Origin of the sequence: Nocardia amikacinitolerans NBRC 108937 (assembly GCF_001612615.1) — a bacterium.
Lineage (GTDB): Bacteria > Actinomycetota > Actinomycetes > Mycobacteriales > Mycobacteriaceae > Nocardia > Nocardia amikacinitolerans.
In genome coordinates this window covers 171,379-285,166 of sequence record NZ_BDAU01000009.1, presented here as the reverse complement: position 1 = coordinate 285,166, position 113,788 = coordinate 171,379, and the positions used below count along the sequence as shown (strand labels likewise).

Here is a 113,788-nt window from a genome sequence, read left to right as displayed (position 1 = left end):
TCTTGCAGCCAGTAGGCGAGACAGATCCCCTGGATCTCTAAGCGTGTCGGGCCGCTTTTCACGGTGCATGAAAATCACTGATGAAGTGGGTGGCAAGCCCCGGAGGGGTGCGGCAGCACCTTGCGTCTGAAGACCGTGATTGTTGCGGAGAGTACCGGTTTCCGCCGGTCGCGCTGCGAGGTGAGCGTGGTGGTTCGGTTTGTCCTCCTGAGCCCGGGCCAGGGTGCGCCGACCGGAGCGGAGCGGAGGGCGGGGCAACCCTGGGCGGCGCGCGTAGCGCGCCGCTCTTGACTCTGTAGAGAGAAATTCGGCAAGTTCTGATCTGTTGGGTTACCGGTTATCCTTCCCTTCTTTTCCTACTGATTCCCGGGGGTTCCCAACTTCCCTCACTCTCTCCCAACAGAGCCTTCAAGCCTGCGGCACAGGACATTTCGCGAATCAGACCATTGATTGCCTTGCTTCACGTGACGCGACGGAACGGCCCAACCCTGGGACCCGGGAACCAGTGAGGCGGTGGCCGAATCCGGCATGACCAGCCTCCGCGCAGTCGCTCGGCCTTCTGACGGTCAGGTGGTGCCGGGGTTGCGGCCGTGTATTCGTTCTTGGCGTGCGCGTTCGTCGCGTTCGCGGGCGTCGCGTGCGCTGCGTTCGCGGCGTGCGAGGTCGGCGGGTGTGATGGTGGTGCGATCGGGGTCAGGGATCGGTTGGGGGCCGCTGAGGTTGAGGACGTGGGTGACTTCCGGTGTCAGTCCGAGGGCGTGGTTTCGTTCCCGGGTCTGTTCGCGGTTGGCGGCTTCTTTGGCGCGTTGCTCGGCGACGCGTTCGGCCTCGCGGGCGGTGGCTCCGATGGTTTCGATGCCCCGCACGGTGTCGGCGCGTGTCGCTTCGCGATTTGCGCGCAAGATCGGATCAATCTGTTGTATCTGGTCGCGGGTCAAGCCCGCGGATTCCAGCGCTTGGCGGGTTTGCGCGTTCTCCGTCTCGCGGATGATGTGCAGCTGCTGGAACAGGTTGTTGTGGGTCTTGCGTAGATCCTTGGCCGGTATCGGATTGCCGCGCTCCTGGGCTTCGGCCAAGCGTCGTGTCTGCTCGGCTACCTCCTTGGCAAGAGCTTGCTTCTTGTCGGCGAGCACCTGCTGTGGGGTGCGGGCGGGTGGCTGCTTGTCGCGGGCCTGCACCTGTTTGGCGGGGCCGCGTGACTCGCGCTCTTTGGCTTGGGCATTCTGCCTCGCTCGCTGCTCTCGGGCCTTCTCGCCGACACCGGGCAACTCGAGCTGCTGACCGCGTTCCAGTTGCAGCCCCAGCGCCCAAATCCTCTGGGCATCACTTCGCGAGATGACCTGATGCGTGAACCGATCCGGGAAGTCGCGCTTCAGTCCGTCGATGAGCTTTTGCACGTCTTTCGCTATGAATTCGCCTTCGACGGAGCGAAGTGTGTGGTGTTCGATTTCCTCCCTGGCGAGAAGGTCTCGTACGACCTCTAGTTGCTTCCTGTCTTTGCGTCCTTCCATCCGGCCAGATTTTTCTTCGATGGTAGAAGCGCGCTCTCGTTCGCCCTTTTCTTTGTCGAACGCAATTTTTTGGCCGCCGGACTCGTACCCGCGCGATTGTTTGGCATACCCATTCTCGCGGTCGCGGAAGAACCGATCACACCCGTTCTCGAAAACCCGCCCACGTATGTTGTTTTCGACCTTTTCGCGGTCTCTGTCGTAGCCATCTGGCATGGCTTCGCCCACCCCCCAAAGCGTGGAACGGTGTGATTATGTGCGAGAGGCGTACTAGTTACGCGCCGGACGCGGCTTCCTCGCGACGCTTCTCTTCGTGATATTCGGTGTATTCACGCAACGTCGCAGCCATGCAGGAGAACATGCCGTCATAGACTTCGGGGTGATAGTTGATCATGTCTTTGATGAGCGCCCACGCGGTGTCCTCGTCCTCGTCCAAGGTGTCGTATCTCAACGCCGGATTCACGTGGTCATAGAAAGTGTGTTCGCGACCGAGCCATGTGAATTCGATCCACTCCGCGCCCGCGAACTTGATGAACAACTCGCCGACGAAGCAGATGAAGGCGTCGACCATGTCGGCGTTCTCGGGAGCCATCGCCGTTTCCATGTCCGGGAACAGCTCCGCAACGATCGGGTCGAGCCGCTTCACCTCCGGTGAGCCTTCTGGCCACGGCTCGGACGGAATCTGCCGTATTCCTGCGTAGTCCATGAACTTCCGCGCCTGGGCCTTCCGCCGGTCGGGGGCGACCCACTTCCCCCAGGCGGTCTGCTCGACTTCGAACCCGAGGTCCAACTGCTCCTCGCCCATGCCGTTCCTCCTTCGCTGTGTATTCGATTGCCGCCCATGCCAGTGCCGCCAAACACCAGGCTCCACGAAGGGCCGTATAGAGGGTAGGGGCGGCAGCGCTGCGGCGGCGCGCAACACAAGCCGACCTACCCAGCGTTTGGCACTCTCGTCGGCGAGCCTCATAGCGTGGGGGTTTCTAGTGCGGGGATGGTGCAAGTGGGTGTCACCAGGGCACAGGCCAGGGTGACCGCATTTTGGATGCCGGTGCTCGGGAAGTGCTCCACGCTTGGGGTTACGACGACGGTCGCGGAGTGCTGGTGTGCGGTCCACACGATCAACGTGGTTGGCATGTAGGTGTCGGCGTCGATGGTCACCGTGTGCGCCAGCCGATACCCCCGTGCGTGGCTGAGGTCGATGATCGCTCGCTCGTCTCGTAACCAGGAGTCGCTGACGCTGCGGTTGAGCAGGCCGATTGCGTTGATGGGCAAGCGATTCACTTCCTTGGTTCGGGCGCCTGCGGCCGGTCTGCCGGTGGGCGGGTGGTGAGGCGCTGATAGGTGGCGCGGCCCTCGTCGGTCAGTTCATAGACCGGCTCCGGGCGTTCGGCACCTGGCGGTCGGCGGACCTCGGTGCGGACGTGGCCCTTGGTGACCAGCCATTGCAGAGTCAGGGCGATCGGGCCGATGTGATGTCCGCCTGCCAGCTCTCGCGCCGAACACGCCCGCCCCGCTTCGGCCAGTGCGGTCAGCGCGGTGACTTGGGCGTGGCTGAAGGCGTCCCTACTCCATTGCAAATATGCTGTGTCACTGTGCATTTCGCGCTCGGAGCGAGTCTGTTGACTGGTGCGGTTGGTCACGGGTGCTACCTCTCGAGGTAGAGGCGTTCGTTTGGGAGGCGCGGGAACGCGCGCTTGTCCAGGTCGACGGTCACCGCGTCGACGTAGTGGCGGGCCTGGTGCTCCTGGACGAAGATCAACGCAGCGGTCAGGCAGGCGACGAAATCCATGCGCTGCCCGTGCAGAAACACACTCAGGTGCACATCGGGTTCGGTAGGCAACGGCGACCCGTCCGGGGGCGGCGCGGCGGTGCTCACAGCGCGACCTGACGGGCTGGGGCCAAGCAGGCGTGCACCGCATACAGCACCGCACGCCCGGAGGGCCGAAACACCGAGTGCGCGGCGGTGTTCCATACCCGATGCTCCGAGCCCTGATCGGCCGGGGACGGTAGCGCTACATGATCACCGTTACCCAAGATCGTGATCCGCCGAGCACGGAACAACGCCGCCTCGGCAGCGATCATCGTGGCCGGAATATCCGAGCGAACCAAGAAGGTCCACGTGTGCGAGCGCGGATGGGTCACGATCGGCCCACCACCTTGTTTGTGGCGCTCGAGGTGGACCTTCACCATCTGCCCCAACTCCGAAGGCATCGCGACTGCCCACACCATGCCCGCGGTGAAACCGATACGGCCCGTGTGAGGGTCCACCACCGCAGGCAGATTGCACACCCGCCGATAGTAGGTGCACCGGGACGCTGGCGTGTCCCCGAAACCAACTTCGTCCATCCCTAGTCCCCTGCTCGTATCAGAGTGGCTTGGATGCGCCCGGCCCCCTGGACGTATCCGCAAGACCAGGGACGGGAGCCGATGAGGGATTGGGCGAAGCCCCCAGCCGGACGCACAATTCAGCACACACCCCGAAACCCCTGGGAGTAAGGTCGTTGCGGGTGTTGAAAGGTGGTGGATGTACCGCTGCCGGTGACCAAATGGCGGGTGTGATGAACAGTCCGAACATGCACCTTTCCGAGTGGCTCGCCCGTTCAGGGTGGAGCCGTGGCGAACTGGCACGCCGCGTGCGCTCCCTCGCGATCGAATGGGGGGAACCCCATATCAGACCGGACGCATCGAGTGTCCGGCGTTGGGTCGATGAGGGAGAACGTCCCCGGCATCCAGTCCCAGCGATACTGGCCGATCTGTTCTCCGCTAGGTTCGGGCGTCGCGTCACAACCTACGACCTCGGTTTAGGCGATGCCCCGACGCTGGACCGCTCCCTCACCTACAGCGCATCGTGGCCTGAGACAATCGAAGCAGTTGCCGACCTTGGAAGGGCAGACGTGGATCGTAGGAAGTTCCTGACCACCGCGTCGTTCGCTGCCGTCGCGGCCATCGGGCCATCCCGGGATTGGCTGCTCAGTACCCTCGACCAATTGCCGGAAGATGGGCAGCGGGTCCGGCTCGAAGATGTGACCGCCGTGAAGAACATGTTCACCACGTTCCAGGAGGTGGATATCTTCCAGGGCGGCGGATCGGGGCGCCTAGTACTCGCGGCGTACATGAACGAGCATGTGTATCCGCTGTTACGGCGGTCCCACGCCGAAGACGTCCGGCTGGCACTGTGCGGCGCGGCGGCCGAGCAGACATATCTTCTCGGTTGGATGGCTTTCGACAACGGCGAGCACGGGACAGCACAGCGCTACCTGATCCAGGCGCTTCGGCTGGCCGAGGAGTCGAGAGATCCGGCGCTGGGCGCTCACGTGCTCGCTGGAATGGCCGACCAGGCAACCCTTCTCGGACACCCCGAGGAGGGTCGACGTCTTGCACAAGCAGGCCGACAAGGTCTTTCGAAAGTGAACGCACCCGCCTGCCTCGCGGACCTGTGGACCCTTGAAGCGCGTTCGCTGGCGGCCGTCGGCGACAAGGTTGGCACCGCTCATGCGGTCAATGCTGCTGAGCACGCCTTTGCCCGCATCGAGCCCGATCGTGAACCGGAATGGGCACGGTTCATCGATGAGGCGTACATCTGCGGCGAGTGGGCCAACGCATTTCGCGACCTCGGACAGCCAGCAGCAGCGGAACCACACGCACGTCGTTCGATCGCCTACGCCCGTCGACAGAACCGGGCACGGCGAGGCGCGCTATCTCATGCTGCTCTGGCAGTTACCCACCTCCAAAACCGCGACCTGGAATCCGCCCACGCCGCCGCAGTGCGGACGCTGGACCTCTCCAGCAAGGTCAAGTCATCGCGCTCCGTTGAAGCGGTCCGCGACGTACAGCGACAGATGATGAGATTCGGTCCGCATCCACTCGTCGCCGACTTCAGTGAGCGAGCACGGACACTGCTCGCTGCCTGACTCGCGCAAGCCGCGCTGCAGCGCGTGACGATTCCGATGCGGCGCGGGAGTTGGCTTTGTGAGTGAAGTTGTCCAGATGGGCGCGCTGTCCAACGGCGTTTCGCCTGCTGACACAGGGTTCGCGGTTTGGACACTCTGTCCAGAGCCGGGGCGGCCTGCTTTCCGGCCCGGCGGCCTCAGTGATCGAAAGTTGACGAAAGCCCTCATTTTAACAAATTGAGAGCTTTCTTTTGCATATGTCAAGCGTGACACACTTTTTAGACGCGCTATTGCTATCCGCTATCAAAAAATGTGCTTTAGGCCCAGTCAATATTTCGCGGTTTTTCTTGACCGTGTGGCGTTCGGCGGGATGATGGAGGCAGGGACAGAGGACTCGACGGGCCGGGTAGCAGAGGAAGGATGTGCGCGTTGCGTCTGTCTGTCGCGTGCGAGTTGGTCGATGCGGCCGTATGGCGCTCCTGGCCCGCACTGGTGTAGTTGCTTCCGTATCGCTGAGTGAGTCGCGGTACGTGATCACGGGTTCGCTGCTGCGAATTGCCAGGTGGCGCATGCCTCATAGCGGGTGCGATCCGTCGCCTTCCACACCTGGTGTGTGGATCGGCCTGGCGGAGTGTCCGATAAATCGGACCATTGGGTTGCGGCACGAGAGAGCGATTGATGTCAAGATGGATGAGGAAGATTGGAGGCAAGTTATCGAATGATTCACTTCGGCTGAGAGCTGACGAGTTTTCGCGGCTGTCCCCCCGCGCCAACGAGGGGACAGCCTGAACGAAACCAACTCCGATGGGCATATGGGTTCACGGCCCGCCCGTTTGGAGTCCCTCTTTCATTCGTGTGCAGAAACGAGGTCTCTGCCATGTCCAGAGTAGTCCATTCACGCCATTGGGGTGACTTCTCGGAGCGTGAAATCCATCCGGTCCGGTTGCGTGTGGCTGCTGTCGGGGCGTGTGTGGTGCGGGCGTGGCGGGGTGTGGTCGGGGGGCGTGATCCACCTGTTCGCGCTGGTAGTGCCCTGTGGGTGCGGCGCGTGGTGCCCTGCCCGAACTCCCCCGCCCTGGTGCGGGATTCATCAAACAACAACCAGATACAACACAGATGGGATTTGGTCATCATGGCCGAGGACAAACTGATCGACAGCCGCAAGAACCTTCGATTCGCTGTGGAGTTCGCGGACTTCTTCCCGGACGGGCTGTACCAGATGGGGCCTGTGAGCCCTGATCTTGTGTACACCGGTGATCCGAACAGGCCCGGTCCGCAGAAGCGCGACGAGCTGACCGGGGCTCTGGTGTGGAAGATCACCGTGAGCGATCCGGCCGTGCGCAGGGCGCGGCGTGCGAGCTATGAGGTTCTGCTGCTGTCGGAGACCGAACCGGTACCCACGACTGCGGAGATCGGCCCGAACCTGCGGCCGATCGAGCTGGTGGGCGTCACCGTCCAACCGCGCATCGCTGGCCAGGGCGAATTCAAGTACCAGGACTACATGGTGCGCGCGACGGGCTACGCGACTCCCCCGGGTGGCGGTAACCGGTCGGCGAGTGGATTGGGCGCGGGTAAGACCCCGGCCTGATCCTGACTCGCGGTCCTGATTTCGGCGGGTCGGCTCCACATCCCGGGCCGACCCGCCCCGGAGCAGGCGCTGTATGCGCCTGCGGGGCAACAACATTCGAGACAAGCTAGTTGGAGTTGATAGACGTGGTTCGTTCCGCGGAGTACGAAAAGCCGCCAAGCCGCCCACCCACGATCATGGATGATCTCGGGCAAGGGCTGATGCTGCTGTTGGAAGCGGTGGTGTTGGGATTGGCCCATCTGCTGTGGTGGGCGCTGCTGTTCCCGATGATCTCGCTTCCCATCGCGGCCGCAGGTGCGGCCTGGTGGTTCCTGGGCTGGCAGGTCGGTGCTGCGGTCGCCGGGTGCTCGGTTGCGGGGTGGGTGATGTGGTGGGCCTTCTGGCCTGGCTCGTGGCGTCGCTGGGTGTGGGGGCGGATGCGCACGCGGTATCTGTCGTGGAAGCGCTACAAGCGGCGGTGGAAGACGCTGACCGCGATACACGGGCTGACCAAGATCCTCGACAACGGCGTGCAAACCCCGGTCCTGGTCAAGGTCGGTATCGGTGACACCGCTGATGAGCTGCTGGTCAAGCTGGTGGGTGGTCAGACGGTGCAGATGTGGGCCAAGCAGTCCGATGCGCTGCGCCATGCGTTCGGCGCGGTCGGGGTGCGGGTCCGTCACGCCGAATCGGGATTCGTGCGGCTACAAGTGATCCACACCGACCGGCTTACTGACCCGATTCCACTGCCTCGGGTGGAGGCGAAAACCGTTGATCTGGAAGCACTCACCATCGGCATGACCGAGCTCGGGGAGCCCTGGAAGATACGGCTGCTCGGCAATCAGCTGCTCGTCGCGGGAAAGATGGGCTCGGGTAAGGGGTCGGTGATCTGGTCGCTGATCGCGGCCTTGGGTCCAGCGATCCGGGACGGGCGGGTGGTGCTGTGGGTGATCGACCCGAAGGGTGGCATGGAGTTCGGGGCTGCGCGAGAGTGGTTCGCGCGCTTCGCCTATGACAACGGCCCCAAGGCACTCGAGTTGATGCGGGACGCGGCGGCACTGGTGCAACAGCGGGGCCAGATCTACATGACCAAGGCCGAACGCAAGATCACCCCGTCTATCGCCGAACCGCTGGTTGTGGTGATCATCGATGAGGCCGCGAGCCTGACCGCCTACTACTCCGACCGCAAGATCAAAGACGAGATCTTGCGTCACATGGGGACCGTGCTCACCCAATCGCGGGCGGTGGCGGTGCCGATGGTCGGCAGTCTCCAGGACCCGTCCAAGGACGTGCTCGAGCTGCGCCAGCTCTACCCGTACCGGGTGGGTCTGCGGATGAGTGAACCGACACAGCCGAACATGCTGTTCGGGCCGAGCGGGCGGGAACGGGGCGCGCTCTGCGATGAGATCCCCGAATCGACTCCGGGTGTGGCCTATGTCGAACATGAGACCTCGGTGGAGGTCACCAGGGTTCGCGCTTACTGGGTCACCGATGAAGACATCGACTGGATCATGCGCACCTACCCACCCTTGCCGCGTCACCCTGACGGCACACCAAAACTCGACACCGACACCGACACCGACACCGACACCGACCACTGAAAGCCCCGCGACCAGGGGAAACGATCACCTCGAAGAACGGACGATAGCCTGGTATAGCCGCGCCAGGTGAGCAGCAAAATCCCTTTGCGAGCGGCATATACACAGCGCGGATAGCGCATTCACAGTCTTCTGATTCCTGCGCGGATAGCGCCCGTGACCGTCGTACCGGCGGCGGCACATCTACATCGAAACCTGCTCCGGTAGTTCGCATTTCACGTTTCACGCAGCACCGGTCCGACCACGCTTGCTCGGCGTCGTCGCCTGGTGCCGCGTGTGGGACTACGAGACAGGTGATCTCATGACAACCACTGTCTTCGACGACGCACCGCTAATGACCGATGAGAATGGGCAACCAGCCGGGCGCGGTCCGTCGTTCCTCGACATCGCCATAGCCGCAGCCGACCGGCACGGAGTGTGCGTGCGGCCGGTCGTGCTCGAACAAACCGACACCGTGACCGGACGCGTGGCCTACGTTCCGGTGCCCTGCGGGGCCACGCGCGAATCCCAGTGCGGGCCATGCGCGCGGAAGGCCAAAGCACTTCGGCAAGCCCAATGCCGGGAAGGCTGGCACCTGACAAGCGAGCCCACCAAGCCCCGCCCGCGCCCGACCTACGACCAAGAGGGCTTGATCGGCTACCGCGCCGACCTGCTCGCCCTGCTGGACGAAGCACGCGAACAGCTGCACGCCGCCGACATCGCCGAACTGGAGGCCGAAATCATCTGGGCGGACCAACAACTGACCGCGCTCGGGATGCGCGGGAACCCGCCGGCATCGGCCAGTGAAGAATCCGCCGGCCGAGATAGCGAAGATGAAGACAGTTCGGCAACAGAGAAACGGCGTCGCTCGACCCGTCGGCGTCAGGATGCCCCGAACCTGCCCCGCAACCCGGTCTCCGAGCGCACCATCGGACGAAGGTTCGGCGGTCACTACTCCTCGATGTTCGTCACCCTCACCATGCCCAGCTACGGCAAGGTCCACGGCGACGGCAGCGCCCGCAACCCAGAGCGCTACGACTACCAGCGTGCGGCATGGGACGCGATCACCTGCGCACGGTTGTTCTCCCGCTGGATACAAAACCTACGGCGCGTGGTCGGCTGGAACGTTCAGTACTTCGCCGTGGTCGAACCCCAGAAGCGCGGCGCACCGCATATCCACATGGCCCTGCGCGGAGCCATCTCCCGCGAGGTGATCCGCAAGGTGAACGAGGCCACCTATCACCAGGTGTGGTGGCCGCCAGTGGGCGAGATGCGCTATCCCGGTGCGGTGGTGCCGGTGTGGGACCCGCGCCGGGAAACCTTCATCGATCCCGCCAGCAAAGCGGCACTGACCGCCTGGGAAGACGCCCTAGACAGCATCGGCCCCACCGACGAACCCGCACACAAAGCGGCGTTCGGGCCACGCATCGACATCCAAGGCATCGCCGCAGGCACCAAAGCCGCCAACGAAGCAATCGGATACCTGTGCAAATACCTCACCAAATCCGTCACCGAGGTCCTCCAGGCACGCACCGCACGCCAGCACGACCACTACGACCGACTACACGCCGCACTATGCCGCACCCCCTGTAGTCCGCGGTGCGCTATCTGGCTGCTCTACGGCATCATCCCCAAGGGCGCCACCGCCAAAACCGTGCCAGGAGTCTGCAAGGCACGCGCACATCGACGGGAAACCCTCGCCCTGCCAGGTAACCGGGTGCTGACCTCCGAGCAATGGACAGGCAAGACCCTCGGCGACCACAAAGCCGACCGGATGGAGTTCGTGCGGCGGACTCTCGCGGCGGTCGGCATCGACAAACCCGCCCGCGATCCGCGCCGCTACACCTGGGCCACCATCGCCCCCGGCACCCGCACACCCTCGCGGGCAAAGCTGCTCATGACCGCCATAGCCGAACGCATCACCTGGCGCGCCGAATACGACCGGGCCATGCTCGCTAGCCATGCCCCGCCCGACACTGCGCGCGGTGCCGGTGAGGAAAGGCAGAAGAGTTCGGCAACTGAGGTCGGCGGGTGCGATGGGCGACAAGAATCGTAGTCCTGAGCGGCAGTGGACTGATGAACAGCTTGCCTATCTCGACCGGGTGCAAGAGCGCATCGCGGGACCGCTCACCGAGACTCAGTTAGCGGTCCTGCGGCGGTGGTGGAATGGCGGTTATCGAACACGCCCCACTGAGGCCGATGGCTGATCAGGCAACTAGGCGTTGGATTTCGATGGAATCCAGATCCGCAGGCCCGCCGAAGGTTCGGCGCTTGCCTGCCGGATGGATCGTGATGGAGAGAAGCGAGCGGATGATGTCGCGTTTTGCGGCCAGTGGCGTTTGTTCGTCGTCGTGCCACTTGGCGCGCGCGTCGGGTCCAGCGGCAGCCACGACATGAGGCATCGGCAATGCCGCCTGCGCACGGGCTTCGGCCGCTTTGATGGCAGGCATCTTGCGCGTCTTGTATTGCTTGATTTCCGCGGGCGACAAGTCTTCCTCGATCGCCTGGGAAATCCACTGATCGTATGCGGCACGCAGTCGTTCGGCCTCCTTTGCGGCTGCGGCAGCATCTTCGTCGGTTCTTGTCAGGGCTGCCAACAGGTCGGGATCTTCCAGGCGGCGCAACACGGTCTCCTCAACGAGATCGTCTACCAGTTGCGCAGTGCGGTACACGCAGAATCGTTCGCATTCGTATCCTCGTGCTCTTGCCTGACCGCCGGACTTCGAGTTGATCCGGCCACCGCACTTGCCGCATTGCGGGATGCCGGGGAGCAGCCAGCGGGGAGCCGTACCGCGAGTGTGGGTCGACCGCGCAGGATCAGTCAGCAACGCGACCAAGCGGCGGTGATCCTCGATAGAGATGATGGCTTCCCACGTCGCCGGTACCACCTCGGTTACGCCTGTCGTGCGGTCCTTATGGGCACGAAGCCCGGCAATCGTCGGACTCGTCAGCACGTTGCGAACCGTTCCGTGTTCCCACCGCGTCATCCAGCTCTTGTCACACGGGCACGTACGACGGTCTACCGCCTCGAGAACACGTCGCCCCTTCGTGACCGAGCATTTCCGGCAAGGCAACCCGATGTCCGCACTTGGGATCGGCACTTCCTGTTCGGTCAACCAGCGAGCGATACTCGAAGCCTTCTCCAGCTCCAATGCGCGCCTGGCCATTTCACTAACGATGGGCGCTTTCGTTGGGCTGGGGATTCGGTCCACAGCCCTGCCTCGCTTGTAGACCATCTCGTATCCGAAAGCCTCTTTCCCATGGGGCTTGCCGTCGAGAAAGTTCTGTCTGAGTTGCTGCATGGAATCGAACCGGTTCTGTTCCGGCCCGTACTCGTTGTCTACAGCCTCCTGAGCGAGGATGCGCCGATCCTGCGGGTTGTCCATGTCGTAGAGCTGGCCACCGGAGTACCAGTACACCCCCAGTCGAGCGCACATCTCACGCAAGGTCGCAAAGTCGAGCAACTGACGATTCGCCCGCGACGACGACCGCGTGACGAGCACACGTCGCCTGCCTTCCGGAGCCCGCTCCCCCAGTCCAGCAGTCAACTCCTGATAGCCGGGTCGCTGCTTGACGGTATGGCGGGTCGCCCCGATATCGGTGTCGGTGATCACCTTCCCCACCGTCCAACCGAACCGCTCGCACTCCCCTCGGCCCCAACGCACCTGCTGCGGCACAGACAGACCCTTGTTCTTGTCCTGCGAGTTCCGGCCGTAGATCCACGCTTCCAGATCGGGAAAATCCTTGGGATTCAATGGCATACAGCCAGCGTACGACGATGCACCCCCTAACTGAAGTTCTCCACGGTGAAGTTCTCCGGCGCGCTGCCCGCGCGGCGGGTCAACGAGGTGGTCGGCCGGATCGAGAAGCTGGCGCAAGCGGTGAAGTTCGCCCGCGAGGAGGCCAATGCCACCGAGGTCACCGACCGCAAGACCGGCAAGGTGATCTTCGACTACCTGTTCCGCTGATATCCCGAGAACTCCCCCGCGCCGCGGGGGATGCGCGAAGAGCGCAAGCTCAACCTGAAGATCAGCCTGAAGGCCACGGGCCTGCCGCCGAGCGGCGGGCCGTGGCGAAAACTCAGACTATCGCTCCAGATTGAGTATTCGCCGCCGACGACCGGTTCGCGAGGAGAGGACGCGAAGTGACGAGGTGCGGGTTCAAAACCCGCTCTCCGCGCCCATGCGGAGGTGGTCCAAACGTAGGACGCGTCGCGGTGAGAGTGATCCGATCCCACCGATACCGGTAGGCGACATGGGCGGCACACCGAGGCCCGGGGGCGGGCAAAGCCCCCGGGTCTTCCATGTTCGCGGTCGGCTCCGCCCAAGGTTCGGCGCCATCGACGTGTCGAGCGGTTCCGCTGAAGCCTCACTGAGACAAGCGAACTCGAGAACCGACGGGTCCGAGGCGCGGGTTTCGGACGCGACGGAATGCCCGGACGCCCGCACGTGTTCCCCTGGTACATGACCGGTACAGCTGTGCTCTCCGACGACCTGAAGAAATACCTCGACGAGTCGAACGTGTTCGCCACCGTGGCCACCGTCGGCGCGAACGGGCAACCTCATCTCACCGTGATCTGGGTGAAGCGTGACGGCGACGATCTGCTGTTCTCCACGACGGTGGAGCGTCAGCAGGCGAAGAATCTGGCCAGGGATCCGCGGGTGACGGTGCTGATCAACCCGCCGGAGAACCCCTACGTCTACGCCGAGATCCGCGGCACCGCCACGCTGACGCCCGATCCGGACAAGACCCTGCCCGACGAGCTGGCGCTGAAGTACACGGGCAAGAACTACGCGGACTTCAACCCGGCCTCTGCCGAGGACGCCGAGCGCGTCATCGTCCGCGTCACTCCGCGCAAGGTGGCCGGACGGCTCTGAGCCCCGGAATCGAACTCGGGCCACGCGTCACTCGCACGAAGTGGCCGCACGCGAGCTCAGGCCCGCTGCGCTTCTTCCTGGGCGTGGTGGGCCTGCGCGACCTGCTGCGGCGTGAACCGCAGCGTCAACGCGATCAAGCCGATCACCACCGCGACGCCCGCGCAGACCGCGAGCACGAGCGTGTATCCGCTGCCGAGCGCGACGATCTCCGTCGCGTTCATGTCCGAGGCTTTACCGGTCTTGCCGCCGAGCGACAGCGTGCGCGAGACCGCGATCGGGGTGAGGACGCCGATCGCCAGCGGCGTGCCGAGGTTCATGAACATCTGCCCCACCGCGGCGAGCGGGCCGATGTCGTTGGGCGGCACGCCGACCAGTACGCACAGCGGCGCGACAACCATCGCGACGCCGACGCCGAAACCGATGACGATCAGCAGGATCAGTAGCGTCGGCCAATAGGTCACGTCGCCTTCCAGCGTCGAACCGAACAGCAGGCCGAGGGCGAGCACCACGGCCGAGCTCGCGAGCAGCCCGCGCGGTGCGACCATCATCGCCAGCTTCGAGGCCATCGCCCCGCCGAGGCCGATGCCGATGGTGAACGGGATCGAGGCGACACCCGCTTCCAGCGGTCCGTAGCCGACGACGTTCTGCAGGAACTGCGCGACGAAGTAGGTCATCGCGCCGAGCACGCCGCCGGCGAGCAGGATCAGCACGAAGGTGGTGACGCGGTCGCGGCTGTCGAACAGCGACCACGGCAGCAGCGGATTGTCGACATTGCGCTCGGCGAGCACGAACACCACGAGCAGCACCGCGCCGCCGATCAGGGAGCCGATGATGATCGGGCTGCTCCAGCCCATCGCGGGCCCCTCGGTGGCGCCGAAGACGATGGCGGCGCAGGCCAGGGTGCCTAGCACGGCGCCACGCACGTCGAGTGTCACGCGGTGATGTGCGGTGTCGGACAGGCAATACACCGCGCCGAGCACGATGAGCAGGCCGATCGGCACGTTGATCAGGAAGATCCAACGCCAGGACAGCTGCGTCAGCGCGCCGCCGACCACGAGGCCGCCGACCGAGCCGATGCCGACCATCGAGCCGACGATCGCGATCGCCTGATTCCTCGCCTTACCTGGCGCGAAAGTCGTTGCGACCAGGGCCAATGCGGCTGGCGCCGCGACCGCCGCGCCCGCGCCCTGCACCGCGCGGGACGCGATCAGCATCGCCGGCCCCTGGGCGAGCCCGCACGCCAGCGAGGCCACTGTGAACAGGCCGACGCCGTAGATCAGCATGCGTTTGCGGCCGAAGGCGTCGCCGAGCCTGCCGCCGAGCAGCATGAGGCCTGCGAAGGTGAGGCCGTAGGAGGTGACCGTCCACGCGCTGCCCGCGCTGGTCAGTCCCATCTGATCCTGCAGACGCGGCAGCGCGAAGATCACCACCGTGCCGTCGAGCACGACCATGAGCTGCAGCCCGCTCAAGACTAGGATCGCGAGCCCGAAGGCCCGCTGCGTTACCGGGTACTGCATCGTCGCAGCGGGATTCTGGAGCACAGGGAGTCACTGTAATTGATAGCCGAGGCGCGTCGCCCCCGGCCGCAGTGAAGGCCGAACCGGGTCGATCGGGGCTATTTCGCCGAGAACCCGGCGGTCGGGCCGATCACCACGATCGCGGGCGGGCGGATGCCCTCCTCGCGGACGCGCGCGGCCACGGTGCCGAGGTCCGCGCGCAGCACCCGCTGGGTGCGCAGTGTGCCCTCCTGGATGACGGTGGCGGGGGTATCGGCGGGACGTCCGCCGTCCAGCAATGCGGCGGCGAACTGCTCGATCCGCTCCACCGCCATCATCAGCACGAGGGTGCCGCGCAGCCTTGCCAATGCGGGCCAATCCACCAGCGAATCCGGATGGTCCGGCGCGACATGCCCGCTGACCACCACGAACTCGTGCGTGACGCCGCGGTGGGTCACCGGGATGCCCGCGGCGGCGGGCACCGAAATGGGGCTGGTGACACCGGGCACGACGGTCACCGGAATGCCCGCCTCCACGCAGGCCTCCAGCTCCTCGTACCCGCGACCGAACACGTACGGGTCGCCGCCCTTGAGCCGCACCACGAACTTGCCCGCCTTGGCGCCCTCGATGAGCGTGGCGTTGATCGCCTCCTGCGCCATCGCGCGGCCGTACGGGATCTTCGCCGCGTCGACGACCTCGACGTCGGGTCCGAGTTCGGCGAGCAACTCCGGGGGCGCGAGGCGGTCGGCGACGACCAGGTTCGCCCGCGCCAGCAGCCTGCGGCCGCGCACGGTGATCAGGTCCGGGTCGCCGGGTCCGCCGCCGACCAGCGCGACGCCGGGCGTCACCGGCGACGAATCATCGGTCACCACACCGGATTGCAGCGCCTCGAGCAGGGCGGTGCGCACCGCGGCCGAGCGACGGTGCTGTCCGCTGGCGAGCACGCCCAGGGTCAGACCGTCGTAGCGGGCGGTGGCGGGGGTGACCGCGGTGCCGAGCCGGGCGACATCGGCGCGCACGCAGAACACGCGGCGCCGGTTGGCCTCCTCGACGACGGCGGCGTTCGTCTCGGGTTCGTCGGTGCAGGCGATCGCGTACCACGCGCCGTCCAAATCGCCGTCGGCGTAGGCGCGCAGCGTGACGGTGAGTTGCCCGGAAGTGGCCATACCCTCGACCGCCGGGGTGACCTCACGGCTGATGACGTGCACGTCGGCACCGGAGGCGATGAGCAGGCCGAGCCTGCGCTGGGCCACCGTTCCGCCGCCGATCACGACGACGCGGCGGCCGTTCAGATCGAGCCCCACCAGGTAGTTCGGGTCGCCCGTCGGCTGGGCGACGGACTGGGATACCGCCTGTTCCTCGGCGTTGTCTGACGTGTTCGGCACAGTGTTCGAGCCTACGGCCTGCCCGCGACGCACCGGCAATCAGAGGCGCGAATCGCGCCGAACTGGAGCGTTAGCGCACCGCGGCGAGTCTCGGTCGGTGAGAAGCGAGACGACACGGTGGCTCCCGGCACAGCCGCGCCGGGATGCCAAGGCGCGGTGAGCCTTGGACGCGGGAGGCGGTGAGCTGCGCCTGCGTTGTCCAGTGCGCGCAGCAGTCGGGTTCGCCGGCTCGACCGCATCGGGGAAGTTCGCGCGGCGATGGGCAGGCGCAGTGACGAGCGTCACGTCAGCGGCAAGATATTCGCGAAAGTCGCTGGTGAACAGACCTTTCCCGGCGGGTTTCCGAATGGTGGCCGCGGAAAAATCGGCTGATTCTTGTCGGAGGCGACTGGAACACTGGCGCGGCCCGATGAGTTGACCGAACCATTCCCGTCTCTTCTCCTGTAGGCCGAGACACTCGGTTGGCGACTCGGCCAAGACCACCCCACGTCTTTCGTTCACGAACACCCCGGAGGTAACCGATGTCAGCCGTCCCATCCGCCAGTCCGACCGGGCGGCGGACGCCGACCGTCATCCTCCTCTTGGTGCTCGCGACCTTCGTTGTCATCCTCAACGAGACCATCATGATCAACGCGATCCCGCGTCTGATGGCCGATCTCGAGGTCACCGAGCGGTCGGCGCAGTGGGTTTCCACCGCGTTCATGCTCACCATGGCGGCCGTCATCCCGGCCACCGGCTGGTTCCTGCAGCGGGTCACCACCCGCGTCGCCTACGCGATCGCGATGGGTGTCTTCCTCGCGGGCACCGCGCTGTCCGCCGTCGCCCCGACGTTCGAGGTGCTGCTGCTCGGGCGGATCGTCCAGGCGGGCGGCACCGCGGTCATGATGCCGCTGCTGATGACCACGCTGATGACGGTGGTGCCAGAGCACGATCGCGGACGGGTCATGGGCAACGTCACCCTCGCCATCTCCGTGGCACCCGCCATGGGACCGGTCCTGTCCGGACTGGTGTTGCAGGTCGGCTCGTGGCGCTGGCTGTTCGTGCTGGTGCTGCCGATCGCGGGCGCGGTCACCTGGCTGGGACTGCGGCGACTCGAGAACATCGGCGAACCGCAGACCGGCGCGATCGACGTGTCCAGCGTGGCGTTGGCCGCCATCGGCTTCGGCAGCCTGGTGTACGGACTCAGCCGGTTCGAGGCGGACAACGTCGCCGCCCCCGCGCTGATCGTCGCCGTCGGACTCGCCCTCATCGGCGTGTTCGCCGCCCGTCAGCTGCGGCTGCAGCGCACCGGCACCCCGCTGCTGGATCTGCGCATCCTGCTGATCGGCACCTACGCCAAGGCGCTGCTGCTCATGTCGATCGCGTTCCTCGCGATGCTCGGCTCGATGATCCTGCTGCCGCTGTACCTGCAGAACCTGCGCGGCCTGAGCCCGCTCGCGACGGGCCTGCTCGTCATGCCCGGCGGCCTGGCCATGGGTCTGCTCGGCCCGACCATCGGTCGCCTGTTCGACCGCTTCGGCGGCCGCGTCCTGGTGATCCCGGGCGCGATCGGCATCGCCGCGTCCCTGGCCGGTTTCACCCAGATCTCGATGAGCATGCCGTACTGGCAGCTGCTCGGCCTGCACATCCTGCTCATGGTGGCGCTGGCCGCGGCGTTCACGCCCGTCTTCACCCTGGGCCTCGGCGCGCTCCCGCAGCACCTCTACTCGCACGGCAGCTCGATGCTCGGCACACTCCAGCAGGTCGCCGCGGCCTTCGGCACCGCCCTGGTCGTGACCGTCATGTCCGCCCGCAGCACCACGCTGATCGATGAAGGCGTCGACCCGGTCGCCGCCAACCTCGACGGCATGCGTCTCGCGTTCGGGATCTCCGCGGCGCTGGCGTTGATTGTGATCGTGATGGCGGTTCTGCTGCCGAGCCGCTCGCACGCGCCGGAGGAGTCGGTCGAGACCGAGCAGGACGCGGTCGAACAGGACACGGACGAACGGAACACGGTCGAGCTGCTCAAGGGCTGACCCGCTCGACCTCCCGCCCGCTGATCCGGCCGGGTCAGCTCACAGGCTGGCCCGGCCGGATCAGTTCTGGGAGAAGTCGACGGTAGTCGAATGGCGGCTACCCGGATCAATTCAGGTTCGGAGTCTCCTGGATCCAGTGGAACCGCGGTCCGCGCAGCGGGAATTCGTCCAGGTCGAACTCTTCCAACGTCAGCGTGACCGGTTTGCCGCCGAGATCGCCACGCAAGGCGAGCCTGTCGGGTGCGGACTGCTCGAAGGTGAACGTCGCGACCGGTGTCGGCTGAGCCTCCGGCGAGGTGGGCGGCGCGGTCATCGTGATGGTGCGCGCGGTGGTGTCGACGTCGGCGATGGTCGGCACGAAAGTGCCGTCCATCCGCTGGTAGCTGGTGACGAACTGGTCGAACACCAGCCGCTGCCAGCGGGTGGGCTCGGTCGTCAGCGGCGGGAGCGGGTGACCGTCGACGGTGAACTCGGTGACGTTCCATATCCCGTAGAGCGCGGGTTTCGGTGCGCCGTAACCGTATTCGTTCCAACCCTCCCACGCCGTGTACGCCGCGCCGGAGCACGTCCACAGGCCGAGCGCCACCTGCAACACCAAGGCGATCCGGTTGGCCCGCGCGGAGCGGAACAGCAACGGCTGCGTGGTCGGTTCCGAAGGACGTTCCAGCACAAGCACATTCGCCAAGCGCCGAGCCTGCGGTGCGAGCACGACCAGCGAGATCAACATCAGGTGGAAGGACAGAATCTTGACCGGCACGTCGTAGGTCATGTTCAGCAGGAAGACCTGCGCCATGCTCACCAGGCTCAGCAGCGCGCCGACGGTCGCGGTGCGCGGCCAGAACAGCAGCAGACCGCCGAGCACCTCCGCGATGCCGAGCAGCACCTGGTAGGACGGCGCCGCGCCGACCTGGTTCCACAGGACATCGGTCATGCTGAGGTTGCCGTAGGGCTGGAGCAGGGTGGTGAGCGAGGGATAGGGCATCTGGTTCGGCACCGCTTTGGCGAAGCCGTACCACAGCATCTGCCCGCCGAGGCAGAGCCGGAGGAACACGACGAACCAGCGGCCGAGGACCGCGTAGTCGGCGCGGCGGCGGTCGAGCACCGACCACACCGCGGCGACGACGGCTGCCGCGACCAGCATGCAGAAGAGCAGCACCCAGACGATGGTCTGATCGCCGCTGCCGCTCTCGTGAATCACCGCGTCGACGCCGAAGACGTGCTCGCCCGTCCACCTGGCCACCGGCTCGACCATGTTCATCTGCCACGTGATCGCCGAGTCCGGCAGCCAGCGCATGGCGACGCCGGTGAAGACGAACAGGATCTGCGCGAACGTCAGGCAGAACAGCATCAGGTAGACGAAGCAGAACCGGAAGCCGATCCGAGCCGGTAGCGACCACCGCGGTGCCGGATCGACCACGTCCGCGCCGTCTCGCTCGAGCACCTCCGTACCGATGACGCTCACAGCGACACCTCGCCGACGCTCGACGCCGCCGCACCCGTGGGCGTTGTGCGATTGTTCCGCTCGCCGCGCCCCCACAGCACAGCGCCGCTCCGACACCCGATGACCCCACGCCCGCAGGCGCTGCGCTCGCGGCCCGCTCGCACCCCGACACCGCTCGGAGACACCGCACCTGGAAGCGCTGCGCCGATGGTTCGCTCACCCCGATCCCGCACGGATCCCTCCTCACTGCCATGGACGACTTTCCGTGAGGACGGTATCCACGCGGACCCTCCGGGCGCTTCCGGCGGGATCCCGATTTCCGGCTCCATCGCGCGGGGTAGCCGCCATACTCCGAAAGGATGACGGGGACCCGTGTCAACCCTGGAGTTCGGTCAGCGAACCAATCCCGCGAATCCCCGCGACACCCAATTAGAACGCGTTACAGTTCGCCTATCCCGGGAGGAAGTGCCGGGTGGTGGGTGGCCCGCCGCCCGACTACAGGAGGACGATGATGGCCGACGAGCCCGATCCCACCGAGCGGCGCCAGCTCACGATCAGCGAACGCGATCTCCAGAGCCTCGCCGACGACCTGTCGCGCTGGCTGGCGGGCAAGGTCGCGGCCGACGAGCCGCCGCGCGTGCACGAGCTGACGCTGCCGCAGGGGTCCGGGATGTCGAGCGCGTCGGTGCTCTTCGACGCGGAGTGGAGCGTGGGTGGCCGGGCCGAAGGCGGCTCGTTCGTCGCGCGGCTGGCACCGACCGCCGACGACTTCCCGGTCTTCGAAACCTACGATTTGGCCAAGCAGTACCACGTGATGGCGGGTGTCGCGGCCGCGACGGACGTGCCGGTGCCACCGCTGTGCTGGCTGGAGACCGACGAGAGTGTGCTCGGCACACCGTTTTTCGTGATGCGCCGGATCGACGGTCGGGTTCCGGCCGACAATCCGCCCTATGTCTTCTACGGCTGGCTGTTCGACGCCGAGCCCGCCGAACGCGCGCTGCTGACCGACAACACCCTCGCCGTGCTGGCCAAGATCCACGCCATCCCGGACCCCGCCGCCAGGTTCCCGATGCTGGACGGACCGGGCCAGGCGTTGCGCAGGCATGTGGACTGGCATCGCGCCTGGTATCGCTGGGCGCTCGCCGACGACGGATATCCGATCCCGTTGCTCGAGCGCGCCTTCGACTGGCTGGACGCGCACTGGCCCGCCGATCCCGGCCCGGATGTGTTGTCCTGGGGCGACTCTCGTCCCGGCAACATCATCTACGACGGATTCGAGCCGGTCGCCGTATTGGATTGGGAGATGGCGGGTTTGGGTCCGCGCGAGCTGGACATCGCCTGGATCGTCTTCATCCACCGGTTCTTCCAGGATCTCGCCACCCGCTTCGAGCAACCTGGACTGCCGGACTTCCTGCGCCGCTCGGAAGTGGTGGCGAAATACGAAGAGCTGACCGGTTATACGGTGCGGGACCTGGATTTCTACCTCGTCTACGCCGCGCTGCGGCACGGGATCGTGATGGCCAGGGTCAAGCGCAGGATGATCCACTTCGGCGAGGACACCGACACTCCCGACCGGGACGACTACGTGATGCACCGGGCAAGCCTGGAGGCGCTGCTCGACGGAACCTACGAATGGACGTGAGGAACACCATGGCCGCACCCGCGCCCCTCGACGAATACCCCATCCATCAGACGCCGCTCTCGCTGGCCAGGGTCGGCTCCAGCGACCGAAACTTCTACGACCGCAGCTACTTCAACGCCCACGACCGCGACGGCGGCACGCTGCTGATCACCGGCCTCGGCGTCTACCCGAACCTGGGCGTGACCGACGCCTACCTCGCGGTCCGCCGCGGCGACGAGGTGCGCTCGGTGCGGTTCTCCGACGCGCTGGGCGACCGCAGCCTGGACATGCGGGTCGGCGGCTACCACATCGAGGTGCTGGAACCGCTGCAGCGGCTGCGCGTCGTCTGCGAGCACGAGGACCTGAGCTGCGACCTCACCTGGACCGGCGCCTTCCCCACCGTGCAGGAACAGCCGCACCTGATACTCACCGGCAACCGGCCCATCATCGAGGCGTCCCGCTTCGCGCAGGTCGGTTCCTGGGCGGGAACGCTGCACGTGGACGGCACGGATATCGCGGTCGACCCCGCGGTGTGGACCGGCACCCGCGACCGCTCCTGGGGCATCCGGCCGGTCGGCGAGACCGAGCCCGCGGGGCGCGCCGCCGCCGAGCCTTCGGGCGGCTTCTGGTGGTTGTACGTGCCGCTGCGCTTCGACGATTTCGCGATTGTGGTGATCGTGCAGGAGGAGCCGGACGGCAGGCGCACTCTCAACGACGCGGTGCGTATCTGGCCGGACGGCCGCACCGAACAGCTCGGCTGGCCGCGCGTCACCATCCGATACCGTTCGGGCACAAGGATTCCCGTTGCCGCCCGGCTCGATCTCACGACGCAGGACGGCAAGTCGCTCGAGGTCGAGATCACTCCCGGCACCGGCGTCCCGCTGCACGTCGGCTGCGGCTACGGCGGCGACCCGGACTGGCTGCACGGCCAGTGGAAGGGCCGCGACTGGTCCGAATTCCGCCGCTACGACCTGACCGACCCGGCCATCGCTCCCCGCATCCCGTACGGCGTCATCGACCACGTCGCCCACGCCCGCTGCGGATCGGCCGAAGGGTGGGGCCTTTTCGAACACGCCTCCCTCGGCCGCCACGATCCCACGGGATTCGCCGACTGGACATCGGTCGCACCGTAGTCGGCCGATCCGCGATCCGCCGACCGCCCGCACGGCGGACCGCTCGACCGGGTCTATCGAACCGGTCGAGCGGACACCGACGTCACCGACGTGGCGCCGGGCGCGCGAGCCTCTCTGGTGAGCACCGCGCCCGCGCGATCCACGGCCTTCGGTGACCGATCGGAGGTCCTCGGCGACCACCGCGGTGTGCGTAGGCACTGGAATGGGGCCGCATCGACAACACCGGCCGCTCTCCACTGCCGCCTTCGTGCATACCGCAGGAGAAGGCACGGCTACCGCATCCAGCCCCGCGGCGGTGTGCGCATCGCGACCACCGGGTTCCGCGTCGCGCGGCCAATCATCCGCTGCGACGCGCCACCGCGACCGTGACGTCGCCGTGAATCTCCTTGGCGCGCAGCAGGGTTCCGCCACCTGCGGCGAGAATCGCCGCGGCCTCGGCGACACCTGCCGCTCCGACCGCCGCCTTCGTGCGGGCGGCCGGGGTGGGGATGGCGACCGCGTCCAACTCCGCGGCGGTGAAAACGCACACCGGAATACCGAGTTCGGCCGCCGCCTCGCGCAATCCCGGCTCGTCGCCGCGCCGGTCGATGGTGGCGAGGCAGGCCGGGGTCTCGTCGCCGACCGCGTGTCGCACGGCGGTAAGGATCGCCGTGGCCGCGGTCCCTGGCCGCATGCCGACGCCGACCGCGACCAGGCGGTGGAGCTCAGGGGGCGACATTTGCGCAGGCTCGGTCGGGGGAAGTGCGCAGCGGAATACCAGGTTCAGCCGCTGCGGGCGGGCCAGCAGCCGCCCGGCGGAAGTCGATGGCGGCGACACATATGGGCGGCTCGACGCCGACGGCGTGCCGCACGGTGGACAGGATCGCACCGGCTGGGGTCTCTGGCCGAATCCGGGCGCTGACCACGACCGGGGTCCGGGGCTCAGCACGTGATGTCGGCGCGGGCGCGATCGACTGCGGCCGCGAGCAAACGGGCTGCCAGCACCGGACTTCCGCTGAGCGGTGGGACCCAGCGGGATGCAACGGCGTGCGCAGCGGCGACAAAACGGGCTGTCGCCGCCGGACTTCCGCCAAGCGGGGGCACTCAGCGGGATACATCGGCGCGAGCGTCGGAGTCGGCGGCGGCAACGAAACAGTCTGTCGCCGCCGGACTTCCGCCAAGCGGGGGCACTCAGCGGGATACATCGGCGCGAGCGTCGGAGTCGGCGGCGGCAACGAAACAGTCTGTCGCCGCCGGACTTCCGCCAAGCGCGGACACTCAACGCGAGACATCGGCGCAAGCGAAGTCATCAGCGGCGACAAAACGGGCTGTCGCCGCCGGACTTCCGCTAAGCGGGGGCACTCAATGTGAGACATCGGCGCGAGCGTAGGAGGCGGCGGCAACGACGAAACGCGCTGTCGCCGCGGGATTCCCGGCGGGATGGGTGTGCAGGTAGGAGGCGTGTACGCGGCCGACGAGCGCGCCCTCTCGGACGCGAGCCCCCGAGCCGTCGTGCCAGCCCCAGGCGGGGGCGTCCTGGGCGGTGGTGACCAGTCGGGTGCGGTGGAATTCGTGGCCGCGCACGCGCTCCCCCGCCCGCCAGAGCGCGGAATCGGCCAGCGCGACGGCGTCGCGGTAGCCCAGGGTCAGGCGCGGGCCGAACTCGGCGTCGGCGTCGACGACGCCCGCCATGGCGTGGCCGTCGAGGGAGCGGGTGAGGTACAGCAGGCCCGCGCATTCGGCGTGGATCGGCAGCCCCGCGCGAGCGTGCGCGCGGACCGCGGCGAGCAGGGGCGTGTTGGCCGCGAGGTCGGCGGCATGCTCCTCAGGGAATCCACCGGGCAGCACGAGACCCGCTGTTCCCGAAGGCAATTCGTCACGCAGTGGATCGAAGACCACCACCCGCGCCCCAGCCGCGATCAGCAGTTCGCGATGCTCGGCGTAGCCGAAGGTAAACGCGGGTCCGCCCGCCATCGCGACCACGGGACCGTCGCTACCACCGCCGGTGCCCATCGCACCGTCGCGCGAACGGCCGAGGTTGTCCAAGATCGGCCAGGCCGATGTCGGCGTGGCAACAAGGTATTCATTCGCGGCACCGCCGTCGACGGTCCCTACCGACTCAGCAGCTACCCACTCTGGCGGACCGACACCGATCGACCGCGCAGCGCGTGCACCATGGTCGTCGGCGGATCCTTCGCCCTGCGCCGCGATCGGCCGCCGCGCAGTCGGCTCGCCGCCGCTCACGCGGCCCTGGCCGGTCGCAGCACCGTCGTCGATCGGCTCGTCCGGCCGACCCGGTTCGGTCGCGGCACTGTCTTCGATCGATCTGTCCGGTTCCCCGAGCGCCGAGGATCCGGCAGCTCGCCGTGCCGGTCCGGTTGTGTCCACGCGGACGCGGATCGCCGAACCACCCCCGCTCGCCTCGCGGATGGCCGAAACCGGATCCCATGCGGACCCGCAGATCGCGGGCCGCGCCAGCGCCGCCACGGCCGCCAAATCCACGTGCGCCGCAACGAGATCGGTCATCGCGGCGACGGCGGCCGACGCCGCCGCACCGTGCTCGACGGCCGGAATCAAACCGAGATGCCTGGACGGCACCTCGAGCGCGTCCATCCGCGGCAGCGAACCGAGAACGGGCAGCCCGACCCGCGCGCAGGCGGCGCGCAAGACCTGGTCGTGGCGTTCGCTGCCGACGCGGTTGAGGATGACGCCGCCGAGCCGCACGCCGCTGTCGAAGGTGGCAAAGCCGTGCAGCAGGGCGGCCAGGCTCTGGCTGTGGCCGCGGGCGTCCACCACCAGCACCACGGGCGCGCCGAGCAGACCGGCGACCTGGGCGGTGGAACCCTCTGCGACAGGGCCGGTTTCGTGCTCGTCGATGCGTCCGTCGAACAGACCCATCACGCCCTCGATCACCGCGAGATCGCACCCCGCGGCGCCGTGGTGGTACAGCGGCGCCACCCGGTCGGCGCCGACGAGCACCGGGTCGAGATTGCGTCCGGGGCGTCCCGCCGCGAGCCCGTGGTATCCGGGATCGATGTAGTCCGGTCCGACCTTGAAGGGCGCTACCCGGTGTCCCGCTCGCCGCAACGCGCCGATCAAACCCGTTGCCAGCGTGGTCTTTCCGCTCCCGGAGGCGGGAGCGGCGACGACGACCGCGGGCACCGTGCCCATCACGCCACCGACCGGCGCGAAATCACCCTGCAGCGGTTCACCATTCGATACCCCGCTGACCCTTGCGCCCCGCGTCCATCGGATGCTTGATCTTGGTCATCTCGGTCACCAGGTCGGCGGCATCGATCAGCGCTTGCGGCGCGTCGCGGCCCGTGATGACGACGTGCTGGTTGCCGGGCCTGTCTACCAGCGTCTTGACCACTTCGTCCACGTCGACCCAGCCCCACTTCAGGGGATAGGTGAACTCGTCGAGCACGTAGAAGCGATGCTGTTCGGCGGCCAGCCTGCGCGCGATCTCCCGCCAGCCCGCCAGCGCGGCGGACGCGTGGTCTTCCTCGGTGCCGTGCTTGCGGGTCCAGGACCAGCCCTCGCCCATCTTGTGCCATTCCACGGCGCCGCCCGCGCCGGTCTCCTCGTGCAGCCGCCCGAGGGTGCGGAACGCCGCCTCCTCACCGACCTTCCACTTCGCGCTCTTCACGAACTGGAAGACGGCGACGTCGAATCCCTGATTCCAGGCCCGCAACGCCATCCCGAACGCGGCGGTCGACTTCCCCTTGCCTGGACCCGTGTGCACCGCGAGCACCGGCTGGTTGCGCCGCTGCCGCGTGGTCAGTCCATCGTCCGGAACCGTCTCCGGCACACCCTTGGGCATCGAATCTCCTTGTGCCTCGTACAACTATCGGAGCGGAGTCACGACGATCAGGCGGCGCGCACGGCACCGTTCGCGGATCCGGCGCGGACGATGTCGGCGACCGCCGAGCCGGTCAACTCCGCCAGCCGCACGTAGCCGCCGCGCAACGCGCCCGCCAACTCCGTCGCCAGTCCGAGCCGCACCATGCCGCGCTCGCAGTCCACCACCATCGCGGTGACCGCGTCCTTGGCGAGCAGTGCGGCGGCGGCGCAGGCCCTCGGCACCGGATCGACTCCGCCGGTGGCGCGTCCGTCGGTGAGCAGCACCAGCATCGGGCGGCGGCGCGGGTCGCGCACGCGTTCGCGCTGGATCACCTCGCGCGCTTTCAGCAGGCCGGCGGCGAGCGGGGTCTTGCCGCCGGTGCGCAGGCCTGCGAGGCGGCGGACCGCGATATCGACCGAGGACGTCGGTGGCAGCACGAGTTCGGCGTCTTGGCCGCGCACGGTGATCACGGCGACCTTGTCGCGGCGCTGGTAGGCGTCGCGCAGCAGGCTGACCACCGCGCCGGTGACGGCCGAGAGCCGGTCCCGTGCCGCCATGGAGCCGGACGCGTCGACCACGAAGACGACCAGATTGCCTTCGCGCCCTTCGCGATACGCGCCGCGCAGGTCCTCGGCGGCGAGCGCGAGCGGGCCGTCCACCCGGCCACGGTCGTGCTGGTGCGGCGCGGCGGCGAAGACGGTGCCGAGCAGATGCAGACCCGCGGTGGTCTCGGTGGTGGAGCGGACGACCCGGCCGTGCCTGGTCTGGGCACGGGACCGGCGGCCCGGCGCACCCTCGCCGACTCCGGGAACCTCCCAGCGCGGCGGCTTGGCGGCGCCGGGATTCGGTGTGCCGGTGCGTCCTTCGCGCGGCGCGGGTCCGCCGCCCGGGCCTTCGGGTGGCGCGTCGGGTCCGTCGTCCGGGTCCTCGGGGCCGCGATCACCCTCGGAATCGTCCGAGCCACCGTCGAATTCCGTTGGCGGCGTGGGCTCCTCGGCGCGGTCGGCCTCTGCGGCCGCTTCCTTCATGGCTTCGTCGAGTTGTTCTTCGCTGATGCCCGGCTCGTCGAACGGATCGCGTCGACGCCGGTGCGGCAGTGCGAGTTCCGCGGCGATCCGCACGTCCTCCTCGGTGACGGCGTCGCTGCCGCGCCATGCCGCGTGCGCGGTCGCGGTGCGCGCCACCACGAGGTCGGCGCGCATGCCGTCGACGTCGAAGGACGCGCACAGGGCCGCGATCCGCCGCAGCTCCACGTCATCGAGCGCGACCTCGGGGAGCCGGTCGCGCGCGGTGAGCATGCGGTCGGCGATCTCCCGGTCGGCGGCGGCGTAGCGGGCCGCGAATCCGACCGGATCGGCCTCGTAGTCGAGCCTGCGGCGCACCACCGCCATTCGCACGTCGACGTCGCGGGAGGCGGCCACGTCGACGGTGAGCCCGAACCGGTCGAGCAGCTGCGGACGCAGCTCGCCCTCTTCGGGATTCATGGTGCCGACCAGCACGAAGCGCGCGGGATGCGAATGCGAGACGCCGTCGCGTTCGATGTGCACGCGCCCCATGGCCGCGGCGTCGAGCAGCACGTCCACCAGGTGGTCGTGCAGCAGATTGACCTCGTCGACGTAGAGCACGCCGTGGTGCGCGGCCGCCAGCAGACCGGGACGGAACGCCTGCTCGCCGTCGCGCAGCACGCGCTCCAGATCCAGCGATCCGACCACGCGGTCCTCGGTGGCGCCGACCGGCAGCTCGACCAACCGCGCGGGCCGCGCGCCCGTCTCGTCCACCACCGGCGGCAACAGGTGGGCCAGCGCGCGCACGACCGTCGACTTCGCGGTCCCCTTCTCGCCGCGCACCAGCACGCCGCCGATACCGGGATGCACCGCGCACAAGATCAACGCCAGCTGCAGGCGCTCCTGCCCGACCACCGCGGAGAACGGAAACCCCGCCTCGGTGTCGACACGGGGCGAACGGGACGAGGTCGCGACTTCAACACGGGACAAGGACACGTCCCTAGCCTAGGCGCGCCCGTCCTCCCCGCGGCTACCACCCCGGAGCGACCGGGATAACGCACCGCCGGTCCGACGGCTATCCGCGGGACCCGCAGCCGCGATCTGCCAACGACTATCGCCTAGCCCCGCTGCGGTACGCGCGGTCCGCCCAAAGCATTACTCGCCCGGCTCGCAGCCGCGACACTCGCCCGCCCATCCGATACCTATCGGCTGGCCCAGCTTGGACAAGCCCGATCCATCCACGCGCTCCCCGCCACCCCGAGGGCGAGTCTTGCGAGCCCGTTCGCGCCAGCGCGCCAACGACTCAGCCGCGCCGCATCGGCGTGTGCATGATCCCGTCGTCCTCGAACTCCTCGCCGTCCGGCTGGAAGCCGTGCTTGGCGTACATGTCCACCAGATACGTCTGCGCGTTCAGCCGCACGGTGGCCGAGCCGACCTCGGCGAGCGCGGCCTGCAGCACGCGGGTGGTGTAGCCGTGGCCACGGGCCGGGACGGCGGTACAGAGGCGGCCGATGCGGAACGACTTGACGCCGTTCTCGTGCTCCTCCGTCAGACGCAGGGTGCAGATGACCTCACCTTCGTCGTCGAGCCAGAAGTGCCGCGTTTCCGGAAGCAGATCGAGTCCGTCCAACTCCGGGTAGGCGCACTTCTGTTCGACCACAAAGACTTCGACGCGAAGTTTCAACAGCTGATACAGGGTCGCAGTGTCGAGATCCTGCGCCCATGACCGTTTGAGAGCAACCGTTGACATCATCGCGCCTTGCTATCACACCTACGGCGTCAGCGCGACCCCTGCATGCTTCGGCGTGTTCGCGTTGGTGAGGTTGAGCGCCTTGTTGGTCCAGTCCCACACCTCGTGGAACAGGGCCTTGTCCTCGGAGAGCTTCATACCGAGCGACGGGATCATCTGGCGCAGGCGCGGGGTCCAGTCGGCGTACTCGCGCGGGAAGCAGCGCTGCAGGACGTCGAGCATGGCGGTGACGCAGGTCGACGCGCCCGGCGAGGCGCCGAGCAGACCCGCGATGGAGCCGTCCTTGGCGGCGATGACGGCGGTGCCGAGCTCCAGCACGCCGCCGATGCCCTTGCGGCGGATGATCTGCACGCGCTGACCCGCGGTGATGAGTTCCCAGTCGCGGCCGTCGGCCCGCGGGATGAACTCCTCCATGGTGTAGACCTTGCCGGACTGCGACTTGAGCAGCTCCGAGACCAGGTACTTGACCAGCGACATCTCGGTGAGACCGACGCCGAGCATGGGCGCGAGGTTACCGGCGCGGATGGACTTGAACAGGTCGGTGTTGCTGCCGTCCTTGAGGAACTTCGGGGTCCAGCCCGCGTACGGGCCGAACAGCAGGCCCGGTTTGCCGTTGATGACGCGAGTGTCCAAGTGCGGCACGGACATCGGCGGTGCGCCGACGGCGGCCTTGCCGTACACCTTGGCCTCGTGCTTGTCGATCAGGGCGGGGTTGGTGCAGCGCAGGAACTGGCCGCTGACCGGGAAGCCCGCGAAGCCCTTGATCTCCTTGATCCCGGACTTCTGCAGCAGCGGCAGCGCCCCGCCGCCCGCCCCGACGAAGACGAACTTGGCCTGGACGGTGCGGGTCTGACGGGTGCGCAGGTTGCGGACCCGGACCTTCCAGCTGCCGTCGGACTGCTTGTCGAGGTTGAGCACCTCGTGGCCGAAGGCCAGGTTCGCGCCGGTGGCGCCGAGGTAGGCGAGCAGCTCCTTGGTGAGCGAACCGAAGTCGATGTCGGTGCCGCCGTCGGTCCAGTTCAGCGCGATCGGGTCGGAGAAGTCGCGGCCCTTGGCCATCAGCGGCAGCCTGCGCGCGAACTCGTCGGGGGTGTCGATGTACTCCATGCCCTCGAACAGCGGGTGCGGAGCCAGCGCCTCGTAGCGCTTGCGCAGGTACTGCACGTCGTCGGCGCCGTGCACGAAGCTGACGTGCGGGATCGGGTTGATGAAGCGGGACGGGTCGCCGAGCACCCCGTTCTCCACCGCGTATGCCCAGAACTGGCGGGAGACCTGGAAGCGCTCGTTGATGTCGATGGCCTTGGTCACGTCGACCGAGCCGTCGGCGTTCTGCGGGCTGTAGTTCAGCTCGCACAGCGCCGAGTGTCCGGTGCCCGCGTTGTTCCACGGATCGCTGCTCTCCGCCGCCGCGGCGTCCAACCGCTCGAACAGCGTAATCGACCACTCCGGCTGCAGCTGACGAAGCAGCGCGCCGAGAGTGGCACTCATGATCCCGGCACCGATGAGAACTACATCGGTCTTTTCAGTCATGGCAGCGTTCGGCACGGGTAGATCGACTTCCTTGTCACTTCTGGCGCGGCCACCGGCAGGGTGGTCTTGCCTGGGCACGGGCGCTATGTGGTTGTTGCGACGGGGCGCATTGCAATTGTTGCGAGCCTGGCGTGACTCGGCGGTCGATAAGGTTACCCGCCGTTCACCTATCGCCAATTGTGCACCTCGAGGGATCGCATTCCGGCAACGAACCCGGCGAATGTGACGTAGATTCCTCCCTCCTTCCAGGTCGTGAGCGATCTTCATTCCGGGCCGGACCTCGCCTACATTGGGTCTCGTGACGAACGAAACCTCGCTAGACGTGTCCGAGATCACGGAGCAGACGGGGAGCAAGTGGCGGCCGGATGTCTTGGGAGCGGGGTACGAGCAGCGGTCCATCCCGCTGGGCCCGGACCCGGACGGTGAGGGCGACATCTCGGCAACCCTCGTGCGCTATCTCCCCGATACCGGTGCGGCCGCCACCGAGTGCGCCGTGATCTACGTGCACGGCTTCACCGACTACTTCTTCCAGCAGCACCTCGCCGAGCATTTCGCCGCGCGCGGTCATTGCTTCTACGCGCTCGACCTGCGCAAGTGCGGCCGGTCGCTGCGCGACGGACAGAGCCCGCACTACGTCACCGACCTCGCCTTCTACGACGAGGAGCTGAACGAGGCGCTGCGCATCGTCAAGGAGGAGGCGGGCGAGCAGGTGCTGCTGGTCGCGCACTCCACCGGCGGCCTGATCCTGCCGCTGTGGCTGGACCGGCTCAACCGGACCGCGGGCGTCGCCGCCTCTGGCATCGTCGGGCTGGTGCTCAACAGCCCCTGGTTCGACCTGCAGGGCCCGTCGTACTACCGGACCATCGGCACGCCGATCATCGGCGCGCTCGGCCGGTTCCGTTCGATGCTGGAAATGCCTGGCGCCTCGATCAGCACCTACGGCGACAGCCTGCACAAGAGCGCCGCGGGCGAGTGGGATTACAACCTGGACTGGAAGCCGCTGGCCGGCGCGCCGGTGCGCTTCGGCTGGCTGCGCGCGATCCGCCGCGGCCACTTCCGGCTGCACCAGGGCCTGGACATCGGGGTGCCCGCGCTGATCCTGCGGTCCCGGTTGACCAAGTTCATGCGCAAGTACGGCCCGGCCGCCGATGTGGCCGACACCGTGCTCGACGTGAAGCAGATTCAGCGCTGGTCGGGCTGCCTCGGTGATCGCACCAACATCGTGCCGATCGAGAACGCCCGCCACGACGTGTTCCTCTCCTCGGCCGAGCCGCGCGCCAAGGCGTTCGAGGAGATGGACAACTGGCTGGACTGGCTGGTGTACCGGCGCAAGGCCGAGTCACCAGAGGCTGGTGCGTAGCACGATCTCGGTGGCCATTTCGTGGTCGGCCTCGGTGGCCACGTTGTCGACGTCGACCTGCACCACGCGGAACTCGCCGTAGACGAAGCGTCCCGAGGCGTCGGCGACCGTGCGCGGCAACCGCTTGGTGACCAGCACGGTCACCGGAAGCTCCAGCGGAAGGCAGCCGGGGTCGACGACGACACCGTCGGCTCCGGCGGCTGCGGGATGGCCGCGGTCGGCCACCACCATGCTGATGAAACGTCCGAACGGGCCGGAGCAGGTCTGCCAGGCCACCGTCGCGCCCGCGCCCCGGCCCGCGACGTGCGCGTAGGGGACGTTCAGCTGGTCGAGGATGGCGTGCACCGCCGTGGGATCGAGTCCCTCGACGGACTCGACGACGAGGGTGCGCAGGTCGGAAGTGTGCAGCCGGGCGGCGACCTGGTCGTACACGTCCACCGGATCGCCCGCGTCGGGCAAGAGCAATACCGTGTGCCGTGTTTCCGGGCCGTCGACCCGCACGGTCCAGGCCCGGTCACCGACCGTGATCCGCCGAGACTCCATGTCCGAGTACGCTACACCGCCGCTACCCGCTCCGACGGCGTGTCTCGGCGACCGGCTCACACCGCCAACCGCATCCCGGTGATGGCAGCGGCCGCCGGGTCCAGCGTCACGGTGAGATCGCATCCCGCCTCGCGCCCCAGCTGCTCGACGAGCGCGTCCTCGAAGTCGGCTCCCTCGGCGCAGCGCCGCAATGCCTGCCGCACGGTGTCGGCCCGCTCGACCACGATCTCGGCGGAGGCGAGCAGGCCAAGCATGATCTCGGTGACGGTCTCGGCGTCCAGCCCGTACCGGCGGCGCAGCACCCGGTGGATCTCGGTCAGGTAAGGCAGGCGGGACGGCTGGTCAATGGCGGTTCAGGGCTCGTGGCGAGGGACGGCCGCCGAGATCTGGGCGACCAGTTGCCAGGGGCGGTTGGTGTCGCCGGTCGCCTTGCCGCTGGTGAGGATGGCGCCGGAGAGGCCGCGGGCGGGGTCGGCCCAGCCGTACTGGGTGGTGAGTCCGCTTCGGCCGAAATGGGTTTCGGTGTGGCGGCCGAACTTCGAACGGCTGCCGCCGAGTTCGTAGCCCGCCACGCTGACTCGACCCGCCGCCCCTGGAATCCGGCTCGCCGGGCGCACCGCCTCGCGCAAGGTCTCCGGGCGCATGATCCGGACACCGTCCAATTCTCCTCCGCGCGCGAGGATTTCGTAGAAGCGGGACAGTTCGTAGGCGGTGGTCACCAGATTGCCGGACGGCAGTTCCGCGGTGAGGAAAGCGCGGGTCGCCTCGTCGTTCATCGCCCCGCCCATGCCGCCGCCGAGCGCCTTGCGCGCCAAGAACTTCCAGATCCGCGACGGACCGGGACCGACCGGCACGCTCGGCACCACCTGATCGACCTCCTCCGGTAACACGCCGAAGTTGGTCCAGCGGAAGCCGAGCGGCGCGAGCACCTGCTCGTGCAGGTGTTCCCGCATCCGCTTGCCCGTTGCCCGCTGCACCAGGAGCCGCTGGATCAAACCGCTGGTCAGCGCGTGGTAGACGCGGAAACGACCGGTCGGCCAGCTGGGCCGGAGATCGGCGAGCGCCCGCACCGCCAGTTCCTCGTCGACCACCAGTTGGTAGCCCCGATACGGCCCGGTCACGAACGGCACGCCCGCCGAATGCGACAGCACGTCGCCGATCGTGATGCGCTCCTTGCCGTTGGCCGCGAACTCCGGAATGTATTCGCACACCGGGTCGTTCAGCGCGAACGCGCCCTGCTCGGCCAGCATCGCCATCAGCGCCGCCGAGACGCCCTTGGCGGTGGAGAATCCGCAGAACGGCAGGTCCGGCGTCGCGAGCACCCGCGCCACGTCCGGCCCGTCCCCAGGCCGGTTGCCCCACCCATGCCCGATCGCCCGGTTCAGCAGGATCTTCCCGTCGCGCCGCAGGCACACCTGAATCGCAGGCGTGGTCCCCAACCGGTACCACGCGCGCACCGACTCCCACACGGCGTCGATCGCGGCGCGGCTCACCCCGGCATCGGCCGGATCGTCTTCCGGACCGGTCGTCGTCACCGACTCCAGATCCGCGGCAACCGTCACCAACAACTCAGCGGGCGCATTCATCCTGTCAAGGGTAGCCATGCCCCGAATTCCTGCGTTTAACGCGCCGATCGGGATCCACGATGAAACGAACGAGCGTGCGATGGCACGGTCTCGACAGAATCGAGGGGACATGAACCACATGGGTCGAATGGCCGTGCTGCTGGCCGCCGCGGCCACGCTGGCGGTGGGCTGCGGCAGCGACGACTCGGCGCCGACGCCGACTTCGCCACGGACAACGGTGCCCGCGTCCGCTCCCGGGGGAACGACCACGGCCGCGCCGCAGGCGCCCGGCGACACGGCCACGCCTCCCGCTGCCACACCGGTGCCCGGCACGACACCACCGCCTGTCGCGACCGAACCATCGCGGCAACCCGTCCCGTCCGACACCGAGCCCGTGCCGAGCGACAACATCAGCGGCCAAGGGCGCTGCGTCGACCCCGCGTCGGCGGGTGTGCGCGCCGCGCTGGCCGGACTGGGCGAAGGCTGGGTCGCCACGCAGGCCTCGGCCGACCAGCCGGGTAGCTGCGGGCAGTTGCTGTGGGTGCGCGCCGTGGGCGGAAACTCGGCGGGCGCGCCGATCCACGTGATGTTCTTCCACGACGGAAAGTACTTGGGCACGGCGACTTCCGAGCCCTACGCGTTCACGCACGTGGCGGGCTCGAACGGCAACTCGGTCAGCGTCGGGTACCGGTGGCTGGTGGCCGACGAGCCGTTCGCCGCGCCGCAGGGCGGTCCCGTCACGATCACCTACACGTGGACCGGTTCGGGTGTCGCCATGAGCGATCCGCTGCCGAAGGAGGTCACCGACCCGCAGCGTTAGCGGACGGTCCGCCGGTCGCCGAGCTCCATTCGGCCGGGATGGTGTGCGGGCAGGGCGACCGGCCGACCGCCGAGATCGGCGCGCAGGGTCGCCGGGGCGAAGGTGGCTGACCTCGTCTAGCGCCGATCCGAAACGTCGAGTGCGTCGAGACTCGATCTGAGCGTGGGCATCGCACCGGGCGCGCCTTCGGTGATCAGCTGCTCCAGCAGGCTCGTGTCGAGGTGCTGCTCCATCAGATCCGCGAGCAGATCCAGCTGGGCGGACCGCACGGCGGCGACCGAAGTCGCCTCGGCCGCAACGAAACCCGTGCGGCCCGCCCGGCGGGCGACCTCCCGCAGCCAGGCGCGGCGGAAGTCGTCGGACTCCATCAGTCCGTGCAGGTGCGTTCCCCAGATCGCGCCGCGAACGCTGCCCTCCGGCTCCCCCGCCGCCGTAAGCCAAGGCGGGTCGCCGTTGCGTGTCACGCGGCCGTGGTGAATTTCGTACCCCTGCAAGGGGATACGTTCGGCGGACGTCGCAGGGCCGTGACCTTCGGTGCGGCGCAACACCTTCGGCTCGGCGAATTCCACGTCCAAGTCGAGCAGACCGAGTCCGTCGACCGTGCCCGCCGCCGATTCCACGTCGTCGACGATGCGACGGCCGAGCATCTGATAGCCGCCGCAGATGCCGAGAATCGGCCGCCCGGTCGCGGCGCGCTCGGCCAGCGCGGCGGCAATTCCACTGCGGCGCAACCAGTCCAGATCCGACACCGTCGACTTGCTGCCGGGCAGCACCACCAGGTCGGCGTCGGCCAGCCGGGACGGATCGCGCACCCAGCGCACCGCGACGCCGGGTTCGCAGGCCAGCGCCTCGACGTCGGTGGAGTTCGAGATGCGTGGCAGCCGGATGGCGGCGACCGTGAGCCATTCCGTTCCCGCGGGTGCGGCCGGGCGGCCGACCGGGGCGTCGGCGATGGTGCCGAGCGAGTCCTCGGCATCGATCCACAGTTCTTCGGCGAACGGGACGACACCGAGGGTGGGCCGTCCGGTGAGTTCGGTCAGCCGCTCCAAACCCGGCCGCAACAGCTCGACGTCACCGCGAAACTTGTTGATCACGAAACCCGCGATGAGTCGCTGATCGGAGGGATCCAGCACGGCCAGCGTGCCGAACAGGTGCGCGAGCACCCCGCCACGATCGATGTCACCGACGACCAGCACCGGCAGACCCGCCGCCTCGGCCAGCCCCATGTTCGCCAGATCGGTGGCGCGCAAATTGATCTCGGCGGGTGACCCGGCTCCCTCGCAGATCACCACATCGAACTCGGCTCGCAGCGCGTCGAGTTCGGCCGCGACGACCGCGCGCAGCTCCTGCCGGTGCCGGAAATAGTCGGCCGCGCCCACGGTACCGACGGCCTTGCCGCGCACCACGAGCTGCGAGCGACGGTCGCTGCCCGGTTTCAACAGCACCGGATTGAACCGGACGCTCGGCTCCAGACCGCAGGCCTGCGCCTGGAGTGCCTGTGCTCGTCCGATCTCGCCGCCGTCCAGCGTGACGACCGAGTTGTTGGACATGTTCTGCGCCTTGAACGGCGCCACCCGCACGCCCTTCCTGGCCAGCATGCGGCAGATACCCGCCACCACAACGCTTTTCCCGGCGTCGGAGGTGGTGCCCGCGACGAGCAGCGCGCCCTTCATCGCGTCCGCCCCCGGCCGCGGCGAGCAGGGCAGCGCCGATCGCTCACGGCAGGGTGAGGATTTCCGCGCCGGTCTCGGTGACGACCAGGGTGTGCTCGAACTGCGCGGTCCACTTGCGGTCCTTGGTGACCACGGTCCAGCCGTCGTCCCAGATCTCGTAGTCGATGCCGCCGAGGTTGATCATCGGCTCGATGGTGAAGGTCATGCCCGGCTCGATGATCGACTCCACGGCGGGCTGGTCGTAGTGCAGGATCACCAGGCCGCTGTGGAAGGTGGGGCCGACGCCGTGGCCGGTGAAGTCGCGCACCACGCCGTAGCCGAACCGGTTGGCGTAGGACTCGATGACGCGCCCGATCACGTTGAGCGCCCGGCCGGGACGGACCGCCTTGATGGCCCGCATGGTGGCCTCCTCGGTCCGTTCCACCAGCAGCCGGACCTCCTCGTCGACGTCACCGGCGAGGAAGGTCTTGTTCGTGTCGCCGTGCACGCCGTCGATGTAGGCGGTGACGTCGATATTGACGATGTCGCCGTCCTCGATCACGGTGGAGTCCGGAATGCCGTGGCAGATCACCTCGTTCAGCGAGGTGCAGCAGGACTTCGGAAAGCCCTTGTAGCCCAGCGTCGATGGGTACGCGCCGTTGTCGCAGAGGAATTCGTGGGCGATGCGGTCCAGTTCGTCGGTGGTGACGCCGGGCGCCACCGCCTTGCCTGCCTCCTCGAGCGCCTGCGCGGCGATCTTGCCCGCGACGCGCATCTTCTCGATGGTCTCCGGCGTCTGCACCCAGGGCTCGCGCCCCTCGTTGACGGTCTTCTTCCACGCGTACTCCGGTCGCTCGATGGAGCGCGGCACCTCTCGGGTGGGCGAGAGCGTGCCGGGAACGAGTGGCTTACGGGTACGCACGGACATGGGACAAGACTATCCGCACCCGGTCGGCGCCACCCCGCCGCCCGCGCCGGGACGGAATAGGACCGGACCGCAGTCCGTTTATTCTGGGCAACTACTCAGGAAGAGGACTGAAGCTGTGGAACTGGGACTGACGACGTTCGCCGAGCTGTACCCGGCGGGCGACCGGCCCGCGCCGAGCGCTGCGCAGCGGCTGCGCGAGGTAGTCGAGGAGGCGGTGACGACCGAGCGCGCCGGCCTGGACGTGTACGGCGTCGGCGAACACCACCGCAAGGACTTCGCCGCGTCCTCGCCCGCGGTCGTGCTCGCGGCGATCGCGGCGCGCACCGAGCGCATCCAGCTGACCAGCGCGGTCACCGTGCTCAGCTCCGACGACCCGGTCCGCGTCTACCAGGACTTCGCGACTCTGGACGGTCTGTCGGGCGGACGTGCCGAGCTGATGGCGGGCCGCGGCTCGTTCACCGAGTCGTTCCCCTTGTTCGGCTACGACCTGGCCGACTACGACGAACTGTTCGAGGAGAAACTGGCGCTGTTGCTGCGGCTGCGCGAGGACGCGCCCGTCACCTGGTCCGGGAAGTTCCGCGCGCCGTTGCGCGACGCGGTGGTCTATCCGCGCACCGAGGACCGGCCGCTTCCGGTGTGGATCGCGGTCGGCGGCAGCCCGGAATCGGTGATCCGCGCCGGGCTGCTCGGTCTGCCGCTGGCCATCGCGATCATCGGCGGCCAGCCCGCGCGTTTCGCACCGCTGGTCGATCTGTATCACCGGGCGCTGGCCGAGGGCGGGCACGAGCGGCAGCCGGTGGCGGTGCACGCGCACGGTTACGTGGCCGACACCGACGAAGCGGCGGTCGCCGACTTCTATCAGCCGTACGCGCTGGCCATGAGCACCATCGGCCGCGAGCGCGGCTGGGGTCCGATGACCAGGGCACAGTTCGACGCGCTGCGTTCCCAGAGCGGCTCGCTGTTCGTCGGGACGCCGGACTACGTCGCCGAGAAGATCGCCGGAGTGCGCGACACCCTCGGCCTTGACCGGTTCATGCTGCACACCAGCGTCGGCACACTGCCGCACGAGAAGGTGTTGCGCACCATCGACCTACTCGGCACGAAAGTGGCGCCGCAGCTGCGCTGACCGGCTACTTCGACAGCCGCGCCTCGAACGCGATCCGGTCGCCGCGATAGAGGGCGCGCACCCGCTCGATGGGCGCGCCCTCCTCGTCGACGCTGCGCCGGTGCAACAACAGCAGCGGCAGCGCCGTGGTGCATTCGAGCAGGGCGGCCTCGCGCGGGGAGGCGAGCACGGTCTCGATGCGTTCGGTGGCCGCGCCGAATTCCACCCCCGAGGCGCGCACGGCCGCGTAGAGGGAGGTGGTCGGGTCGTAGCTGTCGCGGAGTCCGGCGAAGCGCGCGAGCGGAAGGAAGGTGCTCTCCAGTCCGATGCGCTCACCGTCGGCGAGCAGCACCCGCTCCAGGTGCATCACGGGCGTGCCGACGGGGAGCCCGAGATCGCGTGCGGTGTCGGCGTCGGCGGGGACGTCCTCCCAGCCGACCAGGATGCGGCCGGGCACCCGGCCAAGACTCAGCGCGCCCTCGGTGTAGGAGCGCAGCGACAGCGGCTGCACCATCTTCGGCCGGGACACCACCGTCCCGCGTCCCTGCCGCCGAATCCGCCCTTCCACCAAGAGATCTCGCAGGGCCTGCCGGACGGTCTCCCTGGCGACTTCGAATCGCACGGCGAGTTCGCGCTCCGAGGGCACCGGATCGCCCTCGGCCAGCTCGTCGATGATCCCCTCCAGCTCGGTGCGCACCCGATACGACTTCGGCAGGCGCTCCGGAAGGACCAATTCGATGCCGCCGCCGGATGTCTCGCCACGCCGACCGCGCGTCACCTCCGTTGCTTCCATGCCCGACAGCCTACCCGCAATTGGACTATACCAATTGTTAACCCGGCGTTCGCACGGGCAACACCCATCGGTCTAGACCATTGCCCACCATGGTTCCCATGCGAGTGGTCATCATCGGAGGTGGAATCCTCGGCACCGCCCACGCCCTTGCCGCGGTCCGCCGCGGACACGAGGTAGTGCAGCTGGAGCGCGAGCCCGAGGCGCGTGGCGCGACGGTGCGCAACTTCGGCCTGGTGTGGGTGTCCGGGCGGTCGGCGACGGAGCTCGACCTGACCTTGCGTTCGCGCGAGATCTGGGAGGAGATCGGCGGCAAGGTCCCCGGCGTCGGGTTCCGGCCCGCCGGGTCCATCACGCTGGTGCGCACCCCCGAGGAACTGGCCGTGGCGAGCGCGGCGGCGGCGAGCGAGAGCGCCGAGGCGCGCGGATTCGAACTGCTCGAGCCGGAGCGGGTGCGCGCGATCAACCCCGCGCTGCGCGGCAAGTATCTGGCCGGACTGCACTGCTCGACCGACGCCGCCGTCGAGTCGCGGCAGGCGCTGCCCGCGCTGCGCGCCTATCTCGCGGCCTCCGAACGCTATTCGTTCCACGCCGGAACCGAAGCTCGATCCGTCACCGACACCGGTTCCGGCGCAACGGTTCTCGACGACCACGGCCGCGCCCTCACGGCCGACCTGGTGCTGGTCTGCCCCGGCGCCGCGCACACCGGGCTGACCAGGGAACTGGTCGGGACGATCCCCGTGCGTCGGGTCCGGCTTCAGATGATGCAGACCGCGCCGCTCGGCGAGCCGCTGACCACCGCCGTCGCCGACGGCGACAGCTTCCGCTACTACCCCGGCTTCGCGGGACCGGAGGTGGACGCGCTCGAACGCGAGCAGTCCCAGACCGCCACCGCGGCCGAGCACCGGATGCAGTTGCTGTGCGTGCAGCGCCTGCACGGCGGACTCACCATCGGCGACACCCACGAGTACACCGAGCCGTTCGCCTTCGACGTGGACGAGGCGCCCTACGAGCACCTCACCTCCGTCACCGAGGAGCTGCTCGGCCGCAAGCTACCGCCGATCGTGCGCCGGTGGGCCGGGGTGTACAGCCAGAGCGTCGATCCCGCCGCGATCGTCACCCGAGCAAAGGCCGACGAGCACGTCTGGGTGATCACCGGCCCCGGCGGCCGCGGCATGACCCTCGGCCCGGTCCTCGGCGAGGAAACCGCCGAACTACTGGGCCTCTGAAGGAGAAACAATGCCGGACAACACGATTCAGTTGGCCGTACTCGACATGGCGGGAACAACCGTCGCCGACGGCGGCCTGGTGCAGCGCGCGTTCGAAGCGGCGGCGACGGCCGCGGGCATGGAAACCGAAGGGCCGCGGCGGGAACACGCCCGCCAGTACGTGCTGGACACCATGGGTCAGTCCAAGATCGCCGTGTTCCGCGCGTTGCTCGGCGACGAGGACCGCGCGCAGGCCGCCAACCGCGCCTTCGAGGACGCCTACGGCGCTCTGATCGGCGAGGTCGATATTTCGCCCATTCCGGGTGCGGCCGAGGCCATTTCATCGCTGCGCGACGCGGGTGTGCGGGTCGCGCTGACCACCGGCTTCAGCCGGAGTACCCAGGATCGGCTGCTCGACGCGCTGGGCTGGAACGACATCGCCGATCTCACCCTAGCGCCCTCCGATGCCGGTCGCGGCCGCCCCTACCCCGACCTGGTGCTCACCGCGCTGCTGCGCTTGCGCGTCGACGCCGTCGACCGTGTCGCCGTGCTCGGCGACACCACCAGCGACATCGCCACCGGCCGTGCTGCGGGCGCCCGCATCGTCGCGGGCGTGTTGACCGGCGCGCACGACGAACCGCGGCTGCGTGCCGCCGGGGCCACCCACGTGCTGCCCTCGGTCGTCGAATTCGCCGAACTGATCCGCGCTGAGCGCGCCTGAGTCCTCGTCCCTTCGACCATCGACACCATCAAGCGAAAGTTGCTCCCACCGTGCGTACTTCCCCCACGCGCCTGTCTCGCGTCCTGTCCAGGACCGCCCTGCTGGTCGTCACCGCCACCGCCGTCGCCGTGACCGCGGCCTGCGGCGGAACGGGTTCCGGCGGCTCCGAGACGGTCACCGTCTACTCCGCCGACGGCCTCGACGCCTGGTACCGGACCCATTTCGACAAGTTCCGGTCCGAGACCGGCATCGCGGTGAACGTCGTCGCGGCGGGATCCGGCGAGGTGGTCAACCGCCTCGAGAAGGAGCAGTCCAACCCGCGGGCCGACGTGGTGGTCACCCTGCCGCCGTTCATCCAGAAGGCCGACGCCACAGGGCTTTTGCAGCCGCTCGGCGTCGACACCTCGGCCTACCCCGCCACCGAGAAGGACCCGAACGGCAGGTTCGTCAGCCTGGCGGGCAACTACCTGAACTTCATCGCCAACAACTCCGTCGACGCCTCGAAGCTCACCTGGGACGACCTGCTGAAGCCGGAATACAAAGGCAAGCTCCAGTATTCGACCCCCGGCCAGGCCGGAGACGGCACCGCCGTGCTGATCCTGCTGCAACAGTTGCGCGGCAAGGACGGCGCACTGGATTACTTGAAGCGGTTGCAGGTCAACAATGTCGGGCCGTCGGCGTCCACCGGCAAGCTGCAACCGAAGGTCGACAAGGGCGAGCTGCTGATCGCCAACGGCGACATCCAGATGAACATGGAATCGATCACCTCGAAGGGCTCGAAGTTCGGCATCTTCTTCCCCGCCTCGGCCGACGGCGCCAAGCACACCGTCGCGCTGCCCTACTTCATGGGCCTGGCCAAGGGCGCCCCGCACGCGGAGGCCGCCAAGAAGCTGATGGACTACCTGCTCAGCAAAGAGGTGCAGCAGACGCTCGGCCCCGACGCGTTCGCCGTTTCGGCCCGCACCGATCTGGCCGACGCCACCGGCTCCGGCCCGAGCCCGGCCGCCCTGTTGCAGGGCGTTCAGATCGTGCGCCCCGACTGGACGAAAGTCCTCGCCGACCTGAACGACGACGTAGCCGCCTACGAGAAGGCCATCGGAGGCTGACATGATCCCCGGCGACACGCTCACCGAAACGTCCACCGCCACTTCGCGTCACGAAGTCGACGGCGAACCCGCCATCGTGTTCGACCGGGTCGGCGTCCGGTACGGGACCGGCCGCAAATCCACCGTCGCCCTTGCCGACTTCACGTTGCGCGTCGCCGCGGGCGAGACCGTCGCCTTGCTCGGGCCCAGCGGGTCCGGCAAGTCGACGGCACTCAAGGCGCTGGCCGGGTTCGTCAGGCCGACCTCGGGCGCGGTCCGGCTGGCCGGGCGCGACGTCACGAATCTGTCACCGGCCAAGCGCGGTATCGGTGTGGTGGTGCAGTCCTACGCGCTGTTCCCGCACATGACCGTGCACGGCAATGTGGCCTTCGGACTGAAAGCGCATCGTGTGCCGCGCAACGCCATCGCGGACCGGGTGACCGAGGCGCTGACCATGGTCGGCATGGCCGAGTACGGCAAGCGGCTGCCGCGCGAGCTGTCCGGCGGGCAGCAGCAGCGCGTGGCCATCGCCAGGGCGCTCGCCATCCGGCCGAAGGTGCTGTTGCTCGACGAACCGCTCGCGGCGCTGGACGCCCAGTTGCGCCAGACGATGCTCGGTGAGTTGCGGCAGTTGCGGGAGGCGTTGCCGGACACCGCGATGCTGTATGTCACACACGATCAGGCCGAGGCGTTGGCGCTCGCCGACCGGATCGCGGTCATGCGCGACGCCCGCCTCGTCGACGTGGACACCGCCGAGAACCTTTGGCAGCGGCCGCCCAGCGACTTCACCGCGGCGTTCCTCGGCGGCGCGAATCTTGTGCCGTGCACGGTGAATCGGGTTTCCGGGGGCATCGCGCTGGTTACCGCGGGCTCGCACACGCTGCGCGCCCATGCGCCTGATCCCGGCGTCGGCAGGCGCGCGTTGGAACCGGATTCGGACGCGCTGCTGTGCATTCGGCCGCACACCGTGGCGATCGGCGGCTTACCCGAGCGGAATACGTTGCGAGGCAATGTGCTGTCGAGCGTATGGCGCGGCGCATCCACGCGGCTCGAGGTCGGCTTGGATGGATTACCGGATCCGCTCGTGGTGGACGTGCCAGGACGTGCCCCGCAGACACCGGGATCGGTGGTCGGCGTCCGGTTCCCCGATCCAGCGGGCGTGCTCATCCCCCGACCGGTCGGTGCTGGACCGTCCACCGCCCCGGGGATCCCAGGCGGGGCTGGAGCACTCGGATGATCGGGCTGGTGGGTGCGTGCGCGCATCCCAGGACTTGCTGGCCGCGAGACCTGCACCACCGCACGGCGAACTCGCGAGGCGGCAGCGGAAGAATGCTCGGGCTCACGGAGCTCCGCGCCCACTGCGCGACCGGCGGGATGCGAGTCCTTCTCCGGCGCAGAGTGTTGTCGCGAAGCGCAGGCGCCGGCATGCGGGCAGGCGTACGCGTGTGGGCTCATCCCCCGACCGGCTGGCGGCGAATCCTTCACCGCAGCACAGCGTTCGCGCGAGGCGGCGGCGCGCGTACGCTCTGGCTCGCGCTCCCGTCCCGATCGCCGAACGGCCAGGCGACGGAAGTGCCGACATGAGCGCGGTGCTGCTCGACCGTCCGGTGGACAGCGTCGAACCACCGGCACCCGCGCGGCGGCCATGGCGCGCGGTGCTGTGGACGCTGCCGTCGGTGCTGCTGGTTCTCCTCGTCGCCGGATATCCGATTCTGCGGGTGCTCACCGAGTCGACGGTCACCTCGAACGGGCGCGGTACCGAGGTGTGGTCCTCGGTGCTGAGTTCGGAGTCGTTCCGAAACGCGCTGTGGCGCACGGTTTCCATCGCGTTCGCCTCGACCGCGGGGTGCCTGGTGCTCGGCGCGTTCCTCGCCATCGTGCTGGCGTTCGTGCCGTTCCCGGGCTCGGCGGTGGTCGGCAGGCTGATCGATACCGTGCTCACCCTGCCGTCGTTCCTGGTGACGCTCGCGTTCACCTTTCTCTACGGCACCGCGGGCGCGGTCAACGCGCTGATCGCCGAGCTCACCGGCCGCGACACTCCCCTGCTGAACTTCCTCAACACCCCGCTCGGCGTGATCGCCGCGGAGATCACCTTTTTCACGCCCTTCGTGGTGCGTCCGCTGCTCGCCGCGTTCGCTCGGCTGCCGCGCGAACAGCTCGACGTGGCGGCCAGTCTCGGCGCCTCGCCGTGGCGGGTGCTGCGCCAGGTCGTGCTGCCGGAGGCCTGGCCCGCCATGGCCGCGGGCGGCAGCCTCGTTCTCCTGTTGACGCTCAACGAGTTCGGCATTGTGCTGTTCACCGGCGCCAAGGGCGTGCTGACGCTGCCCGCGCTGATCTACACCCGCGGCATCGTGACCTTCGACCTGCCCGGCGCGGCGGTGCTGGCTTCGGTGCAGGTGGCGCTGTCGCTGACGCTGTACGCCGCCTATCGATTCGTCTTCGCGCGCGTCACGGCGCGGAAAGGACAGTGACCATGCTGGTGTGGACCCGAACCGGCCGGGCGGTGGTGCTGACGGTGTTCGGTCTGGTCGTCACGGTCGTGTTCGTCGCGCCGATCGCCACCGTCGTCGCCGCGTCGCTGGCCGGTAGTTGGACCGGCCCGCTCCCTTCGGATCTCGGGCTCGCCAACTTCCGGCAGGCGCTGACGGGTGAGCAAGCGGCGAGCCTGTCGGTGAGTTTGCAGACCGCATTGCTGGCGGGCGCTTTCGCCTTGATCGTCGGCACCTGGGCCGCACTCGCCGCGCGGGAGGCGCCGGCGTGGTGTCGCAGGCTGACCGACGCCGTGTTCCACCTGCCGGTGGCGGTGCCCTCGGTCGCCATCGGTCTCGGCGTGCTGATCGCCTTCAACGAGCGCCCGTTGCTGCTGGGCGGTTCCAAGTGGATCGTCATCGTCGCGCACGCGGTGCTGGTGCTTGCCTACGCGTTCAGCGCGGTGTCGGCCGCGCTGGACCGCCTCGATCCGGACTATCGACAAGCCGCCGAATCCCTTGGCGCCGGGCCGGTTCGGGTGCTCTGCGAGGTGACGCTTCCGCTGCTGTTGCCCGCGCTCGGCGCGGCCGCCGGCCTGGCTGTCGCGCTGTCGATGGGTGAACTGGGCGCGACCATCATGGTGTACCCCGCCACCTGGCGCACCTTGCCGGTCACCATCTTCGGGCAGACCGATCGGGGAGACGTGTTCGACGCCGCGGCGGGGACGACACTCCTGGTGCTGGTCACGCTGGTGGCGTTGGTGCTGCTCGGCAGAGCGAGGGGACGCGCGGCACTGCGGTGAGCCGGGCGCTCGCGCCTAGGATCGAAGTGTGTCCCTGCTCCCCTTGATCTTCACCGCGGGTTGGGCCAGCGGTATCAACGCCTACGCCGTGGTGCTGCTGTTCGGATTGTTCGGCGCCACCGGCCTTTCCGACGACGTACCGGAAGGCCTGCAACGCACCGACGTGCTGATCGCGGCCGCGGTGCTCTTCCTCATCGAGGCGGTGGCCGACAAGGTTCCGTACCTCGACACGTTCTGGGACACGTTGCACACGGTGGTGCGGCCGGCCACGGGCGCGGTGGTGGCGGCGCTCATCGCGGGCTCCGACGATTCGCTGTCGCAACTGGCCGCGGCGGCGGTGGGCGGCACCACCGCCCTGGTCAGCCATCTGGTCAAGGCCGGGCTGCGGATGGCGATCAACACCTCACCGGAACCGGCCAGCAATATCGTGACCAGCGCCGTGGAGGATCTCGCCGTCGCGGGCGTCGTCACCCTCGCGATCTTCTACCCGGTGGCAGCGGCGATCGTGGCGGGATTGTTCCTGCTGATCGGCCTGCTTCTGATCACGTTGCTGGCGAGCCGGATTCGCCGCTACCGCCGTCGGCGGCGCGAACGTCGGCGCGCCGGACGAACGCCGGCGTCATCCATCACTCCGGCCGACTGATCGCACCCGAGCAACCAGCGGGCGTGCCGCGCCAGTCGACCACGCGGCACGCCGGGCGGGGCGCCCCGTTGCGCCCGCCGTCACTACGGGCGGCGACGTTCGCATCCGGGCGGACGCGCTGGTCGGATGACATTCCACCCGGGACGTCGCCGTCGTGGCGGTGGCGCGGTAGCCCGTTCGGCCGTCGTGAGCAGCTACTGCTCGGGCAGCCGACGGCGGCCTCCGGCCACGTCGGTTACCAGATCAGTGTAGCCGTCGACGAGTTCGGCCAGGTGGTACCAGTGTTTATGGGTATTGTCACTGCGCGGCCCGTCGACGTCGATGGCCTGGTTCGCGTTCACCCAGCTGCGCGCCATGCGGTCGACCACGGCGCCGAGGCTCTCGGTGTGCAGCGAGGCGCCGTTGCGGTGCTGCGGCATCTCCTGCGCGACCCAGTCGTTGATATCGTCGACGAGTTCGCTACGCCGACAATCTATTTCGGCGACCAGGTAGGCGTCGCGCACCTCGGCGCGCCGCGCGTGCAGCTCGGCGAGCGCGTGCGCGGACCGCAACAGCTCACGGTCCTGGAAGCGCCGTCCCTGAAACGCACACAAAATCTGCGGAGCCGTCGGCAGCATCCCCACCGTCGGCGCGCTCATCGCCACACCCCTGATTCACCCGACACCAACGCGCTATGTACCAACATGATTGGCTCTCGATTCGGTATTCCCGGTCATCGGATCGGTTGTTCACAACTAGGCTAGCTGGATCATGCTCTTACAGATGCAAGAACACAACAGAAAACGCAATATTGCGTTCCCTCTGCTGCATCCCGCTCTCCCCACCCGCCCCACGACTCACAATCATGCAGCTAGGACGTGTTGCGACGGGCCGATCGAGCCGAATACCGAAGCGTAAGGGGGCTTTCCACCGCTCGTGCGGGTTTGCGGATGCGTCGCCGAAACGTAACGAAATCACCATCACGCGGTGGGGTCGATGAGGGGTTCCTGATCGGCGGTGAGCCGATCCGACGGCGTGCCGAGGTGCGCCAGCCCTACCGAGTCTCGGCGAAAAGTCGGTCAGCCCAACCGCAAGCGCAGCTGTCGATCAGACCGCGGGCCCACGCCCAGCCGACCGATCGACCCTCCGCCGCGATGAGCACCTACATGTTTCCCGGGGACGCAGGCGAGGAAGTGCGAACCACTACCCGGCGCGATGAACACGAGCGCGCAATCGTTCTACCCCGGGGCCGCCGGGTCTCCCACGCCGACGAACTGATCGACGGCGCCTTTCAGGAATTGATCGACAGCGCACTGCGCGGCGGACCCCTGACCGCCGCCTGTCCCTGACGCCAGGGCAAGAACCTCGCCGAGATGGTCAGCTCACCGCCCGGGAACCGGTTGGGTCCACGGAGCGGCCGACGGATCCGGATGGAATGCACTGGTGCGCCATCGTTTTCACCACCGTGCGCTTGGTTGCTGTCGATACGCTATTGACGTTCCGGGTCTCGGCCCCGTACTCTCGCCGGTACTCGAATTCGCGCGTGCCGCAACTGGTTTGCCGTCCGCGGAAGCGCCGGACTCGAGGACGTGCTCTCGGGGGGCACGGGTTCGCTTTGACACTGGCCGCGAGGAGCTTTCGGGCGCCCGCGCGGCCGACTGGTGGCCCCTACCGTCAGCCGAGACGAGGAGAGTTCGGCAGTGAAGGCATGCGAAGCCTGGACGACCCGTACCGATTTCTTCACCGAGATGCCCGCGGGGAGTGCCGGCCAACGGTGTGTAATCCGCAGCGCCGCAGGCCACGGCCGCGAACTTCGAAGCCACGACGGTGAGCTACGTCGGGTCCTAAAAGTTCCGTCCCTCTGAACGCTGCTCTGCCGTCAGGCAGGTGAACGCGCCCGCGTTCTTCCGGGGACACGCCACTGGCTTCGTCGATTTCGAGCAAAGTGATGCGGCATCTCGTCGCACCCGCCACACTGTCCTAGCTGTCCGACCTCTGTAGGGAGTAGAGATGCGGAAGGCGTTGATCGTCGGTATCGACTACTATGAGAAAATTTCCTGCCTGCATGGGTGTGTGAACGATGCCAGTTCGGTGCGGAGTGCGCTCGAGCGTCACGCGGATGGAACGATAAACTTCAAAGTTCCCCAGGTGATCTTGGGGACCGGCCCTGGGCAGAATGTCAGTAGAAGCGAGCTGAAAGCCTCGATCAAAGCGTTGTTCGAGGACGACCCGGAAGTGGCGCTCTTCTATTTCGCGGGCCACGGTCACATCGAGGAGACCGGTGGTTATCTGTGTGCGAGCGACTGCCGCAGCGGCGACGATGGTGTGCCGCTCTACGATGTGTTGACGTACGCGAACTGTTCCAAGGCACGCAACAAGATCATCATCCTGGACAGCTGTCACAGTGGAATCGCGGGAGCAAATCCGAGATACCCGAAAGTGGCTGAAATATCAGAGGGCGTCACTATACTCACCGCGTCGACGGCTGAACAGTACGCACAAGAGTCCAACGGCTCCGGGGTGTTCACCCGGCTTTTCGTGGACGCGCTCAGCGGTGCGGCGGCAAACTTGCTGGGCGATATAACTCCGGGCAGCATCTACGCGCACATAGACCAGTGCCTCGGCTCTTGGGGTCAGCGACCCGTGTTCAAGACGAACGTCAAGACATTCATTTCGCTCAAAAAATCGCGCGCGCCGATCGAGCTGCTCGACCTACAAGCCATAACTACGCACTTCCCCAGTCCGGACCATGAGTTCCGGCTCGACCCGTCGTACGAACCGGAGCGGTCGATCGACCAGCTCTCGGATCCGAGCATCCCGGCTCCGGACAGCGCCAACACCGCGGTATTCGCGGTCCTGCAGAAGTACGTCAAGGTCAATCTCGTCCGTCCGATCGGAGCGCCGCACATGTGGCATGCCGCGATGGGAAGCAAATCGTGTGGACTCACCGTGGTCGGACAACACTATTGGAATCTGGTCAATGACGGGCTGATCTAGCCGGACCCTTCGAAGAATTAGAGAACTGGGATTGGAAAACGAAAGACAGCTCGCTACGCGAGCGGATCGGCCATACTCCGCCTTCATATCTTACAACCACGGTCATGATCTAGCTTTTGCAGAAGCATTGCAAAAAGGCCTCGAGAGATACGGGCGCCGTTTCTACCGCCTCCGCGGCAGGCGAGTGTTTCGTGACAAAACCGAGGTCGGAATCGGCGAGCAGCTGCAGCCGGCCGCTCGGGCCGGCCTCGCCGGCTCCAGATATCTGATCCTGCTAGCCAACGAGAGTTCGGCGGGCTCGCGGCACGTCCAATCTGAGGTGGCGTGGTGGCTGGCGAACAGATCACTGGACTCGCTCCTTGTCGTGTTGACCGGCGGCGAAATCAAGTGGCAAAATCAGGCGTTTCTGGATCCGGCCTCCACCGCGCTTCCCCCGCAGTTGATCGAGTATCCGCTGTTCGAGTTCATACACTCCGACCAACGTTGGGCGAGGGACACGCTCGAGCTCGATTCGGACCCGCGTTTTCGCAACATGGTCATCGAGCTCACCGCGAAGCTGGACGGTGTCCCGAAAAATCAGCTCATCGGGACACACGCCCGGCAGCGCCGCCTCCTGGGCATCGCGACCTCTACGGTAATCGGAATTCTGGTCACGGCCCTGGTCGTCACCGGCGCCAGTCTCTTCTCGGCAAGTGGGAGCAAGAATTCGGAAAGAGAAAGGGCGATGCTGGCGACTTCGCGGCTACTGGCCGCGGAAGCGGAGAGGATCGGGGAATCGGATCCGGATACCGCGCGGCAACTGCTCGCCGAGGCCTACCGCCTCGGCAGGACTCCGCAACTCGCCGGGGCGATCATCCGCAGTGCGACATGGCCGCGGCAGGTCTTTTCGCGTGGACTGGCGCGCAAAGCGGTGTTCAGTCCGAACGGTCGCCTCATGGCGGTGGTTTCCGATCAAGGCTTGCAAATCGTCGATGTAGCCACGGCAAGGATACTGGCCCAGCGCGGTGACCAGCGCGGATACGCGGGTGTCGCTGCCTTCTCCGCGGACGGTAGCAGGTTGGCCATCGGAAGCCGCAACGACGAAGTAATTCTCTACGACATCGAAAACCCCGCGGACCCGAAACTCTTGTGGACCAAGAGCCGGACGGATTCCATCGTCTACGGACTGTTCTTCGTCGGAAACGAAATCATCATCAAGAATGCCACCTCGGACGTCACCGTGCTCGATGTCCAAGGGCGGGAGCTCAGCGGACCCGACCCGAAATTTCGCACCAATGGCATAGCTTTCGATGCGCGCACCAAGATGCTCGCTACGAAGAGCGGCGACGGGCATGTCGAATTCTCGAGGTTCGACGACGCCGGCCGCCGAGAATTGCTCGCCTCGCCCGCGCTGCCCGGAACCATCGGGAGTATCAGTCCGGTCGCGCCGATGTTCACCACCCTGGAGGGCAGCGGAGTCAGATTGTGGGACATATTCGACCCGGCGACGCCTCGGCATTACGCGACCATTCCGGCCGAAGGTCCCGAGGCCGAGGACACGGTATTCAGCCCCGACGGCGAAACCTTGGCGGTACTCGGCGCTTCCGGCGAGATTCGCCTGTGGGACGTCAGCGATCCACTGACGCCGAAAGCCGGTGAGCTGCTGCGTGGTCAATCCGGCGTGCTGCGAAAGCTCGCTTACTCCCCGGATGGATCTCTGCTGGTGTCAACCGGTCTCGACGGCCGGGAAGAATCCGCTTCGGGCGAGCAGGAGCGAGGCTCGGTCCGCATCTGGCCGGTCGACGGATTCCGCCGAGGGTCCTTTTCGACGGTCTTGTCCACACTCGGCCAAGACGTCCACTTCTCCCCGGATGGTCGGCTGCTGTTCGTTTCCCAGCCGGCGCGGGTGTGGTCGGTCGGATCCGCGGGCGCTCCCGCCGCGATACCGGAACTCAATGTCAGTCAAGCCGCGACCTTCGATTTCGCTTCCGGCCACGACGGGTATCGCATCCTCCGCAGCTATCCGCCCCTCGTCATCCGTCTGCGAGAGAACGGCACGCCGGCGGAAGCACTGCCCGGGCCCTCGGAGTGGTCGGGCCAATTGGTGCCGGGGCCGGACGGTCGGCTGCTGGCCATGGATAACGAGGACGCCTACCTGTGGCGGTTCGGAACTGACGGTGCTCCGCAACGCCGTGGCCGGATGACCGGAACGAAGTACCTGAAATCCGCGTCCTTCAGTCCGCACGAAGGTCGTTTCCTCGCCACCGTCTCGCGGGAGGGGCAAGTGTCGTTGTGGGACTGCGGTGAAGATAGGAAGCCGGAACTGATCGGGACCATGGACTCCGAGCGAAAGTTCAGGCATGTCGTATTCCTCGCCGAATCCCTGATACTCGCCGTTGACGAGAGCGGCACCGTCACGACCTGGGATGTCCAGGACCGTAACGACCCCCGGCTGATCGATACCAAAGTCGGCCACAGCGGAGTGGTCTCGGCAGTGTCCGCCAGCGCCGACGGCCGCCGGATCGTGACATCCGGCGACGACGGCGTCGCCAAAGTCTGGGACCTCGACGACCACGGCGACATGGTCGAGATCTGGAGTTCCGGAATCGGTGGTCGGTACGCATCCATGGGCGCCGCGCTGAGTCCGGACGGAAGCATGCTGGCGATGTCGACGCTGCGTGGCGTCCGCGTGGTCGGGATCGATATCGACGACGAGGTGACCAATCTCTGTCGCTACTCGGAAGTGATCTCGGAATCGACGTGGAAACAGTATGTCCCTGGAGAACAGTATGACCCGCCGTGCAGTTCGTAAACGCCTACGCCTCTGCCTGCCCGCCGCGGCCGCGGCACTTCTGATCAATGCCTGCGGGGCTCCGGCGCCCCTGCCTCCGCTCGGGGTGTATCAGGAGCCGATCGAGATCATGCACCCGGGAAAGACAGCGGTCTCGGAACCGATCTCGGCACCGGTCCGGCTGGGCGCCGCGCCGCCGGACTTCGCGGCCTCGGACTGGAAGAACTCGGCTTATCCAGCGGAGTTCTGCGGGATCGAGCAACCAGTGGTCTTCCGTGCCGGCGAGGCACGAGCCAATTCGTCCACCTGGGGCAGCGTGCACCTCTCCGCCGAATTCGCCGCGTTCGGAAACCTGCTCGGTGACGGGCGCGAGTATGCGGCGGTCCGGGTCGGCTGCGACAACGACGGCGGGACGGCGGCGGGACTGCTCGCCTTTTCCTATGTCGTCTTGTCGGTGCGGGACGACCAGTTGTGGAGTGTCGGTGCCGTCGTCCCGAAGAAGCAATTCCATGGCTATGGGCCGACCATGCTCCGTCGCATCGAGGCAGGCAACGGCCAAGTCAAAGTCACCGAATTATGGCGAAGGCCCGCCGACGGTACGTGCTGTCCGAGCGGCGTCGCCGAAACCATTTGGACGCTCACCGATGCGGGTTTCGTCTCGGGCTCGCCGCGTGTCCTGGAATAGCACGATGGTGGGAGTGAACGGATGAGCCTCGCTCGCGCGGCACGAATCGCCTTGTCGGTCGGCTCGATTCTGCTGTTGCTCTGGTTGACGATGCCCACCGCCATGGGCGCCCCCGACACCGAATCGAGCCCCATAGAACTGCCGCCGCTGTTCATCGGGCCCGAGGAGATCTCGAGCCCGGGCCTGCCGGTGCTCCTGGTCTCCGAGGCGCCCATGGACACCGATGACGTACTGGATATGACCATGCGCTCCGATCGGCGTCTCACCGAACAGGTCCGCCAGGCACACAGCGTCTACTTCTCCTCGGCGGAGCGGGGCGTGCAGTTGCGGATCCGGTTGATCGAGTTCACCAATCGCTATTGGGCCGAGACTTTCCTCTTCAGCAAGTCCACGGAAGCCGAACCGAATCTGCCACCAGGTTCCCGTAGACGTGATGTGATGCGGGACGGCGTCCGGCACTCGATAGCCGTCGCGGTGAAAGGCCGGTTCGGCGTGGTGGTTTCGGCGATCCCGCTTCCTCAGGCAGTCCCGAATCCCGCGTTGCAGGACCTTCTCCTTGCCCGCGCATTGCCGCCGCAACTCGAGAAGCTGCCGCTCACCGAAGACCTGCACTCTCAGACGAGGATCGATCTCTCCGATATCCGCAGATTGCTGATCGTGCTGCCGATCAGCTTGGTGCCGATACTCGCGGTCGCCACCGCGGCGGCTTCCCTGTTGCGAGACCGCGGTCTGATCGAACGGATTCTAGGGCGTTGCCCGACAACTACGTCGCGGTGCGTTGTCGAGGACTTGACGCATGCGACGGCCCAGCTGAGGCGCCGCGCCCGCCTGCGCAATCTTCGACTGGTTCTGGGCGGTACAGCGTTGAGCGCGCTGGTGGTCGCCGTGGAGATCCGAATCTCCCTGCCCGCCCTTATCGAGATCGCGTTGGTACCGGGCAGCGTCGGCTTGCTGGTCGTGGCGGATCTGCTCATTTCCGCGAAGCGGGCCGAACGACACCCCTTCGTCCGCGCGACGATCGTCCCGGCGGCTGTCGGCATCTTCGGATCGCTGGCGATCATGTACGCGGCAGCGTTCCTGTTCTCCGCAGCAATCGCTATTTTCGTGCTCGGCACGTCCATCGGGCATTGGCTGGTCGGACTGATAATAATTTGGCTGGGGTTTCGGACGCTGGCGAACCTGTCTCGACCGTTCCGATACAGCAAGCGGCTCGCTCAGACGTGGATCGCACGTGCGGCAAGCGAACAGATGCACGAGAACACTCCCGGCGTGTTCTTGCTCCGTTCGTTCCAGGACGACGATCTTCGGATGCGAATGCGCCGATCGACCCGGCACAACCCCATCGAATTCGCTTCCGCGCAACCATTCGAACGTTTCGAAGAGCTTCTTGCCTGGTCGATGTGGCGATTCGGGCCGGTGCGGACAGTAGGTATACCGGGGACCGACCTGGCCCCGCTCGGTGCCGCCCGGGAGTACCACAGCGACGACAACTGGGAGGACGCGGTGCGACAGCGGTTGATCGAAGAGAAAGTGATCGTCTTCGTCGTCGGACGTTCGCGCAGCCTCATGACGGAAGTCTCGGCGGCACGCGAACTCGGCGTTCTCGGCAAGTGCCTGTTCGTCTTTCCGCCGGAATCCGACGACGAACTGCACAGTCGCGCGCTGGTCCTCTCGGCGGCGCTCGGCCTCGCCAACGACGTGCTCGCCGAGCCCGCGGCGATCGGCCGGTATCTGATCGGCCTGTATCTGTCCGATGAAGGCAGGCCTGTGCTACTGACGGTGGACGGACGCGACGACGCCGCGTACCAGACGCTGTTCAACGTGGCGGGCACGGCGGTTGCGGACCGGCCCGCACTCCCGATTCACGATGTCGCGGTAGATCTTCAGGAGAGCGCCGTCATCGACGTCAGCGACGAGCTGGTCACCTACAACCCCGACCGCAAGCGGCCGGACCCACCGGGTGTTCGCGCCGGCTTCAAGGCTGTCGTGGAGGCCGTGCGACTGGCCGGGTTGTCGCAGCGATCATCCGAGGCCGACATCGTGGCCGTCCGCCGGGCCCGCGAGGAACTGAACAGGCTCGGACGCCTTGGTGATTGGGAAACGATCTACGATCGCCACATCACTCCCTTCTGGCGCGCGAACGTGCCGCGGTCGGTGTTCGTCGAGAAGTCACGCGAACACAGTGTCAATATCCGCATCGCTGAGACGTCTGATGTGTCGGTGTGTGTGCGGGGGCGCCGTGCCACGACATTCGTCCGCACTCGTGGCCGTCCGTGCCCGCCGCCGACCCACTTTGTCAACGTAGACGGCAGCTGGCTCGTCGACCCTCGCTGAAGCCACCGACGAGCGGCTTGGACGCCCGTTGTGCGGCGGGCGCCGGTCGTCGCCGGACGACCGGTCGCGTCAAGGTGCAACCCCCGGGAGTGGGACCGCGCGCCGTCCACTCTGCACCCCAAGAGGCCGGCGCGGAATTACAGCGAACAGCGCCGTCGCGCTACCGCCCCACCTCGGAGCGCTGGTGCTCGCGCCAAACCTTCTGGGTCGCGGTCAGTTTCGGGTGAGGAGTTCGGTTTCAGAGGAAGTCCACCACGAGTAGCACCGGCACGATGAACGCCTGAAGAAGATCGGGTACGAGCCGCCCTCGAAGAGGAAAGCCAAGTAGTGGGCGTAGCCGAAGGCCGGCGCCATGGACAGGCACGGCCGGCCATCCTGCGCGATCCCGAACCACGGCTCGTTACAGGTTGACGTTTGGTGTCGATATGTAATACTCACCTGGACAGGCGACCAGGAAGTGAGTTGCGCCGTTGACCGACAATGCCCGAGAGGCGCTCGAGATCCTTCGAGATGCGAGCCAATTCCAGTGGTACGTGATCCCACTGCTGCTGATCGTCATCTACATCTATGCCGTCGAAGTCGAGCGGCGGAACTGGAATGTCCTGTTCGCCGGGCTGGCGCTGTGAGGCATGGACTGGTTCAACGAGATCTGGAACGCCCTGGTCTTTCACGCCACCGGCCGCGCGCCGGTCTGGGGCGCCACCGGACCCACCGCCTACCAGATCCTCATCGGCCTCAATATCGAGATCTGCTTCATGTTCGCCGTCATGGGAGTCGCGGCCGCGAAGATGTTGCCGCCACGTGAGACTCGCATCCTGGGTATGCCCAACAGGCTGGTGCTCATCGCCGCCAACTCGGCCGCGGCGGTCGGCGTCGAAGTATTGCTCAACAAGGCTGGTGTGCTCACCTGGGATTGGTCCTGGTGGCAGCCGAGCTTCCCCTTCCTCATCTGGCTCATCGGCTACGTACCGTTCTTCGCCGTCTGCTTCTTCGTGCACGACCTGCCGACCGTGCGGGCCAAAGCACTCACTGTCGGAGCGATTCTCGGTGTCGACGCCATAGCGATCGCCGGTTTCGGCGCCGCGGGGTGGTTGTGATGCGGAACGTTCGGCGTACGGCGGCATTTACTGTGGCCGGTCTGGTATTCGCCGGAATGGCCAACCACTCGGCGGCCGTCGCGGACACCGGCTGCGTGCTGGTCGGCACGGTCGGCACTCCGGAAGTGACTGTCGACGAAACCACCGCCGGGATGGAGGCATTGGCTTCTGCCGATGTCGAATTGCCCGAGCGGATCCACTTCCGGACAACCACCGAGTCGTTCAATCGGCGCTGGACATTCGCGACTCGCGATGGCGGCGTCTATGTGAAAGAGACTGCAACCCAAGGTGGTTGGCGCACCTTGGTCCTCCCGGGCTGCCTGGAGGGTCGAGTCGTCGGCGTGTCCGCCGATGACGACGAGGTGATGATGATCGACCGCGACGGCCGGTTCTTCACCATGGACCACGCGCTCAGCGCGCCCCGGGACTGGAATTGGAGCAGCCGCTACGGCACCCCGCTGTGGACCGGACCCGGAAACTCGCTACCTCCCGGCACGAGCACCTGGTCTTGGTCGGTCCTGTCCCCCAACGAAGATCACGTCTGGCGAGATACGGCAGGCAATGATCATCCGGTCGGCGGAGCGAAGGTGTCGCACGTCTTCGCGCTCACCAACGGCGGTCAGCGGATCCGATACATCGATCCCTGGTTGCCGGTCGATCACAGCTACGAGATGGCCACACCGCACGGAGGCCGGTTCCAGGCGGTCGCGCTGTCGACGAGCGCGTCGACCTCGTTGATCGTCAACCGCTTCGGCGACTTCTACACGCGCCTCTACGATTTCGACATCTCCGGCGCCGACAAGGTGTTCTTCCGATACTCGTATGACGACCAGAGCGGGCTGCCCGAGGCTCCCGACATGCTCGCGGAACGAGTGGACAGCCGGTATGCGGCGATTCAGCTGCCCGCACCGGACTGGGTGCGTCAGCCGAAAGTGCCGGGCGATATCACCGACCGCATCTCCATCCACCGGACCGGACCCGGCTCGGCGGCGCGGGAACTGCGCGTCGAAGGTCGCGATAGCGGTCGAAACGGTTACTGGGCAAAGCAACTCACCGCAGACTCGTGGACGTTCGTGCCCACCGATCAACCCCTCGTCGGGACTGTGCTGGAGAATTCGCCCACCGATCGTTCGCTCGATACGCTTGTTGCCCCATCGCCCTTCGATTACGAGGGCGTCGCGACGCAGGGGTGGAGCGCGCGAGTGCGCACCTTCGATGTGGCCGTCACGCCGACTCCGCTTCGGATCGACTTCGGCGACGGCAAGCAGCTGAATCTTGTACTGCACACCGTCGATGGCCTGCGCCAGACACCGCAGTTGTCGGGAATCTCCAGTCAGCCAAGGCATCTCGATGGAACGATCGAATCACCTCCGGAGCTGTTGGCGGGCCTCGACGCGCAGCCCGCCGAGGTACGCGACTTCGTTCGAAACGTCTTGAGAGGGAGCCGCTTCACCGAAACCTCCGTCGTTGTCACCGACACTCGGTTTCACATCGACCGGTTGGATCTGACCCTGAACCGATCCTGATCCAGCCCCTGCGCCGGACCGAGGCCGGGGTCATCACCGGCGATCATGGCCCCCTTCGGAAATGATCGCCGATCTCGTGACCAAGGGCTTGGTGAGCGCCGAGATCACTCGCCCCAGGGGATCAGGCCCGCCGCCAGCCGCTCCAATTGTGTGGCGCCGCTTTCCCGTCGCTCGATACTGAACTGCTGTCCCATCGAATAGATCGGCGCGGCGGTTTCCGAGCGGGCGGCGTGGTCGACGATCGCGTCGGTCAGTGTCCGCACCATCCGCAGTCGCGGGTAGGCCGCGTGGATCGCTGCCTGATGGCTCGCGGTCACCGGGGCATTGAGGCCGATGTCCATCTTGCTGCCTTCGGCCGTGAGATAGGCCAGCAGACCGCGGCGTTCGGCGATTCCGGGCGAGGTGTGCAGTGCGATGGCTTCCCAGACTCGATCGATATCCGATTGCGGCACACCGTGTTCGGCGAGAACTCCGGCAGCGATGTCCGCGCCCTCGACTTCGAACCGTTCACGACCGGGCGCCAGAGCGCCGGTTCCGAGATCGTGCATGACAGTAGCGGCGAACAGCAGCTCGCGGTCATAGCCGGAATCTTCGTGTAGCCCCTCGTGGTCGGCGAGCAGCTCGGCGAAGAAGAAGCTGCGAACGCTGTGGTTGACGATGGCTTCGGCCTCTGATCGCCGCACGATCGCGAGCGCGGCTTCTGCCATCGGTGTAGCGGGGATTTCCATCGTGAAAGACACGACAGTGACCGTATATCCGATCGCAGTCGGCACGGAAGTAGCCCGAGTGCCACCCGACGCCACGAACGGGCTGTGCCCGCATGGAAGCGAGAAGCACCGTGGTCATTTCGCCGGCCGCGCCTGCCGCACAAGTCGAATCCGGCGCGGAGCGGCCGCCATCGCGGTGCGGACGGTTCCCGCGTAGACCTCGAGTGCGGCGCGGTCGGCCGTCCCCGACCGCACGTCCAATAGCTCTCGCGCTCGTTCGTGCTGGAGTGCGCGGACGGCGAAATCCGGTAGTCGGCGCGGGATCCACGCATCGGGGCGCAGCACCTGCGCGGCCAAGCGGTCGCTGTGGGCACTGCGGCGCAGCATCGAATCGCAGGCGTCGGCGAAGTACTCGGTGAACTGCGGCCAGGTCTGCGGTACATGCCGAGTCGAGATGCCGTAGCGGTCGTACCAGTCGCAACACTCGGCGTAGAGGCGCTCGTGTTCGAGCGCGGTGAGGGGCCGCGCGAAGGTTTCGATCGCCGTCACCAGAGTGTCGACGTAGGTCGCGTGCTGGAAGAAGAAGACCTCGGGGTGCAGGGCGTGGTACCGACGTCCCGCGTCGTCCACACCCTTGACATGTTCGTGCCCATACCTGATGAGGGAGCGCAGATCCCGCGAGGAGTAGGCGATGGTGATCATGCTCGAGACCGTGCGTTTCTTGTGCTCCCACAACCGCACATGCGTGTGCTCGACGAGCCCGGCGGCGATGGCGGGATGCAGGATCTGTAGTGCGACGGCGCGCGGCAGGGTCAGCGCGAAGCAGCGGTCGCCCAGATAGCGGTGCAGCAGCGAAGCGCTGGTGCGCTCCGGCGCGACGAGGTGCGAGAGGTCCGTCATCGTGCCGACGGATTGCCGAGTTCGACCGCCCCACCATTGGTGCCGCGCATCGCGACGGCCGGACACGTCGGGACGGGCTCGCCCGCATGCAGTTCGAAGTGGCCGCTCGGCACGATCCTCATATCCACCCTGGACTCGATGAGTAATTTACCTTCTCATCCTCTCATCGGCGATCGGCCACGGCAATAGTTCGCACGTCCGTTTACCCGCGGCCGTCAGCCTCGAATTCGATACGACCCCGCGCAGACTAGCCAAATTTGTCTAGTGCGCGTAGCCTCAGATCGGTAGCTAGCCAACTTTGGCTAGCCGGCAGGAGGGGCTGAATGAACTCGGTACGACTGCTGGTACTCGGCGCGCTGCGCAGGCGCGGACGCGCGCACGGGTATCAGGTCCGCACGGATCTGGAGTCTTGGGGCGCGCACGAATGGTCCACGGCCACATCGGGTTCGGTGTATCACGCGCTGCGCAGCATGGCCGGCAAGGGGCTACTGGTAGCGCACGAGACTGCCCCCTCGGCGGCCGGGGGCCCGCCGCGAACCGAGTACGAACTGACGGACGCGGGCGAACAGGAGTACTTGACGCTGCTGAGCCGGGCCCTCGCCGACCGCGAGCCCGGCCTGGACGTGTTGGGCGCCGCCATCGGCCTCATCGAGGATCTGCCACGGGAGCATGCGCTGCGGATGCTGCGCGAGCGATCCCGCGCGATGCGCGACTGGCGCACCAGCATCACGGCGCACCTGCCCGCGGACACGGATCTGGACACGTGGGGACCCGTTGGCGAGGTCCTGTCGCTGTGGCTGACCACCGCCGACACCGGCGCCCAGTGGACCGACCGGCTCATTCGCCGCCTGGAGGAAGGCGCTTTCACGATGGCCGACGAAGCCGCCGACTCCACCGAATAGCCGTCGAGCCGAACGCAATCCACCGTCAGAGCGGAGAAATCCATGGCCAACGAGATCACCGTGCCACTGCTTCCCTGCCGATCCATCGACGAGATCGTCGACTTCTACACCATGCTCGGCTTCACCCGGACCTATTACCAGGTCCGCCCCAACCCTTACGTCTCGCTCAAACGCGAAGACCTGCAACTGGACTTCTTCGGCATGCCGGACTTCGAGCCCGAGGATTCCTACGGGACCTGCGTGGTTCTCGTACCCGACACCGGAGAACTCTTCGACGCGTTCGCCGCGGGCATGCGCAAGACGCACGGCAGACTCCTCGTCTCCGGGATCCCTCGAATGACCCGGCCGCGCAAACGCAAGAACGCCGAGAATCGCTCCGGATTCACCGTCATCGACCCGGGCGGGAACTGGATCAGGATCATGTCAGCCGCACCCCGCCCCTCCGAAAACGACCCAGCCGCAGGCAAACTCACCACAACGCTGAACAGGGTCGTCGTCATGGGCGACTCGCACGGCAAACACCAACGAGCGGCCGAGATCCTGGACGCCGCGCTCGAGCGGGACAGGGACACCGCGACGCTGACCGAACTCGCCCAAGCCTTGGCCTACCGCGCCGAACTCGCGCTCCGCGCCGAAGACCCGACCGCCGCCCGCGACGCCCTCACCCGAGCACGTGCGCTACCTTTCTCCGAATCCGAACACACCGAACTCGCGGAAACTCTGGCCGCACTCGAAGACATCGAAGCCATGCTGCCACCCGAGCCACAACCCTGACCGACATCACCGACCGACCTCGCCGCCACGGCCCGAACACCCACGCGCGGAGCGCGATTCAGCGGACGAACAGCGTCGACTCGAACAAGTCGAACCCGGTCCGGCTGTTGATCCCCACGCGGATCGGGGTGATGGCCGCTTCCTCGATCAGACGAGGCCCCCAGTAGGACATCTGCCAGAGCAGTCTTATCGAGCGTCCGACCGCGACGACTATCGGATACGAGAAGCACTTCACGTCGCGGCTGCTGTCGGTTTCCGATTCGCAATAGTCCGGAATGCTGTACGACTCGTTGGAAATCCAGAATCCGAGGCCTTCCTCCGGCTTCGCGATGAGGGCGATGTCGTAGATGGTGACCGGCCGGTTTCCGATATTGGTGACCTCGACTTGCAACCACGATTTCGGGGAGAGGAATACATCCGACGGGAACTCGTCAGGCGAACCGGAGCCCGACACCAGGGTCGTCACATTGCCGCCCTGCTGATTCGCCCAGATCAGATTCATCGTGACGCGGTAGACGTTCGCCGCCTCGAGCCTCGACACCGCTAGAGCCTCTTTGGATATGTCACGCGAACCGACCGCGACCCACAAGGCCACAAGACTCACGATCAAGGTGATGGCGGCGAACGACGTGGTGAATTTGTCCTTCGTCTCCAAACTGAAAAATGCTGAGAGCAGACGCATTTCACGGCCCCCCGGCCAGGGTATAGGGTCCTGCGATAAACAGAACATTCTACCAAGCCGAGGGCCGAAAAGGCCACGTTCGTCAGTCTCCGTTCCGACTGCTCGCCTCACCGGAACCGTTGGTGGACAATGCCATTTCCCGATCCGGCTCGCCCTGGTTGGTGATGGCGGTGGGGATCTTCGGGAGGGCGTGCGGGTGGCGGCGGCCGAGCCAGTCGAGGAGTTCCTCGCGGACGGCGCAGCGCAGTGTCCAGGCGTCGTCGGCATCGGCGGCCGACATCGTCGCGCGCACAACGATATTGGTCGGCGTGCTGTCGGTGACGAGGAGGTTCCAGTTGCGGCCGTCCCAGTCCGGGCGGTCGCGGAGGTAGTCGTGCAGGTGCTCGCGTAGTAGCGGCACCGGCGTGCTGTGGTCGAGGTGCAGGAACACGGTGCCGGTGATCTGCGGGCCGCCGCGCGACCAGTTCTCGTACGGCTTGCTGTTGAAGTAGGAGACCGGCATGGTCAGTCGGCGGTCGTCCCAGATCCGCACGGTGAGGAAGGCGAGGGTGATCTCCTCGACGGTCCCCCACTCCCCTTCCACCACAACGGTGTCGCCGATCTTCACCGAATCACCGAAGGCGATCTGCAACCCGGCGATCAGATTGCTCAGCGTCGACTGCGCGGCCACGCCCGCGATGATGCCGATGACGCCCGCCGACGCCAGCAGCGAGGTGCCCAGCGTGCGCAGACTCGGGAACAGCAGCAGGATCGCCACGGCGGCGGTCGTCACCACCAGCACCGAGGTGATGATGCGGCGCACGAGTCCGAGCTGGGTGCGCAGCTGGCGCACGCGCGAGATCTCGCTCGTGTGCTCGGCATAACGGCGCAGCAGGTTCTCGGCGACCGCGTCGGCGGCCCGGATGACCAACCACGCCGCGGCCATGATGGCCGCCGCGGCGAGGATGGTCCGAATCATCGCGTCTTGGCGTAAGTCCAACTCCGCCAGAGGATATGTCGCGTGCAGCGCCACCGCGCCGAGCAGTACTTGCAGCGGCAGCTGCACGCGGCGCAACAGCATCGGCAGGTGCGTACCGGGTCGACGGCGCGCGCTGTAGCGCAGCAGCCAGTCGACGAGCAGTCCCGCCGACACGGTGATCGCGACCGTGCCGAGCAGCACGATCAGCGGTCGTAGTACGTCTTCCACGAGATCGAACTCCTCTCGTCGTCACCTCGGCCACGGTGCGCCGCCGCGTGTTTCGACGGCCGCACCGTGGCCCAGGCGTTTCGATCACTGCTTCGGCGCGCCACGCGGGCGTCCGCTCACAGCAGGACCAGGGTGAAGCTCAGCACGGAGAGCACGAGAATCCATGCCGCGATGGTCAGATGAATGGAACCCGCGTCGTCGGTCGAGCCGGAACGGTGTCGGCGGTCGGCACGATACTGCGGGTGCGAAGCCGAAACGGCCACGTCGTCCTCCTTCAGTCGGCTTTCCTCAGTCGGTCGCATACCCGCTTTCGCGGAAGATCGACATGACGACCCTGTGGCGAATCACACCGCGCACCGTCACGGTGCGCCGAGCCGAGCGGCGGCATCGACCCGAATCGTCTCGCCATTGAGCATCGGGTTGTGAATCACGTGCGCCACCAGCTCGGCGAATTCCGCTGGTGCGCCGAGCCGAGCCGGGTGCGCGGCGAGCGCCAGCGACGCCTGCTGCGCGAAATCGGGCAGCCGACGAAACATCGGCGTATCGAACATGCCGGGCGCGACGGTGACGACGCGAATCAGCGCGCCCGCCAGATCGCGCGCCGCCGCCAGAGTCATTCCGGCCAGGCCCGCCTTGGACGCCACATACGACACCAGTCCGGCCGGTGCGTCGGAACCCGCGATCGACCCCGTGTTGACGATGACACCGCGCTCCCCCGCCACGGCCTCGAGCCGCGCCATCCGTTCGGCGGCAAGGCGAATCACGTTGAACGCACCGACCAGATTCACCTGGACGACCTGCGCGAACTGCTCCAGCGGAAGCGGACCGGAAGCGTCCAGCGTCAGCCCGGTGCGATCGATTCCCGCGCAATTGACCACGGCGCGTAGCGAACCGAACTCGGCGGCCCGATCCAAGGCAGCGGCTACATCACGTTCCTCGCACACGTCGCCGACGACCTCGTGCACCGAATCACCGTGGAACGCTCCGGATTCGGCGGGCCGGGTATCGAGCACAACCGCGGTCCCACCTACCTCTGTCAGCCGCCGCACCACGGCGAGCCCGAGGCCCGACGCACCACCCGCGACGAGAACGACCGAATCTGCGATATCCACGGACCCACCTCACTTGTCGACCGGATCGGCGTGCCGGCACGGGCCGCACCTGGCAGATCGGCGCGATAGAGATCATTGCCGTCACGCTTCTGTGTCAGCCAACATAGAATGTGTTCAGCGGCTAGTCAATGGTCGATGGCTTAGGCTCGACGCACCGGTACGGGAAGGAAGGACCGCAGTGGCCGATCGACGCGCCGAGACGACCCGCGAGAGCAGGCGGATGCTGATCGATGCCGCCTCCGCCTTGTTCGTCGAGAAGGGCTATCAGCAGACGACTTTCGCCGATGTGGCGCAGCGTTCCGGGATCAGTCGCGGCTCGATTCCGTGGCATTTCGGGAACAAGGAGGGCTTGCTCGCCGCGGTGCTCGACCAAGCCTCGGAGACGCTGCTCGAGGCGTCCGAACGCGCCGACGCGGCGGACTCACCGCGGGCCTTCGACCTCGTGGCACAGGCCAAGCGCGCCACCATGGCGCGCACGTCGCTGCTGTTCGTCACGCTCTACGTCGAAGCGGTGAAACCCACGTCTCCGATTCACGACAAATACGTGGCGCTGCACGAACGGCTGCGACAGTCGACGAAGCGGTGGATCGAGCGCTTCGCCCGCCTCCCTGAGACCATGACCGCCGACGACCTCGCGACCGTACTCGTGGGCGCGGCCATCGGCATCCATGCGCAAAGCGCGATGGCACCCGACCGGATCGACATCGACCGAGCCATCGATCAACTCGGCGAACTACTGAAACCGTATGCGGTCGAGGCGAATACGCGGGACTGACCGTCCCGATGCGCTCGGGCGGATCGCCCGCCCTTACTACTGCATCGCGAAGCGGAGCAAGGCCTGCTTGTCGCCCTGCTTGATCTTGCCCTTGCGGTTGAGAACTTCCAGCTGCCAGGCGTTGCCGTTGCGGAAGGCGCGGGCCACGGCGTTGGCGTTGTCGGCGCCGAGCAGCGAGGGCCAGATGTCGGCGACTTGCTGGCTGCTGCCGCCGGAGGCGTCGTAGACCTTGAACGAGATGTTGTTCGCCTTCTCGAAGGAGCTGCCCTTTTTGAAGGCCGCCGCCACGAAGATGATGGCGTCGATGCCGCCGGGGACATCGGCGAAGGTGACGTGCACCGTCTCGTCGTCACCGCTGGCGGCGCCGGTCTGCGCGTCGCCGGTGTGCAGGACCGCACCGTTGCCAAGGGGATCCAGCGAATCCAGGCCCGCGAAGCGAACCGGCTCGCTGCCCTGCATGAGGATGGCGACCAAGTCCAGGTCGACGCCGCGCTTGCGACGCGCCCAGCCGAGTGCGCCGCCGCTGGTGCCCGCCGAAGGATCCCAGCTCACGCCGACACTCAGCTTGGTGACGCCGGCGAGATCCGCGGCGCCGTCCTCTTTCCGAAGCGTGATCATGGCCCGGTTCCCCTCCTGCCCCACCGAAGTCTCGGCAGCGGCTTGCTTACGGGCACAACGCCCCTGGTGTCGACCACGACCCTACCGATGACTTTCGGACCCGACAACACGAAACAGGCAGGCCCGCCGAGAAAGTAGCCGGCCTTCCGTCCATACCGCTGCGGCTCGCGCCTCGAACCAGCTGTCGCCTACCGCGATTCAGGCCGCCACGAGGTAGCCGACCGCGCTCAGGCCAGCTTCCGCAGCAGTTCCTTGGCGACGCCCGCCGAGGAAGCGGGGTTCTGGCCGGTGATCAGATTGCGGTCGGCGACCACGTTCGGCGTCCACGGATCGGCCTCGCGGAAGTCGGCGCCGATCTGCATTAGGCGATCCTGGAGCAGCCACTTCGCCTTGTCGGCGAAACCCGCTTGTGTCTCTTCGGCATTGGTGAAGCCGGTCAGCGCATAACCGGCGAACGCATTGGTTCCGTCGGGCTTGGTCGCGGCGAGCAGCGCGGCGGGCGCGTGGCACACGACGGCCAGCGGCTTACCGGAATCCAGTGCGGCGGTGAGCAGTGCGCCGGAGGTGGCGTCGACGGCGAGGTCTTCCATCGGCCCGTGCCCACCGGGATAGAACACCGCGTCGTAGTCGGCGAGATCGACATCCGCCAGCGCGACCGGGTCGGCGAGCTCGGGACTCGTGGACACCACCCGCGCGCGGTGCTCGGCGGTCTCCTGCCCGCCGTTGACCTCGGGCGCGAGACTGCCCTGGTCCACGGTGGGTACCACGCCGCCCGGGGTTGCCACCACGATCTCGTGGCCCGCGTCCTTCAGCGCCTCGAAGGGCACGACGAACTCCTCGGCCCAGTATCCGGTGGGGTGCTTGGTGTCGTCGGCCAACGTCCAGTGGTCGACACCGGTCATCACGAAAAGAATCTTCGCCATACCCCGACGGTAGGCCCGACGCACCCGGCCTCACCAATAGGAATCGGCATAGGAGACATCGGGATTTCGATATCGCGGACAGTGTTGACATCACGTGATGTCAACAATACCGTCGAGGGGTGCCTGTTTCAACGATGAGACGCGAGGACGGCGGCATGACCACAACGGCGTACGAGGACCAAGCCCACGCGATTCACGCGCGCGACGTGCGGTTCGATTTCGATTCGGTCCCCATGCACTACATCCCCGGCGAGGTGATGGCGACCCACATCATCAACGTCATGCACCTGGTGTTGCCGGAGGGCGAGCGGGCCATGGCGCAGGCGCTGGCCGAGGCTTTGCCGCTCATCGACGACGAACGCCTGCGCGAGGAGGTGCAGGGCTTCATCGGCCAAGAGAACATGCACGCCAGCTCGCACGAGAAGGCGCGCAAGCACCTTGAGGCGATCGGGCTGGACGTGGCCCCGATGGTGGACACCGTGTCCTGGCTGGTGGACCGGGTGCTCGGCGATCACGGCCTCACCGGGCGCGCCAAGCACGAGTGGCTGTGCGAGCGGCTGGCACTGTTCGCGGGGATGGAGCACTACACCGCCGTCATCGGGGAATGGCTGCTGACCAACGACAAGCTCGAGGCCAAGCACATGCATCCGGCGATGCTGGATCTGATCCGCTGGCACGGCGCGGAGGAGGTGGAGCACCGCAGCGTGGTCTACGACGCGTACATGCACGTCGACGGCGGATATTTCCGCAAGGCGCGGACCAGCCTGCTGGCGAGCTTCGGCTTGCTCGCGCTGTTCGTCATCTCCGGCGGCTACCTGTTCCACAAGGATCCCGAGCCGGACAAAGGACGCCTCTGGCCGCTGCAACTGCTGAGCGCCTCTGCCCGCGGTGTGATTCCACGGTTCACCACCTTCGTCACGGAGATCCCTCGCTATCTGCGGCCGGGTTTCCATCCGTCCCAGCTCGGTCCGATGGACAACGCGATTCGCTACCTGGCGCAGTCGCCCGCGGCTCGCGCGGGTGAGGCGTGAGCGCCCTCGTGACCGGGAGTTATCGTCCGCCGCTCCCGGCGCGCGCCATGGCCGGGCTGCTCGACGCCTACAAGCGCGCCTTCACCGCCGAAGCGACGGCCGGGTTGTTGTCGCGACCGAATCCGGTGCGGCGCACGGGTTTCGACATGGAGCTGCGGATCGAGGCCCGCGTCGTCGAGGCCGAGGACGTGGTGAGTCTGTCGCTGCGGTCGCCCACCGGGGCCGAGCTGCCGACCTGGATTCCCGGCGCGCACATCGATGTCTTCCTGCCGTCCGGCCGTCAGCGTCAGTACTCGCTCACCGGCGATCCCGCGAGCCGGTTGCGGTACCGAATCGCGGTGCGCCGCATCGCCGATGGCGACGGCGGTTCCCGCGAGCTGCACGAGCTACGGGAAGGCGACCTGCTGCGGATACGTGGGCCACGCAACGCCTTCACCTTCATCGACGCGCCCGCGTACCTGTTCGTCGCGGGCGGTATCGGCATCACCCCGATCCTGCCGATGGTCACCGAGTGCGCGCACCGCGGTCTGCCGTGGCGTTTGATCTACCTCGGGCGATCGCGGGCGAGCATGCCGTTTCTCGGCGAGCTCGAACGCTGCCGCGGCGGCGACCTCGAAGTGCGGCCGGATGACGAGTTCGGCGTCCCCGATCTCGACGCCCTGATGACCGAGGCGCCGCGCGGTGCCGCCGTATATGTCTGCGGACCGCCGCCGCTGATGGAATCCGCGCGACGCGTGCTCTCCGCCACCGACCCGACCGCCTCGGTGCACACCGAACGGTTCTCGCCGCTGCCCGTCCAGGACGGCAGCCCGTTCCGAATCGCGTTGCGGCGCAGCGGGACAACCGTCGAGGTCGGCGCCGACGAATCCGCGCTGTCCGCCATCCGGCGAGTTCTGCCTGGCACGGCGTTCTCGTGCAGGCAGGGCTTCTGCGGCACCTGCAAGGCGCGGGTGCTCGGCGGCGAGATCGACCACCGCGACCGGCTGCTCACGGAATCCGAGCGCGATTCCACCATGCTCACCTGCGTTTCACGCGCACTCGGGGACGAACTCGTCCTCGATCTCTAACGGGCAACGGCGCCCGTTTCGGAAAGGAAGACCCTTCATGGCCGCACCCAGCGGAACAGGCCCCGAGCACCGCGCGATCGTCGTGATCGGCGCGGGCATCGCGGGCATCGGCCTCGCCGTCAAGCTGCGCGAAGCGGGCTTCGACGACTTCGTCCTGCTCGAGCGCGCGAGCGACCTCGGCGGCACCTGGCAGGCCAACACCTACCCGGGTTGCGCGTGCGACGTGCCCTCGCACCTGTATTCGTATTCGTTCGCGCCGAACCCGAACTGGTCGCGCACCTACGGGACCCAGCCGGAGATTCTCGCCTACCTCCGCTCGGTGGCCGAGCGGCACGATGTGGTGCGGCACATGCGATTCGACACCCCGCTGGTCCGCGCGCGATGGGACGAGGACGCGTTGCGCTGGCATATCGAGACGGAGCGGGGCGAGCTCACGGCCGACGTGCTGATCTCGGCGGTCGGCCCGTTCAGCGAGGCCAAGATCCCGGACTTCCCCGGGCTCGCCGATTTCGAAGGCGCGCAGTTCCATTCGCTGCACTGGGATCACGAGCACGATCTCACCGGCGAACGCGTCGCCGTGATCGGAACGGGCGCGTCCGCGGTGCAGTTCATTCCGGAGATCCAGCCGATCGTGCGGCGGCTCACGGTCTTCCAGCGCTCCGCGCCGTGGATCGTCTCCCGGATGGACCGGCGGACGCACGCCGTCGAGCGGGCGCTGCTGCGACGAATGCCGGTGCTCGGCAAGGCGATCCGCGGCGCGTACTTCGCCGGTATCGAGAGCTTCGGGCTGGTCGGTTTCGTGGATCGGCGGTTTCGGCATCCGTTCCAGGCGCTGTCACGGTGGCAGCTGCACCGGCAGGTCGGCGATCCCGCGCTGCGCGAGAAGCTGACTCCGGACTACATGATCGGCTGCAAGCGCGCCATCTTCTCCGACGCGTACTATCCGGCGCTCACCAGGGACAACGTGGAGGTGGTCACCGAGCGCACCGCGGAGATCCGGCCGCGGTCGATCGTCACCTACACGGGCGCGGAATACCCGGTCGACACCATCGTGTGGGGTACCGGTTTCGGTTCGCTGCCGCAGTTGTACGAGCGGATCATCGGCAAGGACGGGCGGTCGATCGCCGAGGCGTATCGGGAACGTCCCGGCAGCTATCTCGGGGCGGCCGCCGCCGGGTTCCCGAACATGTTCTGCACGCTCGGTCCGTTCGGCGCGGCCGGGAACCAGTCGGCCATCTACATGATCGAGGGGCAGATCGGTTACATCGTCGACGCGCTGAAGACGATGCGCGCCAAAGGTATCCGGCGCGTCGAGGTGCGTCCGGGCGTGCAGCGGTCCTTCCTGAACGAGATGGAGGAACGTAGCAGGGAGACCGTCTGGCTGAAGGGCGGCTGCGACAGCTACTACACCACCGCCGACGGCCGCAACGCCGGTCTGTATCCGGATTGGAGCTTCCACTACCGGCGCCGCGTCGCCGAATTCGACGCCGAATCCTACGAATCGAGCCTGCGATGAGCACCTTTCACACCGTGCGACAGCTGTTGCGCGCGGTTCCCGCAGCGCTGGTAGGCAGCCAGGGACAGTACGACGTCGCTGGCAAGGTCGTGGTGATCACCGGCGGCGCGACCGGGATCGGTTTCGCGCTCGCCAAGTTGCTCTGCGAACGGGGAGCGCGGCTCGCGGTGGTCGACATCGACGGTGCGGCGGCCACCGACGCGGCGGAACGGCTCGGCGGGGACGCGATCGGCGTGCGGGCCGACGTGGCGGATCGCGCGGACATGCGGGACGCGATCGGCCGGGTGCGCGAGCACTTCGGCGGCATCGACGTCGTCGTGGCCAACGCGGGCATCGTGCCGAAACCGTCGAGCATCCGGCTGATGGATCCGGCGAACTTCGACCGCGTCCTCGCCGTGAACCTGACCGGCGTCTTCAACACCGTCCAGCCGGCTCTCGACGACATCGTCGCCGCGCGCGGGCACGTGGTCGTCGTGTCGTCCTGCGCGGCGTTCGCGCCGGGGATGGGCGGCTCGCCGTACATGGTGAGCAAGGCGGGCGTCGAGCAGTTCGGCAGGGCGCTGCGTGTCGAGCTCGCCGCCTCGGGCGCGACCGCGGGCGTCGCCTATTTCGGCGTCGTCGAGACCGCGATGACCCATGACACGCTCGATGACGGCGACCTGGGCGCGGAACTGGGCGACCTGCTGCCGTGGCCGCTGAACAAGCGGATCAGCGCCGCCGACGCCGCCGCGTCCATCGCCGACGGCATCGCCCGGCGCGCGCCGCGCACGATCGCGCCCGCGGGCTGGGAGCCGTACGCCATGCTGCGCGGCGCGCTGAACGTGGTTCTCGACCAACAGCTGAGCACCGACGAGCGGGTGCGCTCGCTGACGAACCGCCTCGAACAGCGCATTCGGGCGGAGCGGGGCGGGGACACATAGGCGTACCTCCGCATTCGCTCCGGCCATGCGCGGACTGACGACGGACGACGTCCGACAGCACCCCTCATGCGTACCTCCGCATTCGCTCCGGCCAGGGTCGTTCAAGCAGCGGTTGTGAACTGACTCGCAGTTAATTTACTATCGAGTCAATTCGAGTCGAGAGGACGCGGGATGGCGACGCGATCGTGGTGGGGCTGGGGGAACGTGGCGGACGCCGTGACCGGCGAGGAGCGGGCGGCGCTGACGCGCCGGGTCGCGGCGCTGCTGCCCGGGGCGGACCTCACCGTGCACGAGGCGCCCGATCCGTCGTCGCTGGAGCTTCCGGCGCCGCGGGTGCGGGTGCCGGATACGTTGGCGCCCTTGGCATCCGATGATCCCGTCGACCGCGTGACGCACTCGCACGGGCAGGCATTCCGCGACGTGGTGCGCAGTCTGCTCGGCCGCGTCGATCACGTGGTCGATCAGGTCGTGCGCCCGCGCGCCGAGCAGGACGTAATCGACGTTCTCGACTGGTGCACCGACGCGGGGGTGGCGGCGATTCCGTTCGGCGGCGGGACGTCGGTGGTCGGCGGCGTCGAACCGCGTTGCGCCGCCGAATATCCCGCGACGGTGGCGGTGGATCTGAGCGGTCTGAACCAGGTGCTGGAGATCGACCACACGAGCCGAGCCGCGCGCATCCAGGCGGGCATTCTCGGACCCGCGTTGGAAGACGCTCTGCGCCACCACGATCTGACGCTGCGCCACTTCCCGCAGTCGTTCGAGTTCTCCAGCCTCGGCGGCTGGCTGGCCACCCGCGCGGGCGGGCACTACGCGACCGTCTACACCCACATCGACGACCTGGTCGAGTCGATGCGGGTCGTCACCCCGATCGGCGTCAGCGAATCGCGCAGACTGCCGGGATCGGGCGCGGGGCCATCGCCGGACCGCATGTTCCTGGGCTCCGAGGGCACGCTCGGCGTGATCACCGAGGCGTGGATGCGGTTGCAGGACCGGCCGCGCTGGCGGGCGGGCGCGGCGGTGGTCTTCGACGACTACGTCGCGGCCGTCGCCGCGACGCGGACCATCGCCCAATCCGGCTTGTTCCCGGCCAACTGCCGGTTGCTCGATCCGGTGGAGGCCTTCCTCAACGCCGGAACCAGTTCCGCGGGTGGGGTTCTGGTGCTCGGCTTCGAGTCGGCGGATCACCCCGTGGACGAGCCGATGCGGTGGGCGGTGCGGATCTGCCGCGACCACGGCGGCCGGTTCCCCGACGGGGTGCGCAGCACCGACGCGGCCGAACGGAAGGCGAGCGGCGGCGCGTCGGACACCTGGCGCTCCTCGTTCCTGCGGATGCCCTATCAGCGCGACGCGCTCGCCGCGCAGTCGATGATCGTGGAGACCTTCGAAACCGCCTGCACCTGGGACCGTTTCGATGATCTGCGGGCGGAGGTGCTGCGCGCGGCGACGTCGGCTTTCGAGACCGTCGGTGTGACGGGGGTGGTCACCTGCCGGTTCACCCACGTCTATCCCGACGGCCCCGCACCGTATTTCGGCATCTACGCCGCGGGCCGCTGGGGACGGACCGTGGAGCAGTGGGACGAGATCAAAGCGGCGGTCTCGGAGGCGCTGGCGAAGTCGGGCGGCACCATCACCCACCATCACGCGGTCGGCCGCGACCATCGGCCGTGGTACGACCGGCAGCGTCCGGATCCGTTCGCCGCCGCACTGCGCGCGGCGAAGTCGACGCTCGACCCCGCCGGGATTCTCAACCCCGGCGTGCTGATCGATCCGCTCGCGCGGGATGGCGCATGACGCTGGGCAAGGCGGGCACCAAAGGCGTGCCACGGGAACGGCGCGAGCAGCAGATCCTCGACATCGCCACCGTGGAGTTCGGCGACCGCGGCTACGCGAAGGCATCGGTCGCCGATATCGCGGCAGCGGCCGGTGTGTCGAAACCGTTGATCTACAACTACTTCGAATCCAGGGACGGTCTGCACGCCGCGTGCGTGCGCCGCGCGGGCGACGGGCTGGTCGCGGCGGTGTCGGCGGCACAGGCGGTTTCGGGCGCGGAGGGCAAGGCTCTTGCCACGCTGGCCGCCATCTTCACCGCGATCGACGGGCGGGTGCAGAACTGGAAGATCATCTACGACAGCACGTTGCCCGCCGACGGTCCGGCGGCCGAGTTGGCGCGCGGCTATCAGAAAGCCTTGAACGCCATGGGCGCCGAGGGTTCGGCACAGGTGCTCGCCGACGCCGCGGTGACCGACGCGGAGGATCACTCGCTGCTGCTGGCGATCTGGTTCAGCGTCGTGTCCACCGTCGTCGCCTGGTGGGGCGAGCATCCGCAGCACTCCCCCGACGAGATGACGGCGCGCTGCGTGCGCCTGTTCGAAGCCCTTCGCGCACCGGTGAATCCGCGCGGTTGACCCGCGCGGATTCACCCGGATTCGCTACTTGTCGGGCCAGGTGCCCGTCAGGCGCTGGTATCCCGTCGCGCCCGCGCGATCGACGGCGGCCTTCACCAAGCCGAAGATGGCGCCCTGCAACGCCGCGGCGACGAGCACTTCGCGCCAACCGTATTCGCGCGCCGTGGCGCTCGGCGCCTGCTCCTCGCCGCTGACCCGGCGCCACACCTGGGTGAACACCGCGTTGGCCGCGACGCCGCCGAGCACGCCGACGATCATGCCGAGGGGTTTGTACAGCGTCGTCATGCCCGCCTCCGCCGCATCCACCAGAACAACACCACCGCGCCGACAGCGGCCGCCGCGATCGGGGCGGGCCGCATGCGGGCCGCGCCGACCAGCTGCTTACCCCGGTGGATCACCGGTTCCTGCGCCTTGGCGGCGCGATCGACGAGGTGCCCGACCTGAGCGCGCGCCTGTTCCGCGGTGTCGCGCGCGTGATGCGTGGCCTCCGCGACGCGATGACGCGCGGCGTCTGCGGTCTCGTGCGCGTGCTGCTTGGCGTCCGCCACCCGATGACGCGCCGCGTCCGCGGTCTCGTGCGCCTTGTCCTCGACGCGGCCGGGGACGTCGAACTTGCCGGTCAGCTCCGCGACCGTCTCGCCGAGTTGCCGCCGCGCCTGGTCTCGATCCTTGCGCAGAGCGTCGGATCCGTTCGGAATGTTCGGTCGTCCGACATCGCTCATCGTCGGCTCCTCTTCTTGACGGCTTCGACATCGTCGCGGACGCCTTCGATGGCCTCGCTCGGCACCGGCGGCGACGCCTCGGTGACGGCCTTCTTGCCGACCAATGCCAGCACACCGCCGAGGGCGAGCAATGCCACGCCGACGATCAGTGCCGCCGCCCAATCCGGCAGCGGAATCGCCAACGCCAGCACCGCGGCCGCGATCAACGCCGCGCCGCCGTAGAACGCCAGCAGACTGCCCGCGCCCGCGAGGCCGGCGCCCTTGGCGATGCCCTTCGTCTTGTCCTGCATCTCCAGCCGGGCCAATTGCATCTCGTCGCGAACCAGCCGCGTGAGCTGTGTGGTCGCGTCGTCGACGAGTTCGGCGACCGAACGCGTATCCGACGCGGGTCGCGCTGGCGTCGCGGCGGGCCGCGCGTCTGTCGTATGGGCCATGTGCCTCTCACCTCCCGTTCGGTGGCCGGTTACCCGGCGAAACCCGGGCGAAACGGGCGGGCCACCGGTTCGAGGCAGGCCACCACAGGCGCTCGGCTCCCCCGATACGGGCGCCGGTGCTACGCCGCGCGCATCGGCTCGCGCGAGACGAGTGCGCGAAGTCGGCTACGGCCCCAGGCGATTACATCGGGCCCGCCGCGCAGGCACCAGAGGGCGATGACGGGGTCGCACAGCGCGCAGCCGAGGGACGAGCCGTGCAGGAAGGGGATGATCGGATTGCCCTCGAGGTGGTGCAGCAAGTCCCATGCGGTGTGCAGCAACCAGGCGATGCCGATGAACGTCCACGACCGCACACCGCGGTAAGCGCAGTAGGTGACGACCGCCGTGAACGCGAACTCCCACGCGGCGAATCCACCACCGCTGAGATACGCCGCGCCCGCGCCCGCGACCATGATGGCGTTGAAGTGGCGGCGATGGGGTTCACGGATCAGGGACATCAGCGTGATGTAGACGATGCCGACGAGCAGCGGGGCAAAGTAGGTCATGGCGGGACGACTCCTGGAGGATGCAAACGAAATCGCCATCGAAGTTAAGCAACCGATCCCGCGCCGCCCAGTGGCATTCATGCCACACATCAACGGAAAATCGCCACTAGTTGAATCCACTCCATATTTCGGCGTTCGCCCATGTCGGTGCCGGTGGCGTGAAGCCGTTGCCCGGTTAGGTTGTAGCCATGCATGTGGTCGCCGTTCTCGCCCTGGACCGGGTGATCCCCTTCGATCTGTCCACACCGATCGAGGTCTTCACCAGGACGCGCCTCCCGGACGGCCGCCCCGCGTATCAGGTCCGCGTCTGCGCCGAGCGGCCCGAGGTCGACGCGGGCGCGTTCACCCTGCGGGCTCCGTGGGGGCTGGACGGGTTGTCCGGAGCCGACACCGTGATCGTTCCCGGCGTCGCCGACCCCACCGCGCCGCTGGCGCCCGCGATCGCCGACGCCGTGCGGGACGCGGCCGCCGCGGGTACCCGGATCGCTTCCATCTGCACGGGCACCTTCCCGCTCGCCGCCACCGGATTGCTGAGCGGGCTGCGGGCCACCACCCATTGGCTCGCCGCCGACACGCTCGCGGCGAGCCACCCCGACATCACGGTCGATCCCGATGTCCTCTATGTCGACAACGGCCAGATCCTCACCTCCGCGGGCGCGGCCGCCGGGCTCGACCTGTGTCTGCACCTGATCCGTCGCGACTACGGTTCGGCCGTCGCCGCCGATGCGGCACGGCTGTCGGTCATGCCGCTGGAGCGCGAAGGCGGGCAGGCCCAGTTCATCATTCAGTCGTTTCCGCCCGCACCCCGCGGCTCGGCATTGGAACCGCTGCTGATGTGGTTGCAGGACAACCTCTCTCGCAACCTCACCCTCGCCGACATCGCCGCCGAGGCCGGAACGAGCACCCGCACGCTACTGCGGCAGTTCCGCGAGCAGACCGGCACCACCCCGCTGCGATGGCTGCACCGCGCCCGTGTGCACCGGGCACAGCACCTGCTGGAAACCACCGACCACACCGTCGAACGCATCGGCGCCCAGGTTGGTTTCGGCTCGCCCACAGCCTTCCGCGACCGCTTCAAGCGCACCGCGGGCGTCAGTCCGGATACCTACCGGCGCACCTTTCGCTGAAGAAAGAAAGCGGCCGCACCGGAGGTGGTGCGGCCGACCGGGATGGGCGGGTCAGCTCTTCGGGCTGCCGAGGCAGAAGGTGGTCTTGGGCTCGGTCAGGGTGAGGAACTTGTCGGCATCCTCCCCGCACAGCTGCTCGTCGGCCTGGCCGTCGATGCGCTGGACGACCTTGAAGCTGGCCTCCGCCGCCGTGCAGGCCACGTACTTGTAGCCGGTCAGCATGCTCTCGTTGTAGCAGAGACCCTGCTTGAAGTTCGGCGCCAGGCACAGGAACGCGGTGGTGCCGCCATTGAGGGTCTCCTCGTAAGAGGTGTAGTCCGCATGGCATTCGGTCTTCTCTTCCAAGACCTGCACGACCTTGTACACGGCCTGGTCCGAGGAGCAGTCCACCGGCTCGGTCTTGGAGTCGATCATCGATCCCTCGATGACGTTGATGCAGTCACCCACGTTCGCGCGGGCGGTGTCGGATTTCCCGGCATCCTGGACCATGTCGGCGCCCTTCTCGACCGCCGAACAGCCGAGCGCGCCCAACGCGGCCACGGTGGCGAGCACCAGCGGCAGCCGCGTGCGGATGCCAGAACCAACGAATCTCATTCGTGTCACTTTCTCGTCGATGCGAAGGCGGCCGACCGGAGTACCCCTCGTCGCGCCGAACTCCGGCCGTCGCCGTGCCCTTCGGCGCATCCCCCGGAGGGTCGCGATCGGCCTCGAACACCAAACCGCACAATCGCGCGGGCAGCATCCGGGAAAACACGGGATTCCCCCGTGGCGGCACGGCACCGGTTAAGCTCGCCCGGGGTTGTTTCGCGGCAGGTTTGCCGGAAGTCGGCGGAGGATCATGGTCGAGCGCGCATTCGTGGGACGCCGCGCCGAGCTCGCCGCCCTGGACGACGCCCTGGAATCGCCCGATGGGCCGTGGGTTCTGCTGGTCGACGGTCAGGCCGGTATCGGCAAATCCCGGTTGCTCGCGGCGCTGGCCCCGGCCGCAGCGCGCCGCGGCCTGCGGGTGCTTTCGGTGACCGCCACCGAGGACGAGCAGCCGCAACCCTCGCACGTCATCCACGATGTGCTGGAACGGCTCGCCGACGCGGGTGCGGAGGTGACCGACGTGCCGTCCGACGGCGACGGCAACCGGCTGGGCCGGGCGTTGCGCAGGCACCTCGCGGCGACCGGCACGCTGCTCGTCGTCGACGACGCGCACTGGCTGGACGCCGAATCCGTCCGCACGTTGACCTACCTCGTCCGCAACCGCCCCGCGCCGACCTTCCGCCTCCTGCTCGCCTATCGCTCCGGCCAGTGCCCGGTGGCGCTCACCCGCGTGCTGACCGCGACCGGCGCCGCGACCCGGACGGTGCGGGTGCCGCCGTTCACCGGCGCCGATGTCGCCGCCCTCCTGCCGAACACGACCGCCGCGCGCCGCGATCGGCTGCTCGCGGCCTCCCGCGGCAACCCGCTCTACCTGCTGTTGCTCGCCGACCTGCCGGATCACGAAGTGGAGCGGGCGGTCAGCGGCGAGGACCCGGCCGAGGGCGACTACCCCGGTCTGGATCGCACGCTGCGCGCCGAACTCGCGCAGCTGCCGGATCGGGAACGACTCGTCGCGCAGGCCATCGCGTTGTGCGGCGCGCATGCCGATCTCGAGATGCTCTGCGCCACATCCGAATTGCCGATCGAAGCGGTCACCGCCGCGCTCGACGAGCTGAGCATGCGCGCGCTGGTCGAGGTCGCTGGGTCGTCGGTGACGTTCGGGCATCCGCTGATCCGCACGGCCGCGCATCGGCTGGCCGGCGCGGGTTGGCGGGCCGCCGCGCACCGCAGGGCGGCCACGCTGCTCCGGCAACGGGGCGCGGCCCTGCCCGCGCTGGCCCGCCACCTCGAACTCGGCCTGCTCGGCACCGATCCGGTCGCGGCCGCGGAGCTGAAAGGCGCGGCGGCGCAGGTATTGCCGAGTTCGCCGGCCACCAGCGCACGGTGGATCGCCGCGGCGCTGCGCGCGACACCGGGCGGGCAGCCCGAACCCCCGGAGGACAGGCTGCTGCTCGGACGCGCGCTCCTGCTGTCCGGCGCGGGCGCGCGGGCCCGCGAGGCACTCGAGCCGCTGATCGCACGGCCCGGCGCGTATCGACTGGAGGCGCTGCTGCTTTCGGCGCGCTGCGAACGCATGCTCGGCCGGGTCGATCGCGCGCGGGCGCTGCTCGCCGCCGCCGCGGACCTGCCGCTGCTGCCCGGCGACGGACCCGTTCAGCTGGAACTGGCCATCTTGGAGTTGCAGGACGGCCAGGACGCCGAGGGGCACGCGCGGCTGGACGCGCTGTTCGCCTCCGACGCCATCGCCGATCCCGCCGTGCGCGCGTCCGCGACCGCGTTGCGCTGCCTCGGCGCGGTAGCCGAGCCGCGCATCGATTCCGCGCGTGCCGGTTTCGAGCAGGCCGACCTCGAGTTCGAGCGTCTCGACGACGACCGGCTGCGCGAAGTGGTGCACGCGACGCCCGCCCTTGGCTGGGCGGCGTACTTCCTCGACACGCACGCGCGGGGTTTGGCGCAGCTGGACCGCGCGGTGGGGGTCAGCCGCCGCTTCGGGCGCAGCTACGCGCTGGCCGAATTGCACACGGTGCGCGCCTACTGCCTGATGAAGCTGGGCCGCGTCGGCGAAGCGCTGGCCGCCGCCGAGGACGCCGACGACCTGGCGCGGCAGTTCGGCTACGGCGATCTGATCCCGTTCGCAGGCGCGCTGAAACTCCGTGCGCTGCAACTGGTCACGGCGCGCGAGGACGTGCTCCCGCAGTGGGCGGCGCTGAACGAGCAGCCGCGACCGGTGATGCGCTGGTGGCGGCAGGTGGTGGAGACGACACTGCACGAAGTCGGGGTTCGGCTCGGTGTGATCGAACCCGGTCTACCGCCCCTGACCGACAACCGGCCGGGCCCGATGCAGCCGACGCAGCTGGCGCGGTACGCGAATCTGGCGCTGGCCGACGGGGATCACGCCGCGGCGGGCGAGCTCGTCACCCGTGCCGAGGCGGCGGCCGCCCGCCTCGGCCTGCCGAGCCAGCTGGCGGCCGCTTCGCTGGCTCGCGCCGAATACTGCTGCGCTATAGACGATCTCGAGTCGGCGGAGGCCGCTGCCATGGCCTGCGTCGAATGGTTCGATCAGGCCGATATGCCGGTCGACCGCGCGCGAGCGGTGCTGCTCGGTGCCCAGATCGCTTGGCAGCGAGGCGATTTCGCGCTCGCGACCCAGCGACTGGTCCGCGCCAGGGAGACGTTCGCGGCCGCGGGCGCGACCCAGCTCGTGGCCGCCACGACCTCGCTGCAGCGCCGCTTGGCCGGTGGCCGCGCCCCCGGCGGTGCGACGGCGCTGACGGCGCGCGAACGCGAAGTCGCCGAGTTGGCCGCACGCGGCCACCCGAACAAGGAGATCGCGCACCGGCTGTATCTCAGCCCGCGCACCGTCGAGGACCACCTCGGTCGCATCCTGCGCAAGCTCGAACTGAGCGGCCGGGCGGGCATCGCGCACAAGCTCGGCGAGCTGGACCGTGGCTAGCCGATCGAGGTGATCCCCACGGCCGCAGCCACTTACGGCCGGACTACCGCCGAGGCGCCGGATCGCAGCGCGGCGGTCGCTCCGCGCGCGGCGAGCAGGGCGCTGTTGATCGAGATCTCGGCGCGCATGCCGGGGGCCGCCACCATGTCGCCCGCGAGGTAGACGTCGCCGCCCCGATCGACGGCGGGACGGTCGCGCCAGGTGTAGCCGGGCAAATCCACTGCGCCCGTGCGGTTCTTGGCGGTGGCGGTGCGCTGGAAGGTGGTGCGGTCGCGCCAACCCGGCACGCACAGGTCGGCGAAGTCCTGCAACCGCCGGTGCGCGTCGCGCGGGGATTCGCCCTCGCGCACCGGCATCTGCAGCTGGAACAGCGACTCCCCCGCGGGAGCGATCGTGTCGTCCTGCATGGTGTAGCTCTCGTGGAAGCCGGCCGCGTCGAGGTCGAAAACGAGCGAGCGGTCGCGGCGGTCGGCGGTGACGGCGATGTCGAGCAACGCGCAGTAGCCACTGGGCCAGGTCAGGCTGTCGTCGCCGAGCAGCGCGCGGGCCGCGTGCACGTCGGTGGCCACGATCACCGGCCCGTCCGTCGGCAATTCGTCCACCCGCGAACCGGTTTCGACGACGACGCCGAGCTCCGCCGCGCGCGCCGCCATCCGGTCGACCACGCGCCGCCAGCCGCCCTTCACCCAGCGCACGGCCGGGATGGGCGCGCTGAACACCCGTTGGAACAGCTCCCACACGAACGCGGCCGAAAGGCGGCCGGTGTCGGCGTCGTAGGTGACCACGCTGATCGCGTTCGCCATCCGCTCCGCCGTCGCCGCACCCCAGCGGCCCGCCGCCCAGGTACGGAAGTCGACGTCCACGGGCGCGGTGAGATCGAGCCGCGCCTGGGCGCGCAGCATCCGAACGGGCGGAAGTCGCCGGAGGCGGCCGTCGACACGGAAACCCAGCTTCGTCGCGTCCGCGAGCGAGGGCCAGCCGAGGTCGGCCACGAAGCCGCGCTTCTTCAACCACGTGTAGTGCGGTCCGTCGGCGTAGAACACGTGCGCGCCCTCGTGCGCGACGTACGGCGCGGCCGTCGCCCGCGCGCGCCCGCCGAGCGTCCGGTGCGCCTCGTGCAGCCGGACCGGCACGCCTGCCTCGGCGCAGGCGATGGCCGCGGTGAGACCCGCCAAGCCGCCGCCGATGACGGTGATGTGTGTGTTCACGGTGCTTCCTCTCCTCGGTGGCCCGCCCGGTCCAGCCGGGCGGCGACCAGCTCCGCGGTGGCACGCAGATAGCGGTCCGCGTCGACGGACGCCGGGTGCTCGCCGTCGAAGATGTCGGTGATCAGCCAGAAGTGCGCGAGGGCGCCGACCAGTACCGCGGCCGTTGCCGTCCAGTCCTGCTCGCCGCCACCGGGTCCGGCCAGTTGCGCAAGCGCTCGCGTCACCACCGACATCACCACGCCGTACTCCTCGCGCTGGAACACCTCGAGCACCCCGGGATCGATGGAGTTGTCGCGCAACAGGATCCGGGTCACGTCGCGATCGTGGTCGAGGCGCTGTAGACCGACGTGGCACAGCGCGACGAGTCGATCGACGTCCGTCCCGCCCGGCATCGCCGCGTCGAGCAGCGCGACGAACGAGAACTCCGGATCGAGGAACGCCTCCCATTCCGCGCGATCGGTCAGCCGGGTGCGGACCGCCTCGACCAGCAGCGCGTCCTTGGATCGGAAGTGCCGGTACAGCGCCCCCGATCCGCCGGAAAGCCCTGCGGCCTGCGAGCGGGCGCCGCGCAACCCCCGATCGCGCCGAAAACGCCCGAAAACACGGAGAACACGACGGTAGGCTGAGGCGCTGTCACCACGAAAGGATTGCGGTATGGCGGGCAAGCGCACGGTTCTCACCGCCGGCCTGCGCCGACTCGCGGCGCTGCTGACCGAGATGCGCGACACGGTCGGGCTCAGCAAGGAGGAAGTCAGCACCCGCACGGGGATCAATGTGACGACGCTGTACCGGATCGAACAGGCCCAGGCCCGTCCGCAGCGCCGAACGCTGAACACGCTGCTCGACATCTACGAAGTCGATCCCGACCGGCGCAAATACGCGCTCGAGCTGCTGTCGGACGCGCAGAAGCCCGGCATGTCCCGGCCGTGGGAGGCCAATCTCACCGAGGTGTACGCGGCCTACATCAACTTCGAATCCGAGGCGCTGTCCGCCCGCCACTACCAAACCTCTTACATCCCAGGCCTTTTGCAGACGGAGCAGTACGCGGCCGCGGTGATCGACACGTCCATGCCGAAGGTCGAGACCGCGATCATGGAAAGCCGCGTCCACGCCCGGCTGAACCGGGCGGCGGTGCTCGACAAAGACAAGCCGCTCGAACTGTGGGTGGTGCTGGACGAGGCGGCGATCCGCCGGGAGGTCGGCGGCCACCACACCATGCGCGGGCAGCTGGAGAAACTGCTGCTGGAGAGCAAACGGAAAAACGTGATCTTGCAGATCCTTCCGTTCAACGCGGGCGCGCATCCCGGCATGGCGGGCTCGTTCACGCTGCTCGACTTCCAGAATCCCGACGACAACGAACTCGTGTACGTGGAGGGCATCGCGGGCGACACACTCGTGGAGGGCCACAACGAGGTCCGCCGCTTCGGGGTGATCTTCGATCAGCTCCGGGCGATGGCGCTGAGCCCGCGCGATTCGGTCGCGTTGATCGAGGAGATCGCCGCCGGGATGAGCTAGCGTTCTCCGGTGTTCCGGCGACTGTGGGGCCGGAAGAATGGGTACTCCAGGATCCCATCCGCAACCGCGCACAGGAGTCCACGATGGCCGACGTGTCCGCCGAACCCGCCAAGCCCGAACCCAGTCTGAACCGGGTGATGGGGCCGGGGCTGCTGCTGTTGTTCGTCGTCGGCGACATTCTCGGCACCGGCATCTACGCGCTCACCGGGCGGGTCGCCGCCGAGGTGGGCGGGGCGGTGTGGGTGCCGTTCGTCGTCGCGTTCCTCGTCGCGCTGGTCACCGGCTTCAGCTATCTCGAGCTCGTCACCAAGTACCCGCACGCCGCGGGCGCGGCGCTGTACACGCACAAGGCGTTCGGCATCCACTTCTTCACCTTCATGGTCGCGTTCGCGGTGCTGAGCTCCGGCATCACCTCGGCGGCCACCGCCTCGCGCGCGTTCGCGGCGAACTTCGCCGAGGCCTTCGATTTCGAAGTCGGCACCGGCATCGCGATCACCGCCGTCGCGCTGGCGTTCATGGCCGTGATCGCGGCCATCAACCTGCGCGGCGTCAGCGAGGGCGTCAAGCTGAACGTGCTGCTCACCTGCGTGGAGCTGACCGGCCTGCTGATCGTCATCGCGATCGGGCTGTGGGCGCTCGGCTTCGGCAACGGCGATTTCGGCCGCATCACCGAATTCGAGACCGGCGACCGCAGCGCGCTCGGCGGCGTGATCGTCGCGACCACGCTGGCCTTCTACGCGATGGTGGGTTTCGAGGACTCGGTGAACATGGCCGAGGAGTGCAAGGAACCGAACCGGATCTTCCCCAAGGTGCTGCTGACCGGCTTGCTCATCACCGGGACGATCTACGTCCTCGTCTCGATCACCTCGGTCGCGCTGGTGCCCACCGAGCAACTCGGCGAAGGCGACACCCCGCTGCTTCAGGTGGTCGAGGTCGGTGCGCCCGGATTCCCGACGCACGTCTTCGCGTTCATCACCATGTTCGCCGTCGCCAACTCGGCGCTGATCAACATGCTGATGGCGAGCAGGCTGCTCTACGGCATGGCGCGGCAAGCCGTCGTGCCGCACGCGTTCGGCAAGGTGCACGTCCGGCGACGGACGCCGCAGGTCGCGATCGTCTTCACCACGCTGCTGGCGCTCGGCCTGATCGCGTTCGTCGGCGAGGTACCCGAACTCGGCGGCACCACCGCGCTGCTGCTGCTGGCGGTGTTCACGGTGGTGAACGTCGCGGTGCTGGTGCTGCGCCGGGATCCGGTCGAGCACAAGCATTTCCGGACGCCGACCTTCCTGCCCGTGGTGGGTGCGCTGTCCTGCGGATTCCTAGTCACGCCGTTCACCGACCGCAACCCCGATCAGTACCTGATCGCGGGCGTGCTGCTCGCCATCGGCGTCGCACTGTGGCTGCTGAACCAGCTGGCGATCCGCTCCCAGCGCAGGACGCCGCCGACCACCGCCGCGCCGACTCAGGAAGCCTGATCCGCGACCGCGTACACCCCTGTTCGCGCAGGTAGCCGCGCTGGCAGCGCGTGCGGAACCCGGTCGGCCACAATCGATCACGGCCGCCATGTGACCGATCACCGGGATGACGCGGCGCGGCGGTGTCGGTAGAGTGAGCGCCGATGACCAGCATGGAAGCCCGTTTCGGCGACGCTAACCGGACGGTGCCGCTGCCCAGTCCGTGGAACCTCAACGCCTACCTGGCCGACGTGGCTGCGCATCGCGGGCGCTCCATCTCGCTGCGACCGGTGCCCGCCGATATGCTCGCCGAAAACGGTTGTCGCGGCAAAGGTCTGTGGGTCGCCCGCAAGCACGACGACATCATCGTGTACGACGCCGAGGCCACCGAGCGCAACGCCGACCACATCATCCTGCACGAGATCGGGCACATGTTGCTCGGACACGGCAGGGACGACTCCGAGGACGCCGCACCGCTGTCGCCGAAGCTGGCCGCGCTGCTGCCCTCGATGGCGGCGCAGCATGTGCTGGGACGCAACGAGTTCGGCGCGGAGCGCGAGCAAGAGGCGGAGGTGTTCGCCGATATGACGATGGTGTACGCGACGCTGCCGCAGCGGCGCGGGCGCGGGTTCCGGCTCTTCGGGCGCGGGCGCTGAGTTTTTCGGGCGCGGACGCTAAACGCCGTCCGACACCCGGCGCGTTCCCGCTTGCAGCGCGTCCACCAGATCCTGATAGACGTCGGCGAGTTCGACGACCTGCGTCCACGCGTCGTAGGACACCGGATCCGGCGCCGCCGGCGGTACCCAGGCCTGCGTGGTGAGCTGGGCCAGCCGGTCCACGATCCGCCCGACCGTCTCGCTGTGGGCGTGCGCCGCACCGCCCGGCACGGGCGTCGCCAGCGTCATCCACCGGTCGATGGCGCGGACCAGCTGGACGCGCCGCCGGTCCAGCTTCGGCACCTCGCGGGCGGGCGTGCGCTCCCGTAGCGCGTGCAGCCGCGCCAGCTCGCCCGCCGCATCGAGCATCGGGTGGTCGTCGTGCGGAAAGCCGCGGCAGGCCGCGACCAGCTGCTCCTTGCCCGGCACCATCCAGTTGTCGGTCGTCACATCGCACCGCCTCCCCGCGCCACCATGATTCCGGAGCCGCGCCGCGGCGGGAAGCGGACAAGCGGTCCACCCGCCCTGCCAGGCACATCTGAGGTGTACCACCCCGCGGCCGAATCCCGCGGCGCTTCACCGGATATCGATGATCCGCGCATCCTTCGCGAAAGCGGCGATCTCGTCCAGCCCGGGCAGGTACTCGCCCGTCGTGTCCACCTCGAGGGCGGGCCCCTCCAGCCGCACCCGCTGGAACGCGTCGTGCCGGGCGGCGAGCGCCGCCGGATCAGGTGCGCCCGGCGCGGAATGCACCCGCCGCAGCGGCTCGTCGAGCCTGCGGCGGGCGATGCGATCCACCGCCACATCCCGGTCCACGACGCAGTGCACGAACCGGAGATCGGCCAGCGCGGCCAGCGGCTCGAGCCCCGGCCGCCACAGGCGATCTTGGAAAGCCGCCTCGGCCACCGTGTCGACGCCCGCGCGCGCCAATACCGCGAGCACCTCGAAGAAGGTGTCGAGGGTACGCAGCGCTAGCTCGTCCTCCGGCGCTGGCTCGAACGCGGGATCGGCGTGCGCCATCCCCTGTTTGATCTCGTCACGGCTGATCACCGGCCAGCCGACGGCGCGGCCGAGCGCGTGCGCCAAGGTCGTCTTCCCCGAGCCCGGCGGTCCGCTGACGACGACCAACCGCGGTCGTCGGACGGCGTGGCCGCGCATGTCTGTGTCCATCACACGGTCCGAGGTTACGCACCGAGGCCGGTGCGCGAGATGGCGAGCGCACGCGGCCGCGCGGCGCCCTCCCGAAAGGCCGGGTCGGTGCAATTTCGGGACTCGGGGAGCGAGGCGGCGGACACGGGTCTAGGCTGTCCGCCGTGGTCGATCCCCTGCCGTCCGTCGCTCCCCATCCCGATATCGCACCGCTCGCCTCGCTGCTCGGCACTTGGCGCGGCGGCGGGCACGGTGAGTACCCGACCATCGAACCGTTCGACTACCTGGAGGAGATACGGTTCGGCCACCTCGGCCGCCCGTTCCTCACCTACCGCCAGCGCACCCGCGCGGCCGACGGCAGCAGGTCGATGCACGCCGAGACCGGCTACCTGCGCTGCCCTCGGCCCGATCACGTCGAGCTGATCCTCGCCCACCCGACCGGCATCACCGAGATCTGCGAGGGCGGGCTGACCATCACCGACGGCGAGGTGCGGATGGAGTTCGACTCCACCAGCATCGGCCGCAGCAGCACGGCGAAGGTGGTGACGGCGCTGGGCCGGTCGTTCCGTGTCGCGGGCGACACCATCGACTACACGCTGCGAATGGCCGCGGTCGGCGAACCCCTGACCCACCACCTCGCCGCGACCCTGCACCGCGCCTGACCATCACGGCGGGCCGACCGAGGCCGGGTGACGACCGTCAGTACCCGGTCGGCAGCGCGGCGAACATATCTCGGGTCACCGCGACCGCGTTGTCCGAGCTGCCGCCCTTGACCAGCAATGTCGCGAAGGCCATGTCGCCGCGGTACCCCACGAACCAGGAGTGCGAGCCGCCGTCGACCTCGGCCTCGCCCGTCTTGCCGTACACCTCGCCCTGATCGGCGATGCGTTCGGCGGTGCCGCCGGTGACCACCTTGCGCATCATCGCGCGCAATCCCTCGATCACCTCCGGCGCGATCGCGGGCCGCTCCCCCTCGACGGCCGTGGGCCGCCCCGCGATCAGGTACGGCACCGGCGCCGAGCCGTGCGCGATGGTCGCCGCCATCACCGCCATGCCGAACGGGCTGACCACCACCTTGCCTTGCCCGATCCCGTCCTCGGTGCGCTGCACCAGGTCGTCGGCGGGCGGCACCGACCCGGACGCGGTGGGCAGACCGACCACCGAATAGTCCTGGCCAACACCGAGTTTCGCGGCGGTCACGGCGAGCGCGTCGGCGGGCAGCTGGCTGGCCAGCTTGGCGAAGGAGGTGTTGCAGGACCGTTCGTAGGCGGTGGCCATCGGCACGTCGCCGACGGTGAAATGGTTGTAGTTGGGAATGGTGCGCTCGCCGATGACGATGCTGCTCGGACAGGGCAGCACGGTGTCGGGCGTGGCGAGCCCCTCGGCCATGGCCGCCGCGGCGGTCACCGTCTTGAACACCGAGCCGGGCGGATACTGGCCGATGGTGGCCATCGGCCCGTCCCGGTCCGCCTCCTTGTTCTGCGCGACCGCGAGGATCGCGCCGGTGGACGGGCGCAGCACGACCATCATCGTCTGCTCGGTGCGCAGGTCGACGGCGCGCTGGGCGGCGTTCTGCACGTAGCGGTCGATGCTCAGCGCGAACGACGGCGCCGGTTGCGCGGGCACCTCGGTGAGCACGGCGGTGTCGGCGCCGTGCGCGTTCATGGTGACCACGCTCCAGCCCGATTTGCCGTCCACCTCGGCGATCACCGTCTGGCGCACCTGCGTCATCAGATCGGGGGCGAAGTCGCGGTCGGTGGGCACCATGTCCCACTCCTGGGTCAACCGCACGCCGGGCAGCCCGATGAGCTCGGAGCCGACCTGGTTGTATTCGAGCTCGGTGAGCAGCAGCACGGTGTAGGCGCCGTTGGTGTTTCGCGCGGCCTTCAGGATGGCGTCGGGGGTGAGGCGTTCGTCGAAACGCAGCAGTGCCCGCGACAGCGCCGTGGCCACCGCGCTGGGATCGGCGGCGTCGGACGCGGTGAAGGCGACGCGAGAAACCTTGCCCGGCACCAAGACATCACTGCCGGATTGCTCGTTCACCCTGGCACGCGGGGCCGGGTTCGCGCGCAGCTCCATGGTCTGGGTGTCGCCGAGTTCGGGGTGAATGTTCGAGGACGTCCACCGCACCATCCAGCGCCCGCCGGTGCGGCCCATCTGCAACTGGCCGGTGTAGGTCCAGGTGCGGTCCTTCGGCAGCCGCCACTCGTAGGTGTAGTCGACGGTCGCGGTGTCACCGGTGACGCGGGCCGCGCCCGTGCGCGCGGTCAGGTCCTCGGCCTGTAGGTTCTGCCACGCGGAAGCCAGTGCGGCAGTGGCCTTCTCGGGGTGGCTGGTGAGTTCGGCGGCCGCGGTGAGATCGTTCTCGGCGAAGGCGGCGACGAAGGCGTCCGCCGCGGGCGCCGGGCCCTGCGGACCGGCCGAGCAGCCCGCGGCCGCGGCGGCGAGCACCGCGACGGCCAGCGGAATCAACATGCGTGTCGACATCGCTGCCGATGGTACTGGCCACGAACGGGCAAATGCCTGCGGCGCACCGTTTCTCGTTCAGTCGAGCAGGACGGTGGCGAATGTCGCGATCTGGCGGAATCCGACGCGGCCGTAGGCGCGGCGGGCCACGGTGTTGAAGTCGTTCACGTACAGGCTCGCGGTGCGACCGGAGGCCACCACCGCGTTGGCCACCGCCGCAGTGCCGCTGGTGCCGACGCCTTTGCCGCGCCGGTCCGGATGCACCCACACGCCCTGGATCTGGCCGGTGCGCCGGGACAGCGACCCGACCTCGGCCTTGAAGACCACCTCGCCGTCCTCGAAACGTGCCCAGGCGCGGCCGGATTCGATGAGATTCTGGATGCGGCGCCGGTAGCCGCGACCACCGTCGCCCGCCCTCGGGTCGACGCCGACCTCTTCGATGAACATGGCGATCGCCGCGTTGAGGTAGCGGTCCAGTTCGTCCGGTCTCGCCCTGCGCACCTGCGGGTCGGCCGTGGCCAGCGCAGGCTGACCGAGGGCGAGCAGCGGTTGGGTGCCGCGCAGTTCCCGCTCCGGGCCCCAGCTGTCGCTGAGCATCTCCCACAGCGGCAGCGCGAGCTCTTGGCGGCCGACCACCGAGGAGCAGATTCGCGGCCAGCGCGTCGCGCGGTCGGCGAAGGCGCGCAACGCGTCGTTGTCACCACGCAGCGGCACCAGATTCGCTCCGGAGAAGCAGAGGGATTCGGCGGGACCGCCGCGGCTCCACAGCTCACCGTGCCCGCCCCTGGCGTCCAGCCCGTATTCCTGCAATCGGGCCGCGATCATGCACGAGGCGACCGGATCGCTGTCGAGCACTCGCAGGACCTGCGCCAGATCCCGGTTGGCGAGCTGACGCGCGGGGGCGAACTTCGCTCTTCGCGTCGGCTCCAGCAGACTCCGCACAATCGACAGCCTGCCACGAACGCGGCCGATGCGGTACGGGTATCCGAAACCCGCTGGTCGAGGCGGCCTCAGCCGACGGTGACGACCGGCTCCCCCGCACCCGCGCTCTCGCCCATCTCCTCGGCGATGCGCATGGCCTCCTCGATCAGGGTCTCCACGATCTGCGCCTCCGGCACGGTCTTGATGACCTCGCCCTTGACGAAGATCTGCCCCTTGCCGTTGCCCGAGGCCACCCCGAGATCCGCTTCGCGCGCCTCGCCGGGGCCGTTCACGACGCAGCCCATCACCGCGACCCGCAGCGGCACCTCCATGCCCTCCAGACCGGCGGTCACCTCGTTGGCCAGCGTGTAGACGTCCACCTGGGCGCGACCGCAGGACGGGCAGGAGACGATCTCGAGCTTGCGCGGACGCAGGTTCAGCGACTGCAGGATCTGGCCGCCGACCTTGACCTCCTCGGCGGGCGGGGCGGACAGCGAGACCCGGATGGTGTCACCGATGCCCTCGCTCAGCAGCGCGCCGAACGCGACGGCGGACTTGATCGTGCCTTGGAACGCCGGGCCGGCCTCGGTCACACCGAGGTGCAGCGGGTAGTCGCATTGCGCGGCCAGCTGGCGGTAGGCCTCCACCATGATCACCGGATCGTTGTGCTTGACCGAGATCTTGATGTCGCCGAAGCCGTGCTCCTCGAACAGGCTCGCCTCCCACAGCGCCGACTCCACCAGCGCCTCCGGGGTGGCCTTGCCGTACTTCTCCATCATTCGCTTGTCCAGCGAACCGGCGTTCACGCCGATGCGGATCGGGATACCGGCGGCGCCCGCGGCCTTCGCGACTTCCTTGACCCGGCCGTCGAACTCCTTGATGTTGCCCGGGTTCACGCGCACGGCGGCGCAGCCCGCGTCGATGGCGGCGAAGATGTAGCGGGGCTGGAAGTGGATGTCGGCGATCACCGGGATCTGCGACTTGCGGGCGATGGTCGCCAGCGCGTCGGCGTCCTCCTGGCGGGGACAGGCGACCCGGACGATGTCGCAGCCCGAGGCGGTGAGCTCGGCGATCTGCTGCAGGGTCGCGTTGACGTCGTGGGTCTTGGTGGTGGTCATCGACTGCACCGAAATCGGGTGGTCGCTGCCCACGCCGACACCACCGACCATGAGCTGGCGGGTCTTGCGCCGGGGCGCGAGAACGGCCGCGGGTGCGGCGGGCATCCCCAGTCCGATTGTGCTGGTCACTTTCGGCTGCCTACTTTCCGTACGTGTGCTGCGGGCCGTTCGCCTACCGAGCTTAGCCGCGCGCGGTGGACCACCACCCTGTGACGCCCGTGACACGGCATGACAACGAGATGTCCCGCGATTGCCCGCGACAGACTACCCCGCCGCGTCCCAGCAGGGTGTGGGCAGGTTCACCGGAAAGACTCAGGGAAACAGCCGGATCGGGTTCACGATGTCGGCGGCCAGCGTCAGCACCATGTACGCGCCGCCGAGCGCCACCGCGACGTAGGTCGCGGGCAACAATTTGAGGTAGTCGACCGGACCTGCGGGGGCCAAGCCGCGCCAACCGCGGATGGTGTTGCGGAGCTTCTCGTAGAGCACCACGGCGATGTGACCGCCGTCCAGCGGCAGCAGCGGCAGGATGTTGAACGCGCCGAGGAAGAAGTTCAGGCTGGCCAGCATCAGCACGAACACCTGCCACAGGCCCGCCTGTGCGCTCTCGCCGCCGATGCGGCTCGCGCCGTAGATGCTGACCGGGGTCTCCGGGTCGCGCGCGCCGCCGGTGACCGCGTCCCACAGCGCCGCGACCTTGGCGGGCATCTGGGCCAGCGCCTCGAAGGTGCGCACGAACAGGTCGCCGGTGAAGGAGGCCGCGGCGGGGATGGCCGTGACGATGTTCTCCTTCTCGATCGGCGGCACGTCCAAGGTGACGCCGACCGCGCTGACCTCGGTCTTCGCGCCGTCCTTCGTGTAGCGCGTCACCGGCTGCGGGGAGACTGTCACCTGCACCCGCTGTCCGGCGCGGTCCACGGTGTAGGTGATCGGGCCCTGCTGCTTGCGGGTCTGCTCGGTGAACGCCGCCCACGTGTCGACCGCGACGCCGTTCACGGCGGTGACGGTGTCGCCCGGCTGGAGTCCGCCCTGCTGCGCGGGGCCGGGGCCGGTGCACTGCTGCAGCGTCCCGTCCGGATTGGCGTCCGCGACGCAGCTCAGGGTTCCCACGGTCGGGGTCGGCTCGTCCAGTCGCGGCAGGCCCCATCCGACGGCGAGCACCACGATCAGCAGGAAGCCGAGCACGAAGTTCATGACGATGCCGCCCACCATGACCACGAGCCGCTTCCAGGTCGCCTGGCGATACATCGCGCGGTCGAGGTCTTCCGGCCGCACCTCGTCCAATGCGGTCATGCCCGCGATGTCACAGAAGCCGCCGAGCGGGATGGCCTTGACGCCGTATTCGGTCTCGCCGCGGTGGGTGGACCACAGCGTCGGTCCGAAGCCGACGAAGTAGCGGCGCACCTTCATGCCGGTGGCCTGGGCCGCCCACATGTGTCCGCATTCGTGCAGGGCGACCGAGATCAGGATGCCGAGCGCGAACAGCACGAACCCCATGGCGAACACCATTTGCTCTCCAGCCCTCCTGCGTTGCGCAGCTCGTAGACATCCCGCGCACGCGCCGGCGCGGCCGCGAGCACCCCGACCACACTAGTGCGTACGCCTCAGTCTGCCAGCGCGCGGCCGGACGCGCCCGACACCGGCGGTTCAGGCTCCGACGACACGCCGGGCGTAGTCGCGCGCCCAGCTGTCGGCGGCGAGCACCTCGGCCAGGCTCTGCGGCTCGACGCGCCACTGGTCGGCCGCCTCCACCGCACGAGCCACCGTCCGCACGATCGCAGGGAAGCCGATGAGACCGTCGAGGAAGGCCTGGACCGCGATCTCGTTGGCGGCGTTGTAGACCGCGGTGACGCTGCCGCCCGCGATGCCCGCCTGCCTGGCCAGTTCGACCGCGGGGAACACCTCGTTGTCGACGGGCTCGAAGGTCCAGGTGGTCGCGGTTCCGAAATCGCACGGGGCCGCGGCGCCGGGCACCCGGTCCGGCCAGCCGAGGGCCAGCGCGATAGGGAGCTTCATGTCCGGCGGACTGGCCTGCGCCAACGTGGAGCCGTCGGTGAAGGTGACCATCGAGTGCACGATCGACTGCGGGTGCACGGTGACGTCGATGCGGTCGTAGGGAATGCCGAACAGCAGGTGCGTCTCGATCAGCTCTAGGCCCTTGTTGACCAGCGACGCCGAATTCAACGTGTTCATCAGACCCATCGACCAGGTCGGATGCGCCTTGGCCTCGGCAGGGCTGACCGATTCGAGCATCTCGGCGGTCCAGCCGCGGAACGGGCCGCCCGAGGCGGTCAGCACCAGCCGGTCCACCTCCTCGGCCCGGCCGCCGCGCAGGCACTGCGCCAGCGCCGAATGCTCCGAGTCCACCGGCACGATCTGGCCGGGTGCGGCGGCGCGGGTCACCAGCGAACCGCCCGCGACGAGCGACTCCTTGTTGGCCAGCGCGAGGCGGGTGCCCGATTCCAGGGTGGCCAGGGTCGGTTCCAGGCCGAGCGAGCCGACCAGCGCGTTGAGCACGACGTCGGCCTCGGTGCGGCGCACCAGGTCGGTGACCGCCGCGGGGCCGGAGAACGGAATGTCCAGTGCCGCGGCGGCGGCCGGATCGGCGACGGCGACATTGCGGGTCCCGGTGGCCGCCATCTGCGCGGCGAACAGCTCGGTATTGCCGCCGCGTGCGGCCAATCCGACCACCTCGAACTTGTCGGGGTTGGCGGCGATCACCTCGAGCGCCTGGGTACCAATGGATCCGGTGCTGCCGAGCAGCAGGACTCTCACGATGTCGGACACCCAGTCATTGTGTCCTACCGCGCGGGGCGTCTGGTCGTGCGCGGCCCGACTACCAACGACGCGGCGTCGTATGTCACGATATCGACCAGTAGCCCAAGAGTGCGTACCGGAAGTTCGGTACCCGAACCACCTGAGGAGCGATCGTGGCCGCCACGGACATCGAACCCGCCAACAACGAGCGCGCCGTCGTCACTCACGTGGACACCGCCGAGGTTCCCTCCGCGGAGTGGGGCTGGAGCGGTGAGTCGCGCCGCACCTTCCGCATCGCGGGCTGGTTCGTCGCGTTCGCCCTGCTGGCCATGATCATCGGCAACCACAAGGGGCTGATCGAGGACATCTACCTCGTCGGCTTCGCCGCGCTGATCGTGGTCATCCTGGTGCGCGACTCGATCCTGCGGCGCAAGCCCAGGTAGCCCTGATACTTTCGCGGCCGCGCCGCTCGGTGCACACCGGGAGCGCGGCCGTTGTCCTGCCTGCCGAGCGGTCGTCGAGGAGCGCCGCAGATGACGTGGGTGAGGCCGCGATCGCGGAGATCCGCGCGCGCCTGCGCGACGATATCCTGCCGCGCGTCCACGAGGCGGAACAGCGCGAATCAGCGACCGCGCCGCTTGCTCGGCTTCTTCGCGCCGGAGGAGCGCGCACCGCGAGCCGGAGTAGCGCTCTTCCCTGCTGCGGACTTCTTCTGTGCCACAGGCTTTTTCGTCGCCGTCTTCGGTTGCCGCGCGGCGGTGGTCGACGGCGAGCGCGAGCTGCGTTCGGAGCGGCCGCGCACCACACCGACGAATTCCTCCACCAGCTCCGTGGTCTCGGCCGTGGGCCAGGCCAGGGCGATCTCGGTGTCGGGATGATCGGTGACGGTGCGGTAGACCAAGTCGCGGCGGGCGTGCAGGCGCGCGATGGAATGCGGGACGATGGCGAGTCCGACTCCGGCGGCGACCATTTCGAAGGTGACCGCCGCCGCGTCGATGTCCGAGGCGTCCTGCATGCGCTCGTCGGCCAGGTCCGCGGCGGTGACCTCGGTGAAGAGCGAGATCGGATGTTCCTTGGGCACCACGACGACCGGCATCTCCCGGTACAGCGGAATCGCGCTGAGCCCTTCGCGGTCGATGGGCAGGCGGACGAAGCACATGTCGACCTGACCGTCCCGCAGGGCGGTCAGCTGGCCGGTGGCGGCGAGCGGAATCGTCCGCAAGGGGACCTCGGGAAACCGCTCGGCCCAGATCCGCTCCCACTTCGACACCGTGACGCCGGGCACGAAACCCACCCGCAGCTCGGCCGTGACCGCGGGCTCCGGCTCGGCCACTTCCCGGCGCGCGATGACCGCGCGGGCGGCCGCGAGCAGCGCGCGTCCCTCGTCGGTGAGCTGCGTCGGCTGGGCGCCGGGGACGAACAGCTTCGTGCCGAGTTCGGTCTCCAGGTCGATGACCGTCCTGCTGAGCCGCTGACGCGCGATACCGAGACTCTTCGCCGCCCGCGCGAAATGCAGCTCTTCGGCCACCGCGACGAACCAGCGCAACCGCTGGACGTCGATCGACTCCACCTGACTCATTCGGTAAAGGGTATTGCACGACGTGCGCGGCCTCGGACGGTCGCCGCGACGACAGGGGCACTCCGGCCGTCGACTAGGCTGTCCCGGTGAGCCCGGACAAGAAACCGCAGATGATGAAGCCGCTGACCGCGGCGGACAAGCTCGGCATCTACCTCCCCGCCGCGCCGGAGGAGTTCCGGAACTCGCCGATCTCCCGCGCCGACCTCGACCGGCTGCGCACCGATCCCCCTGCCTGGCTCACCGAACTGCGCCGCACCGGCCCCTTCCCCCGCGACATCACCGCCCGCAAACTCGGCATCTCCAACAGCGGCCTGGCCCGCTCCGGCGTCTCCGACGCCCTCACCTCCGACGAGATCACCGCCCTCCTCGCCGACCCCCCGGAATGGCTGACCCGCGAACGCGAGAACTACCAGGCCGTCCTCCGCGAGAACGAGCGCGTCAAGGCGAAGGAAGCCGAACGCCGCGCCACCACCAACCGCCCGGCCAAGAACCGCTTCGGCACCGGATCCTGAAACCGTCGGCCCCGCCGCACCGAACAGCTTCCGTGTACGAGGGTGCGGCTGGAGGTAAGGCTGCCGGACGAAGTCCGTCCTCAGGCCGCGCGTGGCCGGAGCGAAGGCGGAGATGCGCCGGAAGGGTGCTGCCGGACGGAGTTCCGTCCCCGGCCGCGAAGGGCCGGAGCGGAAGGTGCAGGCTGCCTCAGAGCGGCGCGTTGCGGACCTTCGTCGCGAGTTCGTCGTCCCGGCGCGTGGGGCCGTGGAAGGTCAGTACCCAGCGGTCGCGTGACGGGTCGGAGAAGGTCGACAGGATGAGCGCGGACTCGCCGTAGTTGTCGTTGTAGAGGAAGCGTTCGTCAGTCCTTGTGCCTTCCGTGCTGGAACCTTCGGACCTCGCCCGCGACTTGAACGTGCTGACCGCCCGCCGCGCCGCCTCCGCGCTCGGGAAGGCGTAGAAGCGATACGCGAGCTTGGCGCCGCCCTCCAGCAGACATTCCCAGCGGGCCTGCCAGTGGTCGAAGGCGGATTGATCGCCCCTTTCGGCCTGCCAGTCCTTCCATTCGGAGGCCGGGCGGCAGGATGCGCCGTGGTAGCCCCTACCGGTGTCGCGGTTGCCGCTCGGCAGCATCCCGGGAAACGCCGCCGACATCGCCGACAGATCCTTGTGTCCTTTGGAGCGTCCGGTCAGCTGCGACACCCAGGTCGAATCGTCGGTGAACACGAAGGTCCCGCACCCGGCGAGCAGCACGAAGACGAGGCCGAGAATCACCGCGAGCACCTTCGCGCCGGAACCGCCCCGCCTCGGCGCGACGGGCGGACGATACCCCGATGGTGCGGCGCCGTAACCGGGCGGATAGCCCTGCGGCACACCGGCGTTCGCATAGTGCGGCGTGGGCTGGGCGTAGCGCGGCGGATGCGCCACCGGCATCGGGTTCGGCGCCGAGCCCTGCGGACCCGGGTGCGGCCTCGGCTGCGCCACGGCGTGCGGCGCGCTGACCGGTCCCCGCAACGCCTGCTGCACGGCCGCGGCGAACTCCGCGCAGGAGTCGAACCGATCCGCGGGCCGTTTGGCGAGCGCGCGATCGAGCACCGCGTCCACTGCGGGCGGCAGACCGGGACGCACCGAACTCAGCGGCGGAGGCGGCTGCTTCAGGTGTCCCTGGATCACCGCGACGGCCTGCGGCGAGTCGAACGGCACGGTGCCGGACAGCAACCAGTACAGCGTGCAGGCCAGCGAGTACTGGTCGGTCCGGTGATCGAGCGGCGCCCCCGTCAGCTGTTCCGGCGCGGCATACGCGAGCGTCGCGGTGAAGGTGCCGGTCTGGGTGAGCTGCCTGGTGTCCTCGCGCGGGCGGGCGATGCCGAAATCGGTGAGCAGCACCCGCTCCTGCCCGGCCGAACGGGAGAGCAGGATGTTCGCGGGCTTCACGTCGCGGTGCAGCACGCCCATGCGGTGCGCGTAGTCCAGCGCCAGCGCGGTCTCGCCGACGATCTGGGCGGCGCGCTGCGGCGGCAGGGTGCTCGGCTCCACCGAGGACGCGTCGACGCCGTCGATGAACTGCATGGAAATCCACAGCTGCTCGTTCTCGATGCCGCGGTCGTAGACGGTCACGATGTTGGGATGGTCCAGCTGCGCGACCAGATCGGCCTCGCGCTCGAACCGCGCGCGAATCTCCGCGTCGGAGAACAACTCCCGATTCAGCAGCTTGAGCGCGGTACGGCGGGGCAGCCGCGGGTGCGCGGCAAGATACACCGCGCCCATGCCACCCTGCCCAAGCAGTCGTTCGATGGCATATCCGGCGAATACGTCACCTGGCTGCAGCAACGGCCCCCCTCGGGATTCAGTTCTCGGCGGCCAGCTGCCCGCAGGCGGCGGCGATCTCCTGGCCGCGGGTGTCACGGACGGTGCATGGCACGCCCTGGGCATTGACCCTTCGGACGAATTCCTGCTCGACCGGTTTCGGGCTGGCGTCCCACTTGCTGCCCGGGGTCGGGTTGAGCGGGATGACGTTGACGTGCACGCGCGAGCCGAGCGCCTTGTGCAGTTTGGCGCCGAGCATGTCGGCGCGCCACGGCTGATCGTTGATGTCGCGGATGAGCGCGTACTCGACCGAGACGCGACGGCCGGTCGTGTCGGCGTAGTAGCGCGCCGCGTCCAGCACCTCGGCCACCGGCCAGCGGTTGTTCACCGGCACCAGGGTGTCGCGCAGTTCGTCGTCGGGCGTGTGCAGCGAGACGGCCAGCGTCACCGAGAGGCCTTCGTCGGCCAGCTTGCGGATGGCGGGCGCCAGGCCGACGGTCGAGACCACGACGTTGCGCTGCGAGATGCCGAGGCCGTCCGGCGCGGGCGAGGTGATGCGGCGCACCGCGGCGACCACCCGCTTGTAGTTGGCAAGCGGCTCGCCCATGCCCATGAAGACGATGTTCGACAGCCTGCCCTCGCCGCCCGCCACCTCGCCGTCGCGCAGCGCGGCCGCGGCGGCGCGCACCTGGTCGACGATCTCGGCGGTGGACAGGTTGCGGTTCAGCCCGCCCTGCCCGGTCGCGCAGAACGGGCAGGCCATGCCGCAACCCGCCTGGCTGGAGATGCACAGGGTGTTGCGGTCGGCGTAGCGCATGAGCACGCTCTCCAGCAGGGTGCCATCACCGGCCCGCCACAGCGTCTTGCGGGTCTGGCCGTCGTCACAGGCGACGTGCTTGACCACCGTGAGCAGCGGCGGGAACAGCGCCGAGCCGATCTTCTCCCGCACCGCGGCGGGCAGATCGGTCATCAGCTCGGGATCGGCCTGCAACCGCCCGAAGTACTGCCGCGCGATCTGGTCGGCGCGGAACTTGGGCAAGCCCAGCTCCTCGACCGCCGCGCGCCGCCCCTCGGCATCGAGATCGGCGAGATGGCGCGGCGGCATGCCGCGGCGCGGAGCGTCGAAAACCAAGGGCAGGGAGGCGGTCATAGTTCTTCCAGTCTCTCATCCGCCCCACGCGCTCGAATGCTCAGGCCGAAACAGTGCGCGACGACACAGCCGGTCGAGCATCCCTGGGTGCTGTTCGGACCTTCGGACCGGAACGGCGCGCTCGGCAGCCGGAGTTTCCCGACTCCGAGGGTTCAGTGCTTGGCCGCCCGCCGCAACTGCAAGATGCGCATGCCGCCGACCAGTGCCATCACCAGCGCTCCGCTGATCACCGAGAGCAGGACGGCGACACCGAGGGGAAGGTGGAAGTTCCAGAAGAACATGCTGACTTCGACGGTCTGCAGATTCTGCAGGATGAAGATGAGCAGCAGGATCATGATCAGCGTGCCCACCACCAGCCCCACCCAGGCGTAGCCGGTCCGCGAGGAGATCGAGGGTTTGGCGCCCGTCATGGGTGGCCTGGTCGCGGGCGGCGCGGGCGGCGGCGTGGTCGGTGGGACGGTCGGCTTGTCGCGCCGGCTCGCCTCTGGCTCGTGCTCGGCATTCGTGGACATGCCTCGATCATGGACGATCGCCATCGCGGTCGCCGGGATTTGGCGGCATGTCGCCAAAGGGGCCGGTCAGAGCAGCGTGCTCAGCACCAGCCAGGAGACGAACGCGGACGGCAGCATCGAGTCAAGCCGGTCCATAATGCCGCCGTGCCCGGGCAGCAGAGTGCCCATGTCCTTGATGCCGAGTTCCCGCTTGATCTGCGACTCGATCAGATCACCGACGGTCGCGACCAGCACCAGCCCGACACCGAGCACCACGCCGATCATCGAATTGGCGTCCAGCAGCAGGGTGACCGTCAGCAGACCGCCGATCACACTGAACACCAGCGAGCCGCCGAAACCCTCCCAGGATTTCTTCGGGCTTATCGACGGCACCATCGGATGCTTGCCGAACAGCACGCCCGCCACATAGCCGCCCACGTCGGAGCAGACCACCAGGATCATGAAGGTGAGCACCCGCAGGTTGCCGTCGGGCTCGAGCAGCAGCAGCGTCGCGAAGGACGCGAGCAGCGGGACCCAGGCGAGGGTGAAGACCGCGATCGCCGTGTCGCGCAGGAAGTTCCGCGGCGCGGTCCGCAGACCGTGGTCGAACAGTCGCCACACCATGCAGGTCAGCGCGGTGGCCGCGAACGCGCCCGCGACACCGCTCGCGCCCCACGGCCAGCCGAGCCAGAACACCGCCTGCCCGCCGACGATCAGCGGAATCCGCGGGACGAGCACGTCGGCCTCGCGCAGTCGCTTGGCCACCTCCCAGGTGGCCACGCCGACACCGGCCGCCGCGACCGGGATGAACACCAGCGGCGCGAACAGCAGGATCGCGATGAGCGAGAGGCCGAGCCCGAAGCCGACCGCGAGCGCGGCGGGCAGGTTGCGGCCCGCTCGCGACGTCGTGGCAGCGGGCGCCGGGACGACCGGCTCGGGGGGAACGGAATGCTCGTGGAACGGTCCGGCCGTGAAGTCACCCGCATGGCCCGGGGTCTCTGCGGAGGTGCCGCTCCCCGGCGTCGGCTCCTCGGCCGCACCCGTTGCGGCGGCATTGTCGGCCACGATTGTCCCGTCGCTCACTCGTTGTTCCTCGTCCCCCGCCCGTGCGGGCCCTCGGATCTGCCGTCAGACCTCGAGAAGTTCGGCTTCCTTGTGCTTGACCAGCTCGTCGATGCTGTGCACATATTTGGCGGTGGTCTTGTCGAGCTCCTTCTCGGCGCGCCCGACCTCGTCCTCACCCGCCTCGCCATCCTTCTGGATGCGCGAGAGTTCGTCCATGGCCTTGCGGCGCACGTTGCGAATTGCGACCTTGGCGTCCTCGCCCTTGCTCTTGGCCTGCTTGACCAGCTCGCGGCGGCGTTCCTCGGTGAGCTGCGGGATGGAGATACGCAGGATGTCACCGTTGTTGGTGGGGTTGACACCGAGATCCGAGTTGCGGATCGCGGTCTCGATCGCACCTAGCTGCCCGGCCTCGTAGGGCTTGATCACCACCATCCGCGGCTCGGGCACCGTGATGCTGGACATCTGGGTGACCGGGGTGGGCGATCCGTAGTAGTCCACGACGACTCGGGAGAACATGCCCGGATTCGCGCGTCCCGTCCGGATGGTCCCGAGATCGTCCTTCGCCACCGAGACGGCCTTCTCCATCTTCTCCTCGGCGTCGAAGAGCGCTTCTTCAATCACGACCGTTTCCTCCACAGCGTCGTCATCGTCATGATCCGCGGTTCGCGGGTGTCAGGACCGAACCAATGTGCCGATCTTCTCACCGGCGACCGCTCGGGCGATATTGCCCTTCGTCAACAGATTGAACACCAGGATGGGCATCTGGTTGTCCATACACAGGCTGAAGGCCGTGGCGTCCGCGACCTTCAGGTCGCGCTCGATGACCTCTTTGTGCGTGATTTCGGTGTACATCGTCGCGGTCTCGTCGACCCGCGGATCCGCGGTGAAGACGCCGTCGACCGCCTTGGCCATCAGCACCACGTCGGCGCCGATCTCCAGGGCCCGCTGGGCTGCGGTGGTGTCGGTGGAGAAGTACGGCATGCCCATGCCCGCGCCGAAGATGACGACTCGGCCCTTCTCCAGGTGGCGCTTGGCGCGCAGCGGCAAGTACGGCTCCGCGACCTGGCCCATCGTGATCGCGGTCTGCACCCGGGTGTCGATGCCCTGCTTCTGCAGAAAGTCTTGCAGCGCAAGGCTGTTCATCACGGTGCCGAGCATGCCCATGTAGTCCGAGCGGGCCCGCTCCATGCCACGCTCTTCCAGCTCGGCGCCGCGGAAGAAGTTGCCGCCGCCGATGACAACGGCCACCTGCACGCCGGTCGCGACGACCTCGGCGATCTGCTCGGCGACGGTCTGTACGACGTCCGGGTCGAGGCCGACCTTGCCGCCGCCGAACATCTCGCCGCCCAGTTTGAGAAGCACCCGGCGATATCCTGGGCGTTCGTTCCCCGGGTCCGTCATCGGTGCTCTTCTCCTTCGGCGATGGTGGTGTTCTCAGCATGCTGAGACATCAGGGGTAAAGCGGATAGGTTTGCGATCCCGCAACACAAGGCGGTCACTATCCTGCCCTACTCGGTTTCGGCGACCGCAGAAGACCCCCTCCGACACCGCGCGGGCGGCGGGAATCGGGCCGGTCGCTGCCGCCGCGTCGCGGCCGGACGCGGACAGCAGAAGGCCCCTCCCCTGTCGCTGTGACGGAGGAGGGGCCTTCGCAGGCTGTCAGGCCTGGCCGACCTCGAACCGCGCGAAGCGGCTCACGGTGACACCGGCCTCGTCCAGCAGGGCCTTGACGGTCTTCTTCGAGTCGGTGACCGACGCCTGCTCGAGCAGGACGACGTCCTTGAAGAAGCCGTTGACGCGGCCCTCGGTGATCTTCGGCAGCGCGGCCTCGGGCTTGCCCTCCTCGCGAGCGGTCTGCTCGGCGATGCGGCGCTCGTTCTCCACGACCTCGGCCGGAACCTCGTCGCGGGTCACGTACTTGGCCTTCAGCGCGGCGATCTGCATGGCGGCGGCGCGAGCGGCCTCGGCCGCGGCCTCGCCCTCACCCTGGTACTCGACCAGCACGCCGACGGCGGGCGGCAGGTCCGAGGAGCGCTTGTGCAGGTAGGTCGCGACCGGGCCCTCGAAGGACACGGCGCGGCGCAGCTCCAGCTTCTCGCCGATCTTCGCGGCGAGTTCCTGCACGGCCTGGTCGGCGGTCTTGCCGCCCAGGTCGACGGCCTTGAGCGCGTCCAGGTCGGCGGGGCGAGCCTTGGCGGCCGCCGCGACGATCTGGTTGGCCAGACCCTGGAACTCGTCGTTCTTGGCGACGAAGTCGGTCTCGGAGTTGATCTCGATCAGCACGCCGTCCTGCGCGGCGACCAGGCCCTCGGCGGTGGCGCGCTCAGCGCGCTTGCCGACGTCCTTGGCACCCTTGATGCGCAGGACCTCGACGGCCTTCTCGAAGTCACCGTCGGTCTCTTCGAGGGCCTTCTTGCAGTCCATCATCCCGGAGCCGGTCAGCTCCCGGAGCCGCTTCACATCGGCAGCGGTGTAGTTCGCCATCGGTGGCGAGCCTCCTTTGGAGAAGTTCAGTTACTGGGCAGCGGTGATCACCATGGCATTCCTCGGTGATCACCGCTGGAACAGCGGGTTACGAGCCTCAGGCCTCGGCCGGGGTCTCGGCGGACGCGTCGGCGCCCGGCGCGGCCTGCGCGAGCAGTTCCTGCTCCCACTCGGCGAGCGGCTCGCCCGCGCCCGCTTCCGGCTTGTCGTCGCCGGAGGCCAGACCGGCCCGCGCCTGCACGCCCTCGGCCACCGCGGAGGCGACGACCTTGGTCAGCAGCGCGGCGGAACGGATCGCGTCGTCGTTGCCCGGGATCGGGTAATCGACCAGGTCGGGGTCGCAGTTGGTGTCCAGGATCGCGATGACCGGGATGTTCAGCTTGCGCGCCTCGCCGACGGCGATGTGCTCCTTGTTGGTGTCGACGACCCAGATGGCCGAGGGCACCTTCTGCATGTCGCGGATACCGCCGAGGGTCCGCTCCAGCTTGTTCATCTCACGCGTGAGCATGAGGATTTCCTTCTTGGTGCGACCCTCGAAGCCACCGGTCTGCTCCATGGCCTCGAGCTCCTTGAGGCGCTGCAGGCGCTTGTGCACGGTGGAGAAGTTGGTGAGCATGCCGCCCAGCCAACGCTGGTTCACGTAGGGCATCCCGACGCGAGTCGCCTCGGCCGCGATCGACTCCTGGGCCTGCTTCTTGGTGCCGACGAAGAGAACGGTGCCACCGTGGGCGACGGTCTCCTTGACGAACTCGTAGGCCTTGTCGATGTAGGTCAGCGTCTGCTGCAGGTCGATGATGTAGATGCCGTTGCGGTCGGTGAAGATGAACCGCTTCATCTTCGGGTTCCAGCGCCGGGTCTGGTGTCCGAAGTGCGCGCCGCTGTCGAGCAGCTGCTTCATGGTTACGACAGCCATAGCTCCCGTATCTCTCTTTCGTTGCCGGTTGACGCAGTGGGTCGGCGACCCGCTGCCCTGGCGCCTCCGAATCGTCGGACCCGGTCGGTTCACCGATCGGGACCAGCCGGCGATTCCCTGTTCCCAACTGGCACTGCCGCGAACGAGCACTCTCGGAATTCGGGAGCTGAGGTTCGAACGGCGCCGTTACGAACAAGCACGGGTGGCGCGCGAAGTCGGTCCGTGCCGGGCACAGACCGCTCGATCAGTCTACGACCAGGTTCGTCCCTGACCTAAATCGCCTGGTCGCGAGGCTGTTACCAGGAGAAACGGGCGGTTTCCACAGGTAGGGAAGTTGTCCACACTCGCCGAATCGGGGATGTCGCGCGGGCTCCGGCCGGGCGAGGGTCGAACGCATGCACCGACTTTCCCTCTCGATCACCGTGATCCTGCCGTTGATGTTCGTGCTCGCGCTGGCCGTTGGACAGCCCGCTGCCGCGAATGCTCGACCGCCGTCGAGCGCCGAGGGCGGGTGCCGAAGTGCCGGGTGCCTGGCGAATCCGCTGCGGAACGCGGAGATGGCCTCCGGAACGTGCTCGGTACCGGCGTGCTCGGCGAACGCGACGGATGCCCTGCCGGGGCATGCGCTGAATTCGGGGCCGCCCGACGGCTCCGCGCTGGTTTGCGCGGTGTTGGTGTGCGCGCTGAACCCGGCGCGAACAGCGCCGCCGCGCGTGCCGAACGCGACGCCCGATTCGGCCTGCTCGAGTTCGGTTTGCCTGCCGCCGCGGGCACGGAATCTGCCGTTTCTCCGCCTCGCACCGCTTCCGCTGCGCATGCCGGGTGTGCGACCGTCCGCTACCGACGGGGCGTGTGTCGGGTCGGTCTGCGTTTCGATCCGAGTGCAGGGGTTGCCGCTGCCGCCCGCGCCGTACTCATCTCGCACGGCGACGGGCTCGTCCTCATCTCGCACGACGACAGGCTCGGCCTCATCTCGCACGGCGACGGGCTCGGCTGAGAACCGAAGCGATTCGGGCCCCTCGGCGCCGTGGCGGTGAAGGTGACGTTTTGCGGGTCGCCCCTGCGGCGCCGAGCCGCTGGAACCGATTTGGAGATACCGACGGCCTACACGGTCGAGGCGCGATGGTCACCGCTGGTCTCGCTCCCGGGCGCCCCGCAGAGCTCGGCGGGCATTTCGGATGGCCGCGAGCGGCACTGCTCCCGAACGACTGCAGGCGAACCGAGCACCGTGCGCTGCGCGGCGCCGCCGACACGTCGGCACGGCGGCGGCCTTCTGGTGTGGCGTGTTCGGCGACCGATGCCCCGATACCGCACCGGGCATGGATATGCCCGGCCGCGCCCTGCCCCACGGTGGTCGGCTCTCGTGGCACTAGCCGTTCTCCTCGCGGCCTGCGAAGGGGCGACGGCTACGGCCGCACCCGGCGGGGAGTTCGGCTGGCCGCTGCGGCCGCGACCCACCGTGGAGCGGCGGTTCGACCGACCCGCTCAGGACTGGCTGCCCGGCCATCGGGGTGTCGATCTGGCAGGGACGCCCGGCCAGACAGTGGTCGCAGCGGGAGCGGGCATCGTCGTCTTCGCCGGGGAAGTAGCGGGCAAACCGGTCGTGTCGCTCGACCACCCCGGCGGGCTGCGCACGACCTACGAGCCCGTTCGAGCACGGGTCTCGGTCGGAGCGCGGGTGTCACGTGGCACGCCGATCGGCACCCTCGAGGAAGGCCACGCGGACTGCGCGGCCCCCGCCTGCCTGCACTGGGGTCTGCGCCGCGAAGCGGGACGACGCGGCCGCCCGGAATACCTCGACCCGCTCGGATTACTGCACTTCGCACCGCTGCGCCTCGAGCCGGTCGAACCGGGGTGGGATACGGCCGGCCGGTAGTGCGCCGCGTTGATGCCCGGTCGAACCGGGGTGGGATTCGGCCGGCCGGAAGCGCGCCGCGTTGATGCCGTCGGCGACCCCGCGCGTACCGCCTCTGGCTTCCAGCCCGTCGTGGGGCTAAGAGGCGGCGGTGCACGCGCAGTACGGAGTCTCGGAGCGATAGCACTGGCAAGGGGCACCAAGCCACAGCGCGAGCATGGTGCTGGCCAGGGCATCGAGCGGCGGTGAGGGAGCGCACCGCGCGCGTCGCTTCCCTTAGCGTCGGGATGCGGACCATGATCGAGGGATGGAGAACGAGCTCGGCGGTCCCTGGTTCACCTATCGGGAGATCGGCGCCACCCGAGGCGACCTTCCCGAGGGCTACCACCGCTTCCGGTTGCGGCGGCGTCTCGGCACCGGCCGGGAGCTGTTCGAGCGGGCGGGGGCGGAGATCCTCGCCTATCGGATGCAGAAGGGCGTCGGCATCTTCGGGCACGCGAGCACACCGACGGCCGAACCCGGCACGGCGCTCACCGTGCGACTCGGAATCGGTCCGATCGCCCTCGTGGCGCCCTGCCGCGTGGTGTACGTGCTCGACGACGAGAACCGGCGCGGTTTCGCCTACGGCACGCTCCCCGGCCACCCCGAGATCGGCGAGGAGCTGTTCGCGGTGGAGTACGACCCCACCGACGACTCGGTCCACGGCCTGATCACGGCCTTCTCCCGCCCAGCTTCCTGGTACACGAAACTCGGCGGCCCAGCCGCCCGCCTCATGCAGCGCGTCATGGCGGGCCGCTACCTCGCCACCCTCCCGAGGAGGCCCTAGGTCGCCGCGGACTCCCGCCTGCCCAGGCGCGGGTGAATACCGCACGCGGCGGGCGGAAACGACCGCGATCGTCGCGGCGATCAGGTCGACCGCGACGGCGGGATCGCGCGACGCTCCCACCGCCGAGGCGCTTTCACACCGCGGCCGAGAGGGCGAGGGCCAGTTGGGCGAGTCCTGCGCGGATGCGGGATTTGACGGCGGGCAGGCCGACGCCCAAGTGCTCGGCGACCTGGGGGTAGGTGAGGTCGTGGTAGTAGGCGAGGAGGACCGATTCGCGTTGCAGGGGTGTCAGGGCGGCCAGTCCTGTTCGGACACAGCGGTATTCGTGGCGGCGCAACACCTCTTCGGCGACGTGGTCGGCCGGTGGTCCGTAATCGCCTGCGGCCCAGGCTTGGTCGCGGTCGGACGCGGCGCGTTCGCGGCGGACACGGTCCACCGCCTTCCGGTGCGCGAGCGTCCGCAGCCAGGTGCCCACCGAGCCGCGATGCTCGTCGAAACCCGCTGCGCTGCACCACACTTGAAGGTAGACGTCGTGACAGGTCTCCTCGGCGTAGTCGTGGTCGCGCACGATCGCGAGCACCCGGCGGAAGACGAGCGGATGGGTGCGGCGATAGAGCAGTGCGTAGGCGTCGCGATCGCCGACGCCGATCCGGCGCACCAGTTCGGCGTCGGTGCTGGATTCCGGAATCCGGTGGTGGGTGGACGTGCGAGAAGACAGAGCTGGCGAAACCATGATGCCCCCGATGGCAGCGGACGCTGACGAATGGACCACCCGTCGAAGACAGGGACGGTGGTGTCGACCGCGGATTCCGATCCGGGGGCATGGGTTTCGGAAGAACCGCCAACGGACAGACTACCGGCCGGGTCGAATCCCCGCCGCCGCTTCGGCCTCGGTTCGACAGCTCGACGCGGGCGAAAAGCCCACTCAGATCCGAAGTCCCAGCTCGACGATTCCACCCGCCACGGCGTGCACGCTCACCCGATGCCGCCGGGCGTGCGCCCGAATCAGCTCGTAGGCCGCCTGCGGTGTCGTGCTGCGCGCGTTGGCGATCACGCCTTTCGCCTGCTCCACCAGCACCCGTGAGTCCAGCGCGTGCTGGAGTTGCTCGGTGAGCCGCTGCTGGGCGCGCAACCGCTCGGCGGTGAGGATGTGCCCGGCGGCGATGCCCGCGAGCAGCGCCCCCACCGACAGTTCGGGTTCGGTCCACTCGCGCGGGTCGTAGGCGTACATGCCCAGCGCGCCCACCGTCGTCGTGCCGGATCGCATCGGGATCTCGGCGACGGCCCGGACACCGTGGCGGGCGGCGACGCTCGTGTACTCGGGCCACGAGGAATGGCGTTCGCGGACGTCGGCGACGGCGACCGGTTCGCCGTGCCGCAGCGCGTCCAGCGCGGGCCCGCGTGCGCTGCTGCGCTGGCTGAGCGCGACGTCCGCCAGTGCGGCGGGCGTCGCGGTGACGACGCCGGAGGACCCGTCGGCGACGAGCAACACCGCGCAGCCCGCCAGATCGAGCGCGTCGGTGGCGCTGTCGATCAGACGGTGCAGCGGTTCGGTGAGATCGCCCGGTTCGGGCAGCAGCCCGACGAGGCCGGACAAGGCCGTGACCAGCAGCTCGCTGTCAGACATACCGAACCACCCCTGTACCGGCGAACCCCGCGCGTCCGCCTCGGAGATACCGCACCGCATCTGCCAACTCTCCATGGTATGGACCTTCGGCGACACGCCGAAACAGTCGGCCGCCATGGCGATTCGACGCGTGATGCCGAAGCGCGGTCGACACGAACGCTATTCGGGTGCAAACATGAAAGATGAGGCTCCACTTCCGCTCGACTCATTGCGATCACTCAGGGAGATCCCCATGGGAGCGCACGCGCCGCTGCTGGACGTGCTTGTGCGGTCGGTCGGCACACTGACGAGCGATTTCGATGTCGTGGAGCTATCGCAGCAACTTGTCGACGCGTGTACCGAACTGACGGGCGGCGCCGAGGCCGGTTTGTTCCTCGGCGACCATCGGGGCGAGCTGCGGGTGCTCGCAGCCACCGACGAGCGAGCGCGGTGGCTCGTCGAAACGGTCGACGGACCGACCGGGCAGGCCTACCGCACCAGCAGCCCGGCCATCGTGGACGACCTCGCCGCCGCGACCCTGGTCTGGCCCGAATTCGCCAGGCACGCATTGGAACACGGCTACCGTTCGACCTACGCCCTGCCGCTGCGGCTGCGCACCGACAACATCGGCGCCCTGACCATCTTCGGCGCGGCCCCCGGAGCGCTGGACCGGGCCGCCGTGCGGTCGGGACAGATCCTCGCCGACCTCGCGGCCATCGGCATCGCGCAGCACGTGCTGCGACCGAGGGTCGAGCCGATGCAGGCCAGACTGCCGGTGGCGTTGCAAGATCGGGTGGTCATCGAGCAGGCCAAGGGGGTGCTCGCCGAGCGCGGCGACCTCGATATGACCGAGGCGTTCGCCCGCCTGCGCGCGCACGCGCGACGGTGCGGACTGCGGCTGGCCGAACTGGCGGGCGCCATCGTGGTGGGCCGCGTCGATGCGGCGGTCGTGCTTGCCACACCGGCCGAGCGGTAGCGGTTCAACGCGCTTCCCTGTCGAAACGGATGCGCCGCCGCAGCACTCGCTCGGCCGCCTCCGCCAGCGAAATGCCTTGGCGCACCGCATAACTCCGCATCGTGGCGTAAGCGTCCGCTGGGCCGACGCCGCGCTGGGCGATCACCATGCCCGCTGCCTGGTGGATCGACGCGCTCGCCAGCGGCCCGCGCAGCCACTCCCCCGCTTGCTCGGCGGAGCCGGGCTCGGCCGAGACAAGGTGGGCGGTGATGATGTCGGCGACGTGCAGTCCGGCCGCCATCATCGACCCGTTCGGGTGACCCGGGCTGGTCCGATACAGGTCGAGCGCGCCGAATCGCACCGCGCCCAAGCGCAGAGGCATGGCGGTCATCGCGCCGGAAACCGGTTCGCGGGCCAGCGCGGCGGCGAAGTCCGGCCAGTGCCCGCAGTTCGCGGTCAGATCGACGACCGAGACCGGTACGCCGGTGGCCACCGCGTCGACCGCGGGCCCCTCGCCGACCGTCGCCTGCACCGTCTCGACCCGAGCCGCGACCTCGTCGCTGCTGCACCAGGGTTGCACGCCCACATCGCGTTCATCGATCGTGATGGCGGCCCGCTGCACGGGAAGTACCTGCACGGCGGCGTGGCACGCGGCCGAGACGTCGCCCCCGCCTCGGCGCAGCGCCGAGAGGAATCTCTCGGTGAGTAACTCGAACTCCGCCACGCCCATCCTATGAACCGCCTGGAATCGACCGGCAGCAGCCAGAATAGCGAACTCCCTTGCGGCGTGGCGGCTACAGCAGGGCGGTCAACGCCTCGGCCTCCGCCTGAAGCACCGCACCACGGTCGGCGCGCCCGAAGTCGGCGTAGGACGCGGCGGAGGTCAGCCGCTCGGCGATCTCGGCGCGGACGATCCCCTCGATGTCGGCCTCGCTCAACTGCCGACGTTCGACCTCCGCGCCGCCGAGCCCGACCACGCTTGCCTCGATCGCACCCGCTCGCGCGTCACCGATCTCGACTGCCTCGGCATTATCGATGGCGGCGAGGGCCGAGCGCAGGGCCGCGGACGCGTGGCGGTCGCGCGCCTTCATGGCGGCGGGCAGCGCTGCACGCAGTCGCTCGCGTAGCGGCAGGGACCTGTCGACAGTGTCGGTGGACATGGGCACCGACCGTACGCGGGCCGGTCCGCGCAGGTCGAGGGGATTTCCGGCCCACGGCGGCTCATGGTGTCACGATGGCGAAGTCCGGGTCCGGTTCGTCGAACACACCGACCAGGGCGGCGAGCTTGGTCGGATCTCCCTCGATGCCGATGTCACCCGCGGCGGCGGCGACACCGAAGTCCTCGCCTTGCAACAGGACTCGGATCATGGTCGCCCTGGTGAGGGTGAACTCGGCGTCGGCGTCCGGCAGCGCGACGCCCTCCGGCCGGTCGTAGTGGGTCAGCCTGCCGTTGCGCAGTTCCAGCCGGTGCACGCGGCCCTCGTCGGTGAGGTTCCAGTCGGTGATCACGTGCATGTCCCATGCCTTCGGACCGTCCACGCGCAGCGCCATGGCGTCGAAGATCTGCTCGATGGTGAGCGCGGCGAGCATGGACTGCGAATTCGTCTTGGTCGGCGTGCCGAACGAGCCGTAGCGCAATTCGTACGCGCCGCTGAGGTAGAAGTTGCGCCACGTCGCGTTCTCGGCGCCGTAGCCGAGCTGCTCGTAGGCCGCGGCGAGCAGGTCTTTCGCCGCCTCGTTGCCGGGTTCGGCGAAGACCACGTAATCGACAACCTGCGCGACCCAGCGGTAGTCGCCCGCGGCGTAGGACTCGCGCGCCTTGCGCAGCACCTCCTCGGCACCGCCCATGAATTCCACGTGGCGACGGGCGGATTCCAACGGCGGGTGCTGCCACAGGTGGGCCGGATTGCCGTCGAACCAACCGAGGTAGCGCTGGTAGATCGCCTTGACGTTGTGGCTGACCGAGCCGTAGTACCCCCGCGCGTGCCAGGCGTTCTCGATGGCGGGCGGCAGCGTCAGCTGCTCGGCGATCTCGGCGCCGACATAGCCCTGGTTCAGCATGCGCAGCGTCTGGTCGTGCAGGTAGCCGTACAGATCACGTTGCAGGCCAAGGTATTCCACCAGGCGTTCGGTGCCCCAGGTCGGCCAGTGGTGCGAGGCGAACACGACGTCGGACTCGCGCGCGAACAGATTGATCGCCTCGGTGAGGTACTTGGCCCACACGTGCGGATCGCGCACCAGCGCGCCGCGCAGCGTCACGAGGTTGTGCAGGGTGTGGGTGGCGTTCTCCGCCATGCACAGGGCCCGGCGCTCGGGGAAATAGAAGTTCATCTCGGCGGGCGCCTCGGTGCCCGGCGTGACCTGGAAGACGATCCGCACGCCGTCGACGGTCAGTTCCTGGCCGGTCTCGGTGATGTCGACGGTCGGCGCGATCAGGGTGACTGTGCCGATCGAAGTGGTCTGGCCGAGACCCGCGCCTACTTGGCCGAGCGGGCCCCTCGGCAGCACGGCGCCGTACATGTAGGCCGCGCGGCGCGCCATCGCGGTGCCCGCGTAGATGTTCTCCGACACGGCGTGCTCCAGGAATCCGGCGGGCGCGATCACCGGAATCCGGCCCGCCGCGGCGTCTTCCGGAGTGGCGACACCACAGGCGCCGCCGAAATGGTCGACGTGCGAATGGGTGTAGACGAGACCGGTGACCGGACGATCGCCGCGATGCTCGCGATACAGCCGCAGACCGGCGGCCGCGGTCTCGGCGGAGATCAGCGGATCGATCACGATGACGCCCTGGCCGCCCTCGACCAGCGTCATGTTCGACAGGTCCAAGCCCCGGATCTGATAGATGCCGTCGGTCACCTCGAACAGGCCTTGCTCGGCGACCAGTCCGGACTGCCGCCACAGACTGGGGTGGACGGAAGCGGGGCACGGCTCACGCAGGAAGCCGTAGGAATCGTTGTCCCACACCACGGATCCGTCGTCCTGGGTGACCACGCCGGGCTCGAGCGCGGCGAGGAAACCGCGGCGGGCGTCGGCCAGGTCGGCATCGTCGGCGAACGGCAGCATCGTCTCGGCGCGCTGCCGCGCGGCGACGATCACCTCGGTCGGCTCGGTCACGTCGGGCATCGTCCTCCTCCTTCTACTCTGCCGAATTCGTCTGTCCTGGAATGGATCACCTCGGTGGGTCCGTGAAACCCAACGCGACCCCGACACCACCGGCGAACAAGATCGCCAGCGCCGTCGCGGCGATGACCCCGTCGGCCCTGCCGCGGCGGCCGTGACGTAACCACCGGCTGCGCAGGTAGCCCGTGACCGCCACCGCGACCATCGTCAGCGCCGCGGCGGCGGGGGCGATCGCGGCGTCGCGCCAGCCGGAACTCAGCGCGTGGTCGACGCACAGCGCGGCAACGACCATCGCGCTGATGGCCGTGCGCCGCCAGGCGAGCGCGGTGCGCTCGGCCGCCAGTCCCACGTCCCTTGCCGTCATCGCAGCAGCACCGCGATACAGGCCATGATCGACACGGCTCCGATGCCCGCCGACAGGATCGGCACCAATATCGTCTCCGGCAGCGGTTCGGCGCGGCGCATCGCGTGTCCGACCCGACGCCAGTGCAGGTAGCCGCCGATCGCGACGACGACCGCGAGCACGATGCAGCTGACCGCGAGCGTCCGGCGCAGGCCTGCCATGTGGAACGGCTGGACCAGGGTGTGCACCGCGACACCGCCGGCGAGCAGGCCGAGGGAGGTGCGCATCCAGGCCAGGAAGGTTCGTTCGTTGGCGAGCGTGAAGCGGTAGTCGACGCCTTCCTCGCCGTCCTCCGATTCCGAACCGACTTCCGGGAGTGTCACACCGCCCCCTCGCGGGCCGGGCAGGCAAAGGGCACGACAACGATCGAATCGGCCGGGCGCTCAGGGACGTCCGAGGTCACGCTTCCGCCGCCAGGGTGCACGGGCACCACTCCGTCTCTGGTCAGTTTCGTGCCGCAAGCAAACGTTCCGCAACGTCAGCGTAGTGGTAGACCGGGCGGTCGTCCACGAGCCTCGCGGGCAGCGCACCCCATGCCGCGCGTCGAGCTGGAAGCACATCGGGGCGGCGTCGTGGAAGGTCGTCGCGAGCCGGTCACGGTCGAGGTCAGCGGTGCATTGGTGGGCGACACCGGCGCCCCCATTGCGGGCGCGACGCCGACCGGTGGCTCACGCGCGAGGGTGGGCCTGGTCGTGCACCTTCTTCAGCCGTTCGATGGAGACGTGCGTGTACAGCTGGGTGGTGGCCATGCTGGCGTGGCCGAGCACCTCCTGCACCACACGCAGATCCGCGCCGCCCTCCAGCAGGTGGGTCGCCGCGCTGTGGCGGAGGCCGTGCGGCGCGATGTCGGGCGCGCCGGGGATCGCCGAAACGACCTCGTGCACCACGGTCCTTGCCTGCCGCTGGTCGAGCCGCCTGCCGCGCCTGCCGAGCAGGAGCGCGCGCCCCGATTCGGCGGTCGCGAACGCGGGGCGGCCGTAGCGCAGCCACTCCGCGACGGCGCGGTCGGCCGGTGCGCCGAACGGCACGGAGCGCTCCCTGTTCCCCTTGCCGAGCACCCGGACCAAGTGCCGCTCCCGGTCCACGTCGTCGACGTCCAAGCCGCAGAGTTCGCTCACCCGGATCCCGGTCGAATACAGCAGCTCGACGATCAGCCGGTCCCGCAATGCCATCGGATCGTGCTGCGCCGCACCGGATTCCGCGGCGTCCATGGCCTCCACCGCCTGCTGCCTGCCGAGCACCGCTGGCAGCGTCCGGTGCGCCTTGGGCGAGCCGAGCCGTAGGCCGGGATCCACTTCCAGCCTGCCGGTCTTCGTCAGCCAGCCGGTGAACGTGCGCGCCGAGGACGCGCGCCGCGCCATCGTGGTGCGGGCCGCGCCGTTCGCCGACTGCGCGGCGAGCCACGACCGCAACAGCGTCAGGTCCAGCTCTCGGACCGCCGAATCCGGGGACCGGGCGTACAGGTGGGCCAGCAGCGACCGCGCGTCGCCGAGGTAAGCCCGCACGGTGTGCGCCGAGCGGTTGCGACCGAGCCGCAGGTGTCGCCCGTACTCCGTCAACAGCGCGTCCAGATCCTCCGGCAACTCGTCCACCCCACCACCGTCGCGGTCGGCGCGGCGGTTGGCAAGAACCCGCGCCGGGCCGTGAGTCTCGGGGTGTCCTACGTCGCAACCCGTGGTTTCGTAAGTCGCGAACCATTTTCGCGAAGCCCGCGAAGAGTCGGCGTGATCGCAACCATCGCCGGGCTCCCGCGATCACGCGCCGTGTACGGACGGACTGTGGCCTGATCATCACGAGCGTCCTCCCGACTTCCTGAACGCCTTTCGGTGCCAACCGGTTTCGTCGAGGCCGACCAACCCCGCGATCTCGAGTGCGACCAGGGCGGCGCGGATCGCGGGCAGGGAGAGTGGGCAATGGCCGGTCAGTTCGTGGGGTAGGCGGGAGCCGATGGCGGGGAGGGCGGCGAAGACGGTGGCCTCGTCGCCGGTGAGGTGCTCGGGGGTGTCCGGCACGGCGCCCGCGCTGCCGGGCAGCGACAAACGCAGCGGTCCGGCCTCATCGATCACTTCCTCCGTGCGGGTGACGAGCAGCGCCTCGCCGTCGCGGATCATCCGATGGCAGCCCGTCGAGGCCGCCGAGGTGACCGGCCCGGGGATCGCCAGCGCCGGGCGGCCCAGTCGACGCGCCCATTTCACGGTGTTTCGCGCGCCGCTGCG

The 113,788-nt window shown here is 68.3% G+C and carries 110 protein-coding genes and 1 pseudogene (2 of these 111 running past the window's edge); 48 read left to right on the top strand and 63 right to left on the bottom strand.

Annotated features, from left to right (window positions below):
- On the top strand, positions 1-41 hold the 3' end of the coding sequence (locus NAM01S_RS34875) for a coiled-coil domain-containing protein (protein ID WP_157107660.1). It extends 1,174 nt beyond the left edge of the window; the window shows 41 of its 1,215 coding nt (coding positions 1,175-1,215); its start codon lies beyond the left edge, outside the window; its stop codon occupies positions 39-41.
- 525 nt (positions 42-566) lie between these two features.
- On the opposite strand, the gene NAM01S_RS09385 is transcribed toward NAM01S_RS34875, so the two are convergent.
- The 6 genes from NAM01S_RS09385 to NAM01S_RS09365 all read right to left on the bottom strand — a co-directional run bounded on the left by NAM01S_RS09385 (position 567) and on the right by NAM01S_RS09365 (position 3,797).
- Positions 567-1,736, bottom strand: coding sequence for a hypothetical protein (locus NAM01S_RS09385; RefSeq protein ID WP_157107659.1), 1,170 nt, complete (start codon positions 1,734-1,736; stop codon positions 567-569).
- Positions 1,737-1,782: 46 nt separating this feature from the next.
- Positions 1,783-2,313: a hypothetical protein gene (locus NAM01S_RS09380; RefSeq protein WP_067782408.1), complete on the bottom strand. Its 531-nt coding sequence runs from the start codon at positions 2,311-2,313 to the stop codon at positions 1,783-1,785.
- Positions 2,314-2,471: 158 nt separating this feature from the next.
- Positions 2,472-2,780, bottom strand: a complete 309-nt coding sequence (locus NAM01S_RS09375) for a hypothetical protein (protein ID WP_157107658.1) — start codon at positions 2,778-2,780, stop codon at positions 2,472-2,474.
- Between the two features lie 5 nt (positions 2,781-2,785).
- The gene (locus tag NAM01S_RS09370) at positions 2,786-3,085 is read right to left on the bottom strand and encodes a hypothetical protein (protein WP_157107657.1); all 300 of its coding nucleotides are present in this window, start codon (positions 3,083-3,085) and stop codon (positions 2,786-2,788) included.
- A gap of 68 nt (positions 3,086-3,153) precedes the next feature.
- A complete protein-coding gene (locus NAM01S_RS34870) occupies positions 3,154-3,384 on the bottom strand; it encodes a hypothetical protein (RefSeq protein ID WP_157107656.1) in 231 nt (76 codons plus the stop codon).
- Complete coding sequence (locus NAM01S_RS09365) at positions 3,381-3,797, bottom strand: DNA-directed RNA polymerase subunit beta (RefSeq protein ID WP_253798499.1); 417 nt, start codon at positions 3,795-3,797, stop codon at positions 3,381-3,383. Before NAM01S_RS09365 ends, NAM01S_RS34870 begins: the two co-directional genes overlap by 4 nt.
- Before the next feature lie 284 nt (positions 3,798-4,081).
- Here NAM01S_RS09365 and NAM01S_RS09360 point away from each other — a divergent pair, with 284 nt between their 5' ends.
- From NAM01S_RS09360 to NAM01S_RS09345, 4 genes are all read left to right on the top strand, one after another.
- On the top strand, positions 4,082-5,419 hold the full coding sequence (locus NAM01S_RS09360; protein ID WP_218018362.1) for an NsdA family TPR-like regulatory protein: 1,338 nt from the start codon (positions 4,082-4,084) through the stop codon (positions 5,417-5,419).
- Positions 5,420-6,530: 1,111 nt separating this feature from the next.
- A complete protein-coding gene (locus NAM01S_RS09355) occupies positions 6,531-6,986 on the top strand; it encodes a hypothetical protein (protein ID WP_067782771.1) in 456 nt (151 codons plus the stop codon).
- A 176-nt stretch (positions 6,987-7,162) separates the two neighbouring features.
- Positions 7,163-8,566 (top strand): FtsK/SpoIIIE domain-containing protein, encoded by a 1,404-nt coding sequence (locus tag NAM01S_RS09350; protein WP_067782396.1) that lies wholly within the window; start codon positions 7,163-7,165, stop codon positions 8,564-8,566.
- 298 nt (positions 8,567-8,864) lie between these two features.
- The gene (locus NAM01S_RS09345; protein ID WP_218018361.1) at positions 8,865-10,598 is read left to right on the top strand and encodes a replication initiator; all 1,734 of its coding nucleotides are present in this window, start codon (positions 8,865-8,867) and stop codon (positions 10,596-10,598) included.
- Between the two features lie 151 nt (positions 10,599-10,749).
- Here NAM01S_RS09345 and NAM01S_RS09340 read toward each other — a convergent pair whose 3' ends face one another.
- Entirely contained in the window at positions 10,750-12,303 is a 1,554-nt protein-coding gene (locus NAM01S_RS09340) for a recombinase family protein (RefSeq protein ID WP_067782393.1), read from the bottom strand.
- Between the two features lie 45 nt (positions 12,304-12,348).
- Between NAM01S_RS09340 and NAM01S_RS34865 the strand changes: the two genes are divergently transcribed.
- Entirely contained in the window at positions 12,349-12,510 is a 162-nt protein-coding gene (locus tag NAM01S_RS34865; protein ID WP_157107655.1) for a DUF7873 family protein, read from the top strand.
- 495 nt (positions 12,511-13,005) lie between these two features.
- Positions 13,006-13,419, top strand: coding sequence for a PPOX class F420-dependent oxidoreductase (locus NAM01S_RS09335; RefSeq protein WP_067782766.1), 414 nt, complete (start codon positions 13,006-13,008; stop codon positions 13,417-13,419).
- 56 nt (positions 13,420-13,475) lie between these two features.
- Here the strand turns inward: NAM01S_RS09335 and NAM01S_RS09330 are convergent, their stop codons facing one another.
- Entirely contained in the window at positions 13,476-14,936 is a 1,461-nt protein-coding gene (locus NAM01S_RS09330) for an MFS transporter (protein ID WP_067782763.1), read from the bottom strand.
- Positions 14,937-15,034: 98 nt separating this feature from the next.
- Positions 15,035-16,300: a uroporphyrinogen-III C-methyltransferase gene (cobA, locus tag NAM01S_RS09325; protein ID WP_372511634.1), complete on the bottom strand. Its 1,266-nt coding sequence runs from the start codon at positions 16,298-16,300 to the stop codon at positions 15,035-15,037.
- Between the two features lie 521 nt (positions 16,301-16,821).
- On the opposite strand from cobA, the gene NAM01S_RS09320 reads away from it, so the two are divergent.
- Positions 16,822-18,315, top strand: coding sequence for an MDR family MFS transporter (locus tag NAM01S_RS09320; protein ID WP_067782390.1), 1,494 nt, complete (start codon positions 16,822-16,824; stop codon positions 18,313-18,315).
- Positions 18,316-18,421: 106 nt separating this feature from the next.
- Here NAM01S_RS09320 and NAM01S_RS09315 read toward each other — a convergent pair whose 3' ends face one another.
- On the bottom strand, positions 18,422-19,777 hold the full coding sequence (locus tag NAM01S_RS09315; RefSeq protein ID WP_067782387.1) for a DoxX family protein: 1,356 nt from the start codon (positions 19,775-19,777) through the stop codon (positions 18,422-18,424).
- A 490-nt stretch (positions 19,778-20,267) separates the two neighbouring features.
- On the opposite strand from NAM01S_RS09315, the gene NAM01S_RS09310 reads away from it, so the two are divergent.
- The gene (locus tag NAM01S_RS09310; RefSeq protein WP_067782757.1) at positions 20,268-21,398 is read left to right on the top strand and encodes a phosphotransferase family protein; all 1,131 of its coding nucleotides are present in this window, start codon (positions 20,268-20,270) and stop codon (positions 21,396-21,398) included.
- The gene (locus NAM01S_RS09305; RefSeq protein ID WP_084482694.1) at positions 21,389-22,510 is read left to right on the top strand and encodes an Rv3169 family protein; all 1,122 of its coding nucleotides are present in this window, start codon (positions 21,389-21,391) and stop codon (positions 22,508-22,510) included. The genes NAM01S_RS09310 and NAM01S_RS09305 overlap by 10 nt, the downstream gene beginning before the upstream one ends.
- 337 nt (positions 22,511-22,847) lie before the next feature.
- On the opposite strand, the gene NAM01S_RS09300 is transcribed toward NAM01S_RS09305, so the two are convergent.
- From NAM01S_RS09300 to mqo, 6 genes are all read right to left on the bottom strand, one after another.
- Positions 22,848-23,228 carry a cobalamin biosynthesis protein gene (locus NAM01S_RS09300; protein ID WP_067782384.1) on the bottom strand — a complete coding sequence of 127 codons (381 nt, stop codon included), beginning with the start codon at positions 23,226-23,228 and terminating at the stop codon, positions 22,848-22,850.
- Positions 23,229-23,851: 623 nt separating this feature from the next.
- A complete protein-coding gene (locus tag NAM01S_RS36450; protein WP_084482692.1) occupies positions 23,852-25,660 on the bottom strand; it encodes a cobyrinic acid a,c-diamide synthase CobB in 1,809 nt (602 codons plus the stop codon).
- Positions 25,661-25,697: 37 nt separating this feature from the next.
- Entirely contained in the window at positions 25,698-26,312 is a 615-nt protein-coding gene (cobO, locus tag NAM01S_RS09290) for a cob(I)yrinic acid a,c-diamide adenosyltransferase (protein ID WP_067782378.1), read from the bottom strand.
- A gap of 47 nt (positions 26,313-26,359) precedes the next feature.
- Entirely contained in the window at positions 26,360-28,327 is a 1,968-nt protein-coding gene (locus NAM01S_RS09285) for a magnesium chelatase subunit D family protein (protein WP_067782750.1), read from the bottom strand.
- 313 nt (positions 28,328-28,640) lie between these two features.
- Positions 28,641-29,090 carry a GNAT family N-acetyltransferase gene (locus NAM01S_RS09280; RefSeq protein WP_067782375.1) on the bottom strand — a complete coding sequence of 150 codons (450 nt, stop codon included), beginning with the start codon at positions 29,088-29,090 and terminating at the stop codon, positions 28,641-28,643.
- An 18-nt stretch (positions 29,091-29,108) separates the two neighbouring features.
- Entirely contained in the window at positions 29,109-30,617 is a 1,509-nt protein-coding gene (gene mqo / locus NAM01S_RS09275; protein ID WP_067782373.1) for a malate dehydrogenase (quinone), read from the bottom strand.
- A gap of 298 nt (positions 30,618-30,915) precedes the next feature.
- On the opposite strand from mqo, the gene NAM01S_RS09270 reads away from it, so the two are divergent.
- Complete coding sequence (locus NAM01S_RS09270) at positions 30,916-31,977, top strand: alpha/beta hydrolase (RefSeq protein ID WP_174554788.1); 1,062 nt, start codon at positions 30,916-30,918, stop codon at positions 31,975-31,977.
- Here NAM01S_RS09270 and NAM01S_RS09265 read toward each other — a convergent pair.
- From NAM01S_RS09265 to NAM01S_RS09255, 3 genes are read right to left on the bottom strand one after another with little or no spacing between them, the layout of a single operon-like run.
- The gene (locus NAM01S_RS09265) at positions 31,957-32,520 is read right to left on the bottom strand and encodes a hypothetical protein (RefSeq protein WP_067782370.1); all 564 of its coding nucleotides are present in this window, start codon (positions 32,518-32,520) and stop codon (positions 31,957-31,959) included. The two genes, NAM01S_RS09270 and NAM01S_RS09265, sit on opposite strands and share 21 nt — an antisense overlap.
- A 56-nt stretch (positions 32,521-32,576) precedes the next feature.
- A complete protein-coding gene (locus tag NAM01S_RS09260; RefSeq protein WP_067782367.1) occupies positions 32,577-32,822 on the bottom strand; it encodes a PIN domain-containing protein in 246 nt (81 codons plus the stop codon).
- 51 nt (positions 32,823-32,873) lie between these two features.
- Positions 32,874-34,106, bottom strand: coding sequence for a serine hydrolase (locus NAM01S_RS09255; RefSeq protein WP_067782364.1), 1,233 nt, complete (start codon positions 34,104-34,106; stop codon positions 32,874-32,876).
- Between the two features lie 109 nt (positions 34,107-34,215).
- On the opposite strand from NAM01S_RS09255, the gene NAM01S_RS09250 reads away from it, so the two are divergent.
- Complete coding sequence (locus tag NAM01S_RS09250) at positions 34,216-34,905, top strand: LppP/LprE family lipoprotein (RefSeq protein ID WP_169810824.1); 690 nt, start codon at positions 34,216-34,218, stop codon at positions 34,903-34,905.
- A 116-nt stretch (positions 34,906-35,021) separates the two neighbouring features.
- On the opposite strand, the gene NAM01S_RS09245 is transcribed toward NAM01S_RS09250, so the two are convergent.
- Together NAM01S_RS09245 and map are read right to left on the bottom strand one after the other, a co-directional pair.
- The gene (locus NAM01S_RS09245) at positions 35,022-36,578 is read right to left on the bottom strand and encodes a cobyric acid synthase (RefSeq protein WP_067782358.1); all 1,557 of its coding nucleotides are present in this window, start codon (positions 36,576-36,578) and stop codon (positions 35,022-35,024) included.
- A 43-nt stretch (positions 36,579-36,621) separates the two neighbouring features.
- Positions 36,622-37,485, bottom strand: coding sequence for a type I methionyl aminopeptidase (map, locus tag NAM01S_RS09240; protein WP_067782356.1), 864 nt, complete (start codon positions 37,483-37,485; stop codon positions 36,622-36,624).
- 115 nt (positions 37,486-37,600) lie between these two features.
- Between map and NAM01S_RS09235 the strand changes: the two genes are divergently transcribed.
- Positions 37,601-38,611, top strand: a complete 1,011-nt coding sequence (locus NAM01S_RS09235) for an LLM class flavin-dependent oxidoreductase (RefSeq protein WP_067782353.1) — start codon at positions 37,601-37,603, stop codon at positions 38,609-38,611.
- Positions 38,612-38,615: 4 nt separating this feature from the next.
- On the opposite strand, the gene NAM01S_RS09230 is transcribed toward NAM01S_RS09235, so the two are convergent.
- Positions 38,616-39,383 carry a GntR family transcriptional regulator gene (locus NAM01S_RS09230; protein WP_084482685.1) on the bottom strand — a complete coding sequence of 256 codons (768 nt, stop codon included), beginning with the start codon at positions 39,381-39,383 and terminating at the stop codon, positions 38,616-38,618.
- A 98-nt stretch (positions 39,384-39,481) separates the two neighbouring features.
- Between NAM01S_RS09230 and NAM01S_RS09225 the strand changes: the two genes are divergently transcribed.
- The 7 genes from NAM01S_RS09225 (at position 39,482) to NAM01S_RS09195 (ending at position 46,308) form a co-directional block, all read left to right on the top strand.
- Complete coding sequence (locus NAM01S_RS09225; RefSeq protein WP_067782741.1) at positions 39,482-40,609, top strand: TIGR03364 family FAD-dependent oxidoreductase; 1,128 nt, start codon at positions 39,482-39,484, stop codon at positions 40,607-40,609.
- A 10-nt stretch (positions 40,610-40,619) separates the two neighbouring features.
- The gene (locus NAM01S_RS09220) at positions 40,620-41,309 is read left to right on the top strand and encodes a phosphonatase-like hydrolase (RefSeq protein WP_067782350.1); all 690 of its coding nucleotides are present in this window, start codon (positions 40,620-40,622) and stop codon (positions 41,307-41,309) included.
- A 50-nt stretch (positions 41,310-41,359) separates the two neighbouring features.
- A complete protein-coding gene (locus NAM01S_RS09215) occupies positions 41,360-42,415 on the top strand; it encodes a 2-aminoethylphosphonate ABC transporter substrate-binding protein (protein WP_174554787.1) in 1,056 nt (351 codons plus the stop codon).
- A 1-nt stretch (position 42,416) separates the two neighbouring features.
- Entirely contained in the window at positions 42,417-43,631 is a 1,215-nt protein-coding gene (locus NAM01S_RS09210) for an ABC transporter ATP-binding protein (protein ID WP_067782347.1), read from the top strand.
- 343 nt (positions 43,632-43,974) lie between these two features.
- Positions 43,975-44,865, top strand: coding sequence for a 2-aminoethylphosphonate ABC transporter permease subunit (locus NAM01S_RS09205; protein WP_067782344.1), 891 nt, complete (start codon positions 43,975-43,977; stop codon positions 44,863-44,865).
- A gap of 2 nt (positions 44,866-44,867) precedes the next feature.
- On the top strand, positions 44,868-45,665 hold the full coding sequence (locus NAM01S_RS09200) for an ABC transporter permease (RefSeq protein WP_067782735.1): 798 nt from the start codon (positions 44,868-44,870) through the stop codon (positions 45,663-45,665).
- Between the two features lie 28 nt (positions 45,666-45,693).
- Positions 45,694-46,308, top strand: a complete 615-nt coding sequence (locus NAM01S_RS09195) for a DUF4126 domain-containing protein (protein WP_067782341.1) — start codon at positions 45,694-45,696, stop codon at positions 46,306-46,308.
- 194 nt (positions 46,309-46,502) lie between these two features.
- Here the strand turns inward: NAM01S_RS09195 and NAM01S_RS09190 are convergent, their stop codons facing one another.
- A complete protein-coding gene (locus NAM01S_RS09190; RefSeq protein WP_067782732.1) occupies positions 46,503-46,862 on the bottom strand; it encodes a DUF4254 domain-containing protein in 360 nt (119 codons plus the stop codon).
- A gap of 579 nt (positions 46,863-47,441) precedes the next feature.
- Here NAM01S_RS09190 and NAM01S_RS09185 point away from each other — a divergent pair.
- From NAM01S_RS09185 to NAM01S_RS09155, 7 genes and pseudogenes are all read left to right on the top strand, one after another.
- Entirely contained in the window at positions 47,442-47,636 is a 195-nt protein-coding gene (locus NAM01S_RS09185; RefSeq protein WP_067782338.1) for a hypothetical protein, read from the top strand.
- A gap of 661 nt (positions 47,637-48,297) precedes the next feature.
- On the top strand, positions 48,298-49,284 hold the full coding sequence (locus NAM01S_RS09180) for a caspase family protein (RefSeq protein WP_067782335.1): 987 nt from the start codon (positions 48,298-48,300) through the stop codon (positions 49,282-49,284).
- Between the two features lie 184 nt (positions 49,285-49,468).
- On the top strand, positions 49,469-52,075 hold the full coding sequence (locus NAM01S_RS09175) for a WD40 repeat domain-containing protein (protein WP_067782333.1): 2,607 nt from the start codon (positions 49,469-49,471) through the stop codon (positions 52,073-52,075).
- The gene (locus NAM01S_RS09170) at positions 52,053-52,739 is read left to right on the top strand and encodes a hypothetical protein (protein WP_157107654.1); all 687 of its coding nucleotides are present in this window, start codon (positions 52,053-52,055) and stop codon (positions 52,737-52,739) included. The genes NAM01S_RS09175 and NAM01S_RS09170 overlap by 23 nt, the downstream gene beginning before the upstream one ends.
- A 21-nt stretch (positions 52,740-52,760) precedes the next feature.
- Positions 52,761-55,073 (top strand): hypothetical protein, encoded by a 2,313-nt coding sequence (locus tag NAM01S_RS09165; protein WP_067782329.1) that lies wholly within the window; start codon positions 52,761-52,763, stop codon positions 55,071-55,073.
- A gap of 470 nt (positions 55,074-55,543) precedes the next feature.
- A pseudogene (locus tag NAM01S_RS09160) lies at positions 55,544-56,170 on the top strand (AF_1327 family membrane protein).
- Positions 56,170-57,696 carry a hypothetical protein gene (locus NAM01S_RS09155; RefSeq protein WP_157107653.1) on the top strand — a complete coding sequence of 509 codons (1,527 nt, stop codon included), beginning with the start codon at positions 56,170-56,172 and terminating at the stop codon, positions 57,694-57,696. Before NAM01S_RS09160 ends, NAM01S_RS09155 begins: the two are co-directional and overlap by 1 nt.
- Before the next feature lie 104 nt (positions 57,697-57,800).
- Here NAM01S_RS09155 and NAM01S_RS09150 read toward each other — a convergent pair whose 3' ends face one another.
- Both NAM01S_RS09150 and NAM01S_RS09145 read right to left on the bottom strand, forming a co-directional pair.
- Entirely contained in the window at positions 57,801-58,436 is a 636-nt protein-coding gene (locus tag NAM01S_RS09150; RefSeq protein WP_253798508.1) for an HD domain-containing protein, read from the bottom strand.
- Positions 58,437-58,538: 102 nt separating this feature from the next.
- Entirely contained in the window at positions 58,539-59,303 is a 765-nt protein-coding gene (locus tag NAM01S_RS09145; RefSeq protein ID WP_067782320.1) for an oxygenase MpaB family protein, read from the bottom strand.
- Between the two features lie 323 nt (positions 59,304-59,626).
- Here NAM01S_RS09145 and NAM01S_RS09140 point away from each other — a divergent pair, with 323 nt between their 5' ends.
- Both NAM01S_RS09140 and NAM01S_RS09135 read left to right on the top strand, forming a co-directional pair.
- Complete coding sequence (locus NAM01S_RS09140; RefSeq protein WP_067782317.1) at positions 59,627-60,205, top strand: PadR family transcriptional regulator; 579 nt, start codon at positions 59,627-59,629, stop codon at positions 60,203-60,205.
- A 42-nt stretch (positions 60,206-60,247) separates the two neighbouring features.
- Positions 60,248-60,979, top strand: coding sequence for a DUF8817 family protein (locus tag NAM01S_RS09135; RefSeq protein ID WP_067782315.1), 732 nt, complete (start codon positions 60,248-60,250; stop codon positions 60,977-60,979).
- A 58-nt stretch (positions 60,980-61,037) separates the two neighbouring features.
- Here the strand turns inward: NAM01S_RS09135 and NAM01S_RS09130 are convergent, their stop codons facing one another.
- From NAM01S_RS09130 to NAM01S_RS09115, 4 genes are all read right to left on the bottom strand, one after another.
- A complete protein-coding gene (locus NAM01S_RS09130) occupies positions 61,038-61,709 on the bottom strand; it encodes a hypothetical protein (RefSeq protein ID WP_157107652.1) in 672 nt (223 codons plus the stop codon).
- Between the two features lie 34 nt (positions 61,710-61,743).
- A complete protein-coding gene (locus tag NAM01S_RS09125) occupies positions 61,744-62,847 on the bottom strand; it encodes a mechanosensitive ion channel family protein (protein WP_067782309.1) in 1,104 nt (367 codons plus the stop codon).
- Positions 62,848-62,963: 116 nt separating this feature from the next.
- Positions 62,964-63,110 (bottom strand): hypothetical protein, encoded by a 147-nt coding sequence (locus tag NAM01S_RS09120; protein ID WP_157107651.1) that lies wholly within the window; start codon positions 63,108-63,110, stop codon positions 62,964-62,966.
- 96 nt (positions 63,111-63,206) lie between these two features.
- Entirely contained in the window at positions 63,207-63,959 is a 753-nt protein-coding gene (locus NAM01S_RS09115) for an SDR family NAD(P)-dependent oxidoreductase (protein WP_067782303.1), read from the bottom strand.
- Positions 63,960-64,137: 178 nt separating this feature from the next.
- Between NAM01S_RS09115 and NAM01S_RS09110 the strand changes: the two genes are divergently transcribed.
- Complete coding sequence (locus NAM01S_RS09110; RefSeq protein ID WP_157107650.1) at positions 64,138-64,734, top strand: TetR family transcriptional regulator; 597 nt, start codon at positions 64,138-64,140, stop codon at positions 64,732-64,734.
- A gap of 36 nt (positions 64,735-64,770) precedes the next feature.
- Here the strand turns inward: NAM01S_RS09110 and NAM01S_RS09105 are convergent, their stop codons facing one another.
- Together NAM01S_RS09105 and NAM01S_RS09100 are read right to left on the bottom strand one after the other, a co-directional pair.
- Positions 64,771-65,352 (bottom strand): TerD family protein, encoded by a 582-nt coding sequence (locus tag NAM01S_RS09105; RefSeq protein WP_067782300.1) that lies wholly within the window; start codon positions 65,350-65,352, stop codon positions 64,771-64,773.
- A 227-nt stretch (positions 65,353-65,579) separates the two neighbouring features.
- Entirely contained in the window at positions 65,580-66,275 is a 696-nt protein-coding gene (locus tag NAM01S_RS09100) for a type 1 glutamine amidotransferase domain-containing protein (protein ID WP_067782297.1), read from the bottom strand.
- A gap of 155 nt (positions 66,276-66,430) precedes the next feature.
- Here NAM01S_RS09100 and NAM01S_RS09095 point away from each other — a divergent pair, with 155 nt between their 5' ends.
- The 6 genes from NAM01S_RS09095 to NAM01S_RS09070 all read left to right on the top strand — a co-directional run bounded on the left by NAM01S_RS09095 (position 66,431) and on the right by NAM01S_RS09070 (position 73,214).
- Positions 66,431-67,306: a metal-dependent hydrolase gene (locus NAM01S_RS09095; protein ID WP_084482743.1), complete on the top strand. Its 876-nt coding sequence runs from the start codon at positions 66,431-66,433 to the stop codon at positions 67,304-67,306.
- A gap of 47 nt (positions 67,307-67,353) precedes the next feature.
- Complete coding sequence (locus NAM01S_RS09090) at positions 67,354-68,373, top strand: PDR/VanB family oxidoreductase (protein WP_067782290.1); 1,020 nt, start codon at positions 67,354-67,356, stop codon at positions 68,371-68,373.
- Between the two features lie 37 nt (positions 68,374-68,410).
- Positions 68,411-69,889: a flavin-containing monooxygenase gene (locus NAM01S_RS09085; protein ID WP_067782287.1), complete on the top strand. Its 1,479-nt coding sequence runs from the start codon at positions 68,411-68,413 to the stop codon at positions 69,887-69,889.
- Positions 69,886-70,809: a short-chain dehydrogenase/reductase gene (locus NAM01S_RS09080; RefSeq protein ID WP_067782284.1), complete on the top strand. Its 924-nt coding sequence runs from the start codon at positions 69,886-69,888 to the stop codon at positions 70,807-70,809. Before NAM01S_RS09085 ends, NAM01S_RS09080 begins: the two co-directional genes overlap by 4 nt.
- Before the next feature lie 171 nt (positions 70,810-70,980).
- Positions 70,981-72,600, top strand: a complete 1,620-nt coding sequence (locus NAM01S_RS09075) for an FAD-binding oxidoreductase (protein WP_067782281.1) — start codon at positions 70,981-70,983, stop codon at positions 72,598-72,600.
- A complete protein-coding gene (locus tag NAM01S_RS09070; protein ID WP_067782278.1) occupies positions 72,597-73,214 on the top strand; it encodes a TetR/AcrR family transcriptional regulator in 618 nt (205 codons plus the stop codon). The genes NAM01S_RS09075 and NAM01S_RS09070 overlap by 4 nt, the downstream gene beginning before the upstream one ends.
- A 24-nt stretch (positions 73,215-73,238) precedes the next feature.
- Here NAM01S_RS09070 and NAM01S_RS09065 read toward each other — a convergent pair whose 3' ends face one another.
- The 4 genes from NAM01S_RS09065 to NAM01S_RS09050 form a co-directional block, all read right to left on the bottom strand.
- Positions 73,239-73,499: a DUF4235 domain-containing protein gene (locus NAM01S_RS09065; protein ID WP_067782726.1), complete on the bottom strand. Its 261-nt coding sequence runs from the start codon at positions 73,497-73,499 to the stop codon at positions 73,239-73,241.
- A complete protein-coding gene (locus NAM01S_RS09060; protein WP_067782275.1) occupies positions 73,496-73,936 on the bottom strand; it encodes a DUF3618 domain-containing protein in 441 nt (146 codons plus the stop codon). The genes NAM01S_RS09065 and NAM01S_RS09060 overlap by 4 nt, the downstream gene beginning before the upstream one ends.
- Complete coding sequence (locus NAM01S_RS09055; protein ID WP_067782272.1) at positions 73,933-74,370, bottom strand: phage holin family protein; 438 nt, start codon at positions 74,368-74,370, stop codon at positions 73,933-73,935. The genes NAM01S_RS09060 and NAM01S_RS09055 overlap by 4 nt, the downstream gene beginning before the upstream one ends.
- A gap of 119 nt (positions 74,371-74,489) precedes the next feature.
- Positions 74,490-74,915 (bottom strand): DUF6010 family protein, encoded by a 426-nt coding sequence (locus tag NAM01S_RS09050; RefSeq protein WP_067782269.1) that lies wholly within the window; start codon positions 74,913-74,915, stop codon positions 74,490-74,492.
- 188 nt (positions 74,916-75,103) lie between these two features.
- Between NAM01S_RS09050 and NAM01S_RS09045 the strand changes: the two genes are divergently transcribed.
- Positions 75,104-76,042: a GlxA family transcriptional regulator gene (locus NAM01S_RS09045; protein ID WP_067782266.1), complete on the top strand. Its 939-nt coding sequence runs from the start codon at positions 75,104-75,106 to the stop codon at positions 76,040-76,042.
- A 51-nt stretch (positions 76,043-76,093) separates the two neighbouring features.
- On the opposite strand, the gene NAM01S_RS09040 is transcribed toward NAM01S_RS09045, so the two are convergent.
- The gene (locus NAM01S_RS09040) at positions 76,094-76,636 is read right to left on the bottom strand and encodes an LppU/SCO3897 family protein (RefSeq protein WP_067782263.1); all 543 of its coding nucleotides are present in this window, start codon (positions 76,634-76,636) and stop codon (positions 76,094-76,096) included.
- 244 nt (positions 76,637-76,880) lie between these two features.
- On the opposite strand from NAM01S_RS09040, the gene NAM01S_RS09035 reads away from it, so the two are divergent.
- Complete coding sequence (locus NAM01S_RS09035; protein ID WP_067782260.1) at positions 76,881-79,583, top strand: helix-turn-helix transcriptional regulator; 2,703 nt, start codon at positions 76,881-76,883, stop codon at positions 79,581-79,583.
- A gap of 32 nt (positions 79,584-79,615) precedes the next feature.
- On the opposite strand, the gene NAM01S_RS09030 is transcribed toward NAM01S_RS09035, so the two are convergent.
- Both NAM01S_RS09030 and NAM01S_RS09025 read right to left on the bottom strand, forming a co-directional pair.
- Positions 79,616-80,791: an FAD-dependent oxidoreductase gene (locus tag NAM01S_RS09030; protein WP_067782257.1), complete on the bottom strand. Its 1,176-nt coding sequence runs from the start codon at positions 80,789-80,791 to the stop codon at positions 79,616-79,618.
- Positions 80,788-81,363, bottom strand: a complete 576-nt coding sequence (locus tag NAM01S_RS09025) for a TetR/AcrR family transcriptional regulator (protein ID WP_253798511.1) — start codon at positions 81,361-81,363, stop codon at positions 80,788-80,790. The genes NAM01S_RS09030 and NAM01S_RS09025 overlap by 4 nt, the downstream gene beginning before the upstream one ends.
- Positions 81,364-81,445: 82 nt before the next feature.
- On the opposite strand from NAM01S_RS09025, the gene NAM01S_RS09020 reads away from it, so the two are divergent.
- From NAM01S_RS09020 to NAM01S_RS09010, 3 genes are all read left to right on the top strand, one after another.
- A complete protein-coding gene (locus NAM01S_RS09020) occupies positions 81,446-82,306 on the top strand; it encodes a helix-turn-helix domain-containing protein (protein ID WP_067782254.1) in 861 nt (286 codons plus the stop codon).
- A gap of 83 nt (positions 82,307-82,389) precedes the next feature.
- The gene (locus tag NAM01S_RS09015) at positions 82,390-83,781 is read left to right on the top strand and encodes an APC family permease (protein WP_067782720.1); all 1,392 of its coding nucleotides are present in this window, start codon (positions 82,390-82,392) and stop codon (positions 83,779-83,781) included.
- 143 nt (positions 83,782-83,924) lie between these two features.
- Positions 83,925-84,416 carry an ImmA/IrrE family metallo-endopeptidase gene (locus NAM01S_RS09010; RefSeq protein WP_067782251.1) on the top strand — a complete coding sequence of 164 codons (492 nt, stop codon included), beginning with the start codon at positions 83,925-83,927 and terminating at the stop codon, positions 84,414-84,416.
- A gap of 18 nt (positions 84,417-84,434) precedes the next feature.
- On the opposite strand, the gene NAM01S_RS09005 is transcribed toward NAM01S_RS09010, so the two are convergent.
- Positions 84,435-84,866 (bottom strand): DUF4254 domain-containing protein, encoded by a 432-nt coding sequence (locus NAM01S_RS09005; RefSeq protein ID WP_253791630.1) that lies wholly within the window; start codon positions 84,864-84,866, stop codon positions 84,435-84,437.
- A 126-nt stretch (positions 84,867-84,992) separates the two neighbouring features.
- Positions 84,993-85,586: a P-loop nucleotide/nucleoside kinase family protein gene (locus NAM01S_RS09000; RefSeq protein WP_253798583.1), complete on the bottom strand. Its 594-nt coding sequence runs from the start codon at positions 85,584-85,586 to the stop codon at positions 84,993-84,995.
- A gap of 134 nt (positions 85,587-85,720) precedes the next feature.
- Here NAM01S_RS09000 and NAM01S_RS08995 point away from each other — a divergent pair, with 134 nt between their 5' ends.
- Positions 85,721-86,227 (top strand): peroxynitrite isomerase, encoded by a 507-nt coding sequence (locus NAM01S_RS08995; protein WP_301316218.1) that lies wholly within the window; start codon positions 85,721-85,723, stop codon positions 86,225-86,227.
- Between the two features lie 37 nt (positions 86,228-86,264).
- Here the strand turns inward: NAM01S_RS08995 and NAM01S_RS08990 are convergent, their stop codons facing one another.
- The 5 genes from NAM01S_RS08990 to dxr all read right to left on the bottom strand — a co-directional run bounded on the left by NAM01S_RS08990 (position 86,265) and on the right by dxr (position 92,857).
- Positions 86,265-88,052: a penicillin-binding transpeptidase domain-containing protein gene (locus tag NAM01S_RS08990; protein ID WP_067782245.1), complete on the bottom strand. Its 1,788-nt coding sequence runs from the start codon at positions 88,050-88,052 to the stop codon at positions 86,265-86,267.
- Positions 88,053-88,109: 57 nt separating this feature from the next.
- Complete coding sequence (locus NAM01S_RS08985) at positions 88,110-88,973, bottom strand: GNAT family N-acetyltransferase (protein ID WP_084482681.1); 864 nt, start codon at positions 88,971-88,973, stop codon at positions 88,110-88,112.
- A gap of 68 nt (positions 88,974-89,041) precedes the next feature.
- Complete coding sequence (ispG, locus tag NAM01S_RS08980; protein ID WP_067782242.1) at positions 89,042-90,199, bottom strand: flavodoxin-dependent (E)-4-hydroxy-3-methylbut-2-enyl-diphosphate synthase; 1,158 nt, start codon at positions 90,197-90,199, stop codon at positions 89,042-89,044.
- Between the two features lie 183 nt (positions 90,200-90,382).
- Positions 90,383-91,579: a M50 family metallopeptidase gene (locus NAM01S_RS08975; protein WP_067782239.1), complete on the bottom strand. Its 1,197-nt coding sequence runs from the start codon at positions 91,577-91,579 to the stop codon at positions 90,383-90,385.
- Between the two features lie 138 nt (positions 91,580-91,717).
- Positions 91,718-92,857, bottom strand: coding sequence for a 1-deoxy-D-xylulose-5-phosphate reductoisomerase (gene dxr / locus NAM01S_RS08970; protein ID WP_067782237.1), 1,140 nt, complete (start codon positions 92,855-92,857; stop codon positions 91,718-91,720).
- A gap of 143 nt (positions 92,858-93,000) precedes the next feature.
- Here dxr and NAM01S_RS08965 point away from each other — a divergent pair, with 143 nt between their 5' ends.
- Entirely contained in the window at positions 93,001-93,270 is a 270-nt protein-coding gene (locus NAM01S_RS08965) for a DUF2631 domain-containing protein (RefSeq protein ID WP_067782234.1), read from the top strand.
- A gap of 179 nt (positions 93,271-93,449) precedes the next feature.
- Here the strand turns inward: NAM01S_RS08965 and NAM01S_RS08960 are convergent, their stop codons facing one another.
- Entirely contained in the window at positions 93,450-94,406 is a 957-nt protein-coding gene (locus tag NAM01S_RS08960; RefSeq protein WP_084482679.1) for a LysR family transcriptional regulator, read from the bottom strand.
- A gap of 86 nt (positions 94,407-94,492) precedes the next feature.
- Here NAM01S_RS08960 and NAM01S_RS08955 point away from each other — a divergent pair, with 86 nt between their 5' ends.
- Entirely contained in the window at positions 94,493-94,918 is a 426-nt protein-coding gene (locus tag NAM01S_RS08955) for a DUF5997 family protein (protein WP_067782231.1), read from the top strand.
- 187 nt (positions 94,919-95,105) lie between these two features.
- On the opposite strand, the gene NAM01S_RS08950 is transcribed toward NAM01S_RS08955, so the two are convergent.
- The 8 genes from NAM01S_RS08950 to rpsB all read right to left on the bottom strand — a co-directional run bounded on the left by NAM01S_RS08950 (position 95,106) and on the right by rpsB (position 102,807).
- Entirely contained in the window at positions 95,106-96,728 is a 1,623-nt protein-coding gene (locus NAM01S_RS08950; protein ID WP_067782228.1) for a serine/threonine-protein kinase, read from the bottom strand.
- 16 nt (positions 96,729-96,744) lie between these two features.
- On the bottom strand, positions 96,745-97,854 hold the full coding sequence (gene rlmN, locus NAM01S_RS08945; protein WP_067782225.1) for a dual-specificity RNA methyltransferase RlmN: 1,110 nt from the start codon (positions 97,852-97,854) through the stop codon (positions 96,745-96,747).
- A gap of 152 nt (positions 97,855-98,006) precedes the next feature.
- Positions 98,007-98,366, bottom strand: coding sequence for a LapA family protein (locus tag NAM01S_RS08940; protein WP_067782222.1), 360 nt, complete (start codon positions 98,364-98,366; stop codon positions 98,007-98,009).
- A 66-nt stretch (positions 98,367-98,432) separates the two neighbouring features.
- Complete coding sequence (locus tag NAM01S_RS08935) at positions 98,433-99,428, bottom strand: phosphatidate cytidylyltransferase (protein ID WP_067782218.1); 996 nt, start codon at positions 99,426-99,428, stop codon at positions 98,433-98,435.
- A 45-nt stretch (positions 99,429-99,473) separates the two neighbouring features.
- The gene (gene frr / locus NAM01S_RS08930; protein ID WP_067782706.1) at positions 99,474-100,031 is read right to left on the bottom strand and encodes a ribosome recycling factor; all 558 of its coding nucleotides are present in this window, start codon (positions 100,029-100,031) and stop codon (positions 99,474-99,476) included.
- Between the two features lie 51 nt (positions 100,032-100,082).
- Positions 100,083-100,811, bottom strand: a complete 729-nt coding sequence (gene pyrH / locus NAM01S_RS08925) for a UMP kinase (protein ID WP_067782211.1) — start codon at positions 100,809-100,811, stop codon at positions 100,083-100,085.
- Positions 100,812-101,069: 258 nt separating this feature from the next.
- A complete protein-coding gene (gene tsf, locus NAM01S_RS08920; RefSeq protein WP_067782208.1) occupies positions 101,070-101,894 on the bottom strand; it encodes a translation elongation factor Ts in 825 nt (274 codons plus the stop codon).
- A 97-nt stretch (positions 101,895-101,991) separates the two neighbouring features.
- Complete coding sequence (gene rpsB / locus NAM01S_RS08915) at positions 101,992-102,807, bottom strand: 30S ribosomal protein S2 (RefSeq protein WP_067782205.1); 816 nt, start codon at positions 102,805-102,807, stop codon at positions 101,992-101,994.
- Between the two features lie 850 nt (positions 102,808-103,657).
- Between rpsB and NAM01S_RS34860 the strand changes: the two genes are divergently transcribed.
- From NAM01S_RS34860 to NAM01S_RS08900, 3 genes are all read left to right on the top strand, one after another.
- Positions 103,658-103,804 (top strand): hypothetical protein, encoded by a 147-nt coding sequence (locus tag NAM01S_RS34860; RefSeq protein ID WP_157107649.1) that lies wholly within the window; start codon positions 103,658-103,660, stop codon positions 103,802-103,804.
- Positions 103,805-104,104: 300 nt separating this feature from the next.
- On the top strand, positions 104,105-104,683 hold the full coding sequence (locus tag NAM01S_RS08905; RefSeq protein WP_067782703.1) for a murein hydrolase activator EnvC family protein: 579 nt from the start codon (positions 104,105-104,107) through the stop codon (positions 104,681-104,683).
- Positions 104,684-104,969: 286 nt separating this feature from the next.
- Complete coding sequence (locus NAM01S_RS08900) at positions 104,970-105,488, top strand: DUF1990 domain-containing protein (RefSeq protein ID WP_067782197.1); 519 nt, start codon at positions 104,970-104,972, stop codon at positions 105,486-105,488.
- A gap of 133 nt (positions 105,489-105,621) precedes the next feature.
- On the opposite strand, the gene NAM01S_RS08895 is transcribed toward NAM01S_RS08900, so the two are convergent.
- Both NAM01S_RS08895 and NAM01S_RS08890 read right to left on the bottom strand, forming a co-directional pair.
- Positions 105,622-106,221 (bottom strand): sigma-70 family RNA polymerase sigma factor, encoded by a 600-nt coding sequence (locus tag NAM01S_RS08895; RefSeq protein WP_067782701.1) that lies wholly within the window; start codon positions 106,219-106,221, stop codon positions 105,622-105,624.
- A gap of 192 nt (positions 106,222-106,413) precedes the next feature.
- Entirely contained in the window at positions 106,414-107,115 is a 702-nt protein-coding gene (locus NAM01S_RS08890) for a GAF and ANTAR domain-containing protein (protein WP_067782698.1), read from the bottom strand.
- 232 nt (positions 107,116-107,347) lie between these two features.
- Here NAM01S_RS08890 and NAM01S_RS33840 point away from each other — a divergent pair, with 232 nt between their 5' ends.
- Positions 107,348-108,070 (top strand): GAF and ANTAR domain-containing protein, encoded by a 723-nt coding sequence (locus NAM01S_RS33840; protein ID WP_067782194.1) that lies wholly within the window; start codon positions 107,348-107,350, stop codon positions 108,068-108,070.
- Between the two features lie 4 nt (positions 108,071-108,074).
- Here NAM01S_RS33840 and NAM01S_RS08880 read toward each other — a convergent pair whose 3' ends face one another.
- From NAM01S_RS08880 to dprA, 7 genes are all read right to left on the bottom strand, one after another.
- Positions 108,075-108,773, bottom strand: a complete 699-nt coding sequence (locus NAM01S_RS08880) for a GAF and ANTAR domain-containing protein (RefSeq protein ID WP_169810823.1) — start codon at positions 108,771-108,773, stop codon at positions 108,075-108,077.
- A 70-nt stretch (positions 108,774-108,843) separates the two neighbouring features.
- Complete coding sequence (locus tag NAM01S_RS08875) at positions 108,844-109,209, bottom strand: GatB/YqeY domain-containing protein (RefSeq protein WP_067782190.1); 366 nt, start codon at positions 109,207-109,209, stop codon at positions 108,844-108,846.
- Between the two features lie 61 nt (positions 109,210-109,270).
- The gene (locus tag NAM01S_RS08870; protein WP_067782188.1) at positions 109,271-111,172 is read right to left on the bottom strand and encodes an alkyl/aryl-sulfatase; all 1,902 of its coding nucleotides are present in this window, start codon (positions 111,170-111,172) and stop codon (positions 109,271-109,273) included.
- 46 nt (positions 111,173-111,218) lie between these two features.
- Positions 111,219-111,533 (bottom strand): DUF202 domain-containing protein, encoded by a 315-nt coding sequence (locus tag NAM01S_RS08865; RefSeq protein ID WP_067782185.1) that lies wholly within the window; start codon positions 111,531-111,533, stop codon positions 111,219-111,221.
- A complete protein-coding gene (locus NAM01S_RS08860; RefSeq protein WP_067782183.1) occupies positions 111,530-111,895 on the bottom strand; it encodes a YidH family protein in 366 nt (121 codons plus the stop codon). The genes NAM01S_RS08865 and NAM01S_RS08860 overlap by 4 nt, the downstream gene beginning before the upstream one ends.
- A gap of 345 nt (positions 111,896-112,240) precedes the next feature.
- Positions 112,241-113,164, bottom strand: coding sequence for a tyrosine recombinase XerC (locus tag NAM01S_RS08855; RefSeq protein ID WP_174554786.1), 924 nt, complete (start codon positions 113,162-113,164; stop codon positions 112,241-112,243).
- A gap of 198 nt (positions 113,165-113,362) precedes the next feature.
- Positions 113,363-113,788, bottom strand: the final stretch of a protein-coding gene (dprA, locus tag NAM01S_RS08850; RefSeq protein ID WP_255284297.1) for a DNA-processing protein DprA. Its footprint extends 708 nt past the window's final position; only the last 426 of its 1,134 coding nucleotides appear in the window; the start codon falls outside the window, past its right edge; the stop codon is at positions 113,363-113,365.

What these genes read in the sequence shown, in the direction of transcription:
- NAM01S_RS09380 (WP_067782408.1), bottom strand. Translation starts at nt 2,313, where the DNA reads ATGGGCGAGGAGCAGTTGGACCTCGGGTTCGAAGTCGAGCAGACCGCC.
- NAM01S_RS09360 (WP_218018362.1), top strand. Translation starts at nt 4,082, where the DNA reads ATGCACCTTTCCGAGTGGCTCGCCCGTTCAGGGTGGAGCCGTGGCGAA.
- NAM01S_RS09355 (WP_067782771.1), top strand. Translation starts at nt 6,531, where the DNA reads ATGGCCGAGGACAAACTGATCGACAGCCGCAAGAACCTTCGATTCGCT.
- NAM01S_RS09350 (WP_067782396.1), top strand. Translation starts at nt 7,163, where the DNA reads ATGGATGATCTCGGGCAAGGGCTGATGCTGCTGTTGGAAGCGGTGGTG.
- NAM01S_RS09345 (WP_218018361.1), top strand. Translation starts at nt 8,865, where the DNA reads ATGACAACCACTGTCTTCGACGACGCACCGCTAATGACCGATGAGAAT.
- NAM01S_RS09340 (WP_067782393.1), bottom strand. Translation starts at nt 12,303, where the DNA reads ATGCCATTGAATCCCAAGGATTTTCCCGATCTGGAAGCGTGGATCTAC.
- NAM01S_RS09335 (WP_067782766.1), top strand. Translation starts at nt 13,006, where the DNA reads ATGACCGGTACAGCTGTGCTCTCCGACGACCTGAAGAAATACCTCGAC.
- NAM01S_RS09330 (WP_067782763.1), bottom strand. Translation starts at nt 14,936, where the DNA reads ATGCAGTACCCGGTAACGCAGCGGGCCTTCGGGCTCGCGATCCTAGTC.
- NAM01S_RS09320 (WP_067782390.1), top strand. Translation starts at nt 16,822, where the DNA reads ATGTCAGCCGTCCCATCCGCCAGTCCGACCGGGCGGCGGACGCCGACC.
- NAM01S_RS09310 (WP_067782757.1), top strand. Translation starts at nt 20,268, where the DNA reads ATGGCCGACGAGCCCGATCCCACCGAGCGGCGCCAGCTCACGATCAGC.
- NAM01S_RS09305 (WP_084482694.1), top strand. Translation starts at nt 21,389, where the DNA reads ATGGACGTGAGGAACACCATGGCCGCACCCGCGCCCCTCGACGAATAC.
- NAM01S_RS09300 (WP_067782384.1), bottom strand. Translation starts at nt 23,228, where the DNA reads ATGTCGCCCCCTGAGCTCCACCGCCTGGTCGCGGTCGGCGTCGGCATG.
- NAM01S_RS36450 (WP_084482692.1), bottom strand. Translation starts at nt 25,660, where the DNA reads ATGGGCACGGTGCCCGCGGTCGTCGTCGCCGCTCCCGCCTCCGGGAGC.
- cobO (WP_067782378.1), bottom strand. Translation starts at nt 26,312, where the DNA reads ATGCCCAAGGGTGTGCCGGAGACGGTTCCGGACGATGGACTGACCACG.
- NAM01S_RS09280 (WP_067782375.1), bottom strand. Translation starts at nt 29,090, where the DNA reads ATGATGTCAACGGTTGCTCTCAAACGGTCATGGGCGCAGGATCTCGAC.
- mqo (WP_067782373.1), bottom strand. Translation starts at nt 30,617, where the DNA reads ATGACTGAAAAGACCGATGTAGTTCTCATCGGTGCCGGGATCATGAGT.
- NAM01S_RS09265 (WP_067782370.1), bottom strand. Translation starts at nt 32,520, where the DNA reads ATGGAGTCTCGGCGGATCACGGTCGGTGACCGGGCCTGGACCGTGCGG.
- NAM01S_RS09255 (WP_067782364.1), bottom strand. Translation starts at nt 34,106, where the DNA reads ATGAATGCGCCCGCTGAGTTGTTGGTGACGGTTGCCGCGGATCTGGAG.
- NAM01S_RS09250 (WP_169810824.1), top strand. Translation starts at nt 34,216, where the DNA reads ATGAACCACATGGGTCGAATGGCCGTGCTGCTGGCCGCCGCGGCCACG.
- NAM01S_RS09245 (WP_067782358.1), bottom strand. Translation starts at nt 36,578, where the DNA reads ATGAAGGGCGCGCTGCTCGTCGCGGGCACCACCTCCGACGCCGGGAAA.
- map (WP_067782356.1), bottom strand. Translation starts at nt 37,485, where the DNA reads ATGTCCGTGCGTACCCGTAAGCCACTCGTTCCCGGCACGCTCTCGCCC.
- NAM01S_RS09230 (WP_084482685.1), bottom strand. Translation starts at nt 39,383, where the DNA reads ATGGAAGCAACGGAGGTGACGCGCGGTCGGCGTGGCGAGACATCCGGC.
- NAM01S_RS09225 (WP_067782741.1), top strand. Translation starts at nt 39,482, where the DNA reads ATGCGAGTGGTCATCATCGGAGGTGGAATCCTCGGCACCGCCCACGCC.
- NAM01S_RS09220 (WP_067782350.1), top strand. Translation starts at nt 40,620, where the DNA reads ATGCCGGACAACACGATTCAGTTGGCCGTACTCGACATGGCGGGAACA.
- NAM01S_RS09210 (WP_067782347.1), top strand. Translation starts at nt 42,417, where the DNA reads ATGATCCCCGGCGACACGCTCACCGAAACGTCCACCGCCACTTCGCGT.
- NAM01S_RS09205 (WP_067782344.1), top strand. Translation starts at nt 43,975, where the DNA reads ATGAGCGCGGTGCTGCTCGACCGTCCGGTGGACAGCGTCGAACCACCG.
- NAM01S_RS09200 (WP_067782735.1), top strand. Translation starts at nt 44,868, where the DNA reads ATGCTGGTGTGGACCCGAACCGGCCGGGCGGTGGTGCTGACGGTGTTC.
- NAM01S_RS09185 (WP_067782338.1), top strand. Translation starts at nt 47,442, where the DNA reads ATGAGCACCTACATGTTTCCCGGGGACGCAGGCGAGGAAGTGCGAACC.
- NAM01S_RS09180 (WP_067782335.1), top strand. Translation starts at nt 48,298, where the DNA reads ATGCGGAAGGCGTTGATCGTCGGTATCGACTACTATGAGAAAATTTCC.
- NAM01S_RS09170 (WP_157107654.1), top strand. Translation starts at nt 52,053, where the DNA reads ATGACCCGCCGTGCAGTTCGTAAACGCCTACGCCTCTGCCTGCCCGCC.
- NAM01S_RS09165 (WP_067782329.1), top strand. Translation starts at nt 52,761, where the DNA reads ATGAGCCTCGCTCGCGCGGCACGAATCGCCTTGTCGGTCGGCTCGATT.
- NAM01S_RS09155 (WP_157107653.1), top strand. Translation starts at nt 56,170, where the DNA reads ATGCGGAACGTTCGGCGTACGGCGGCATTTACTGTGGCCGGTCTGGTA.
- NAM01S_RS09145 (WP_067782320.1), bottom strand. Translation starts at nt 59,303, where the DNA reads ATGACGGACCTCTCGCACCTCGTCGCGCCGGAGCGCACCAGCGCTTCG.
- NAM01S_RS09140 (WP_067782317.1), top strand. Translation starts at nt 59,627, where the DNA reads ATGAACTCGGTACGACTGCTGGTACTCGGCGCGCTGCGCAGGCGCGGA.
- NAM01S_RS09135 (WP_067782315.1), top strand. Translation starts at nt 60,248, where the DNA reads ATGGCCAACGAGATCACCGTGCCACTGCTTCCCTGCCGATCCATCGAC.
- NAM01S_RS09130 (WP_157107652.1), bottom strand. Translation starts at nt 61,709, where the DNA reads ATGTTCTGTTTATCGCAGGACCCTATACCCTGGCCGGGGGGCCGTGAA.
- NAM01S_RS09105 (WP_067782300.1), bottom strand. Translation starts at nt 65,352, where the DNA reads ATGATCACGCTTCGGAAAGAGGACGGCGCCGCGGATCTCGCCGGCGTC.
- NAM01S_RS09100 (WP_067782297.1), bottom strand. Translation starts at nt 66,275, where the DNA reads ATGGCGAAGATTCTTTTCGTGATGACCGGTGTCGACCACTGGACGTTG.
- NAM01S_RS09095 (WP_084482743.1), top strand. Translation starts at nt 66,431, where the DNA reads ATGACCACAACGGCGTACGAGGACCAAGCCCACGCGATTCACGCGCGC.
- NAM01S_RS09090 (WP_067782290.1), top strand. Translation starts at nt 67,354, where the DNA reads ATGGCCGGGCTGCTCGACGCCTACAAGCGCGCCTTCACCGCCGAAGCG.
- NAM01S_RS09085 (WP_067782287.1), top strand. Translation starts at nt 68,411, where the DNA reads ATGGCCGCACCCAGCGGAACAGGCCCCGAGCACCGCGCGATCGTCGTG.
- NAM01S_RS09080 (WP_067782284.1), top strand. Translation starts at nt 69,886, where the DNA reads ATGAGCACCTTTCACACCGTGCGACAGCTGTTGCGCGCGGTTCCCGCA.
- NAM01S_RS09075 (WP_067782281.1), top strand. Translation starts at nt 70,981, where the DNA reads ATGGCGACGCGATCGTGGTGGGGCTGGGGGAACGTGGCGGACGCCGTG.
- NAM01S_RS09070 (WP_067782278.1), top strand. Translation starts at nt 72,597, where the DNA reads ATGACGCTGGGCAAGGCGGGCACCAAAGGCGTGCCACGGGAACGGCGC.
- NAM01S_RS09065 (WP_067782726.1), bottom strand. Translation starts at nt 73,499, where the DNA reads ATGACGACGCTGTACAAACCCCTCGGCATGATCGTCGGCGTGCTCGGC.
- NAM01S_RS09060 (WP_067782275.1), bottom strand. Translation starts at nt 73,936, where the DNA reads ATGAGCGATGTCGGACGACCGAACATTCCGAACGGATCCGACGCTCTG.
- NAM01S_RS09055 (WP_067782272.1), bottom strand. Translation starts at nt 74,370, where the DNA reads ATGGCCCATACGACAGACGCGCGGCCCGCCGCGACGCCAGCGCGACCC.
- NAM01S_RS09050 (WP_067782269.1), bottom strand. Translation starts at nt 74,915, where the DNA reads ATGACCTACTTTGCCCCGCTGCTCGTCGGCATCGTCTACATCACGCTG.
- NAM01S_RS09045 (WP_067782266.1), top strand. Translation starts at nt 75,104, where the DNA reads ATGCATGTGGTCGCCGTTCTCGCCCTGGACCGGGTGATCCCCTTCGAT.
- NAM01S_RS09040 (WP_067782263.1), bottom strand. Translation starts at nt 76,636, where the DNA reads ATGAGATTCGTTGGTTCTGGCATCCGCACGCGGCTGCCGCTGGTGCTC.
- NAM01S_RS09035 (WP_067782260.1), top strand. Translation starts at nt 76,881, where the DNA reads ATGGTCGAGCGCGCATTCGTGGGACGCCGCGCCGAGCTCGCCGCCCTG.
- NAM01S_RS09020 (WP_067782254.1), top strand. Translation starts at nt 81,446, where the DNA reads ATGGCGGGCAAGCGCACGGTTCTCACCGCCGGCCTGCGCCGACTCGCG.
- NAM01S_RS09015 (WP_067782720.1), top strand. Translation starts at nt 82,390, where the DNA reads ATGGCCGACGTGTCCGCCGAACCCGCCAAGCCCGAACCCAGTCTGAAC.
- NAM01S_RS09010 (WP_067782251.1), top strand. Translation starts at nt 83,925, where the DNA reads ATGACCAGCATGGAAGCCCGTTTCGGCGACGCTAACCGGACGGTGCCG.
- NAM01S_RS09000 (WP_253798583.1), bottom strand. Translation starts at nt 85,586, where the DNA reads ATGGACACAGACATGCGCGGCCACGCCGTCCGACGACCGCGGTTGGTC.
- NAM01S_RS08990 (WP_067782245.1), bottom strand. Translation starts at nt 88,052, where the DNA reads ATGTCGACACGCATGTTGATTCCGCTGGCCGTCGCGGTGCTCGCCGCC.
- NAM01S_RS08975 (WP_067782239.1), bottom strand. Translation starts at nt 91,579, where the DNA reads ATGGTGTTCGCCATGGGGTTCGTGCTGTTCGCGCTCGGCATCCTGATC.
- NAM01S_RS08960 (WP_084482679.1), bottom strand. Translation starts at nt 94,406, where the DNA reads ATGAGTCAGGTGGAGTCGATCGACGTCCAGCGGTTGCGCTGGTTCGTC.
- rlmN (WP_067782225.1), bottom strand. Translation starts at nt 97,854, where the DNA reads ATGACCGCCTCCCTGCCCTTGGTTTTCGACGCTCCGCGCCGCGGCATG.
- NAM01S_RS08940 (WP_067782222.1), bottom strand. Translation starts at nt 98,366, where the DNA reads ATGTCCACGAATGCCGAGCACGAGCCAGAGGCGAGCCGGCGCGACAAG.
- pyrH (WP_067782211.1), bottom strand. Translation starts at nt 100,811, where the DNA reads ATGACGGACCCGGGGAACGAACGCCCAGGATATCGCCGGGTGCTTCTC.
- tsf (WP_067782208.1), bottom strand. Translation starts at nt 101,894, where the DNA reads ATGGCGAACTACACCGCTGCCGATGTGAAGCGGCTCCGGGAGCTGACC.
- rpsB (WP_067782205.1), bottom strand. Translation starts at nt 102,807, where the DNA reads ATGGCTGTCGTAACCATGAAGCAGCTGCTCGACAGCGGCGCGCACTTC.
- NAM01S_RS08905 (WP_067782703.1), top strand. Translation starts at nt 104,105, where the DNA reads ATGCCCCGATACCGCACCGGGCATGGATATGCCCGGCCGCGCCCTGCC.
- NAM01S_RS08900 (WP_067782197.1), top strand. Translation starts at nt 104,970, where the DNA reads ATGGAGAACGAGCTCGGCGGTCCCTGGTTCACCTATCGGGAGATCGGC.
- NAM01S_RS08895 (WP_067782701.1), bottom strand. Translation starts at nt 106,221, where the DNA reads ATGGTTTCGCCAGCTCTGTCTTCTCGCACGTCCACCCACCACCGGATT.
- NAM01S_RS08890 (WP_067782698.1), bottom strand. Translation starts at nt 107,115, where the DNA reads ATGTCTGACAGCGAGCTGCTGGTCACGGCCTTGTCCGGCCTCGTCGGG.
- NAM01S_RS33840 (WP_067782194.1), top strand. Translation starts at nt 107,348, where the DNA reads ATGGGAGCGCACGCGCCGCTGCTGGACGTGCTTGTGCGGTCGGTCGGC.
- NAM01S_RS08875 (WP_067782190.1), bottom strand. Translation starts at nt 109,209, where the DNA reads ATGTCCACCGACACTGTCGACAGGTCCCTGCCGCTACGCGAGCGACTG.
- NAM01S_RS08870 (WP_067782188.1), bottom strand. Translation starts at nt 111,172, where the DNA reads ATGCCCGACGTGACCGAGCCGACCGAGGTGATCGTCGCCGCGCGGCAG.
- NAM01S_RS08865 (WP_067782185.1), bottom strand. Translation starts at nt 111,533, where the DNA reads ATGACGGCAAGGGACGTGGGACTGGCGGCCGAGCGCACCGCGCTCGCC.